The sequence below is a fragment of the Rathayibacter sp. AY1B7 genome (genome assembly GCF_002932735.1).
Classification (GTDB): domain Bacteria; phylum Actinomycetota; class Actinomycetes; order Actinomycetales; family Microbacteriaceae; genus Rathayibacter.
In genome coordinates this window covers 1-97,623 of the sequence record NZ_PSWK01000011.1, presented here as the reverse complement: position 1 = coordinate 97,623, position 97,623 = coordinate 1, and the positions used below count along the sequence as shown (strand labels likewise).

Here is a 97,623-nt window from a genome sequence, read left to right as displayed (position 1 = left end):
GCCAGATCAAGGTGGGCAAGGTGCTCGTGGGCGGTGACGCGCAGGTCAGCGTCCAGTCGATGTGCACCACACCGACGACGAACATCAACGCGACCCTCCAGCAGATCGCCGAGCTCACCGCGTCCGGCTGCGACATCGTCCGCGTCGCGGTGCCGAGCCGCGACGACGCGGAGGCGCTGCCGATCATCGCCAAGAAGAGCCAGATCCCGGTCATCGCCGACATCCACTTCCAGCCGAACTACGTCTACGCCGCGATCGACGCCGGCTGCGCCGCGGTCCGCGTGAACCCCGGCAACATCCGCAAGTTCGACGACCAGGTCGGCAAGATCGCCGCCGCCGCGAAGGCCGCCGGCGTCTCGATCCGCATCGGCGTCAACGCCGGCTCGCTCGAGCCGAGCATCCTGCAGAAGTACGGCAAGCCCACCCCCGAGGCCCTCGTCGAGAGCGCCGTCTGGGAGGCCAGCCTCTTCGAGGAGCACGACTTCCACGACTTCAAGATCTCGGTCAAGCACAACGACCCCGTCGTCATGGTGAAGGCCTACCGCCAGCTCGCCGAGCGCGGCGACTGGCCCCTCCACCTCGGCGTCACCGAGGCCGGCCCCGAGTTCCAGGGGACGATCAAGTCCGCCACCGCCTTCGGCATCCTCCTCGGCGAGGGCATCGGCGACACCATCCGCGTGTCCCTCTCGGCCCCGCCCGCGCAGGAGGTCAAGGTCGGCCTGCAGATCCTCCAGTCGCTGAACCTCCGCGAGCGCAAGCTCGAGATCGTCTCCTGCCCCAGCTGCGGCCGCGCGCAGGTCGACGTCTACACGCTCGCCAACGACGTCACGGCCGGCCTCGAGGGCATGAGCGTCCCGCTGCGCGTCGCCGTCATGGGCTGCGTCGTCAACGGACCCGGCGAGGCCCGCGAGGCCGACCTGGGCGTCGCCTCCGGCAACGGCAAGGGCCAGATCTTCGTCAAGGGCGAGGTCATCAAGACCGTCCCCGAGGCCGAGATCGTCCAGACCCTCATCGAGGAGGCCAACCGCCTGGCCGCCGAGATGCCGGCCGACGACACCTCGACCGGAGCCCCGGTCGTCACCGTCGGCGCGAACTGACGGCGCGGGGCGGATCGACGTGGTCCGCCCCGCACTGCGCCTCGCGCTCGTGGTCGTCGCCGCCGCGCTCCTCGCCTCCGGTGTCGCCGCGCTCTGCAGCGGCCCGTCCTCCGAGGCCGGCGAGTGCATCGACAGCCGCACCCCGCAGGACCCCTTCGGCTGCGACCGCTGGGTGCTGACCGCGGCCGAGGGGGAGACCCCGTACACGGCCTGGGTCGAGGACGCCCGCGTCCGCCTCCGCTCCGAGAGCGTTGGGGGTGCGCCGACCCTGGTCGTCGGCACCGGCTGCCTCGTGGTCAGCGCCGCCTACCGGATCGACGACGGCGTGCTGATCCCCGGCGACGAGGTGACCGGCTCCGACACCTGCTCCGACACGCCGAGCCCCGAGGCCATCCGGCTCCGGGCGCTCCTCTCCGGCCCGATGACGATCGGCGGCACCCCCGACGACGTGCTGCTGGACGGCACGGGCGGAGCGGTCGTCTTCTCGCGGATCCCCGACTGAGGCTCCCGGCGCCCTCGCGAGCCGGGGGAGCGCAGCGGATAGGATCGTCCCTCGTGGTCACCCGTCTCTCGCATCTGTTCGTCCGCACGCTCCGGGAGGATCCCGCCGACGCCGAGGTCGCGGGCCACCGCCTCCTCGTCCGCGCGGGCTACATCCGCCGTCAGGCGCCCGGCGTCTTCGCCTGGCTGCCGCTGGGACTGCGCGTCAAGCGCCGCATCGAGCGGATCATCCACGAGGAGATGGAGGCCGCCGGCGCCCAGGAGGTGCACTTCCCCGCGCTCCTGCCCCGCGAGCCCTACGAGCTCTCGGGCCGCTGGACCGAGTACGGCGACGGCGTGTTCCGCCTGAAGGACCGCAAGGACGCCGACTACATGCTGGCTCCCACGCACGAGGAGTTCTTCACGCTGCTCGTGAAGGACCTCTACTCCTCCTACAAGGACCTGCCCCTGTCGATCTACCAGATCCAGGACAAGTACCGGGACGAGGCGCGGCCCCGCGCGGGCCTCCTGCGCGGCCGCGAGTTCACGATGAAGGACGCGTACTCCTTCGACTACACCGACGCCGGCCTCGACGCGAGCTACCAGCGCCAGCGCGACGCCTACGAGCGGATCTTCGCCCGTCTGGGCCTGGAGTACGTGATCGTGCAGGCCGACGCCGGAGCGATGGGCGGCTCCCGGAGCGAGGAGTTCCTGCACCCCACCCCCGTCGGCGAGGACACCTTCGTCCGGTCGGCGGGAGGGTACGCGGCGAACGTCGAGGCGTACCGCACGCCCGTCCCCGCGGCGCTGCCCGTCGAGGGCCTGCCCGAGGCGCGCGTCTTCGACTCGCCCGACACCCCGACCATCCAGACCCTGGTCGACCTGGCGAACGCGACGCAGCCCCGCCCCGACGGCCGCGCCTGGACCGCCGCCGACACCCTGAAGAACGTCGTCCTCGCGCTCACCGCGCTCGACGGCACCCGCGAGCTCGTGATCGTCGGCCTGCCCGGCGACCGCGACGTCGACCTCAAGCGCGCCGAAGTGGCGTTCGCCCCGGCCGAGGTCGAGGCCGCCACGGCGGAGGACTTCGCGAAGCACCCCGGACTGGTCAAGGGCTACATCGGACCCTGGTCGGCCGAGGGAGCCGTCCTGGGCGAGGAGTCGGCGACCGGCGTCCGCTACCTGCTCGACCCGCGCGTGGTCGACGGCACCGCCTGGATCACCGGGGCCAACGTCTCCGGGCAGCACGTCCTCGACCTGGTCGCCGGCCGCGACTTCCACGGCGACGCCACCGTCGAGGTCGCGGACGTCCGCACCGGCGACGAGGCGCCCGACGGCTCGGGCCCGATCGAGACCGCCCGCGGCATGGAGATCGGCCACGTCTTCCAGCTCGGCCGCAAGTACGCCGACGTCCTCGGGCTGAAGGTGCTCGACGAGAACGGGAAGCTGGTCACCGTCACGATGGGCTCCTACGGCATCGGCGTGACCCGCATCCTCGCCATCATCGCCGAGGCCACCCACGACGACCGCGGACTGCTGTGGCCCGCGAACGTCGCGCCGTTCGACGTGCACGTCATCGCGACCGGCAAGGACGCGGCGGCTCTCGAGCTCGCCGAGTCGGTCGGCGCCTCCCTCGAGGCCGCCGGCCGCGACGTGCTGATCGACGACCGCCCGAAGGTCTCGCCCGGCGTCAAGTTCGGCGACGCCGAGCTGATCGGGGTGCCCGTGATCGTCATCGCGGGGCGAGGAGCGGCAGACGGGATCGTCGAGCTGTGGGACCGCCGGTCCGGCGAGCGCGAGCAGCTCCCGGTCGCCGAGGCGCTCGCCCGGCTGGGCGCCTAGACCCGACACGCCGAGGGCCCCGCCACCGCTTCCCGCGGCAGGCGGGGCCCTCCGTTCCTCGGCAGGAACTGCGGGTGGAACCCCGGGCCGCGTCGGGTACCCTTGAGGGCTGATCCGGGTGAGAGCCCGGCAGGCGAACGAGCGCGGTCACCACCGCGGCATCCAAGTGAATAGAGAGAAAGGCCCGCCCGTGGACATCGACCTGAGCGTTCTGCGACTCATGGAGCGCGAGCGCGAGATCCCCTTCGAGGAACTCGTGCAGATCATCGAGCAGGCGATCCTGACCGCCTACCTCAAGCACATCGGCCAGGCCGACGACGCCGACAAGGCCACCGCCGTCGACGCGCGCGTGCACCTCGACCGCAAGACCGGTCACGTCTCGGTCTTCGTGCCCGAGCTCGACGAGGAGGGCGCCGTCGTGGGCGAGGCCGAGGACTCCCCGCGCGACTTCGGCCGCATCGCCGCCTTCGCCGCGAAGCAGGTCATCAACCAGCGCCTGCGCGACATCGCCGACGAGCACGTGCTCGGCGAGTTCAAGGGCCGCGAGGGCGACATCGTCGCCGGCGTCATCCAGCAGGGCCCCAATCCGCGGATGATCCACGTCGACCTCGGCTCCATCGAGGCGATCCTCTCGCCCGAAGAGCAGGTGCCCGGCGAGGACTACAGCCACGGACGCCGCATCCGCGTCTACGTCACGAGCGTCGGCCGCGGACCCAAGGGCCCGTCGGTCCAGGTGTCCCGCACCCACCCGTCGCTGGTGCGCAAGCTGTTCGCCCTCGAGGTCCCCGAGATCGCGTCCGGCGTGGTGGAGATCGTCTCCCTCGCCCGCGAGGCCGGCCACCGCACCAAGATCGCGGTGCGCGCGACCGAGCCCGGCGTGAACGCCAAGGGCGCCTGCATCGGCGAGCTCGGCCAGCGCGTGCGCGCGGTGACCGCCGAGCTCAACAACGAGAAGATCGACATCGTCGACTACTCCTCCGACCTGCCGACCTTCGTCGCCAGCGCGCTCTCGCCCGCCAAGGTGACCAGCGCGTTCGTGATCGACCAGAGCCTCAAGGCCGTCCGGGCGCTCGTCCCCGACTACCAGCTCTCGCTCGCCATCGGCAAGGAGGGCCAGAACGCCCGCCTCGCCGCCAAGCTGACCGGCGCGAAGATCGACATCCAGCCCGATTCGGTGATGGACGGGGAGTGATCCCCGAGCATCGGCCGTGCAGGGGAGCGGTCCCGGAGGGGAGGGAGTAGAGTGGAAGCCGTCAGAACGTGCGTCGGCTGCCGTCTGCGCGCCCCCCGGGCCTCTCTTCTGAGGCTGGTCCTCCACTCGAACGTCCTCGCGGTAGACCCGCGTGCCGTCCGTCCTGGTCGGGGAGCGTGGCTCCACGACACAGCCGACTGCTACGAGCTCGCGGTCAAGCGCCGCGCGTTCGGAAGAGCGTTCCGGACACGCGAGAGCGTGGACGCGAGCGAGCTGGAGCAGTACATCGCACGATCCGACCGGCTCGGCCCCTCGACCGGAGGGGCCGGAGCAGCGCACGATCACACCATAGAGAACAGGCAGAACGGCCCGTGAACTGATCATGAGCGAAGACTGATGAGCGGCTCGAAATGAGACCCGTCCGTTCGTGACGCCTGCCCCCGTCTTGGGTGCAGGCCCAAGACAGGAGAGAAGTGGCAAAACCACGCGTACACGAGATCGCATCCGAACTGGGTGTCGATAGCAAGGTCGCACTTGCGAAGTTGAAGGAGCTCGGCGAGTTCGTTAAGGGCCCGTCCTCGAGCATCGAACCCCCGGTGGCGCGCAAGCTCCGCCAGGCCCTCCAGGGCCAGGGCGGTTCCTCCGCGGGAGCGTCGGCGACCCCGGCCGCCCCCGCCGCCGGCGCCCGTCCCGGGGCCCCGCGCCCCTCCGGCGCCCGTCCGTCCGCGCCCACGCCCGGCCCGGCCAAGCCGCCCGCTCCGGCGCCCGCACCGCCGATGTCTGTCGCCGAGCGCCAGGCCCAGGCTCAGGCAGCCCAGGAGGCCGCGGCCGCTCAGCGCGCCCAGGCAGCGAAGGACGCGCCCGCCGAGGCCGCCGCTCCGGCTCCGACCGAGGCCCCCGCGGCTCCGGCCGCCGCCGAGAAGCCGGCGTCCGGCGCGACCCCCGGCGGACCCAAGCCCGTGACCCCGCGTCCGGCTCCCGCCGCGAACACCCCGCGCCCCGGCGGCGCCTCGGGCGGCTCCAACCGCCCCGGCGGCACCCCGCGCCCGGGCAACAACCCGTTCGCCAGCAACCAGGGCATGGGACAGCGTCCCGCCGCCCCGCGCCCCGGCAACAACCCCTTCGCCAGCTCGCAGGGCATGGGATCGCGTCCGACCCCGGGCAACATCCCCCGCCCGGCTGCTCCGCGCCCCGGCGCGCCCCGACCCGGCGGACCCGGCATGGGCCAGCGCCCCGCCGGCTTCGGCCAGCGTCCCGGCGGACCCGGCGGCGGAGCAGGACGTCCCGGCGGTGCCGGTCGTCCGGCCGGCGGCGGCTTCCAGCGCCCCGGCGGCGCTCCCGGTGCCGGTGGCGGCTTCGCCCCGCGTCCCGGTGGCGGCGGCGGTCGCGGTCGCGGCCCCGGCGGTGGAACCGCAGGAGCCTTCGGTCGCGGCGGCGGCAAGAGCAAGGCCCGGAAGTCCAAGCGCACGAAGCGTCAGGAGTTCGAGCTCAGGGAGGCCCCGTCGCTCGGCGGCGTCAGCGTCCCCCGCGGCGACGGCAGGACGGTCATCCGTCTGCGCCGCGGCGCGTCGATCTCGGACTTCGCCGACAAGATCGAGGCCATGACCGGCGTGCCGGTGCCCCCCGGCAACCTGGTCACCGTCCTCTTCGCCCTCGGCGAGATGGCGACGGCGACCGAGTCGCTCGACGAGGCCACCTTCGAGGTGCTCGGCTCCGAGCTCGGCTTCAAGATCCAGGTCGTCTCGCCCGAGGACGAGGACAAGGAGCTCCTCGAGGGCTTCGGTCTCGACCTCGAGCAGGAGCTCGACGACGAGACGGACGAGGACCTCGAGATCCGTCCGCCGGTCGTCACCGTCATGGGTCACGTCGACCACGGAAAGACGCGCCTGCTCGACGCGATCCGCAACGCCAACGTCGTCGCCGGCGAGGCGGGCGGCATCACGCAGCACATCGGTGCGTACCAGGTCGTCGCGGAGCACGAGGGCATCGAGCGCCCGATCACCTTCATCGACACCCCGGGTCACGAGGCGTTCACCGCCATGCGAGCCCGCGGTGCCCAGGTCACGGACATCGCGATCCTCGTGGTCGCGGCGGACGACGGCATCATGCCGCAGACCATCGAGGCGCTGAACCACGCCCAGGCGGCCAACGTGCCGATCGTGGTCGCGGTGAACAAGGTGGACAAGCCCGACGCCAACCCGGCCAAGGTGCGCCAGCAGCTCACCGAGTTCGGGCTCGTCGCCGAGGAGTACGGCGGAGACGTCATGTTCGTCGACGTGTCGGCTCGCGCGGGTACCGGCATCCAGGACCTCCTGGACGCCGTGCTGCTCACCGCGGACGCCGGTCTCGACCTGCGCGCCAACCCCAACAAGGAGGCGCGCGGAGTCGCGATCGAGGCGAAGCTCGACAAGGGACGCGGTGCGGTCGCGACCGTGCTCATCCAGTCGGGAACGCTGCGCGTCGGAGACGCGATCGTCGCCGGAACGGCCTACGGCCGCGTCCGTGCGATGGCGGACGAGAACGGCAACGCCGTCCTCGAAGCCGTGCCGTCGCGTCCGGTGCAGGTGCAGGGACTCTCGTCCGTGCCCCGCGCCGGCGACACCTTCCTCGTCACCGAGGAGGACCGCACGGCCCGTCAGATCGCCGAGAAGCGCGAAGCCGCTCAGCGCAACGCCCTGCTGGCCAAGGCCCGCAAGCGCATCTCGCTCGAGGACTTCACCCGTGCTCTCGAGGAGGGCAAGGTCGAGTCGCTCAACCTCATCATCAAGGGCGACGTGTCCGGTGCCGTCGAGGCGCTGGAGGAGTCGCTCGTCAAGATCGAGGTCGACGACTCGGTACAGCTGCGCATCATCCACCGCGGTGTCGGTGCGATCACGGAGTCGGACGTCAACCTCGCGACGATCGACAACGCGATCATCGTGGGCTTCAACGTCCGCCCCGACCCGAAGGCCCGCGAGCGCGCTGCTCGAGAAGGAGTGGACATCCGCTTCTACTCGGTCATCTACAACGCGATCGAAGAGGTCGAGAACTCGCTCACGGGCATGCTCAAGCCCGAGTTCGAGGAGGTCCAGTCCGGTGTCGCCGAGATCCGCGAGGTGTTCCGCTCCTCCAAGTTCGGCAACATCGCGGGTGTCATCGTCCGCTCCGGCACGATCACCCGCAACTCGAAGGCGCGCGTCATCCGTGACGGCGTCGTGGTCGGGGACAACCTGGCCATCGAGTCGCTGCGTCGCTTCAAAGACGACGTCACGGAGGTCCGTACGGACTACGAGGCCGGTATCGGTCTCGGAAAGTACAACGACATCCAGATCGGCGACGAGATCGAGACGATCGAGATGAAGGAGAAGCCGCGAGGCTGATCCGCTCCACTGGAAGGCCCGGGTCCGCCCGGGCCTTCCGGCGTCTCACGGCGCTGTTCGTGCGGGATCGGGAGGGGACTCTCGTCCTCTCGCGCCCTGCGGGAGGAATCGGGGGCCGCCCGTGTCCCGGAGGTGCGCACCCTCCAGTGGGCGCTTCCGCACCCCCGGGTGCGGGAGACCGACCCCGATCAGGCGCTCCTGTCTCGGTGGGTGCGCCCGCTGAACGAGCAGCTCGCGAGCAGCGTGCCTGCGGGCGACGTCCGGCTCCCGATCCAGCACCTGAGCCTTCCCACCCCGGTCCCCGAGGATCCGGGGGGCGGACCCGCACTCCCTCCGATCGCGGGCACGGGTGGGGTGCCTCCTCGCGGCTCCTGGCCGGGCCTGGCGGGCGGGCCGCAGGCCCGCGGGAGGGAGCCGCGAGGAGGCACCCCACCCGCGCCGTCGCAGACGCGCGGTCGAGGGGCATCACGCCCCAGAAGCAAGGCCCCCTCGGACGCGACCGGTCGTCCGGGCGGAGAGTGGTTGAATGGCGAGCTGAACGGTTCGCCGAGAGAGATGTGAGGACCAGCCATGGCAGATCCGGCCCGGGCGAGGAAGCTCGCCGAACGTATCCAGGTGATCGTCGCGAAGCGGCTCGAGCGCGGTCTCCGCGACCCGCGCCTCGGCTTCGTCACCATCACCGATGTCCAGGTGACCGGCGACCTGCAGCACGCCTCGGTGTTCTACACGGTCTACGGCACCGATGAGGAGCGCGCCGATTCGGCCGCGGCCCTCAAGGCCGCCACCGGCATGCTCCGCACCGAGGTGGGCAGGAACATCACGTCCCGGCTCACGCCGTCGCTCGAGTTCATCCTCGACGCGGTGCCCGAGAACGCGAAGCACATCGAGGATCTGCTCGCCGCCGCGCGCAGCCAGGACTCGCAGGTGCAGTCGCTCGCCGCTCAGGCGGACTACGCCGGCGACGCCGACCCCTATGTGAAGCCCCGCGAGGACGACGAGGACTAGGCGCCGAGCCCGAACACCGCGGAGCCCGTGGCGACGTCGACCGATTCTAGGACGACGACGACACGGGCTCCCGGCGTGAGCGGGGCCGGGAGGTCGACGGTGATCTCCGGGTCGAGCAGCTGGACCGAGGAGCGGGTGCGCGCCGAGGAGACGACGATCCCGTGGAAGGAGGCTCCTTCGCGGCCGCGGAGGACGGCGGCCTCGACGATCGCGGTCGCCGCACGGGAGGCGGCTCCGGCCCGGCGGTCGCTCGCGGCGAGGAGCGGCGGGAGCAGGGGCAGCGCCTCGCGCAGCTGCGACGGGATCGTTCCGCCCCGGGACACCGCGAGGCAGACGGCGAGGCCGAACCGATCGACCAGGCGCCGCAGCGGCGCGGTGACGTGCGCGTACGGCGCGGCGAGGGCCGCCTGCGCGGGATGCTCCGGCGGGGCGCCGTCGAAGGCGGTGTAGCCGGCGCCGCGGAACAGGCTCGCCGCGGCGTACATGATGGCGAGCTGGGCGGGGTCGTCGGTGTCGAGGCGGCGCAGGTAGGCGCCGTAGGCCTCCTCCTCGGGCCACGGGACGCCGAGCGCCGCGGCTCGGGAGCGGAAGGCCGCGACGGTGGCGGGGTCGGCCTCGGGCATGGTCCGGAGGATGCCCACCCCCGCGTCGAGCATCATCGTCGCCGCCGCCATGCCGGTCAGCAGCGAGACCTGGGCGTTCCAGCCCTCGACGGCCAGGGGAGCGCGGCGCTCGACCCGGTAGCCGCCGTCGGCGGCGACGATCTCCTCCTCGGGCAGCGTCAGGCTCGCTCCTCCGCGCTCGGCCTCCCGCGCCAGGCGCTCGCGTCCGAACCAGGGGAGGAGGGCGAGGGAGGGGTGCGGATCGCCCGCGTCGACGCTGCGCTGCACGCCCTCGTAGTCGAGCCGGGCCACGCTGCGCACGAGCGCCCGCTCGAGGTGCACCGAGCGCGGCTCCGCCCGCTCGTCGAGGGTCAGCGTCCAGACCAGCGCTCGGCGCGTCTCGTCCGGCAGGAGCGACGCGGTCCCCTCGGAGAGGACCGCGGGGTGCAGCGGGACGCGGCCGTCCGGGAGGTAGTAGGTCTGGCCGCGGCGGCGCGTCTCGGCGTCGAGCGCTCCGCCGGTGCGGACGACCGCGGGCACGTCCGCGATGGCGTAGCGGAGGACGACGCCCTCCGACGTGCGCTCCAGGTGGAGGGCCTGGTCCAGGTCGAGCGAGCCGGGCGGGTCGATCGTCACGAAGGGGAGGTCCGTCCGGTCGACGCGGTCCTCGTCGTCCGCTCCGGCGTCCGCGTGCTCGGCCTCGGCCAGCGCGGCCGGCGGGAACGGGCCGGGCAGGTCGTTCTCGACGCGGACCGCGGCGAGGGCGCGCTGGACGTCCTGGGCGAGGTCGACGTCGAGGGCGCGCTCGACGGCGGCGTCGGGGCGGGGGAGGCGGAGGCGGCGACCGGTCACGGCGCCGACCCTACCCGCCTCCTCCGACGCGGACGGCGGTCGACGGGCCCTCAGGAGCCGGGGAGGAGGTAGCCGTCCTCCGGGCCGCCCGTCGCCAGACCGTCGGCGAGGAGCCCGGCCAGGGCGCGACCGCGCTGGTCGGCGTCCGGCCAGAGAGACTCCACCTCGGCCGCGGTGACCGGGCCGTGCGCGGCGCGCAGCTCGGCGAGGATGAGGCCGCGGACCTGGCGGTCCGAGCCCTCGAACCGCTTCTGCTTCGCCTTCACGGGCCCGGTGTGCTCGGGGTACCCCTCCGCCCGCCAGCGGCAGAGGTCGCGGATCGGGCACTCGTCGCAGCGCGGAGCGCGGGCGGTGCAGACGACCGCCCCCAGCTCCATCGCGCCCGCGTTGAAGGCCGCCGCCTCGGAGAGCGACTCGGGCAGCAGCGCCGACATCGCGGCGAGGTCGGCCCTCGCGCGGGGCGGACCGGGCTCCGCCGCTCCGTCGACCGCGCGCGCGAGGACCCGGCGGACGTTGGTGTCGACCACGGGGTGCCGCCTCCCGTAGGCGAACACGGCGATGGCGCGGGCGGTGTAGTCGCCGATGCCGGGCAGCGCGAGGAGGGTCTCGACGTCGTCGGGGACCACGTCGCCGTGCTCCTCGGCGATCGCCACGGCGCAGGCGTGCAGGCGCAGGGCCCGCCGCGGGTAGCCCAGGGACTGCCAGGCGCGCACCGCCTCGCCGGGCGGGACGGCGGCGAGCGCGGAGGGTGTCGGCCAGCGCTCCAGCCACTCCGCCAGACGCGGGACGACGCGGACCACCGGGGTCTGCTGCAGCATGAACTCGCTGACGAGCGTGCCCCAGGCGGGGAACCCCTCTCGGCGCCACGGCAGGTCGCGGGCGCTCGCGCGGAACCAGGCGGTGATCGCGTCGGCGAGAGGGTCGGATGGCATCAGCCCACACTAGGCGGCGGCGCGTATCGTGGGCGGATGACCAGGTGGGCTCCGCAGAAGGCCGATGTGCTCGACGCTCTCGCGGCGGAGGTGCTGCACAACTACGGGCGCGGACGGGTCAAGGTCGGGATCGACGGCGACGACCCCGCGGTGAGCGCGGCGTTCGCGCTCGACCTCGCGGAGGCGCTCCGCCGGGCCGGCAAGGACGCGATCGTCGCGCACCTCACCGACTTCCGACGTCCCCGCGCCGATCGGGACGACCCCGCCGTGCCCGAGGAGCAGCGCTCCTACGCGGCCGGGTACGACTACGAGCTCCTGCGCCGCGTGCTGCTCGATCCGTTCACCCTCGGCGGCAGCACCGGGTTCGTGCTCGCGGGCTTCGACGCGGTGCGCGACGAGGCGCGGCAGGCGCGCTGGCGGACCGCCGGCCGCGACGCGGTGCTGCTCGTCGACGGCGAGTTCGCCCTCCGGCCGGAGCTGCGCGGCGCGTGGAGCACCAGCATCCGCCTCGACACGCAGGAGCCGCCGGTGGACGCAGCGTACCGCGCCACGACGGATCCGCGCCGGCTGGCGGGGATCCTCGTCGACATCCGCGATCCGGAGCAGCCCCGGCGCCTCTTCGCCGACTCCTGCTGAGCCTCGGGACGGAGGCCGCCGCCGCGGGCGGCGTCGGTCCGACAGGGCCGCGGGCTCAGACCAGGGCGGCGCGGCGCACGACCTCAGCCGGCGGCACGAAGGCGCCCGCCCGCTCGACCTCGTGCACCAGGTCGACCAGCAGCTGGTTGACCGGTGCCTCGCGCCCGCCGCGGTGAGCGGTGCGGACCACGGCCCCGGCCAGGTGGTCGATCTCGCTCGGCACTCCGCGGCGGACGCTCTGCAGCGTCGACCCGGGGTTCGGCACCTCGCCCATCCTCGCGGCCATCCGGCGGGGGAGCAGCTCGACCAGGGGCAGGGGAGCGGCGGCCAGGGCGCGGACGGACGCGTTCGAGAGTCCCTGCAGCGAGCCGAAGCGGACGCCCGACGCGAGGCCCGTCCGGGCGGCCTCGCGCATCGACCGGGCGAGGACGCGCCGCAGCCCCGGATCGACGATCGTCTCCTGGACCGAGAGCCCGGTGATCGCGGGCAGGGCGTTGACCTCGTTGATCAGCAGCTTCGTCCACTGCGCTCCGGTGAAGTCGTCGGTGACGGCGGTGGGGACCGCCTCGCCGAGCACGGCGGCGGCCCGTCGCACGTCGTCGTCGGCCGGGCGGCCGGGGACGCCGAGCGTGGTCGTGGCAGGAGCCGTGACGGTGACGCGGCCGGGTTCGAGGTGGCTCGCGGCGAAGAGGGCGAGAGCACCCACGAGCCGGGCGTCGCGCACCTGCCGGGCCGCCGCGGTGAGCCCGTCCAGTCCGTTCTGGACGACGACGACGAGGGTGCCGTCGACCGTGCGGCGGTTGGTGCGCAGCGCGTCCTCGGCGTCCTGCGCTTTCGTGCAGACGAAGGCGAGATCGGGCACCAGGTCGAGGGACTCGCCGCAGCGGACCCAGGCGGTGTGCTCGCCCCACGCCCCGTCGAGCCGGATCCCCGACCGGCGGATCGCGGTGAGGTGGTCGCCTCGGGCGGTGACCTCGACGTCGTGCCCGGCGCGGTCGAGAAGGGCGGCGATGGTGCCGCCGACGGCGCCTGCTCCGAGTACTGCGATCCTCATCCGGACAGCCTAGGACGGGCGGGCGAGGGCTCCGGCTCCACCCCGGGGGTACTCCCGATCCGTCCGTGTATCCTCGCACCCGTGCTCGAGACCCCCGCCCCGGCTCCGAACGGGATCCTCCTGCTGGACAAGCCCGGCGGCATCACCAGCCACGACCTCGTCTCGCGGACCCGCCGCCGCGCGGGGACCCGCAAGGTCGGCCACGCGGGGACGCTCGATCCGATGGCGACCGGGCTGATGATCCTCGGTCTCGGCCCCTCGACGCGCCTGCTCACCTACCTCGTCGGCCTCGACAAGCAGTACGAGGCGACGATCCGGCTGGGCTCCTCCACCACCACCGACGACCAGGAGGGCGAGGTGCTCGCCTCGGCGGAGCCCGCCCTCGTCGCGGCCCTCGCCCCGGAGTCGGTGTCCGACGCGATCGCGGCCCTCACCGGAGCGATCGAGCAGGTCCCGAGCACGGTCAGCGCGATCAAGGTGGACGGCCGCCGCGCCTACGCCCGCGCCCGCGACGGCGAGGAGGTCGTGCTCGCCTCCCGCCCCGTGACCGTCTCGGAGTTCGCCGTCCTGGCGAGCCGCCCGGTCGAGGGGTTCCTCGACCTGGACGTGCGCGTCACCTGCTCCTCCGGCACCTACATCCGCGCGCTCGCCCGCGACCTGGGCGCGTCCCTCGGAGTCGGCGGCCACCTGACCGCGCTGCGGCGCACCGCGGTCGGCCCCTTCTCCGTGGCCCAGGCCGGCGAGATCGACGAGCTCGACGTCCCCGCCGCGCTCCTGCCGCCGACGCTCGTGGCGGGCGAGCTGTTCCCCCTGCTGCGCCTCGACGCCCAGGAGGCGGGCGATCTCGCGAACGGCAAGCGCATCCCGGCCCCGGAGGCGGTGGCGGGCGCGAAGGGCCTCCTCGCCGCGGTCGGCCCGGGGGAGCGGCTGATCGGCCTCGCCGAGCGGCGCGGCACCCAGCTCAAGAGCGTCGTCAACTTCCCGACCGAGGACCTGCGGACGGCCGCCTCGTGATCGAGTGGTTCACGATCCTCCAGGTGGGGATCGCCGTCGCGGCCGGCCTGCTCTGCCTCGTGCTCGGGCTGCTCGCCCGCCGTCCCTCGGACGTCTCGGTCGGCGCGACGGCGATCGTCGAGCTGCTGCTGATCGTCCAGCTGGCGGTCGCGATCGTGTCGCCGCTGGTCGGCAACCGCCCGTCGGGGAGCCTGCCGGAGTACTACATCTACCTGATCTCGGCGCTGCTCCTGCCGCTCGCTGCCGGGTTCTGGGCGCTCATCGAGCGGAGCCGCTGGAGCACCGTGATCCTGGGCGTCGCCTGCCTCTCGATCGCGGTCATGGTCTACCGGATGCACCAGATCTGGTTCTTCCAGAGCGCCTGATCGGGCCCGCCACCGGGCCCGGCCCGGCGAGCGCCTAGCATGGACGTGCGATGTCGAAACCAGCCAGCGATGCGTCCGGACGGGCCGCTCACGACCCCTCAGTCCCCTCAGCCCCCGGGAGCGGAGAGCCGACCCGTTCCGCCCGCTCGCGCGGGATCGGCAGCCTCCTGGTCGTGGTCTACGGGATCCTCGCGCTCGCCGCGACGGGGCGCTCCGTCTTCCAGATCATCGACCGGTTCGACGAGGCGCCGCTGGCGTTCTCGCTCTCGGCGCTCTCGGCCGTCGTGTACATCGTCGCGACGGTCGCCCTGATCGTCCCGGGCCGCGCCTGGCAGCGGGTCGCGTGGGTGACGATCACCTTCGAGCTGGTGGGCGTGCTCGTGGTCGGCGCGCTCAGCCTCCTCGCTCCGCAGCTCCTCGGGCTCGCGAGCGCCGACCCGTTCGGGCGCCAGTCGACGGTGTGGGCGGCCTTCGGCGCCGGCTACCTGCTCATCCCGCTCGTCCTGCCCGTGCTCGGTCTCTGGTGGCTCCGCGTGCAGGGGCGGCGCACGGCCCGGGCGGCCGCCTGATGCGCGTCGAGACCCGCCCCGGCGACCTGGCCGGGATCGGACCCTCCGCCGTCACGATCGGCAAGTTCGACGGCGTCCACTCCGGGCATCGGGCCGTCATCGGCCGGCTGCACGAGCGGGCCCGCGAGCAGGGGCTCGCCGCCGTCGTCGTCACCTTCGACCGCAATCCGCTCAGCGTGATCGCGCCGGAGAAGTGCCCGCCCGTCCTGGTCGGCAACGAGCAGAAGCTCGAGCTCCTCGCCGGGACCGGCGTGGACGCGACGCTGCTGCTCACCTTCGACGAGGCGTTCCGGGCGCTCTCGCCCGAGCAGTTCGTCGAGCAGGTGCTGGTGGAGGCGCTCGAGGCCCGCGTGGTCCTCGTCGGCTCCGACTTCCGCTTCGGCGCCCGGGGAGCGGGCGACGTCGACCTGCTGCGCGTGCTCGGCGGGCAGCACGGATTCGAGGTGGAGCTGATCGACGACGTGCGGCCCGAGGACGGGCGCCGCGTCTCCTCCACCTGGATCCGCGAGCTGCTGGCCGAGGGCGACGTGGAGCACGCGACGCGCCTGCTCGGGCACGAGCCCGTCGTCCGCGGCGTGGTCGTGCACGGAGCGAAGCGCGGCCGCGAGCTGGGCTTCCCGACCGCGAACCTCTCGCCGCAGTCGCAGGGCCTGATCCCGGCCGACGGCGTCTACGCGGGCCGGCTCACCACCGACGGCGTCACGCATCCCGCCGCGATCTCGGTCGGCAGCAACCCCACCTTCGTCGGGGTGCCGCCCAAGCAGGTCGAGGCGTACGTGCTCGATCAGACGCTCGACACCCTCGACCTCTACGACCGCGTGGTCGACGTGGCGTTCGTCGGCCGGATCCGCGGCCAGGTCGCCTACGAGGGCGTCGAGCCCCTCATCCGCCAGATGAACCACGACGTGGTGCAGGTCCGCGAGGTCCTCGGCATCGACTGAGCGGGATGCCGGCCGCCGCCTAGCAGGGGCCGCGGGCCCGCACCAGCGGGAGAGGTCCCGGGGCCATCGGCGTACCGTGGCCGCATGAGCGAAACCCCCTCCGACTCGGCGCGCCCCCTCGCGCTCGTCACCGGCGCGACCGGCTACATCGGCGGCCGGCTGACGCCGCGCCTCCTCGAGGCGGGCTTCCGGGTGCGCGTCCTGGTGCGCGACCCGCGCAAGCTGGTCGACGTGCCGTGGGCGGAGGAGGTCGAGGTCGCCCAGGGCGATCTCGGCGATCCGGAGTCGCTGGAGGCCGCGGTCGAGGGCGTCGACGTCCTCTACTACCTCGTCCACTCGATGGGCTCGGGCAACGACCACGCCCACTTCGAGGAGGTCGAGAGCCGCGCCGCGCAGAACATCGCCACGGCCGCGAGGTCGGCCGGCGTCGGCCGCATCGTCTACCTCGGCGGCCTGCACCCCGAGGGCCAGGAGCTCTCGAAGCACCTCCGCTCGCGCGCTGAGGTGGGCCGGATCCTGATGGAGTCGGGAGTGCCGACGATCGCCCTGCAGGCGGGCGTGATCATCGGCTCCGGGTCGACCTCGTTCGAGATGGTGCGCCACCTCACCGACGTGCTGCCGTACATGCCCGCGCCGCAGTGGGTGCGCAACTTCATCCAGCCGATCGCCGTGCGCGACGTGCTGCACTACCTGATCGGCTCCGCGTCGCTCGAGGACGCCACGCTCAACCGCACCTTCGACATCGGCGGGCCCGACGTGCTCCGCTACGGCCAGATGATGAACGGCTACGCGGTCGAGGCCGGGCTCCCGCAGCGGCCGATCGCGTCCCTGCCGGTGTTCACCCCGTGGCTGGCCTCGCAGTGGGTCAACCTGGTCACGCCGATCCCGCGCTCGCTCGCGGTGCCCATCATCGCCTCGCTGCAGTACGACTGCGTCGTGCACGAGCAGGACATCCGCGCGCTCATCCCCGACCCCGAGGGCGGGCTGACCTCCTACCGCCGCGCCGTCCGGCTCGCGCTGGGAAAGATGCAGGCGGGCGAGATCGAGACGAGCTGGCAGAACGCGGAGGTCGTCGGCGCTCCCAGCGATCCGCTGCCGAGCGACCCGGAGTGGGCCGGCCACACGGTCTACGTGGACCTCAAGGAGCGCCGCACCCAGGCCGACCCGGCCAAGCTCTGGCGCGTCATCGAGGGCATCGGCGGCACCAACGGCTGGTACTCCTTCCCGCTCGCATGGGTGATCCGCGGCTGGATGGACCGCCTCGTCGGGGGAGTGGGCCTGCAGCGCGGGCGCCGCGACTCCGCGCGCCTGCACGCCGGCGACGCCCTCGACTTCTGGCGCGTCGAGGAGATCGAGCGGCCGAAGCTCCTGCGCCTGCGCGCCGAGATGAAGGTGCCCGGCGGGGCCTGGCTCGAGATGCGCGCCGAGCCCTCCGGAGACGGCGGCTCGGTCTACACGCAGCGCGCGGTCTTCTTCCCGCAGGGCCTCGCGGGCAGGCTCTACTGGTTCGCGATCCTGCCCTTCCACGGCATCATCTTCAACGGCATGGCCAACCGCATCACGGCCACCGCGGCCGACCTGCCGGACTCCGGCGACGAGCGCTCCCCTGGCGGGCGCCGGGTGCAGCGGTGACAATGGAGGGGTCCGGCGGCGGCGAGGCCGCCCGGGACGCCGACGAGAGGAGCACGATGAGCGAACGGTCGAGTACGGACGCGGGGCGCGGACTCCAGCTGGGGAAGGTCCTCTTCATCGGGGACAGCATCATCCAGGCGGGAGCCTGGGGCGAGTGGCTGACGGAGTCGACGGTCGTCGACGAGGGAGTCGGAGGGGCCACCACGGCGGACGTCGTCGCGCGGCTCGCCGAGCTGGTCGCGCAGGAGCCGGACACGGTGGTGCTGCTGATCGGCACTAACGATCTCGCCTGGCACCGCACGACGGAGCACGTCGTGCGCAACATCGAGACGATCGTCGCGACGTTCCGGCGCGATCTTCCGGACGTGCGCATCCTGGTGACCTCGGTCCTGCCGCGCGGACACGAGTTCGCACCGCAGATCCGCGAGATCAACCGCCACCTGTGGCAGTTCGCGCCCACGGCGCACGCGGGCTACCTCGACCTGTGGCCGGTGCTCGCGGGGGAGGACGGCGGACTGCTCGAGCAGTACTCGCCGGACGGCCTGCACCTCAACGAGGACGGCTACCGCGCGTGGCGCGAGGCACTGGGCCCGGCGCTCGAGGCGGTCGTGCGGATGCCTCCGCGGACCCGCCCGATCACGCTGCCCTACGACGAGTTCGCGCGGCCGAAGACGGCCTAGCGCAGCACCGTGGAGGGGGAGTCGACCGCAGGGTCGGCTCCCCTTCCGTCATTCCGCGGCCAGGGCGGCCTCGAAGGCCGCGAGGGCGTCCGCGGAGAAGAGGACGAACCGGACCTCGTCGAGTGCGCCGTCCGCGGTCGCCTCGCGGACCGTCTCCACCGCGATGCGCGCCGCGTCGTCCATCGGCCAGCCGTAGACGCCCGCCGAGACGGCCGGGAAGGCGAGCGTCCGCGCACCGAGACCGACGGCGGTGCGCACCGACTCGCGGTAGGCCGAGGCGAGGACGGCGCTGCGGTCCTCCCACCGCGAGTGGACGGGACCGACGGTGTGCACGACCCAGCGGGCAGGGAGGCGGCCGGCGGTCGTGGCGACCGCGGAGCCGGCGGGCAGACCGTCCGGCAGCTCGGTCCCGCGGAGCCGGCGGCACTCGGCGAGGATCTCCGGTCCGCCCGCGCGGTGGATCGCGCCGTCGACGCCGCCGCCGCCGAGGAGCGACGAGTTCGCCGCGTTCACGATCGCGTCGACGTGCTCGCGGGTGAGGTCGCCGCGCACGGCTCTCAGGGTGGTCACGACTCCTCCTCCAGGCTTCGTCCGAGGGCAGCGATCGCCGCAGGTCCCACGCGGCAGCAGCCGCCGATCAGATCCGCTCCCGCCGCGCGCCAGGAGGCGACCAGCGCGGGGTCGAAGGCCGCGTCGCCTGCCCAGCGACGCTCGACGGCGTCCCACTCCTCGCCGCTGTTCGGGTACACGACGACCAGCTTGCCGGTGACGGAGCGGGCGATGCGGACCGCCTCGGCGACGTCGCCGGGCGGGCAGCAGTTCACTCCCACGCCGAGCACCTCCTCGGAGGCGGCGGCGACGGCGAGCGCCTCGGCCAGGGGCTCGCCGGCCGCGGTGCGGCCCGAACGGCCGCTCACGCAGATCCAGGCGGGGACCGAGGAGCCCGCGAGGGCCTCCACGACGGCGCGCACCTCCCGCACCGACGGGATGGTCTCGACGGCGAGCAGGTCGGGCCCGGCCGCGGCCAGGGTCTCCAGTCGCGGGCGGTGCCAGGCGGCGAGCTCGCCGACGGTGAGGCCGTCGTCGCCGCGGTACTCGGAGCCGTCGCCGAGGCTAGCGCCGTAAGGGCCGACGGCGGCGGCGACCCAGCCGCTCTGCGCGCGCCGGGCCAGGTCGACGCTCTCCCGGAGGGCGCGCTCGGCGAGGCCCGGGGCCAGGCCCGCGGCCGCGAATCCGCTCGCGGACACCTGGTAGCTCGCGGTCACCGCGACCCGGGCGCCCGCCTCGGCGAAGGCGCGGTGCGCGTCGACGACCCGGCCGGGCTCCTCCAGCAGGACCCGGGCGCTCCAGAGCGAGGAGTCCACCGCGACGCCCTGCGCCTCCAGCTCCGTGCCCAGGCCCCCGTCGAGCAGCAGCGGGCGCACCCGCGCCGCGGCGACGAGGCCGGCGGTCACGAGCGGTTGTTGGAGAGCTCGAAGATCTTCACGAGCTCGGCGATGGCCGCCTCGCGGGCGTCTCCGCCCTCCTCGAACATCGCGGTGATGTGCGTGCGGAGGTGGTTCTCGACGATGAGCTTGTTGAGCGAGCCGAGCGACTTCTGGATCGCGAGGGACTGCGTGACGATGTCGACGCAGTAGTCCTCGTTCTCGATCATCCGCTCGAGGCCGCGCATCTGGCCGCCCAGGATCCGGGCGCGGTGCAGCGAGCGCTTCTTGAGGTCCTCGATCACTCCTCCAGCCTACGCGCCGCAGGCGGTACCCGGGCGGGGTATGCGCGCCTACGATCGAGGGGTGAGCACCCGCAAGCCGTCCCGCGCGACCGCCGCCCGCTACCCCTCGCGCGACCGCGCCCGCATGGCGCTCGCGCCCGGGATCCTCGGCGCGATCGTGCTGCTGGCCGGGCTCGCCCTCGTCGGCTCCGACGCCTACGACTTCATCCGCTACCCGGTCGCGATCCTCGCGGCGGTCATCGGCTGGTTCGCGATCCAGGCGCGCGCACTCCTCTGGCTGATCGGGCTCGTCCCGGTGCTCGTGCTGTGGAACCCGGTGCTGCCGTTCGCCTTCCCGGACGCGATCTGGTCCTCGCTGAGCCTCGCCGCGGTCGGCGTCTTCGTGGCGGCGGGCCTCGTCATCCGCGTCCCGACTCCGGAATGACGACGAGCGCGACCGTCCGCGCGGCGGAGCGCCGACCGGACCGCCCCGAGGAGTAGACTGGCGGCGCACCCGCACGCCGGGGATGCTGCGACCGGGTCCCAGACCCGTTGCTCGGAGCTCCCGACGGCCACCGGATGCACCGACGCCCGACGCCTCCCCGGAGGCGATCCGGCGGATGCACGGCGACGGCAGCGCGCGGGAACCCCTCCTCCGCCCCCCGTCACACATCGAGGAGGAGCATGGCTCGCAGCGGCCAGCGTCAGTCCGGTCAGACGCGACGAGCGTCGAACGCCGCCGGGAGCCGACCCCGATCGCGCTCGCGCGGCGTGGACAACGCGGGGATCATCCCGATCCTCGCCCGCCGCGTCCGCGAGGTGGAGGCGAAGGCCCAGACCGGCAAGGTCGGACCGACCAACCGGACGAAGTTCCTGGTGATCGCCCTCCTGATGCGCGAGGAGCGCAAGCGGGTCAAGGTCGATCCCTCGCTCAGCGACGCGCAGCGCGCCGAGGAGATGAAGCGCCTCGACGGCATCGCCACGATCCTGGCCAAGACGGCCGCCCGCGACACCAGCCTGATCGCGCTGCTCGAATCGGAGGCCGGCGTCACGGCGGCCGCGCAGAAGCTCCGCCGCGACTGGCTGCTCGAGGCGGGCGCGGAGCTCAGCCCCGACGAGCTGCTCATCGTGACCGAGCCGGAGCCCAAGCCCGAGGTGCCGGTCAACCAGGTCGTGCCGCAGTCGGTGCGCGCCCGGCAGCTGGCGAACCCCTTCCTCCCGCCGGACTTCTCGATCGCCGAGGCCTCCGCTCCGGCGCCGCGTCGCAGGCTCGACGACTGGGAGCTGCTCGGGCCGCTCTTCAAGGCGTTCGAGTACGGAGCGGGCGGACGGGCCGCGAGCATGGAGCTCCCGGAGCCGCCGAAGCTCGACCGGGTCTCGCCGCGCGGCCGCGAGCTGATGCCGCACCAGGCGCGCTTCATCGAGAGCGCCCGCGAGGGGCACCGCAGCTTCCTGCTCGCCGACGAGCCGGGTCTGGGCAAGACCGCGCAGAGCCTCCTCGCCGCCTCGGTGGTCGGGGCGTACCCGCTGCTCGCGGTGGTGCCGAACGTGGTCAAGATGAACTGGGCGCGCGAGGTGGAGCACTGGACGCCGCAGCGGCGCGCCACGGTGATCCACGGAGACGGCGGCACGCTCGACGCGTTCGCCGACGTTGTCATCGTCAACTACGACATCCTCGACCGGCACATCGGCTGGCTCGGGAGCCTGGGCTTCCGCGGCATGGTCGTCGACGAGGCGCACTTCATCAAGAACCTCCGCTCGCAGCGCTCGCAGAGCGTGCTCGCGCTGGCGTCGAGGATCCGCGAGACCACTCCGGGGCACGATCCGCTGATGATCGCGCTGACCGGCACCCCGCTGATCAACGACGTCGACGACTTCCGCGCCATCTGGCGCTTCCTCGGCTGGATCGACGAGACCAAGCCGGGACCGGAGCTGATGGGCCGCCTCGAGGAGACGGGCCTCACCCCCGCCGACACGGGCTTCTACCCGGAGGCGCGCGAGGCCGTGATCGACCTCGGCATCGTCCGGCGCAAGAAGATCGACGTCGCCGCCGACCTGCCGTCGAAGCGGATCGTCGATCTGCCCGTCGAGCTGGACGACGACCTCGGCCGCTCCATCCAGAAGGCCGAGCGCGAGCTCGGCGCCCGCATGCTGCAGCGCTTCAGGGCGGTCACCTCCTCGATCACGCACGAGCTCGACGACGACGAGCGCGAGCGGTTCATCCGCATCGTGGCGCAGAGCGAGCTCGAGGAGTCGAAGTCGGCCAAGACCGGCGAGAACGTCTTCACCATGGTGCGCCGGATCGGCCAGGCCAAGGCGGCGCTGGCCGCCGACTACGCCTCGCAGCTGGCCCGCTCGGTGGGCAAGGTCGTCTTCTTCGCGAAGCACATCGACGTGATGGACCAGGCGGAGGACACGTTCGAGAAGCGCGAGCTCACGTCCGTCTCGATTCGGGGAGACCAGACCGCGGCGTTCCGCCAGACGCAGATCGACGCCTTCAACGAGGACCCCGACGTCTCGGTCGCCGTCTGCTCGCTCACCGCGGCGGGAGTCGGCGTGAACCTGCAGGCGTCGTCCAACGTGGTGCTCGCCGAGCTGTCGTGGACGTCGGCCGAGCAGACGCAGGCGATCGACCGCGTGCACCGCATCGGCCAGGAGGAGCCGGTGACGGCGTGGCGGATCATCGCGGCGCACACGATCGACGCGAAGATCGCCGAGCTCATCGACGCCAAGGCCGGTCTCGCCGCCCGCGCGCTCGACGGCGCGGACGCCGAGACGGCCTCGGCCGACACGGTGCAGCTGGACGCCCTCATGCACGTCCTGCGCGAGGCGATCGGCTGAGCGCACCCGACCGGGCCGGCTGAGAGCTCAGCCGGTCCGGGCGAGCGGTGCGGCGAAGAAGTCCTTCTCGAACGAACTCGACCGCAGGAACGCGTCCCTCATCGCGGCGCGCTGCCTCGGTGAGGCGTCGCGGGCGGCCTGCTCCGTGAACTCGATCGCCCGCTCGGTGGCCGTCGCGAAGACCGGGTCGCCGTACGTGAGCAGCCAGTCCGCGTAGGGGTGCTCGGGGTGCCCGGAGGCGGCGAGGCGCGACCCGACGTCGGCGTAGAGCCAGAAGCAGGGGAGCAGGGCGGCGACGATCTCGCCGTAGCCGCCCCGCGCGGCGACCGCGAGCAGGTGGTCGGTGTAGCCGCGGGTCACGGGCGCGGGAGCCGCGTCCCTGGTCCCGAGCCGGTCGCGGTGCAGCTGCGCCTCCGCTGCGAGGGCGGACGCCGAGCCCTCGGCCCAGAAGACCTGCTCGGCGGTGGTCGGCGCGCGCTGCGCCGCCACGGCCAGGACGCGGGCGTACTCGGTGAGGTAGAGAGCGTCCTGCTCGAGGTACCACTCGAAGTCCTCCCGCCCGAGGGAGCCGTCGCCGAGGGCCCGCACGAACGGGAGCGCGTCGATCTCGTCGCGGAGGGTCCGCGTCCGCTCCCAGACGTCCGCGCAGAACGCCGGAGGACGTTGCCGGTGGAAGTGGTCGATCGGGCCGTTGCCGGAGCCGACCTCGAGAGCGTCGGCGGCGCGCAGGGCGCCGGTCAGCCACTCCTTGGCCTCCGTCAGCGCCTCGACCAGGGCGTCGGAGGAGGCGTCGCGCCCGGCCAGGAGCGTCGCCATCGCGGACGAGAGCGAGCACCCGGTGCCGTGCGTGTTCGAGGTGGCGACGCGCTCGCCGGGGACCTCGCGCACGAGGCCGTCGGGGGTGACGATCGCGTCCGGGGTGGCGGGGCCGTCGAGGTGGCCGCCCTTCACCAGCACGGCGGCCTCGAGGGCGCGGGCGAGTGCCGCTCCCTGCGCGAGCGCGGCCGGCCAGTCGGAGGCGGTCGGCTCTCCGGCCAGCACGCCCAGCTCGGGGAGGTTCGGCGTCACCAGGTCGGCGCGGCGGAGCAGGTCGCGCACGGCGTCCTCCGCCTCGGGAGCGAGCAGCCGGTGACCGCTGGTCGCGACCATCACCGGATCCACGACCACGACGGGCGGGCGGACCTCGTCGAGCCACTCGGCGACGACTCCGGCGTACTCGGCCGTGGCGAGCATCCCGATCTTCACCGCGTCGATCGTGACGTCGTCGCTCACCGCGTCGAGCTGCTCGCGGAGGAACGCGGCGGGTGGCAGGTGCACGGAGCGGACACCGTGCGTGTTCTGCGCGACGAGCGCGGTGACGACCGCCATGCCGTAGCCGCCGAGCGCGCCGATCGACTTGAGGTCGGCCTGGACGCCTGCACCGCCGGTCGGATCGGTGCCGGCGATGCTGAGGACACGGGGGACGCGGGCGCCGGCGGTCACCGGTCCCACTCCGCTCGGATCAGGCGGGCGGCCGCCGCGGGGTCGGCGGCCGTGCAGAGCGCCGACACGACCGCGAGGCCGGCCGCACCGGCGAGGCGGAGTGGCCCCGCGTCCGCGGCTCCGACTCCGCCGATGGCGACGCAGGGCAGCGCCGTGGCCGCGGCGAGGGCGGCGAACCCGTCGACACCGAGGGGAGCGGGGTGGTCGGGCTTGGTCGCGGTGGGCCGGATGACGCCGACGCCGAGGTAGTCGACCGTCCCCGCGGGCAGGGCGCGGACGGCGGCGAGGTGCTCGGGGGTGTTCGCGGTGAGCCCGATCACCGCGTCGGGTCCGAGCAGCGAGCGGGCGGCGGTGACGGGGAGGTCGGACTGCCCGAGGTGGACGCCGTGGACGCGGGCGCCCGCGAGGCGGGCGGCGAGGGCGACGTCGACGCGGTCGTCGACCAGCAGGGTCGTGCGCTCGTCGAGGACGGCGGCGACGGCCCGGGTCAGGGCGACGAGCTCGGCGGCGGGGGCGTCGTGATCGCGGATCTGCACGGTCGTGACTCCGCCCCGGACGGCGGCGGCGACCACCGCGGGCACGCCGCGCGGGCCGCACTGGGCGGTGTCCGTGACGAGGTAGAGCGAGAGGTCGAGGCTCATGCGATCCGCGCCCCGGCCTCGGCGTCGGCCGGCTGGAGGGCAGCGAGGGCGTCGAGGAGGCCGACGGCGAAGGACCCGGGACCGCTGCTCGCGGCGGCGGCCCGCTCGGCGGCGAGGCCCCAGACCGCGGAGGCGCTGACGGCCGCGTCGAGCGGGCGGGCGCCCGCGCCGAGGAACGCCGCCATCACGGCGCCGAGCGCGCAGCCGCCGCCGGTCACGCGGGTCAGCAGCGGGTGGCCCCCCGTGACCCGGACGATCCGCTCGCCGTCGGTGACGAGGTCGACCGCTCCCGAGACGGCGACCACGCCGCCGGTGCGGCGGGCGAGGACGCGGGCGGAGTCGAGCGCCTGCTCGGCGGTGTCGACGGCGTCCACGCCGCGGCCGCCCGCACCGGCTCCCGCGAGGGCGAGGATCTCGGAGGCGTTGCCGCGGATGATCGCGGGCCGCGCCTCGAGCAGCTCCACCGCCAGAGCGGTGCGGACGGGCAGCGGGCCCACGGCGACCGGATCGAGCACCCACGGGGTACCGGCGCGTCCGGCCGCGGCGACCGCCTCGCGAGCACCCTCGCGCTGCTCCGCTCCGGGCGTGCCGAGGTTGACGAGCACGGCCGAGGCGAGGCCCGCGAAGACGCCCGCCTCGCCGGGCAGGTCGCACATCGCCGGGCTGGCGCCGAGGGCCAGGAGGCTGTTGGCGGTGAAGCCGGTGACGACCGCGTTCGTGATGCACTGCACCAGGGGCCCGGCGGCGCGGAGCTCGGCGAGATCGCGACCCACGGACGCCGGGTCGGGCGCCGTGTCGGCGGGGAGGGTCGGGTGGACAGGCGTGCGAATGCTCATTCGCGACATCCCTTCGCTAGTACGAACTAGATCAGGTTCAACGGGTCTTCTCTCAGCCCTGGCGGGCACCCCGTGTCACTGCGCACGACCCTAGCAGCGGGCGCGGGCGCGCTCGCTGCTGCAGTGCGAGAGGAGCCAGCGGGACGTCGTCGCCCCTTCGCCCGTGAGCGGCCGCTCAGCCGGTGAGGATCGTCGAGTCGCCGCGCGGCCCCACCGCGACGCGGAGGCCGATCGGAAGCCGCTCGCGCATCGCGTCGACATGGCTGATCAGGCCGATCGTCCGACCGCCCGACCGCAGCTCGTCGAGCGTGCTGAGCGCCGTCTCGAGCGTCTCGGCATCGAGCGAGCCGAAGCCCTCGTCGATGAACATGGTCTCGAGCGAGATGCCGCCGGACTGCGCCGTCACCACGTCGGCGAGGCCGAGGGCGAGGGCGAGCGAGGCGAGGAACGTCTCGCCGCCGGAGAGCGAGGCGGGCTGCCGGCGGACGCCGGTGAAGGCGTCGAGCACGTCGATCCCGAGGCCGGAGGCGGCGCCGCGGTAGGCGAGCGAGTCGTCGTGGGCGAGCGCGTAGCGGCCGCTGGTCATCGCGTCGAGGCGGAGGTTCGCCGCGGTCACGATCTCCTCCAGACGTCCGGCGAGGGCGAAGGCCTCGAGGTCCATCCGGCGCGTGTTCTGCCCCCGGCCGGAGACGGTCTCGGCCAGCGCGCGCAGCTCCTCGTGGCGGCGGAGGCGCTCACCCAGCACCGCGAGGCGGCCCGCGGCCGTCGCGGCGAGCTCGGCCAGGCGCTCCGAGCGGTGCTCGAGCACGGAGAGGCCGGCTCGCGCCTCGTCGCGACGGGCGGAGGCCTCGCGCGAGCGCCCCTCGGCGTCGGCGAGGTCGACGGCCGTGCCCGGCAGTCCGCGGAGCTCCGGGTCGGCGAGCACCGCCTCCGTCGCGCTCCGCCGTCGCTCGTGCTCGGCGACGACGGCCTCGGCCCGCGCCCGGTCCCCGCTGGCCAGCGCGGCCGACTCGGCCTCCTCGGCGGTCGTGAAGCCGCGCTCGGCGAGGACCTCGGCGAGCTCCTCCCGGGCGGCGGCGGCGGCCTCGGACCGCGAGACGGCCGCCTCCTCGGCCTCGACCAGGGCGACGGCACGACGGCGCTGGGCGTTCAGCTGCTCGACGCGCGAGGGGACGCTCGTCGCGCCGTCGCGGAAGGCCTCGACGCGCTCCCGCAGCAGCCGCAGCGCTTCAGCGGCGAGGGCGGACTCGTCGGCGCGGGCGCGGTGCTCCTTGCGAGCGGCGTCCCGCCCGGTCGTGAGAGCGTCGATCCGGGTGCGCAGCCGGATGCGCTCGCGCCGCAGCTCCTCCATGCGGGCGGCGGCGCGGCGCGCCGAGGCGAGCCGCTCCTCGTGCGCCGGGCGGAGCGACTCCGGATCCGCGTCCTCGCCCACGCGCTCCTCGAGCGCCGCGAGAGCCCGAGCCGCGGCTCCCTCGCGCTCGCGGGCGCCGTCGAGGGCGGCGGCGGCGCGCTCCACCGCGACGCGGGCCCGGTCGAGGTCGTCGGTGCCGACCGTCGTCGGGCCGTCGTGCTCGGCCGGGCGGGGGTGCTCGCACGAGCCGCAGACGGGGCAGGGCTCGCCCGGCTCCAGCCGCTCGGCGAGCTCCCCGGCGAACCCGGCGAACCGGCGCGCGATCAGGGCGGCCTGCTCCGCGGCGCGCTCGCCGTGGACGCGCGCCGCGTCGGCGTAGGCCGTGCGGAGCCGCTGCAGGCCCGCCGCAGTGAGATCGCGCTCGAGGGCCGCGGCGATCCTCCGCTCGAGCGCGGCGAGCTCGTCGACGCGCGCGGGGACGGCGGCGGCCTCCCCGGCCAGGGACTCCTCCTCGCCGGCGAGCGCGTCGACGCGAGCGGGCAGCTCGCGCAGCTCCGCCTCGATCCCGGCGAGCGCGGTCGCCGCCGCCTGCTCGGCGCGCGCGGACCGCTCGGCGACGCGCTCCGCGTCGGGGAGCCGGCGCTCCTCGGCCAGCGCCTCGGTGAGGGCGCCGAGGACAGCGGCGAGCCGTTCGGCCGTCTCGGCGGCCGGGCCCCCGGACGCGTCCCCGTAGGCGTCGGCCGCGAGGTCGCGCTGCTGCCGGGCGGCCCGCTCCTTCTCGGCGGCTGCCCGGGCGGAGCGGAGCAGCGGCAGCACGCCGTCGGCCCGGTGCGCGCGCTCGATTGCGGCCCGCTGCTGCTCGACGTGCGCCTCGGCGACCACGAGCTCCTCCGCCTCGATGAGGGCGCGCCGGCGCCGCTCCTGGCCCCGGGCGGTGCGCCGGGCCTCGTCGAGAGCGGCGCCCGCGGCCTCGTGCGCCGCGTCGGCCGCGGCGGAGCCGGCCCGGGCCGCCTCGAGCGGAGCGGCGAGCCGCGCCGGCAGCCCGGCGAACCAGGCGGCGTCCGGCAGAGGCGGCTCGGCTCCGTCATCGAGGAGCCGGACGGCCTCGTCCGCGAGCGCCGTCACGGCCGCGCGCTCCTCCTCGAGCCCGACGGCGCTCGCGTCGCGCTGCTCGAGCAGGCGGCGGCGGAGCAGATCGAAGCGCTCGGTCGCGAAGAGCGTGCGCAGGAGCCGCTGCCGGTCGTCGTTCTTCGCGAGCAGGAACTCGTGGAAGCGGTTCTGCGCCAGCAGGATCACCTGGAGGAACTGGTCCTTCGTCAGGCCGACGATCCGGCCGATGTCGGCGCCCACCTCCTTCGCGCTCGACGAGAGCCCGACCCAGGTGCCGTCGACCTGCTCCAGCAGCTCGACCTTCGCCGGCTGGGTCGTGGTGCCGGTGCCGCGCCGTTTCGGCCGCTCGTACTCGGGCGAGCGCCGGACGCGGTAGACGCGCCCCGCCGCCTCGAAGTCGAGCTCGGCGAAGGTCTCGTCCTCGGGGCCGCTGTGGTCGCTCCGGAGGCGCGAGGCGGTGCCGTCGAAGCGGGGGACCGAGCCGTAGAGCGCGAACGCGATCGCGTCGAGGATCGTCGACTTGCCCGCTCCGGTGCGCCCGGCGATGAGGTACACGCCCACGTCCTCGAGCCGGTCGAAGTCGACGCACTGCTCGGCGCGGAACGGTCCGAGCCCGGCGAAGGCGAGTCGGCGGATCCTCACCGCAGAGCCTCGGCCTCGACGGCCGCGAGCGCGTCGAGGGTGAGGGCGCGCTCGGTCTCCGTGGCGCCGTGACCGCCGCGGACGTGGGCGAGGAAGTCGTCGACGACCTCCACGTCGCTCCGCCCGCGGATCCGCTCGGCGTACGCGCGCGGCTCGGCCGCGGCGTGCGGGGGCCGGTGCTCGAGCGTGGCGCAGCCGGGGAAGCGCGACTGCAGGCGCGCCATCGCGTCGAGCGGGCGCACGGGATCGGTGAGCACCGCCGAGACCCAGTCGCCCTCCACCTCGGCCAGGGAGGGATCGCGCAGCAGCTGCTGGAGCTCGCCCTCGATCACGCTGAGCCTCCTCGGTACGGGGAGCGGCGACCACTCGACGCCCTCGAGCCCCTCGGGCCCGATCGTCACCAGCCAGGCGCCGCGCGGCTTCGACGCCTCGCCGAACGAGTAGTGCAGCGGCGCTCCGGAGTAGCGCACGCCCGGCAGCAGTTCGGCGCGTCCGTGGATGTGCCCGAGCGCCGCGTAGTCGGCCGCGGCGAAGTGCTCGACCGAGACGTAGTCGAGCCCGCCCGCCGTGATGTCGCGCTCGAGGACCGCGGCCGGGGCTCCGACCGCGAAGCAGTGCGCGAGCACGACCCAGGGACGGCCCGCCGCCTCGGCGGCGGCGCGCACCCGCGCCATCGCGAAGGCGAGCACGTCCTCGTGGCGGCGCAGCTGCTCCTCCGGGTGCCGGTGGCGGTAGAGGGCGGGCTCGAGGAAGGGGATGCCGTGGACGCCGACCTCGAGGCCGGACGCGTCGCGCAGCAGGACCGGCTCGGCGTACGCCTCGGGGTCGGTGAGGACGTGGACGCCCGCTCCGCGCAGGAGCCCGGCCTGGAAGCCGAGCCGGGCGGGGGAGTCGTGGTTGCCGCTGGTGAGGACGACCTCGGCGCCGGCCGCGCGGATCGCCTCGAGCGTGCGGGTGAGGAGGGTGTAGTGCTCTGCGGCGGGCACGGCGGAGTCGAAGACGTCGCCGGCGATCAGCACCGCGTCCACGCGCTCGGCCCGCACCGTCTCGACCAGGGCCTCGAGCACGGTCGCGAGCGCCGCCGTCGTGGAGTGACCGTGGAAGGTGCGGCCGATGTGCCAGTCCGAGGTGTGCAGCAGCTTCACGGTCGTCCTTCCTCTGCGTCGTCCGGGGGAGTGCCTCCAGGCTAGTGAGGCCCTCCGACACCGGCGGCGCAGCGGACACCTCCCGTTCACCGGGAGGTGCACAATAGGGCGTCGGTCGAGCAGAGGAGATGGTCGTGAAGCTGCCCCGCGTCCCCGCGACGATCCTGGGTCTGGGCTCGCGCACCCGCGCCGCCGCCGAGGACACCGCTCCCATCCAGCGTCTGCGCCCGGACGACGAGCCGGCCCGCACCAGCACGGTCGACAACGCGATCTACCAGGACGGCCGCCGGGTCGTCTCACCCGGCAGCATCCCGGAGGCGCTCGCCGCCCTGCAGAAGCTGCCCGACGCGATGGCGTGGATCGGGCTGTACCGGCCGAACGCGGCCGAGCTCGCCGCGCTCGAGGACGAGTTCTCGATGCACCCGCTCGCCCTCGAGGACGCGATCAGCGCGCACCAGAGGCCCAAGCTCGAGCGGTACGGCAGCGACATGTTCGTGGTGCTGCGCGCCGCCAGCTACTCCGACCAGCGCGAGGAGGTCGACTTCGGCGAGCTCCACCTGTTCGTGGGGTCGAACTTCGTCGTCACGGTCCGCCACTCCGAGAAGCCCGACCTCTCGCTGGTGCGGCGGCGGATGGAGGCCGATCCGGAGCTGCTGCGCGTCGGCCCGGTCGCCGTGCTGTACGCGATCCTCGACGCCGTCGTGGACCAGTACTCGCCCGTCGTCGCCGGTCTCGAGAACGACATCGACGAGATCGAGGCGCAGGTCTTCGAGGGCGACCCGGCGGTGTCCCGCCGCATCTACGAGCTCAGCCAGGAGGTGCTGGACTTCCAGCGCGCGGTCGCTCCGCTGACCGGCATGCTCGGGCGGCTCGTCACCGACTTCGAGGTGTTCCAGTCCGATGTGGAGCTGCGCCGCTACATCCGCGACGTCGCCGACCACGTCGCGCTCGTCACCGAGCGGGTCGACGGTTTCCGCACCACGCTGCGGGAGATCCTGGCGGTGAACGCGACCCTCGTCGCCCAGCGCCAGAACGAGGACATGAAGAAGCTCGCGGAGGTGGGCAACCAGCAGAACGACGAGGTCAAGCGGATCTCCGCGTGGGCGGCCATCTTCTTCGCGCCGACCATGATCTCGAGCATCTACGGCATGAACTTCGACGTGATGCCCGAGCTGCACGTGGCGTGGGGGTACCCGGCGGCGCTCGCGGCGATGCTCGCCTCGAGCGTGGTGCTGCACCGGCTCTTCAAGCGGTGGGGCTGGCTCTGAGCCCGCGTCCCGCGACGTGTCAACACCGTGACGGTCCCGAAGGCTCCGCGTAGCGTCGGTCGCGGGCCGTCCGGCCCCTGAGCGGAGGGACTCCCGATGACTCCGGAGGACACGACCACGACGGCCCCGCGGCCCCGCTCCCTCTGGCGGGCGAGCGCGGCTCCGATCCCCTCCGACGAGTTCGTCCCGGGCGCGCACTACGACGACGTCGTGGTCGGCGCCGGGCTCACCGGGCTGGTCACCGCGCTCCTCCTGCAGCGGACCGGCCGGCGCGTGCTGGTGCTGGAGGCGCGGGAGGTCGGCGCGGTCACGACCGGGAACACGACGGCGAAGCTCAGCCTCCTACAGGGAGCGCACCTCTCCCGGATCGCGGAGCGCAACATCCCCGCGGTGACCGAGGCCTACGTCGCGGCGAACCTCGCGGGCTTCCGCTGGCTGCTCGACTACTGCGAGGGCGCGGGCGTGCCGGTGCAGAGGCGCACCGCCTACAGCTACGCGCAGACGCCCGAGGGCGTGGACGCCGTCCTGAAGGAGCACACGACCGCGCGCCGCTTCGGCCTCGCGACCCGCCTCGTCGGCGAGCTCGACGTGCCGTTCCCCAGCACGGCGGCCGTCGCCCTCGACGACCAGGCCCAGTTCGACCCGATGGACGTCCTCACGGCGCTCGCCGCCGACTTCCGCGCCGCCGGGGGCACCCTGGTGCAGGGCGTCCGGGCCCTCGGGATGCGAGCGACCGCTCCCGTCCGGGTCCGCACCAGCGCGGGCCCGGTGACCGGGGACCGGGCCTACCTGCTCACGGGGGCGCCGATCCTCGACCGCGGCCTGTACTTCGCCAAGATCGCCGCGCTGCGCTCGTACGCGGTCGCGTTCCGCACCGACGCGCCGATCCCCGACGGCATGTACCTCTCGGTCGACGAGCCGACCCGCTCGGTGCGCGACGCCGAGCGCGACGGCGAGCGGCTCCTCCTGATCGGCGGCAACGGCCACCCCGTGGGGCGCAGGCCCGTCACCTCGGAGGCGGTGGACGACCTGGTCGCCTGGACGCGGCGGTCCTTCCCGGGGGCGGAGCCGGTCGCGCAGTGGAGCGCCCAGGACTACGAGCCGTTCCACCGTGTGCCGTTCGTGGGCTGGCTGCCGCGGGGCCGCGGACGGATCTTCCTGGCGACCGGCTACGCCAAGTGGGGGATGACCAACGCGGTGCAGGCCGCGCTGACGCTCGTCGCCGACCTCGAGGGCGGGACGCCGGCCTGGGCGAGGACGCTGCACCGCCGGCCCACGCTGCCGCGGGTGATGGCGGAGGGGCTCGGCGCCGGGCTGGCGGTGGGCGCCTGGTACGCCCGCGGGTGGTCGGCAGCGCTCCGCGCGCCCCGCTCGGCCGGGGTGGTGCCGGCGGAGGGCCAGGGCTCGCTCGCCCGCGACGGCCTGCAGCCCGTCGCGGTCTCCACCGTGGAGGGGCGGCGCTGCGCGGTGTCGGCGGTGTGCCCGCACCTGGGCGGGATCGTCACCTGGAACGACTCGGAGCGCAGCTGGGACTGCCCGCTGCACGGCTCCCGCTTCGCAGCCGACGGGACGGTGCTGGAGGGGCCGGCGGTCGAGCCGCTCGCCCCGCTGGGCTAGGACGGCCGCCGGCTCAGCGGAGCCGACGGCCGAGGCAGGCCCCGCGGAGCAGGCGGCTCAGTCCTCGTCCGCTCCGGGCTCCGCGACCTCGTCGCCGTCCGCGCCCGAGGCGTCGCCGGTCGTGTGCAGATCGGTGTCGCCCGGGATGCTGAAGTCGCTCAGCGGGTCCAGGGGCTTCTTGTCGTCGGTGTCGTCGCTCATGCCTGCCACCCTACGAGCGTCCGGCGAGGCGCTGCACCGCGGCGACCGGGATCGACAGCCACTCCGGCCGGTTGCGCGCCTCGTAGATCGCCTCGTAGACGGCCTTGTCGAGCTCGAACGCGTCGAGCACCGCCCGGTGCGCGGTGACCGCGTCGCCCGCCTGCTCGGCGTAGCCCTCGAGGAACGCGGCACGGCTCGCCGCCGCCCACGCCGCCCTCGAGGCGCCCGGCTCGGCCTGCTCGTGCGCACCCGCCGCGTAGTCGAAGGAGCGCAGCATCCCCGCCACGTCGCGCAGCGCCACGTCGGGAAGACGGCGCTCGTGCATGGGCCGCAGCGGCTCGCCCTCGAAGTCGAGGAGCACCCAGCCGCGATCGGGCACGGACAGGACCTGCCCGAGGTGGTAGTCGCCGTGGATGCGCTGGAGCCTCGGCCACGTAGCGGTCTCGGCGGCGCGGAACACGGCCTCGATCGCCTCCGAGTCCTCGGCGATCACGGGGACCTCGGCCGAGGCGATGCGCAGGCGACGGCGCATGGCCGCGACCATCCGCTCGACGACCTCGGACGTGGTGTCCTCGGTCGGCATGACCTCCGCCAGCGTCGCGTGCACCTCGGCGGTGGCGCGGCCCAGCTCGCGGGCGGGTCCGGTGAAGTCGGAGTCGGCGGCGACCGCCTCGAGGGCGACGCGCCACGCGTCCTGGACCCCGGGGAGGAACTCCTGCGCGAAGGCGAGGTGCCCGAAGGCGCGGCCCGTCTCCTCGCCCTCGTCGTCCCACTCGCCGGTCACGTTGCCGATCACGGGCGGGACGAGGGCGCTCCCGGCGGCGTTGAGCGCCGACTGCACCGTCACGTCCGGGTTGTCGCCGTGGTGGAGGGCGCGGAAGACCTTGACGATCACCGGGGTCGCGTCGGATCCGTCGTCGGCGGTGGTGCGGACGATCACCGAGGTGTTCGACTGCTCGCCGCTGAGCACCTTCGAGGACGCGAACGCCCCGATCGCGGCACCCGGTTGCCGGTGGCCCTCGGCGCGGGCGCCGCCCTGGGCGCCGTCCTCGTCGGAGCGGCCACCGTCGGCGATCATCCCGAGCAGGGCGCGGGCGAACACCGGGTCGCGCGGAGCGTCGTACACGAAGTGCGCGTCGTCGGAGTAGACGAGGGCGTCCTCGAGCCCCGGCACCGGAGCCGCGTGGACGGTCACCGGCACCTGGTACAGCACCGGGCTCGTGCCTGCCCGGTCGATGAAGAGGTGGTCCACCACCTCCGCCTCGCCGGGGTGCAGCGACCAGGCGCCGCGGACCTCCAGCTCGGGGCGCCGCCCCTTGCTCGCGTACCACCTCTGGTCCGCCACCCATGCGGCGATGCGGTCGATCGACAGGCCTGCGCTCATGCTCTTCCCTCCGTCGGCACCCCGAACCCTACTGGCCGCGGACGACGGGCGGAGGGGCTTGCGGCGGGGCGCTCAGGCCAGCTCGAGCACGTCCAGCGTCCAGGCGTACTCGAACGCGATCTCGCGCCAGCGCTCGTAGCGTCCGCTCACTCCGCCGTGTCCCGCTGTCATCTCGGTGCGCAGCAGCGCGGGAGCGCCGACCTCGCGGAGCCGGGCCACCCACTTCGCCGGCTCCACGTACAGCACCCGGGTGTCGTTGAGGCTCGTCGTCGCGAGGATCCGGGGGTACTGCACGTCCTCGCGGACGTTCTCGTAGGGCGAGTACGACTTCATGTAGGCGTAGACCTCGGCGTCGTGCAGCGGGTCGCCCCACTCGTCCCACTCGATCACCGTGAGCGGGAGCGACGGGTCGAGGATCGAGGTGAGCGCGTCGACGAACGGGACCTGCGCGAGGACGCCGGCGAACGCCTCCGGGGCGAGGTTCGCGACCGCGCCCATCAGCAGGCCGCCGGCCGACCCTCCCTGCGCGACCAGGCGGTCCGGAGTGGTGAAGCCCGCGTCGACCAGGTGCCGCGCCGCGGAGACGAAGTCGGTGAAGGTCGTCCGCTTCGCCAGCGTCTTCCCGTTCTCGTACCAGGAGCGGCCCATCTCCCCGCCGCCGCGGACGTGCGCGACGGCGAAGACGACGCCGCGGTCGAGCAGCGAGAGGCGCGCGATCGAGAAGCCCGGGTCGATGCTCGCCTCGTACGAGCCGTAGCCGTAGAGGAGGAGCGGCGCGGGGGCCGAGTCCGGATCGGCGGCGTCGCGGCGCCAGACGAGCGAGAGCGGCACCCGCGTGCCGTCCTCCGCCACGGCCCACTCCCTCCTCTGCACGTACAGCGCGGGGTCGTAGTCGCCGAGCACCGGCTGCTGCTTGAGCACCGTGCGCTCGCCCGTCGCGACGTCGAGCGCGAGCACGGTCGAGGGGGTGACGAACGAGGTGTAGGCGAGGCGGAGGGAGGGCTGCTCCCACTCCGGGTTCCCCGCCAGGCCCGCGTCGTAGAGCGGCTCGTCGAAGACGATCTCCTCGAGCCGCGCTCCGGCGCCGTCCTCGCGGAGCAGCCCGAGCCGGGTGGCTCCGTCGGCGCGGTACGAGACGACGACGTGCCCGGCGAAGGCGTCGACGCCCTCGATCCGGCGACCCTCGCGGTGCGGCACCACCACGCGGCGCTCGCGGGCCCGGGCGTCGGCGTCGAGCGACAGGTCGGCCGGCTCCTCGACGATCTCGAAGTCGAGGGCGCCGTCGTTGTGCACGATCAGCAGGCGGTCGCGCCCGTCGATGACGGCGTGCTCGACCTCGTACTCCACGCCCTCGCGGCGCGGCCACACCGAGCGGAAGGAGCCGGTCGGGTCGGACGCGTCCAGCAGCAGGCACTCGCTCGTGATCTTGCTCCCGATCTCGATGACGAGGAAGCGGCGGCTGCGGGTGAGGCCCACGCCGGTCCAGTAGCGCTCGTCGGGCTCGGCGAAGACGACCTCGTCCGGGGTCCCGGCGCCGACCTCGTGCCGCCAGATCGTGTCGGGGCGCCAGGACTCGTCGACGGTCGGGTAGAAGACGAAGCGCGCGTCCGCGCCGAAGGTCGCTCCGCCGCCGGTCCCCTCGATGACGTCCGGCAGGTCCTCGCCGGTCTCGAGGTCGCGGATGCGGAGGGTGTAGCGCTCGTCGCCCTCGACGTCGGTGCCGAAGAGCAGCCGTCGGCCGTCCGCCGAGACGTCGAAGCTGCCGAGCGAGAAGAAGTCGTGCCCCTCCGCCTCCGCGTTGCCGTCCAGGACGACCTGCTCGCCCTCGAGCGGACCGCCCTCGGCGATCGACGGCGGCGTCCAGTCGTCCGGCCCGCTGATCGGCGCTCGGCAGTGCACGGCGTACTGGCGGCCCTCGTAGGAGCGCGAGAAGTACCACCAGGAGCCCTCCCGGACGGGGACCGAGAGATCGGTCTCCTTCGTCCGCGAGCGGATCTCCTCGAACAGGCGCTCGCGCAGCGGAGCGAGAGGAGCCAGCACCGCCTCGGTGTACGCGTTCTCGGCCTCGAGGTGCGCGATCACCTCGGGGCTCTCCTTCTCGCGCAGCCACTCGTAGTGGTCGACCACCACGTCGCCGTGGTGGCGGCGCTCGAGGGGGACGCGGCGGGCGACGGGCGGAACGGGCGCGGTCATCGCTCCAGCCTAGGGCGAGGGCGCCCCTGGCCGCCCGGGGTGCCGCAGCGGCGCCGGGCGTGATCACAATGGAGCATGGCCAGCGGTGCGGAGAACGAGTCGGCGACGTCCCGGGCGGGCGGTGCGCGGAGAGTGCAGACCGAGGTCGAGCGCAAGTACGACGTCGACGCGGGCACCCGGCTGCCCGACCTGACCGGCACCGGGAGCGTCGCGAGCGTCCGCACCGAGGAGCCGGTGACCCTCCGCGCCGAGTACTTCGACACCGCCGAGCGCGCTCTGTCCCGGGCGCGGATCACGCTGCGCCGCCGCGAGGGCGGATCCGACCAGGGCTGGCACGTCAAGCTGCCCGGCTCCTCCGGCCGCACCGAGATCCACGCGGAGCTCACGGCCTCGCGCACGGTCCCGTCCGCCGTCCGCGAGCCGGTGCTCGGGCAGGTGGGGCGCGCGCCGCTCGAGCCGCTGGCGCTGCTCGAGACGGTCCGCTCGATCACCCGCGCCCTCGACTCCCACGGGCGGGAGCTCGCCGAGATCGCCGACGACCTGGTGACCGCGCGCGACCAGCGCACCGGCCGCGAGCGGCGCTGGAGGGAGTGGGAGGTCGAGCTCGTCGACGTCCCGGGCGACGAGGGCGAGCGGGTCCTCGACGCGATCGAGCAGCGCCTCCTCGCCGCGGGCGCCCGCCCGGCCGCCAGCGCCTCCAAGCTCGCCCGGGCCACCGGCGGCCCGATCGAGGAGACGGTCCCGGATCCGCGGAACGGCGGGGAGGCGGCGCTCGCCGCGGTCCGCTCGCTCCTGCGCGAGCTGCGCGCCGTCGACCCGCGGGTGCGCCTCGAGGCCGACGACGCCCTGCACCGGATGCGCGTGCTCGCGCGCCGGCTCCGGTCCGTCCTCGCCGCCTCCCGCTCCGTGCTCGACCGTGCGGCGACCGACCCCGTGCGGGACGAGCTGCGCTGGCTGGGAGGGGTCCTCGGCGCGGCCCGCGACCAGGAGGTGCTCGCCGAGCGGTTCCGCACCTCCCTGGCGGCCGTCGAGGGCGCCCCGAGCACCCCCACCGCCCTGCTGGAGGAGATCGAGCACCGGCACGCCTCGGCGCTGCGCCGCGTCGACCGCACTCTGCGCGGCGGCCGCTACCTCGCGCTCCTCGCCTCGCTCGACGCCCTGCTCGCGGATCCGCCCCGCACCGCGCGGGCCGGCTCGAGCGCGACGGCGCTGGTGCGCCGCTCCGTCGCGAAGGACCTCGCGCGCATCTCCGCGGCGGGGTCCGCGGCGGCCGGCGGCTCGCTCGAGGCTCGTCACGACCTGCGGAAGGCGGCGAAGCGGCTCCGCTACACCGTGGAGGCGTGGCGGGCGGTCGTCCCCGAGGCCGTCGGCGCCCGGCGCCGCTCGCTCGCCGAGGCGGGAGAGGACCTCGCCGACGCCCTGGGGGAGGAGCGCGACGCGCTCGCCGCCCGTGCGCTGATCCTGGAGGAGGCCGATCGCAGCGGGGAGGGAGCCTTCGCGCTGGGGGTCGTCGCCGCCGAGGAGCGGCACCGCGCCAGACGGGCCGCGAAAGCCGCGGAGAAGGCGGGGGACCGTCTCGAGTCGCTCTCGCGCTGACCGCGCGGCCCCGCGGTCGCTGTCAAGCCGACGGCCCGGTCACACGGACGAAATCCACGGCGGATAATGTGAATCATGCCTTCCGTCCGTGCTCTTCCGTCACCGCTCCTGCGCCCGCGCCACTTCGACCGCGACGACGTCGTGGTCCATGCCGGCCTGTTCTCGCTGGTGAACTCGAGTACGACGCCCCGCGCGGCCTGGACCGAGGACCTGATCGCCATCGGCGAGGTCCTCGACGCCGCCGAATTCCCCTACCGCCTCATCCGCGGCACCGACGGCTCGCCCTTCCTCGCGGTGGACCGCGTGCTCGGCGCCGAGCTGGCCACGCTGCTGGCGCGCGCCTTCGCGACCGAGCCCTTCTACGCCAAGACGGTCGACAAGCGGGGCACCCCGCCCCAGCTCCTGGCCGAGGGCGTGCTCGCGCCGTACCCGCGCGCCTCCGTCTTCAAGCTCTTCCGCCCGCGCGTCTCCTCGACGGGATCGCTGCGCTACGGCGCCCGCAGCGGCGTCCGCCTCGAGCTGTGGAAGGTGGGCGAGGAGGAGATCATCACTCCCGCCGAGAACGCGCTCATGCGCAACAGCCTCCCCGTCGCCGAAGCCATCGACGCCCACGTCGAGGCGTACGGCCGCACCTGGCCGACGTTCGAGGGCATGTTCGAGCCGCTCGTCAGCGACATCCGCTTCGAGGTGGACATCGTCTTCTCGTGGGTCGACGGCACCGACCTGGAGTTCCAGCGCGCCCGTGCGGCCCGCATGGCGAGCTACGTGGTGGGCGAGGGCGACGACGCTCCGGCGCGCTTCCGCCAGATCGACGAGCTCAAGTACGCCCTGCGCAGCGTCTACATGTACGCGCCGTGGATCCGGCACATCTACATCGTCACCGACTCCCCGCGCCCGCGCTGGCTGGACGAGCACCCGGACGTCACCCTCGTGCGCAGCGAGGACCACTTCCGCGACCTCTCGGTGCTGCCGACGCACAACTCCCACGCGGTCGAGAGCCAGCTGCACCGCATCCCGGGGCTGGCGGAGCACTTCCTCTACTCCAACGACGACATGTTCTTCGGGCGCCCGGTCGACCCGTCGATCTTCTTCTCGCCCGGAGGCATCACGAAGTTCATCGAGGCGACGACGCGCATCGGCATGGGCGACTCCAACGCCTCCCGCAGCGGCTTCGAGAACGCGGCCCGCGTCAACCGGCGCCTGCTCCGCGAGCGCTTCGGCGCGATGACGACCCGTCACCTCGAGCACGCCGCCACGCCGCTCCGCAAGACCGTGATGGCCGAGCTCGAGGCCGAGTTCGAGCCGGAGTTCACCGCGACCGCCGCGAGCCGCTTCCGCTCCGCGAGCGACGTCTCCGTCACCAACTCGCTCTACCACTACTACGCGCTGATGACCGGGCGCGCGGTCGTGCAGGAGAACGCCTCGGTGAAGTACGTCGACACGACGATGCACCAGGGGCTGAAGGACATGCGCAAGCTCCTCAAGAACCGCGGAGTCGACTTCTTCTGCCTCAACGACGGCAGCTTCCCCGAGATCTCGGCGGAGGCGCGCACCAAGGCCGTCATCGGGTTCCTCGAGGAGTACTACCCGATCCCGGCTCCGTGGGAGCGCGAGGACTGACCGTGGGCTGGGCCGTCGGGGGAGCGGTGGCCGGGCTGCTTCTCGGCCTGGCGAGCTCGCTCGTGTTCCCGGGCATCGGAGTGGGAGCGGGCGTCGGCGTGGGCGTCGCGCTGGCCGCGGCGCTGGCGTTCGCCGGATGGCTGTTCGCGCGGGACCGCGCCGGCGGGCGCTGATACCGCCGGCCGTGTCCGAGGACGCGGTCGACGCGGCGCCCGGACGCGTCGGGGCGACCCCGACGCCCCGTCGCGTCGCTACGCGCTGACGCCCACCCGCTCCACGAGCGGCGGGTAGAGCTCCTCGTCCCGGGCGACGGGGGCCGCCGTCGCCGCGGCGATCTCGACGCCGTGGTCCGCGAGGATCCGCTGCGTCTCGTTCGCCGAGACGTAGGACACCTCGGTCGAGGCGCCGATCGGCACCACCGAGTGCAGCACCGTGCCGTCGTAGACGTGGATCAGGTTGAACGCCTGGGCGCCGTTGCGGGCGCGGGTCGCTCCCACCGGCACGTTGAGGTCCTGGGTGTAGCAGGTGGCCGACGCGACCGAGACCGGGATGCCGGCGAACACCCCCGTCGACGAGTAGTGCAGGTGGCCCGCGATGATGCTGCGGACGTCGGAGCCCTCGAGCACCTCCGCGAGGGCGGGCTGGTCGCGCAGCTCCACGAGGACCGACAGGTCGAGCACGCTCGGCACCGGCGGGTGGTGCAGCGCGAGGATCGTGCCGTGCGGGGCCGGGCTGGAGAGCTCCTCCGCCAGCCAGTCGAGCTGCGCGTCCGAGATCTCCCCGTAGTGGGCGCCGGGCACGGTGGAGTCCAGCGCGATGATCCGGAGCCCGTTGACGTCGTGCACGCGGTCGATCGGCTGCGTGGTCGGGAGCTGGTCGAGCAGCCCCGAGCGGAACGCGCCGCGGTCGTCGTGGTTGCCCATCACCCAGATCACCTCGGCGCCGAGGCGTGCGGCCGCGGGCTCGACGACGGCGCGCAGCTTCGCGTACGCCTCCGGCTCGCCCTTGTCGGCGAGATCACCCGTGATGACGATGGCCTCCGGACGTCCGCCGGACGCCTCCAGCTCGTCGAACAGGAGCCGCAGCTGGGCCTCGCTGTCGACGTCGGAGCCGTACAGGCCGCCGTCTCCGGCGATGAAGTGGGTGTCGCTCAGGTGAAGGATGAAGTGGTTGGGCCGGGGGTACTCGGCCTGGCGGAGGGACATGATCCTCGGGTTCCACGATCGGCGGGAGCCGGATCACGCGACCCGGCGTCGGCACTTGCGCACTGCTCCAGCGGAGGCGACCCCGCTGCGATCAGTCCATCATCGCGGGGTGAACTCCGGGCCAACACCGGTCGGCGCGTCATCGAACGGTTCTCCCAGGTTGCCGGTCGCTGCGCGGTCCTCCCGGACCCCGGAGGACCGCCGCGATCAGAGCCGGGCGAGCAGCCGCGCGTAGAACTCGATGGCGCGCTCGAACTGGTCGGCCTCGACCGACTCGTCGACCCCGTGGATCCCGAGCTGCTGCCGCGGGCTGATCTCGAACGGGATGAAGCGGTAGACGTGGTCGCTGATGGCGTGGAAGTGCCGGGCGTCGCTGCCGCCGGTCTGCACGTAGGGGGCGACGACCGCGTCCGGGAACGACTCCTTGACGACCGCGCGGAGCAGGTCGTACGGCCCGCCGTCGCCGGGCTCGCCCGTGGGGGAGACGGGGGAGGGCTCGTGGGCGACCTTCACCTCGACCTCGACCTCCGGGTCGTCGATGACGGCGCGGATGCGCTCGACCACGCCCGCCACGGTGCCGCCCGGGTTGATCCGCACGTTCGCGGTGGCGCTGGCGCTGGAGGCGAGGACGTTCGCCCCGGTGCTGCCGCGCAGCTCGGTGATCGCGACCGTCGTCCGCAGCATCGCGGCCGAGCGGTTGGAGTGGGCGGCGAGCGCGCCGACGACGGCGTCCGGGTGCTCGTGCGGGCGGGCGTACCAGACGGCGTGGGCCGCGTCCGCGTGGTCGGCCGCCGCGCGCACCAGCTGGGCGATCGGCTCCGGGAGGGTCGAGGGGAACGGGTTCTCGGTCAGGCGGTGGATCGCCCTCGCGAGCCGCTGGGTGGCGAGGAGCCCGGGCGGGGGCGGCGGAGCGGAGGCGTGGCCGCCGACGTCGCGGCAGGTCAGCTCGAGGTTCATGATCCCGCGCTCGGTGACGCCGATCACGGCGATCGGGGTGGTGACGCCGGGCAGGATGCCGCGCCGCACGTTCCCGCCCTCGTCGAGCACGAGGCGCGGGCGGACCCCGCGCGCGCCGAGCAGGGCGACGACCGAGGGGGCGCCGTCGCCCGCCGCCTCCTCGTTGTGCGTGGAGAGGAGGTACACGTCGTGCCGGGGCCGCTCGCCCCGTAGGACGGCCGCCTCGACCGCCTCGAGGAGGGCGACGAGGGAGCCCTTGTCGTCGAGGGCGCCGCGCGCCACGACGGAGGCGCGGCCGTCCGCGGCGACGACCGTCTCGGCCGCGAACGGGTCGTGCGACCACTCCGCCGCCGTCACGCTGACCACGTCGTAGTGGGCCATCAGCACGGCCGGCTCGCCCGGCTCCTCACCGCGCCAGCGCCAGAGGAGGGAGTGGCCGGCGACTGTCTCGAAGTCCAGGGCCGCGTGCAGTGCCGGGTAGAGCTCGGCGACGAGCGTGCGGAACGCCTCGAAGCGGCTCCAATCGGTGGCCGTCTCGTCCGAGTGGGACACCGTCTCGACGCGCAGCAGGGCTTGGAAGCGCTCGAGCGCGGTCGTCGTCACCGGGCTAGCCTACGACGGCGGTGCCGGGCTCCCGGCCCCGGCGAGCGGAGGTGCGCGGTGGGACTGCCCGAGGTGTGCGTCGTCTACGTCCTCCGCGAGGGCCCGCGGGGCGCGGAGGTGCTGCTCGGCCGGAAGCGCCGCGGCCTCGGCGAGGGGCGCGTGGTCGCTCCCGGCGGCAAGCTCGAGCCCGGCGAGTCGCCCGTCGCCGCCGCCGTCCGCGAACTGCAGGAGGAGGCCGGGCTCGTCGCCCGAGCGGCCGATCTGGAGCCGCGCGGCGTGCTCGACTACTCCTTCCCGCACCGGCCGGCCTGGAGCCAGCGCTCGCACGTCTTCCTCTGCCGCCGCGTCACCGGCGAGGTCACCGAGTCGAGCGAGCTCGCCGCCGCCTTCGTCCCGGTCGAGGAGGTGCCGTTCGAGCGGATGTGGGATGACGCCCGCCTCTGGCTGCCGGGCGTGCTGCGCGGGGGCGCGCCCGTGCGCCTCCGGGTCGAGTTCGGCGCCGACCTCGCGAGCGTGGCCTCGTGGGGGCCGGCCGACGCTCAGACGAACGTTCCCGCCACCAGCAGCGCCAGCAGCGAGATCACCGAGGCGATCGAGAGCGTCAGCGAGTAGGCGGTGAACGTGCCCCGCACGGTGAGGCCGAGCACGGACTTGAAGAGCCAGAACGCGTTGGCGTTGACCATCCCGAGGAAGAGCGCGCCGGAGCCGGCGGCCAGGGCGATCAGCGCCGGGTTCACGTCGAGCACGGGGATCAGCGGGGCGACGATGCCGACCGCGGTGATCGCGGCCGTCGAGACCGAGCCGATCGCCGCGTGCAGCACGGCCGCGACGACCCAGGTGAGCAGGATCGGCGAGAGGGCCCGCCCGTCGAAGGCACCGGCGAGCGCGTCGCCGACCCCGGTTCCGCCGACCACGGCGGCGAGGCTGCCGCTGACCCCGGTCAGGACGACGATCGGGCCGCTGCGGGTCAGTGCTCCGCCCAGTGCCGTGGCCACGGCGCCCTTCGGGAGAGTCCGCAGTGCCGTCGCGTAGGCCAGCACCAAGCCGGCCAGCAGCGCGATGTGCGCGTCGCCGAGGAACCGCAGGAGGGGGACGTCGAGCTCGGCCAGCTGGGTGAGCGAGTTCGCGGCGATCAGCACGATGGTGAGGGCGATCGGAGCGACGGCCAGCGCGAGCGGCACCCGCCGCGTCGCGAGCGCCGTGCCTCCCGTGGCCGCGCCCGCCTCGGGCTCGAGAGCGGCCCCCGGGACCGCCCCGCCCTCGAGGTCGCGCTCGTCCCGCCAGCCGCCGCGCTTCACCAGGGCGCTGTACACCAGCACGGTCAGCACGATGGTGACGATGCCCAGCGGGGCGCCGATGGCGACCATCGACGGCAGGGGAGCGCCCGCGATGCCTGCCGTGGCCAGCGCGGCGGCTCCGGGGACGACGAAGACCACGCCCACGATCATCCCGACGATGGAGGAGCCGGCCAGCAGCCCGTAGCCACCGGCACCGAGCCCCCGCGAGGCCAGACGAGTCAGCGGTGCGCTCATCACGACCAGCACGTCGGAGTAGATCGAGGGGAAGGCGACGCCCAGGGTCAGCGCGTAGGCGACCGGGAGCGCGCGCCGACCGAAGCGCTTCACGAGCCAGCGGGCGAGCAGCGGGGCCACGCCCAGCGCCTCCAGGAGCGATCCGAGCAGCAGGCCGAGCGCGATCAGCAGGCCGATGTCGCCGAGGACCGCGCCGAATCCGGACGTCATCGCGGTCACCGTCCCCTCGCCGCCCTGCCCCGAGACGAGGCCGAGCCCGAGGGCCGAGACGAGGAGGGCGATCACCGGCTCGACCTTCAGCACGACGATCAGGACCACGACGGCCACGATCGTGAGCAGGATGAGGAGCACGGGCCAGTAGTCGGTCATGGGCGGTCCTTCTGTCGAGGAGCGGGAGGGCCCGGAGACCGGGTCGCCGCGAGCCGTCCAGCCCCGGCCGTGGTGCGCCGCCAGACGGACGATCGCGCGGATCCGCGGAGCCGGGAGAACGCCGCGGAGATGCGGCGCGTCAGCGGAACGTACCGATCCCCGACCCTGCTCCCCGACGTCGACGACTTCTTTCGTCATGCAGCGTCGCGAACACGGGGCCGGATGCGCACCGTGCTACTTTCACCGGGCAGACGTCCTCGGGGGGAGGACGCAGCCGCATCTCTCCTCCGTGGTCACCCGCATCCGGACGGCCTCCGCCGTCCGACCCGCCAGGCGCCCTCCGTGGGGCGCCGCCGTCAGCGGGCCACACGACAGCGACGCGATCCGGCCCCGCCCGGACGCGCCCGAGCGCAGCAGGAGCACGACCCATGACGGCACAGATCATCGACGCGACCGATCTCGACGAGCTCCGGCGCGTCGGGCAGGAGCTCCGCGAGGGCGCGACCGTCATCGCGCAGACCGACACGAACTACGGCGTGTTCGCCAGCCCCTTCTCGCGCAGCGCCTGCTTCCGCCTCTACGACATGAAGAAGCGGGACGGCGCGAAGCCGCTCACCCTCTTCGTCTCCGCGCCCCGCGACTGGGCGACCTGGGCCTTCGCCCCGGAGACGGCCGACATGGACGCGCTCGTCGCAGCGTTCTGGCCGGGGCCGCTGAACGTCATCCTGCGCCGCAAGCCCGTCGTCCCGGACTGGGTCACCTCGGGCCAGGACACGGTGTCGGTCGTGCACAACCTCAGCGCCCCGATCAACCTGCTCTCGATATTCGCGGGCCTGCCGCTCGCGGCCACCTCCGCCAACATCAGCGGCACGGTGTCGACCGGACTCGTCGACTTCGACCTCGCCGCGGAGCACCTCGGCGGCGACAGCGACTACCTGATCCGCAGCACCACCGCCCCCGACTCCACGATGAGCAGCACGATCGTCTCCCTCGTGGGCGGCGCGTCGATCGTCCGTCAGGGCGACGTGGGCGCCGACGCACTGCGCGTCGTCGTGCCCTCCCTTGTCTGACCTCGGGCGCGGGGACGCCCCGCGCGGCCGCAGCGCCGCCGGGCTGATCACGGTCTACCGGATCGTCTCGCGCGCCTACTTCCACCTGCCCGTGGTCGCGGTGTTCCTGCTGGCGCGGGGCTACCCGATCCTGGCCGTGGCGCTGCTGCTGGCGCTCTACGGAGTGGTGGCGGCGCTCGCCGACGGCCCGCTCTCGCCGCTCACACGCCGCCTGTCCTCGGCGGGCGCGCTCGTCGTCGGCGAGGGCGTGAAGGCACTGGGCCTCGTCGTGATCGTGCTGGACGCGGATCCGGTCGCCGTCGTGATCAGCCAGCTGCTCGCCGGCTGCGGCTTCTCGCTGACGGCCGGGCGGGACGCCGCGCTGGCCTCCTCGCTGCGCGCCGGAGCCGATGCTCGCCGCCAGGAGACGCGGGTGCAGAGCGGAATGTTCCTCGCCTCCTTCGGCGCGGGAGTGCTCGGGGCCGCCTCGCTCGCGCTCTGGGACCGGCTGCCGTTCCTCCTCAGCGCGCTCGTGTCGTGCGCCGCGCTGGCCGTGGTGCTCCTTGCCCGCCTGCCGCTCGGCGCGAGCGCCGCCTCGGGAGTGGCGGCGCGCGCCGTGCGGCCGGCCGTCCTGCCCGCCGCGGTGCGCTTCTGGTCCCTCTACTACTCCGTGAACCGCGCCGTCCTGCTCGCCGCTTACACCTTCGTGATCCCGCTGCTGCTGTTCCAGGAGCTGCGTCTGACGCTGCCCGCGTTCGGCCTGGTGCTCGGCCTCTACACGCTCGCCGGCCTGGCCGCCGCCCGGCTCTCGCCGCTCATCGCCGGCACGCCCCTGGTCTTCCGGCTGACGGCGCTCACCCAGGTGCTGGGCCTCGCCCTGACCACCCTCGGGGTGCTCGGCGCCGCGATCGCCGGCCTGGCCCTGCTCGGGATCGCGGGCGGCTTCGTGCGGCCCGCGACGATGATCGCCCTGGCGCCGGCGATGAACGGGCTCGAGGACGGCGCCCGGGTCGCGGTGATGCGCGGACTGGAGCGCAACCAGGGGATCCTCCAGGCCGTCCTGCTCGTCGGCGCCGGGATACTCGTCCCCCTCACGGGAGGGACCGCGCCGACCCTCATCGTCCTCGTCGTCCTCGCGGTCCTCGCGCAGACGATCGGGGCCGTCTCGATGCGACGACAGGAGAGGAGGGCCGTCACCGCGGAAGCGGAGTGACAGAGGAAGTCCGGGACGAGCCCGCCGGCGGCATCCCTCATCCACGTGCAAGGAGTGAAGCAATGCAGCCCATCTACACGTTCTCCGATTCCGACAGATCGACCCTCCAGCAGTCGCTGCTGGCGGTCGCCATCGACCCCTACAAGGACTACGACCGCTTCCGCGACGCGATCGCCGCGCTGATCGACAGCGGCGACGTCCCGCAGGGCTTCGTCGACGCGCTCGCCCGCATCCGGCGCGAGCGCGACGAGAAGATCACCTACGCGCACCTGATCTCGAACAACCCGGTCGACGACGAGATCCCCTGGCTCGACCAGGACGACGCGCTCGAGGACAAGTACCGCAAGAAGCTGACGTTCGTCGGCGAGGGCCTGCTCGAGCTGCAGTCGCAGTACCTCGGCTCGCCGCTGCTCGCGTACGCCACCCGCAACAACGGCGACTTCTTCCAGGACGTCTACGCCGACAACCGCTTCTCGAACACCCAGACGCAGAAGACCGACGGCGAGCTGTACTGGCACAACGAGCGGACCGCGCACCCGGTGCGCGCCGACTTCATCTCGCTCCTGGGACTGCGCACGCCCGAGACCGACCTCGTCTACACGAAGTACGTCGACGGCCGCGAGATCCTGCGCTTCATCTCACCCGAGAACCAGGCGCTCCTGCGCGAGGCGGTCTACATCACCCCGTTCGACGAGCTCTCGCGCGCCCAGAACAAGAACCAGATCGTGTCGGACCAGCACGCTCTGCTCGAGAACGAGCACAGCTTCCGCTACTACGACACCCGGACGGTGCCGGCCGACCCGGACGACCTGCCGCACCTGTGGGCGCTCTGGCAGTTCCGCGATGCGCTCTCGAAGGTCAGCGAGCAGTACCACCGGATCCGCGACGCGGACCTGCTGATCATCGCGAACCAGGACGGCCTGCACAGCCGTCAGCTCGTCGACGTCCAGGACCGCGACAAGACCCGCTTCCGCTGGCTGCTGAAGACGTACTCGTTCCGCGACGCGGCGACCGCGGACCGCCACTCCGACTACTGGCTCGACGGCGTCCGCGGCCGAGTCACCGACTGAGAGAGAAGGAGAACGACATGACCGATCTGACCAGGAGCACGCCCCCGCACCCGCTCGACTTCCTGCCCGCGACGGCGCCCCTGGAGGTGTCCAGCGACGACGTGACCGACGGCGAGCGGCTCGCCGAGGCCCAGGGGAGCGGCGACACCAGCCCGTCCCTGCGCTGGAGCGCCGGCCCCGAGGGCACGCAGTCGTACGCCGTGACCGTGTTCGACCCCGATGCGCCGACCCTCGGCGGCATCCACCACTGGGTCCTGGTCGACATCCCGAAGGAGGTCACCGAGCTGGCCGCCGGCTCGACGGAAGTGGGGCGCCCGGCGCTCAACGACCTCGGGTCGCTCGCCTACGCCGGTGCGGCCCCGCCGCCCGGTGACCGCCCGCACCGCTACCTCTTCACGGTGCACGCGCTCGGAGTGCCGACGCTGCCGGTCGACGAGTCGACTCCGGCCTCGCTGGTCGGCTTCCATCTGACCGTCAACACGCTCGCGCGAGGCTCGCTCACGGCCCTCGCCTGAGCCGTCCCGTCGGCGCGCGCGGCGCGGACGGGCGCGCACCGGGCACCGGAGTCGATCCGGAGCCCGGTGCGCGTCCGTTCGCGGCATCACCGCCGCGGACGACGGGAGGCGATCCGCTAGGCTTCCGCTCGGCCGGGGCCCCGCCCATGGCGTCTCTGGACACCACGAAAGGGAAAGAATGACCAGCACGACGGTGATCGAATGGCGTGAGCAGGCTCCTGCGGAAGCGGTGGACGCGCTCTACGCCCCCGGTGGACTGGTCGTCTGCGCGACCAAGGTCGGCTACATCCTGATGACGACCGACGGAGCGGGCCTCGAGCGCAAGTTCTCGGCCAAGCAGCGCAACCGCAACAAGCCGGGCGTCGTGCTCTGCTCCAGCATCGAGCAGCTCACCGAGCTCGCCGAGCTCAACGAGGAGGTCCTCGCCTTCTACCAGAAGCACTGGGACCAGGACGTCCTGCTCGGCTGCATCCTCCCGTGGAAGGCCGAGGCCGTCGACCTGATCGACGAGGACGCCCGCGAGCTGGTCCGCGACGGACGGGGCACCAGCTGCTTCGTCATCCGCTTCGGCCGCCCGGCCGAGCAGCTGGTCGCCACCATGTGGGAGCGCGACCGCACCCTCACCTTCGCCAGCTCGGCCAACCCCTCGGGCGTGGGCAACCGCGGCCGCGTCGCGAACATCGGCGAGCGGATCGAGAACGAGGCCGACGTCATCGTCTCGGCCGACTCCTACGTCTCCTCGATCCAGCCGGACAAGGACGAGGACTCCCGCCACGAGCAGGGCGTCATGGTCTCGATGGTGGACGCCTCGGGCGCCCTCATCCCGGTGCAGGGCGGCGAGCGCTCGATCACCCCGGGTCCCGTGCTCATCCGCCGCGGGCTCGACTACGAGCGCATCATGCTGAACCTCGCCGAGCAGTTCAACTCCTGGGACTACCGCCAGGGCGAGTACTACTGATCCGGTGAGGGATCGGATCGACGGCCGGGCCGGGGCGCGCCCCCGGCCCGGCCGTCGTCGTTGCACCGCCAGGACTCCAGCAGGCCGTGAGGGGTCGTCGACCCCTCGCTTCACCGGCGGCCGACGCTCGCCGGCCCCCTCGAGGACCTCGTGATCGACGTCTCCGATGGCGCGGAGCCCCGCGCGCTGCGCGTTCTCGGGTGGGCCGCAGCCGTCTCCCTCCTCCCGGTCGGCGTGACGGCGGCGCTGGCGGGACTCGGAGCGCTCGTGGAACCCGGCTTCGCCTCCCTCCTCCTCTTCCTCGCGGCGGTCGGGCTCCTTCCTGGAGCGCTCGTCTTCGTCCTCCCGTGTGCGGCGCTGGCACTTCGGCGATCGACGTCGACACCGTCGCTCGCTCCGGCCCTCGTCCTGGTTCCAGCGTGGCTGGCAGCCCTAATCGTCGTGTCGCCGTCGATAGCGCTCGTGGTCGGCGTGGCCGACGGGCAGCCGAGCGCGAGCAGTGTCCTGCAGGCGGTCGCTCCGGGCCCGGCGCTCCTCGTCGCCGTCCCGCCGAGCATCCTCGCTCTGGGCCTCTCCCTGCTGCTTCTCGCGCTCGGGCGACGGCGGCTCCGCCGGTCCGGTGAGCCACGGCACGAGGAGCGGGCGCCCGGATGGTACGAGTGATCGCGGGCGAGTCCCGCCGTCAGAGCTCCAGCACGTCGCCCGGCTCGAGGGCGTGGTACTCGCCGCCGCCCTCGCGCACCGCCCAGCCGAGCCGGTCGTGGCCGAGCGAGCGCCCCGCCTCCGAGAGCACCTGCTCGTGGGTCGCGAAGGCGTGCCGCGGGGCGAGCTCGAGCACGTAGTCCATCGCCTCGGCGATCTTCATCCACGGTGCTCCCGAGGGAGCAGCGAGGATCTCGACATCGACGCCCTCCGGCACTGTGAACGAGTCGCCGGCGTAGTAGACCCGGCCGTTCACCAGGACGCCCACGTTGTCGATCACGGGGATGCTGCGGTGGATCACCGCGTGACGGGAGCCGAAGAAGCGCAGCTCGAACGGGCCCACCGTCACGACATCGCCGTCGGCGACCGTCTCGACGTCGAAGCCCTCGGCGGCGGCGGCGACCCCGGCCGGGCCGAGGATCCGCAGCGACGGGGCCGCGTCGCGCAGGCGCTGCAGCTGCTCCGGGGTCCAGTGGTCGGCGTGCTCGTGGGTGAGCACCACGGCGACGGTGTCGGTCGTCCCCTCGACGGGCCGGGTGAAGGACCCCGGATCGATCACCAGCCGGGCGCCGTCCTCCTCGATCAGGACGGCGGCGTGCTCGAGTTTCGTCAGTCTCATGCCCCGAGCCAACCGCCTCGGCGGGCGGCGGGCAAGGCCGGGGCCGAGCGGAGACCGGATGGGCCGGGCGCTCGATTTGCGTCGATGCGGATCCGTGTGCAACACTCTTCGAGTTGCAAAAACGCGGCCCCATCGTTTAGCGGCCTAGGACGTCGCCCTCTCACGGCGGTAACGCGGGTTCAAATCCCGCTGGGGTCACCACGGCAACACGAGAAGAACCCCCGGTCATCCCGGGGGTTCTTCTCGTTTAACGCTCCGGTGTCCACCCCGGTCCGGCTTTCCCGCCCGCGGCGGTGCCCGGCCGGATCGGCGCTAGGATCGCATCCGCGAAGGGGAGTATCCCGACCTTTCCGCTCCCGTCAGTACGCACCGCCCCTGCGCGGCGCCGGGGCGGGACGGGTGACGCGGACCGGCACGGCCGTCCGCTCCCCGGGGAGAGACTTTCGGCCCCTCATCCACTCGGAAGGCCCCCATGCTCGATCTGCCCGTCTGGTTCGTGATCGGCTCGTTCGTCGTCCTGAGCCTGATCCTCGCCGCCGACCTGCTGCTGGTCTACAAGCGCCCGCACGTGCCGAGCCTGAAGGAGTCGGGGCTGTGGGTCGGCTTCTACGTGTCGCTGGCGCTCGTGTTCGCGCTGCTGATGCTGATCCTCGGCGGCGGCGAGCTGGCCGGCCAGTTCGTCGCAGGCTGGCTGACCGAGTACAGCCTCTCGGTCGACAACCTGTTCGTCTTCGTCATCATCATGGGCCGCTTCGCGGTGCCGGCGAAGCTCCAGCAGGAGGTGCTGATGGTGGGCATCATCATCGCGCTGGTCTTCCGCGGCGTCTTCATCCTGCTCGGCGCGCAGCTCATCGAGAGCTTCAGCTGGATCTTCTACCTCTTCGGCGCGTTCCTGGTCTACACGGCCTGGAACCAGGCGTTCGGCGCGGAGGACGAGGACGAGGGCACCGACAACCTGCTCATCCGGCTCCTGCGCCGCCGCGTCAAGATCTCGGACTCGTTCGACGGCTCCAGGATCCGCACCACGATCGACGGCACGCGCCACTTCACGCCGATGCTGATCGTGTTCCTCGCGATCGGCTCGACCGACCTGCTCTTCGCGCTCGACTCGATCCCGGCGATCTTCGGCATCACCGAGAGCCCCTTCATCGTGTTCACCGCGAACGTCTTCGCGCTGATGGGGCTCCGCCAGCTCTACTTCCTGCTCGGCGGGCTGATCGACAAGCTCGAGTACCTCAAGTACGGGATCGCGTTCATCCTCGCCTTCATCGGCGTGAAGCTCGTCCTGCACGCCCTGCACGAGAACGACCTGCCCTTCCTCAACGGGGGCGAGCCGGTGCCGGTGTGGGACATCGACACGATCACCTCGCTCGTGGTCATCGTGCTGAGCATGACCGTGGCGACGCTGGCGAGCCTGGCGAAGATGCGCCGCGAGCACCGCCACATCCAGCTGCACGACGGGCACCCCGAGGTCGTCGCGGACGACGCCCGGTCCTCCGCCGAGGAGAAGTGATCCCGCGATGACGACGACCACGGTCGACCTGCCCCAGGGGGCGCTGCGGCTCGCCGTCAGCAGCAGCACCGACGTCGGCGCCGTCCGCCGCGTCAACGAGGACGCCCTCCTCGCCGACGAGCTGCTCCTGGCAGTCGCGGACGGGATGGGCGGGCACGCACGAGGGGACCTCGCGAGCGCAGCCGCCGTCGAGGCGCTGCGCGAGAACCGGCCGACGAGCCTGGGTCCGGTGGACGCGGTGTTCGACCTGGTGGAGGGCGCCAACACGGCCGTGCGCGCGCTCGACGTGGGCGGTGCGCTCTGCGGCACGACGCTGACCGGGCTGATGCTCGTGCTCCCCGAGCCCGCGGGCCCGGCCCGCTGGGCGCTGTTCAACGTCGGGGACTCCCGCGTCTACCGCTGGGACGGTGCCGAACTCCAGCAGCTGACGGTGGACCACTCCGCCGTGCAGGAGCTCGTCTCGGCCGGCCTGCTCACCCCCGAGTCGGCGGAGTCGCATCCCGACCGCAACATCGTCACCCGCGCCCTCGGCGCCGACGAGGAGGTCGAGACGGACGTCTGGACGCTGCCCGTCGTGCCGCGCGCCAGCTACCTGCTCTGCTCCGACGGGCTGACGAAGGAGCTCTCCGACCAGCGGATCGCCGCCCTGTTCGCCCGCCGCGACTCCGGCGACCCTGCCGACCTCGCTCAGGCGCTCGTGCGTGCGGCGGTCGAGGCCGGCGGACGGGACAACGTCACCGTCGTCGTCGTCGACGCCGTGCTCGACGCCCGCGCCTGAGCCGGGCGACTCCGTGCCGCGCCCGCCCGGGAGGCGGGGGAGCGCGGTGCTATTCTCGGTCCATGCTGAGTGGCCCGCACCTCCTTCCGTGCCGCGACGAGACCTCGAACTGACGGCCTCCCTCGTCGCGGTGCCTCGCCCGGCCGAGCAGCGACTCCAGGAGGAGAAGGAACCGTCATGATCGAGACCACACCCGGCACAGCCGCGCCCGCGTCGAGTGGAGCAGGGACCGGCAGGAGAGCCGAGAAGCCGCGCACCCTCGCCGAGAAGGTCTGGGACGACCACGTCGTCGTCGCGGGCGAGAACGGCGCTCCCGACCTGCTCTACATCGACCTGCACCTGCTGCACGAGGTGACCAGCCCGCAGCCGTTCGACGGCCTGCGTGCCGCGGGGCGCCCGCTGCGCCGGCCGGACCTCACCATCGCCACCGAGGACCACAACACGCCGACCCTCGAGATCGGACGCCCCATCGAGGATCCGATCAGCCGCACCCAGATCGACGCGCTGCGCCGCAACGCCGGCGAGTTCGGCGTCCGCCTGCACTCCCTGGGCGACGTCGAGCAGGGCATCGTGCATGTCGTCGGCCCCCAGTTGGGCCTGACGATGCCCGGCGTCACGGTGGTCTGCGGCGACTCGCACACCTCCACGCACGGCGCGTTCGGCGCGATCGCCTTCGGCATCGGCACGAGCGAGGTCGAGCACGTGATGGCGACGCAGACGCTGCCGCTGCAACCCTTCAAGACGATGGCGATCACGGTCGAGGGCACGCTGAAGGAGGGGGTGACGGCCAAGGACATCATCCTCGCGGTCATCGCGCGCATCGGCACCGGCGGCGGCCAGGGCTACATCCTCGAGTACCGCGGCTCCGCGATCCGCGCGCTCTCGATGGAGGGCCGGATGACGATCTGCAACATGTCGATCGAGGCGGGTGCGCGGGCCGGCATGGTCGCGCCGGACGAGACGACCTTCGCCTACCTGCACGGCCGCCCGCACGCTCCGGCGGGCGAGGACTGGGACGCCGCGGTCGCCTACTGGCGGACGCTGCCGAGCGACGAGGGCGCCGTGTTCGACGCCGAGGTCGTGATCGACGCCGACGCGCTCGAGCCGTTCGTCACCTGGGGCACGAACCCCGGCCAGGGCGTCTCGCTCTCGCAGGCGGTACCGGACCCTGACGTCCTCGACGATCCGAACGAGCGCGCCAGCGCTCTGCGAGCGCTGGAGTACATGGCGCTGGAGCCCGGCACGCCGATGAAGGAGATCCCGGTCGACGTGGTCTTCATGGGCTCCTGCACCAACTCGCGGATCGAGGACCTGCGGGCCTTCGCTGCCGTCGTCGAGGGGCGCACCAAGGCCCCCGGCGTCCGCGTGATGGTCGTCCCCGGCTCCGCCCGGGTGCGGCTCGAGGCCGAGGCCGAGGGGATCGACCGGATCGTCACCGCGTTCGGCGCGGAGTGGCGCTTCGCCGGCTGCTCGATGTGCCTCGGGATGAACACCGACCAGCTCGTCCTGGGGGAGCGCGTGGCCTCCACGTCCAACCGCAACTTCGAGGGTCGTCAGGGCAAGGGGGCGAAGACCCACCTCGTCTCGCCCCTCGTCGCCGCGGCCACGGCCGTGCGCGGCACCCTCTCCAGTCCCTCCGATCTGGAGCCGGTCCGCGAGAGAGCAGGAGTCTGACCGTGCAGAAGTTCGAGACCGTCACGGCCCTCGCCGCGCCACTGAAGCGCGCCAACGTCGACACCGACCAGATCCTCCCCGGCATCTACCTCCGCCGCATCACGAAGACCGGCTTCGAGGACGCGCTCTTCCACGGCTGGCGGCAGGACGCGGACTTCGTCCTCAACCAGGAGCGCTACCGCGGCGCCGGCATCCTCGTCGCCGGCCCCGACTTCGCCATCGGCTCCAGCCGCGAGCACGCCGTCTGGGCGCTGCGCGACTTCGGCTTCCGGGTCGTCATCTCCCCCCGCTTCGGCGACATCTTCCGGGGCAACGCCGGCAAGCAGGGACTGCTCGCGGCCGTCGTCTCGGAGCCCGACGTCGAGCGGCTGTGGGAGATCATCGAGGGCACCCCGGGAATAGAACCGACGGTGGATCTGGTTGCGCGTACGGTCACCGCCGGTGGCGAGACCTTCGACTTCGAGATCGACGACTACACTCGATGGCGCCTGATCGAGGGCCTGGACGACATCGGCCTGACCCTGCGCGACGAAGCGCTCATTTCCGAATTCGAGACCCGCCGCGAGAGCTGGCGGCCCAAGACATTGCCGGTGAAATAGCGTGAACACACTTCTTCAGGACGCCAAGGCCCTGCAGGACGCCAAGGCGTCGGGAGCACGGGTGGGAATGACGACCGAGCGGATCACCATCAACGGCGGGCGACCGCTGGTGGGCCGGATCGAGCTCAAGGGGGCCAAGAACCTGGTCACCAAGGCGATGGTCGCGGCGCTGCTCGGCGAGACCGCCTCCACCCTCCGCGACGTGCCCGACATCAGCGACGTCCGCGTCGTGAAGGGCCTGCTCGAAGTCCACGGCGTCAAGGTGAAGCAGGGCGCCGAGGTGGGCGAGCTGATCCTCGACCCCTCCAACGTCGAGTCCGCGCACTTCGCCGACATCGACGCGCACGCCGGCTCCAGCCGCATCCCGATCCTCTTCTGCGGCCCGCTGCTGCACCGCCTGGGCGAGGCGTTCATCCCCGACCTCGGCGGCTGCCGCATCGGCGACCGCCCGATCGACTACCACCTCGAGGTGCTGCGCAACTTCGGCGCCGTCGTCGAGAAGCTGCCCTCGGGCATCCGGATGTCGGCACCCGAGGGCCTGCACGGCGCCAAGGTGTCGCTGCCCTACCCGAGCGTCGGAGCGACCGAGCAGGTCCTCCTGACCGCGGTGCGCGCCTCCGGCATCACCGAGCTCTCGGGCGCGGCGATCGAGCCCGAGATCATGGACCTGATCAACATCCTGCAGAAGATGGGCGCCATCATCTCGGTCGACACCGACCGCGTGATCCGCATCGAGGGCGTGGACCGGCTCACCGGCTACTCCCACCGCGCGCTCTTCGACCGCAACGAGGCGGCCTCCTGGGCGGCCGCGGCCCTCGCGACCGACGGCGACATCTTCGTCGGCGGCGCCCGCCAGCAGGAGATGACCACCTTCCTCAACGTCTTCCGCAAGGTCGGCGGCGCGTTCGAGATCGCCGAGGACGGCATCCGCTTCTACCACCCGGGCGGCGAGCTCAAGCCGGTCATCATCGAGACCGACGTGCACCCCGGCTTCATGACCGACTGGCAGCAGCCGCTGGTCGTGGCGCTCACGAAGGCCAAGGGCGTCTCGATCGTGCACGAGACCGTCTACGAGCAGCGCTTCGGCTTCGTCGACGCGCTCGTCGAGATGGGCGCGACCATCCAGATCCACCGCGAGTGCCTCGGCGGGCAGGCCTGCCGCTTCGGGCAGCGCAACTTCATGCACTCGGCCGTGATCTCGGGACCCTCGAAGCTGCACGGCGCCGACATCGTCGTGCCGGATCTGCGCGGCGGCTTCTCGCACCTGATCGCGGCGCTCTCGGCCGAGGGCACCTCGACGGTCTCGAACGTCGGCATCATCAGCCGCGGCTACGAGAACTTCCTCACCAAGCTCGAGCTGCTGGGCGCCGACTTCTCGCTCGACGCGTAGCCGCCCACCGGGACCCCGGTGCCGCTGAGGACGACCGTCCTCAGCGGCCCGGGGTCCTGTCGCGCCCGGGCGCGCCCCACGCGGGCAGTTCCGCGTCCTCCTCCAGGCGTCCCCGGATCCGCTTCTCGAGGAGCGCGAGCGTCGTCTCCGGCGCGGGCCGGAGGCTCAGCGGTCCGGGCGACTCGACCAGGACCAGCGTGAGGCGTCCGCGCCGCGTGCCGGCCAGGACGACCTCGAGGGCCTCGCGCGGACGCAGGCCCACCAGCACCCACCGCCGCTCCAGCCGCGCGATCCGCGCCCAGGGCACGACGACGCCCCAGTCGCCGAAGGAGACGGTCAGTCCCCGGCGGCGCGGCACGACCACCGCGTAGGGCCGCAGCGTCGGCAGCGGGAACCGCGGCTCGACACGACGGAGGCCCGCTCCGAGCCGGCCGCGTCCGAGGACCGCGACGCCGCCGGTCGCCTCCGCCTCGACGTGGGCGAGCGGTGCCACCGCCACGCGCCAGAGGGCGTCGACCCCGCCGATCACGAGGGCGACGGCCGCCGAGCCGCCGACGAGGACCGCGAGCGTCAGCAGGAGGCCGTCGCCGAGCGCGGCCGCGTCGCGTCCGGCCTGCGTGGCGAGCAGCACGACTCCCCACACGAGCAGGAGCACCAGGCCGGACTGCGCGATCGGCGAGTCGGCGAGGCGGCCGAGCGCTCGGCCGACGGCGTCCCACGGCGACGGGCGGCGACGCGGACGGGGCGTGCCGGTACCGTACCCGGCGGCCGGGCCGCTCCTCCCACCGCGGGGCCCCGCTGCTCCCGGGCGTGGGGACGCGGCCCCTCCGATGCGGGATGCGAGGATGGGCGGGTGTCTGAGCGAAGCCGTCCGTCCATCTTCTGGTTCCTCGCGGCGGCGGTGATCCCCGTGATGACCGCCTCGGTCGACCTGCGGATCCGGAACGGCGACAAGATCCCGAGCACCGGAGCCTTCGTGTTCGCGCCGAACCACTACAGCGAGATCGACCCGATCATCACGGGCTGGACCCTGTGGCGCGCCGGCCGCGCACCGCGCTTCCTCGCCAAGGCCTCGCTGTTCTCGGTGCCCGTGCTCGGCTCGATCCTGCGCGGCTCCGGGCAGATCCCCGTCGAGCGCTCGGGCTCGGTCCGCGGCAGCGAGCCGCTGAAGACCGCCAAGGCTCTCGTGGACGAGGGCCGCTCGGTCATCATCTACCCCGAGGGCACCCTCACCCGCGACCCCGAGCTCTGGCCGATGCGCGGCAAGACGGGAGCGGTGCGGATGGCGCTGCAGTACGGCCTGCCTGTCGTCCCGGTCGCGCACTGGGGCGCGCAGCAGCTGATGGGCCGCTACTCCAAGCGGATCACCCTCTTCCGCCGCAAGCGCGTCGACGTGATCGTCGGCGACCCCGTCGACCTGTCCGCCTTCCGCGGACGCAGCCTCGACTCCGCCACACTCAACGAGGCCTCCGCGGTCGTGATGGCGGCGATCACCGCCCTGCTCGAGGAGCTGCGCGGCGAGGCGGCGCCCGAGAAGCGCTGGAACCCCTCCGAGCACAACCAGAAGGGCACGGGTCGCTTTGAGTCCGAGCAGTAGGAAGGCGCCCATCCCCGTGCCCCGCCGCGTCGCCGTCCTCGGCGCCGGCAGCTGGGGCACCACGTTCGCGAAGATCCTCGCCGACGGCGGCTCCGACGTCGTGATGTGGGCGCGCCGCGCCGAGCTGGCCCGCGAGATCACCGAGGCCAAGCGCAACAGCGACTACCTCCCCGGCATCAACCTCCCGCGCAACATCCGGGCCACGCCGCGCATCGAGGAGGCGCTGGAGGGCGCGGACCACGTCTACCTCTCCATCCCGTCGCAGTCGCTGCGGAGCAACCTCGAGGCGATCACGCCGTTCCTCACCGAGCGCACGGTGCTGGTGAGCCTGATGAAGGGCGTCGAGAAGGGCACCGGCCAGCGGATGAGCGAGGTGATCGCGCAGATGCTGCCGGTCTCTCTCGACCGGATCGCCGTCGCCTCCGGGCCCAACCTCGCCCTCGAGATCGCCAAGGAGCAGCCGACCGCGGCGGTCATCGCCTCCGAGAGCCTCGTCACCGCGCAGGAGGTGGCTCTCGCGGCGACCAACCGCTACTTCCGCTCCTACGTCAACACCGACGTGATCGGCACCGAGTTCGGCGGCGTGCTGAAGAACCTCATCGCCGTGGCGATCGGCATCGTCGACGGCGTCGGCTACGGCGAGAACACGAAGGCATCGATCATCACGCGCGGTCTCGCCGAGATGACCGACTTCGCGGTCGCGTACGGCGGACGGGCCGAGACGATGGCCGGACTCGCTGGGCTCGGCGACCTCATCGCGACGTCGAGCTCGTCCCTCTCGCGCAACAACACGGCCGGGCGCCTGCTCGGCCAGGGCTACAGCTTCACCGACGTGGTGAAGTCGATGCAGCAGACGGCGGAGGGGCTCGCCTCCGTCGCGCCGGTCCTCGAGCTGGCGCGCGCCAGGGGAGTCGACATGCCCATCGTCGAGCAGGTGTCGCAGGTGCTCGCCGGTACGCTCGATCCGAAGGACATCGCGCCGCACCTGACCACGGATTCGGACGAGCCACAGGGTGAGAGGAACCTCGATGACCAGCAAGCTCCGCGTGGCCGTTCTGTTCGGGGGGCGCTCCAGCGAGCACTCGATCAGCTGCGCAACGGCGGCCGGGGTGCTGCGGGCGATCGACCGTGACCGCTTCGAGGTGATCCCCGTCGGGATCACCTCCGACGGCGCCTTCGTGCTCGAGGAGGACCGTCCTGAGAAGTTCGCTCTCGATGCCGCGTCGCTGCCCCGCGTCGAGGACGACGGCTCCCGTGTGCGCTGGCCGGAGTCGGCCCTCTCGCGTGAGCTCACCGTGACGACCGAGGACGGCGCGACGCGCTCGCTCGGCGAGGTCGACGTGGTGCTGCCGATCCTGCACGGCCCGTGGGGCGAGGACGGCACCGTCCAGGGGATGCTCGAGCTCGTCGGGCTGCCCTACGTCGGCTCGGGCGTGCTCGCGTCGGCGCTCGGCATGGACAAGCACTTCACCAAGACGGTGCTGCGGGCCGCGGGCCTCGCGGTGGCGCCCTGGTACCTCGTGACCGAGGCGGAGTGGCGCGCCGACCCGGGCGACGCCTCCTCGGCCCTCGACGAGCTGGGCCTGCCCGCGTTCGTGAAGCCGGCGCGGGCCGGCTCGAGCGTGGGCGTCAGCCGGATCGACGAGCGCGAGCAGCTCGAGGCCGCGCTGGAGGAGGCGTTCGCGCACGACTCGCGGGTGCTGATCGAGTCGGGCATCGTCGGCCGCGAGGTAGAGATCGGCGTGCTCGGCGGCCGCCGCGGTGCTCCGGCCCGCGCCTCCGTCGCCGGCGAGGTGGTCGTCACCGGCCGCGGCTTCTACGACTTCGAGGCGAAGTACCTCGGGGCGTCCGGCATCGAGCTGGTCTGCCCGGCCGATCTCACCGACGGCGAGCTCTCCGAGATGCGGTCCCTCGCGATCCGCGCCTTCGACGCGATCGGAGCCGAGGGCCTCGCCCGGGTCGACTTCTTCCTCACCGCCGACGGCTTCGTCGTCAACGAGATCAACACCATGCCCGGCTTCACGCCGGTCTCGATGTTCCCGCGCATGTGGGGCGCGAGCGGCGTGGACTACCCGGACCTGATCAGCGAGCTGCTCGACTCGGCGCTCGACCGCGTCCCGGTCGCCGCCCGATGACGTCGGCGCTCGCGCTCCGCGTCGAGGCGGGCGCGGCCGCGGCGCCCTTCGAGCAGATCCGTGAGCAGATCACCGCTCTGATCGCCGCGGGCGAGCTGCCGGTCGGCACGCGGCTGCCGCCGGTGCGCGCGCTGGCCGAGACGCTGGGCGTCGCCGCGGGGACGGTCGCCCGCTCCTACCGGGAGCTGGAGTCGGCGGGCCTGGTCGAGACGCGCGGCCGGGCGGGCACGGTCGTCGCGGGAGGTGTGGACGCGCTGGAGCGCGAGCTGCAGGCCGCGGCCGCCGTGTTCGCGTCCCGCGCGCGCGAGCTGGGGGCGACCTCCGATGGTGCGCTCACCGCAGCGAGTCGAGCCCTCGGCGTCTGACGCTGAAGCTCAGCCGGTGGGCGTGTCCGTCGGATCGAGGGTGTCGGCGTCCGAGACGTCGGTGCACTCGCGCGTCTGCGGGACGTAGGAGACGGCGTTCGCCAGGTCGAGCGCGGCGGAGGATCCGGACGCGCGGCTCTGGTCGACGGTGATCTCCACCGCGGGATCGCGACCGTAGGTGGTCAGCGTGTAGATGTCCTCGTCCTTCTGCGTCTCGTCGATGATCCAGTCGACTCCGCTGACGTTCACGCAGAGGTCCGTCGTCGGGCCGGGCACCTCGACTCCGCAGTGGAGGATGACGGCGGCCGGGGTGCCCCAGGCGGCGGTGCCCTGAGCGTTCGTCTCGCGCTCGGGCTGCTCCGCGACCACGTCGGGCAGGCGCACCGAGACCTCCGCGCAGCCGGTGCTCGTCGCATCGGCGGCGGGCTCGAGGGCGACGCTGGCCGAGCAGCCCGAGAGCAGCAGGACGGCGGCGGCGGCGAGAAGGGGGGAGCGGAGTCGGCGGGGGGACATCGCCGTCAACGCTAGCGTGTGAACCATGGCAGAGGATCGGAGTCCCACCCTGGCCGAGCTCAGCGAGGGCGAGGTGCTCGCGAGGGTGCTGGCCCGGCTCGGCGGCCCGGGCGCGGAGACCCTGGTCGGGCCCGGCGACGACTGCGCGGTGCTGCGCGCTCCCGACGGCCGCTTCGTGGTGACCACGGACATGATGGTGCACGGCCCCGACTTCCGGCTGGCCTGGTCGCGCCCGGCGGACCTGGGCTGGAAGGCGGCGGCCTCGAACCTCGCCGACGTCGCGGCGATGGGGGCCCGTCCCACCGGGCTCGTCGTCGCGCTCGCGGCACCCCAGTCGCTGGGCGTCGACGTGCTGGAGGGGATCGCGGGCGGCCTCGCCGCCGGCTGCGCCGCGATGGCGCCGGGATGCGGAGTCGTCGGGGGAGACCTGTCCGCCTCCGCGACGCTGACGCTCTCGATCACGGCGTTCGGCTCGCTCGACGGACGACCGCCGGTGCTCCGCAGCGGTGCGAGGCCGGGGGACGTGCTCGCCGTGGCCGGTCCGCTGGGACGAGCGGGGCTCGGGCTGCGCCTGCTGTTCGAGCAGGCGCGGCGGGACGGGGAGCCGTCGGCCGACCTCGCCGCCCGGCTCCGCGAGCGGCATCCGTCCCTCCTCGAGGCGCAGCTGCGCCCGACCGCGCCGATCTCCGCGGGCGAGGCCGCGGGCGGGACCGCCACCGCGATGATGGACGTCTCGGACGGCGTGGTGCTCGACGCCCGTCGGATGGCGCGTGCGAGCGGAGTGGTGATCGACCTCGATGCCGCGGCGGTCGATGAGCACGCGCGCGGGCTCACGGGCGTGGAGGGCGTGGACCTCGACCTGTCGAGGGCGTTGGTGCTGGGAGGCGGCGAGGACCACGCGATGCTCGCGTGCTTCCCGCCCGCCGCGGCGCTGCCGGAGGGCTTCGTCCCGCTCGGGGTCGTCCGCGAGGGGGACCCGGAGGTGCGCCTGGGCGGGGTCGCGCTCGAGGGGCGCGGGGGCTGGGACCCGTACCTCGGCTGGGACGGCGCGGCGGGCTGAGGCCGGTCAGCCGGCCGCGGAGGAAGCGGGCGAGACGGGCGACGCCGGTGAAGCCCACCAGATCGTGGTCTCGCCGTAGTCCTTCCTCCGCTCCCGCTCCAGACCCGCGGGCCAGCGCGGCTCCGGGCTGCGGGAGCTCCGCTCCACGACGACCACCGCGTCCTCGCGCAGCAGCGGCAGCACGCCGGCGAGATCGGCGGCGAGGTCGTCCTCGCCGAGGTCGTAGGGCGGGTCGAGGAACACCGTGTCCGTGTTGAGGGCCGGGGACCCGTCGAGGAAGGAGCGGACCGAGCCGGTCACCACCTCGATCCGCGGGGCGGGCCGCTTGTTCTTGGCAGCCGCGGTCACGATCACCCGTGCGTTCTCGCCCGCGGTCCGGGCGGCCTTCGGGTCGCGCTCGACCAGGACGACCGCGCTCGCTCCGCGGCTGGCCGACTCGAGCCCGAGGGCGCCGGAGCCCGCGTAGAGGTCGACCACCGTCGCGCCGTCGAGGGCGTCCCGGGCCTCGAGGGCCGAGAAGACGGCCTCGCGCACGCGGTCGCTGGTGGGGCGGGTGCCCGCGCGCGGGACCCGGAGGGTGAGCGAGCCGGCGAATCCGGCGATGATCCTGGTCACCGGATCGAGCATAGGGCGGCACCCCTGCCCACGGCGTCCGGCGGCCGCCGCGCGCTCCCGCCTGGCGGCACACTGCGAACTCTCGGAACCTGGACCCTTTTCCCGTCAGGACTGCGAGAATCCCTAGCTATGACGTCGCTCGAAGACACCCGCTCCGCCGTCGGCCGCCGAGCGGCTCCCGAGACGCCCCTGACCCGCGAGGAGTTCACGGCGCACTGCGGCGCCGTCCTCGGGAACCTCACCCGCGTGATCGACGGCAAGTCGGCCGAGGTCTCGATGGCGCTGACGGTGTTCCTCGCCGGTGGGCACCTCCTGATGGAGGACGTCCCCGGCACCGGCAAGACGGTCCTGGCGAAGTCGCTGGCGGCCTCGGTCGGCGGCAGCGTCGCGCGCATCCAGTTCACGCCCGACCTGCTCCCCTCCGACGTCACGGGGGTCTCGGTCTACAACCAGGCGACCCGCGACTTCGAGTTCAAGCCGGGCCCGGTCTTCGCGAACATCCTGATCGGCGACGAGATCAACCGGGCCTCGCCCAAGACGCAGTCGGCGCTGCTGGAGTGCATGGAGGAGCGCCAGGTCTCGGTCGACGGCACCACCCACCTCCTCCCGCGCCCCTTCGCCGTGATCGCGACGCAGAACCCGGTCGAGATGGAGGGCACCTACTCGCTGCCCGAGGCCCAGCGCGACCGCTTCATGGCCCGCCTCTCGCTCGGCTACCCCGATGAGCGCGCCGAGCTCGAGATGATCCGCACCCGCGACTCGGCCAGCCCGCTCGAGGAGCTGCGGCCCGTCGTGGGCCTCGCCGAGCTCGAGCGGATGATGGCCTACGTGCGCTCCGTGTACGTCGCACCACCCGTGCAGGAGTACGTGGTGGCGATCATGCAGGCCACGCGGGTCGACCCCGAGCTGCGGCTCGGGGGGAGCCCGCGCGCCACGCTCCAGCTGATCGCCGCCGCGAAGGCTCTCGCCGCCCTCAGCGACCGCGACTTCGTGGTGCCGGACGACGTCGACGCGCTCGCCGTCCCCGTGCTCGGCCACCGCCTCCTGCCCGCCACGCGCCTCCCCGGCCGCTCCGGCGCCGGATCCTCGCACTCGGTCACCGAGATCGTGCAGCGCATCGTCGCGGCCACCCCCGTCCCCTTCGGCAACCGTGGCGACTGAGGCCCGCGCCGCCGAGACGCCGTCGTCCCGTCTCGGCGGTCTGCCCGCGCTCCGCGGGGTCGCGCTGACGCTGCGCGGCTGGGCGCTCGTTCTGCTGGGCGTCGCGGGAGTGGTGATCGCGCCGCTGACAGAGTTCCGCGAGCTGCTGTTCGTCGGCCTGGTGCTGCTGGGCCTGCCCCTGGGCGCGCTCGTCTCCCTGCTCCTGGCGCCGGCGTCGTTCCGAGTGCAGCGCCGCTTCGCTCCCCAGACCGTCGCGGCCGGCGACGTGGTGGAGGTCGACGTGCTGCTCGAGAACCGCGGCCGCGCCGTCCGCAGCGGGGCGCGCGCCCACGACCGGCTCGAGCGCGTGGAGCGCGGGGTCGTCGTCGGCCGGCCGGTCGCCGAGGGCGTCTTCGGGCTGCCGGGCGTCCCGTCGGGCGGCCGCGTGCGCGCCCGCTACCGTCTGCCCGCCGAGCGGCGCGGGATCCACCGCATCGGCCCGCTGCGCCTGGTGCGCGGCGACGGCCTCGGGCTCGCGCTCCGCGAGAGCGTCGTGGGGGCTGCGCAGCCGTTCGTCGTGACTCCGCGGGTCGTGCCGCTCCAGAGCGACGTCCTGGACGCGCACGGAGCAGGCGGATCGAGCCCGGTCGCGCACGCGACGGCCGGCGCCGGCACGGACGACGTGATCCCGCGCGACTACCGCCCGGGGGACGCCATGCGCCGGGTGCACTGGCGGGCGAGCGCCCGCTCCGGTGAGCTCATGGTCCGCCAGGACGAGCAGAACACCGATCCACACGCGTGGATCCTCCTCGAGACCCGGGCCGAGCGCGTGCTCGAGCGGCGCGGCGACGACCGGCTCGAGTGGGCGGTGTCGATGACGGCCTCCCTCGCCGTGCACCTGCTCGACCGCGGCTTCGAGACCCACCTCGTCGAGACGGGTGCGGACGGCGAGCCGGAGCACTCGGAGGACGAGCGCGAGGTGGCGCACGACGTGCTGCTGCGCCTGGCCGAGCTGGCGCCCTCGCGCGAGTCGGTCGACGCGGTGACCCGGATCTCGGCCGACATGCGCGACACCGGGGGAGTGCGACCGGTCTTCGCCGTCCTCACCCGACTCCTCGAGTCGGACCTCGACGCCCTCGGCTCCCTGGCCGCGCAGTCGCGCCCCGCGATCGCCTTCGTCGTCGCCGGCACCGCTGAGGAGGAGGCGGCTCTCGCCTCGCTCGGCTGGTACGCGGTGTCCGTCGACCCGAGTGCCTCCGTCGAGGAGGCGTGGGCGCAGGCTCTCGCTCTGCGGGTGGTGGCGTGAGCCGCCGCGTCGAGAGCGATCCGCGCGCCGGGTCGGCTCCTCTGAGCGGTCTGCTCTTCCTCGCGATCACGGCCGCCGCCGCCGGGATCGGGCGGCTCCTCGTCGGCGTCGACTGGCTGGTGCTCCTCGCGAGCGCGGTCGCCGTGGTGCTCGGCGTCCCGGCCGCCGCCCGGGCTCTGCGCGTGCACCCCGTCGTCCCGCCGATCCTCGGCACGCTGACGATGGTCGGCGTGCTGACCGCGATGTTCGTGCCCGGTCGGGCCCTGCTGTTCGTGATCCCCACGCCCGGCGCCGTCGCGCAGGCGGAGGCGCTCGCGCAGGGCGGCTTCCAGTCCATCGCCCAGCAGGGGCTCCCGGCCATCGCCGACGACGGCATCTCGTTCCTCCTGATCGGCGGGGTGGTCGTGCTCGCTTGGGTGGCCGACCTGTTCGCCTTCTCCGTCCGCCTCCCCGCCCTGGCCGGTCTGTTCCCTGCGGCGCTGCTCGCGGTGCCGGCGATCGTGGACCCCTCCGAGGTGTCCTGGGCGAGCCTCGTCGTCGCTGCGCTCGCCTACGCGGGCGTGCTCGCCGCCACGGCCGCCCCTCGCCGCCCGAGCGGCCCGAGCGCGGCCGCGGCCGTGCTGCCCGCCTTCGCGGCCGTGACCGTCGTCGTCCTGGGCGCGGGAGTCGTCGCCGGGTCGGCGGCAGGCTACGCGCGCACCACCGCCCCCTCGGGCGTCTCCGGCAGCCTCTTCAACGGCGCGATCGACCCGGTGGTCGCTCTCGGCGCGGACCTGCGCCGCCCGAACCCCGTGACCGTGCTGCGCTACGCCACCGACTCCGACCTGCCCGTCTACCTCCGCGTGCTGACCGTCTCGGACTTCGACGGTGACGACTGGGCGCCGAGCGAGACGGAGCAGACCGCTCCGATCGAGGCGCCGATCGCGCCCGAGGGGCTCTCCGAGAGCGTGCCGCGCGAGGCGGAGGAGGTCGACGTCTCGGTGGAGACGCTGCGGAGCCAGTGGCTCCCCGTGCCGTATCCGGTCTCGTCGCTGACGGGCGTCGGCGACGGCTGGCTCCAGGACGTGCAGGACGGCTCGATCCGCGGCGACGCGACGACCCGCTCCGGAGACGACTACCAGGTGCAGGCGCTGCGGCTCGAGCCCGACCCGCAGCAGCTGCTCGCCGCGCCCGCGCCGTCCGGCGTCGACCGGTACCTCTCGCTCCCCGACGACGTGCCCGAGATCGTCCGCACCACCGCCGAGGAGGTCACGGCGGAGGCTCCGACCGCCTACGACCGGGCGCGCGCGCTGCAGACGTACTTCCGCTCGTCCGAGTTCCGCTACTCCGAGGACACCCCCGCGGAGGAGGGCTACGACGGCGACGGAGTCGGCGTGCTCTCGGCGTTCCTGACGACGAAGGAGGGCTACTGCGTCCACTTCGCCTCGGCGATGGCGGTGATGGCGCGCGAGCTCGGGATCCCGTCGCGGCTCGCCATCGGCTACCAGCCCGGCTCCGTCGTGCCCTCCGGCGGCAGCGACCTGACCACCTACCGCGTCCTCTCCTCCGACCTGCACGCCTGGCCCGAGCTGTACTTCGAGGGAGTCGGCTGGCTGCCCTTCGAGCCGACGCCCAGCCGCGGCGCTCCGGCCTCCTACACCCTGCCGAGCGCGACGGCGTCCTCGGGCCCCACCGCCCCGGGCTCGACCGCGACCACCGCGCCCGGTGCGACCAGCGCTCCCGCCGCGACACCCACTCCGACGGCCGCGTCGGCGACGCCGACCCCCGGTGCCGTCGGCGCCTCGAGCACCACGGCGGCTCCCGCGGCCACGCTCTGGGTGCTGCTCCTGCTGCTCGTGCTCGTCCCCTGGCTGATGCGCGCCGTCCAGCGCGCGCTGCGGCGCCGGTCCGCGCGCTCCGGCTCCGTCGAGGCCGCGTGGGCCGAGCTGCTGGCGACCGCCCGCGACCTGGGCGTCCCCGTGGAGGACACGGAGTCTCCGCGCGCGCAGGAGGCCCGCATGGCTCCCGCCCTCGACCCCGGAGCGGCGGCACGTCTGCAGGGGCTTCGGGAGCGCGTCGAGCGCCGGCGCTACTCGCCGTCCGCGAGCGAGTCGGAGGCGTGGGACGACGCGACCGCCGTGGCCGCCGCGCTCCGCGGCTCCGCGGGTGCCGGTCGTCGGGTGCTCGCGTCGGTCGTGCCCCGCTCGGCGCTGGACCCGGTCGCCCGGCTCGCGCGTCCGAGGTCCGACCTATGATCGCTAGGTGATCCCGGACCCCCTCGACGCCTCGCTCGCGCCGCTGATCGGGCCGCGCACGGCGAGTGCGGTCGAGAAGGCCTTCGGGTACCGCACGGTCGGCGAGCTCCTGGGCCACTACCCGCGCCGCTACGCGAAGCGGGGCGAGCTGACGGCGCTCTCGCGTCTCCCCGTGGGAGAGAGCGTGACGATCGTGGCGGAGGTCCGCGAGGTGCGCGAGCGGCCGATGCGCAACCGGCGCGGCACCCTGCTCGAGGTCGTCATCTCGGACGGCTCGGGCACGCTCTCGCTGACGTTCTTCGGACAGCCCTGGCGCGCGGCGAAGCTCCACCGCGGCGTGCGCGGGATCTTCGCGGGCACGGTCTCGATGTTCCGCGACACCCCGCAGCTCACGCATCCCGACTACCGTCTGTTCGACGACGAGGAGGCCGCCGCGACGGAGACGGGAGGCGGTGAGCTCGCGAAGGACTGGGCCGAGCGGCCGATCCCGATCTACCCGGCGACCAGCGCGCTCTCGAGCTGGCAGCTCCAGGCCGCGATCGGCGTGCTGCTGGACGGCTTGCGCGACGTGCCCGACCCGATGCCCGAGCAGGTGCGCGCCGGCCGCTCGCTGCTGGGCCTCGGCGAGGCGCTGGAGCTGATCCACCGCCCGCAGCGGGAGGGCGAGGAGGCGCAGGCGCGCGAGACGCTCCGCTTCCACGAGGCGTTCCTCCTGCAGCTCGCCCTGCTCGAGCGCCGGGCCTCGGCGCGCAGCAGCCCCGCGACCGCCCGCGTGCCCGGCCCCGGCGGGCTGCTCGAGCGCTTCGACGCCGCACTGCCCTTCGCCCTCACCGGCGACCAGACCGCGGTGGGGCACGAGATCGCCGCCGATCTGGCTGCCGAGAGCCCGATGACCCGGCTGGTGCAGGGCGAGGTCGGCTCCGGCAAGACCCTCGTCGCGCTCCGGGCGATGCTCGCCACGGCCGAGAGCGGCGGGCAGGCGGCGCTGCTCGCTCCCACCGAGGTGCTCGCGGGGCAGCACCTCCGCTCGATCGCGAGGACCCTCGGCCCGGAGCTCGCGGCCGAGCTGGTGCCGACCCTCCTCACCGGCGGGCTGGGGGCGGCGCAGCGCCGCGCGGCCCTCCTCCGGATCGTCTCGGGCACGGCGAAGATCGTCGTCGGCACGCACGCCCTCCTCGGCGACGCGGTCTCCTTCTACGACCTGGGCCTCGTCGTGATCGACGAGCAGCACCGCTTCGGCGTGGACCAGCGGGACGCCCTGCGCCGGAAGGGCGCCACCCCGCCGCACGTGCTGGTGCTGACGGCCACGCCCATCCCGCGGACCGTCGCCATGACGGTCTTCGGCGATCTCGACACCTCGACCATCCGCGAGCTGCCCGCCGGGCGCCCCGGCATCACGAGCCACGTGGTCCCGCTCGCCGACCATCCCGCGTGGATCGCGCGGGCGTGGGAGCGCGCCGAGGAGGAGATCCGCTCGGGCCACCAGGTCTACCTCGTCTGCCCGGCGATCGAGCCGGGGGAGCCCGCCGAGGGCGCGCAGCCGCCCGAGGAGGACGCCGCCGCGCCGCTCACGACCGTCGCGGCCACGCTGGAGGGCGTGCGCGCGCATCCGCTGCTCGGGAAGCGGCGGTCGGCCGCGCTGCACGGGCGGATGACGACGGAGGAGAAGGACGCCGTGATGCGCTCCTTCGCCGCGGGGGAGATCGACGTCCTGGTGTCGACGACGGTCATCGAGGTCGGCGTGGACGTGCCGAACGCCTCGATGATGGTCGTGCTCGACGCGGAGCGGTTCGGGGTCTCGCAGCTGCACCAGCTCCGCGGACGCATCGGGCGCGGCGGCGTCGCGGGGGTGTGCCTGTTCGTGACGGCGGCGGAGGCGGGGACGGTCGCGCGCGAGCGGGTGGAGGCGGTCGCCGCGACGCTCGACGGCTTCGCGCTCGCCGAGGTCGACCTCGAGCTGCGCCGCGAGGGCGACGTGCTGGGCGACTCGCAGTCCGGCGGGCGCTCGTCGCTTCGCCTGCTGCGGGTGGTGCAGGACGCCGACGTGATCGTGGAGGCGCGGGCGCTTGCCGAGCGGCTCCTCGCGGAGGACCCGTCGCTCGCCGCGCACGACCGGCTCCGTGCCGCGCTCGAGCGCCGCGTGCAGGACCGCGACCGGGAGTTCCTCGCCAAGAGCTAGGCGGTGCCCGCCCGCTACTCTGTCGGCATGGCCCGCATCGCCGTCGTCCCCGGCTCCTTCGACCCCGTGACCCTCGGTCATCTCGACGTGATCGAGCGGGCCGCGCGCCTGGTCGACGAGCTGCACGTCGTGGTGGTGCACAACCCCGCCAAGACCGCGCTGCTGCCGATCGCCCAGCGCGTCTCGCTCATCGAGCAGTCGATCGCGGAGGCGGGCGTCGAGGGACGGATCGTCGTCGCCTCGTGGAGCATGGGCCTGCTCGTCGACTACTGCACCGACGTCGGCGCGAGCATCCTGGTGAAGGGCATCCGCTCGCAGGTCGACGTGGCGTACGAGACCCCCATGGCGATCGTGAACCGCAACCTCGCGCACGTCGAGACGGTGTTCCTCCTGCCCGATCCCGCGCACGCCCATGTGTCGAGCTCGCTGGTGCGGCAGGTCTCCTCCCTCGGCGGCGACGTCGCCCCCTACGTGCCGCCCGCGGTCGCCGCGTACCTCGCCGCCGGCTGAGGCGCCGCCGATCGTCCACCCGGGCGATCCCGGGCCGTGGACCCGGGCGCCCGCGGCAGCCGGGAGAATGGACCGGTGAGCGAGACGCGCGTGCAGGCCTGGGCCCTCGACGGCATCCCGGAGGTGACTCCCGGTGACGACCTGCTCGAGCTGATCCTCGCGGCCGTCGCCGCCGCCGCCGAGGAGGACCGGCCCGCGGACGGCGACATCCTCGTCGTCACGAGCAAGATCGTCTCGAAGGCGGAGGGGCGCGTCGTCGCCGCGGCCGACCGCGAGGACGCGATCACGGCCGAGACCGTCCGCGTCGTCGCCACCCGGGCGCACGGCTCCGGCGTCACCCGCATCGTGGAGAACCGCCTCGGGATCGTGCAGGCGGCGGCCGGAGTCGATGCCAGCAACGTCGCGGAGGGGACGGTCCTCCTCCTCCCCGCCGACCCGGACGCCTCGGCGCGGGCCCTCTGCGCGGGCCTCCGGGAGCGGCTCGGCGTGGAGGTGGGCGTGCTCGTCAGCGACACCCTGGGCCGCGCGTGGCGGGTCGGGCAGACCGACGCGGCCATCGGGGCCTCCGGCGTCCTCGTGATCGACGACCTCCGCGGCGGAGTCGACGCCCTGGGGCGCACGCTGGGAGTGACCATGCCGGCCGTCGCGGACGAGATCGCCGCGCTCGGCGACCTGGTGAAGGGCAAGGCGAGCGGACGCCCCGTCGCCGTCGTCCGCGGGCTCGCCCGCCTGGTGACGGGAGTCGAGAGCCCGGGTGCCCGCACGCTGACCCGCACGGGCCCCGACGACATGTTCCGCCTCGGCGCCGACGAGGCCTTCGCCGAGGGCTTCGCGGCCGGAGCAGCCTCGCGCGAGGAGCGCGCGTGACCGGCTGGAGCGCGGTCGTCGTGTTCAAGGGCCGCGGCGGCTCGAAGACGCGCCTCGACGTGCCGGGCCGCGCGGCGCTGGCCGAGGCGTTCCTCCTGGACACGCTCGCCGCCGTGGCCGCCGCGGAGCCGGTGGCGAGCCTTCTCCTGGTCACCTCCGACGCCGGTGCGGCCGACCGCGCACGGGCGGAGCACCCGCAGCTGGTGGTGGTGCCCGACCCGGGGACCCTCGACGCCGCCGTGTCCGGGGGGGCCGAGGCCGCCCTCCACCGCCGGCCGGGCGCCCCGGTGATCGTGCTGACCGGGGACCTGCCCGCCCTGCTGCCGTCGGACCTCTCCGAGGCGCTCGCGACGCGGTCGCTCCCGGCCGTCGTCCCGGACCGCGAGGGGAGCGGCACCACGGCGCTCCTGCTGGCGGCCGGAGCCCTCGTCGCTCCGGCGTTCGGCTCGGGCTCGCTGGCCCGGCACCGCGACGCGGGCTGCGCGGTCGTCGTGCTGCCCGGCTCGTCGACGCTGAGGCTGGACGTCGACACGCTCGCCGATCTCGAAGACGCGGAGGAGGCCGGCGTCGGCCCGCACACCTCCCGCGCGCTGGCCGCAGCGGCCTGACGCGCAGGGAGTCCGAGCCGCGGACGCGGTCAGCCGGCGAGCAGCCCCGCCTCGAACGCCGCCGTCAGGCCGGCGTCGATCGCGAGCGGTGCGCCGTCGACCGAGCGGACGGGGATCGCCCGCCGGGTGCTCGACACCAGCCACGCCGCATCGGCACCGGTGAGCGCCGAGACCGGCAGCTCGCGGCGCGACGACGCGAGCCCGCGGCGCTCGCCCAGCGCGAGGACCCGCTCGACCGTCGTGCCGGCGAGCACGCTGCCCGAGAGCGGCGTCGCGAGCACCCCGTCGCCGAGGAGCACCAGGCTCGACGTCGCTCCCTCGAGGAGCAGCCCGTCGCTCGTGCGCCAGACCACGTCGTCCGCGCCCCGGGACGCCGCCTCGCGCAGCGCCGCCCGGGTGACGGCGCCCGAGGTGGTCTTGACGCCCGGGAGCAGCCACGGCGCGAGCGGACCGCTCGCGTACCCGCGGTCCAGCACGACGACGGCCGCGCCCTTCTCCCGGAGCGCGCTCGAGTCGGGAGTCGGAGCCGCGCGCACGGTGCACCGGGCGGAGTCGCTCGAGCCGTGGGCGGCGATGAAGCGGACCGTCAGGTCGTCGACCCGGTCGTGCTCCGCCACGGCGAGGTCGACCGCTCGGGACCAGAGGGGCGCCTCCGGGATCGTCAGCCCGACGGCCCGGGCCGATCCGGCCAGCCGCGCGAGGTGCTCGCCGAGCGCGCGGGGACGTCCGTCGAGGACCGCGACGGTCTCGAAGACCCCGTCGCCGCGGAGGTAGCCCGCCTCGTCGACGCGGACGAGCGGACCCTCCGGGTCGCGGAGGACGACGGCGCCGGAGGTGATCTCGACCAGGACGGGGGTGCTCATCCGCCCATCCTGCCCCCGGCGGAGCCTCAGCGGGGGAGGAGGCCGCTCGCCACGTCGGACGGCTCGACGATCTCGCGCCACGGCTCCGGCCGGAGTCCTGCCGAGCCGAGCACGTCGGCCCCGGCGAGGAGATCCACGTCGAGACCGGTCAGCTCGCCGATCGCGGCGACCGGCAGCTGGAACGTCCTGAAGCCGCCGAGCGGCACCAGGCCCTCGCGCACGCGCTCCACGAGCTCGCTCTGGTCGAGCAGGTACGCGCTCGTCGCGAGCGTCGATCCGTCCGGGCTCCACGCCGCGATCTTCCAGAAGCGGCGGGGGATGCCCGTACCGCGGTAGACCGGGTCGTCGTCCGCGAGCACGGGCCCGGTGAAGACGCTCAGGCGCGTGCGCCAGGTCTGCGCGTACTCGAGCACCAGCGTCTCGAGCCCGAGCCACAGCTCCTGCGACTGGTTGAAGCCGCTCGCCTGGGGCGCGGCGTTCGTGTAGCAGAAGCTGTCGCGGTTGGCCGCGGCGGCCTCGTCCCGGTCGCCCCAGACGGGGTCGCGGCGGCGGACGAGGTGGCCCCGGTCGAGGTCGTTGCGGGCGTACACCTCCGGCCCGGTCTGCTCGGAGGCGGGGATGCGGTCGTCGAGGTGCCAGTCGTCGCCGCGGCCGAGCTCGACCAGGCGCGCGCCGTCGATGTTCACGGCCGTCGAGACGGCCAGGCGCCGCTCCGGATCCAGCAGCACCTCGAAGTGCGTGTACGGCAGGAGCCGCACCGGGCGCTCGACCCTCAGGCGCGGCGCACCCGCGGGGACGCCGAGGAAGTCCGCGTCGAAGCTCACTCCTCGACCTCCGCCGTCGGAGTCGCCGTGGCTGTCGCTGTCGGGGTCGCCGTGGGAGTCGCAGGGGGAGCCTCGGTCGCGGGGACTCCCGTGCCGGTCGGAGCCGGAGCCGGTGCCTGGGTGGCGGGAGCCGGGACCTGCGAGCCGTTGCTGATCAGCAGGGCGATGTCGGAGTAGCGCGCGACGGTCGTGCCCGCGGCCGGGTCGGTGCCCGCCACCAGGCCGGCCGGGAGCGACGAGTCGATGGTCGCCCCCTCCTCGACGTCGAAGCCGAGGTCCTCCAGCGCCTCCGTGGCGTCGTCGACCGAGCGGCCGGAGACGGTCGGCACGGCGATCTGGCGGCCGTTCAGCAGGGCGCTGCTGGGCTCCTCGAAGTCGTCTCCGCCGTACTTCTGGTCGGCGCGGGTCATCACCGAGTTCCAGATGTAGTGGCGGATGTTGGAGGCGTACGGGCGGCTCTCGAGCTCCGAGTTCGGGAAGCGGACCTCGCGCATCGAGGTGTGGCCGTCGATGTTGCCCACCCAGACCACGGTCGCGACGCGCGAGCTCGCGCCGTCCATCCAGGTCGACTCCGCGTTGTCGGTGGTGCCCGTCTTGCCGATGTGCTCGATGCCGTCGTCCGGGTCGGACTGGGCGGCCGTGCCGCCGGTGACGACGCGCTGCAGGGCGTAGTTCGCGACCGCCGTCAGCTCGGGGCTGAGGGCCTGGTTGCAGGTGGAGGTCGGCGGCTGGACGGCGGCGCCGGTCGCGTCGGTGATCGCGTCGATGGCGATCGCGGAGCAGGCGGTGCCGTTGTTGGCGAAGCCGGCGAAGGCGGTGACCATCGAGAGGGGGGAGATGAGCGTGTCCGAGCCGAGGACGGCGGACGGCTTGTAGTCGACCTCGCCGCCGTCGGCCGCCTTCACGCCGAAGCCGACCGCGCGGTCGCGGATCGCGCAGAGGTCGAGCTGCTGCGCCATCGAGACGTAGACGGTGTTGATCGACTGCATCGTGCCGGTCAGCACGCTGTAGCTGCCGTTCTCGCTGTCGTCGTTGTTGACCTCGTAGGAGGTGTCGAGCTCGCCGCCCGGCGCGCAGCTGGCGGGGAAGCCCGAGAAGGTGCGCTCGCGGCCGTTGATCGTCTCGTTCAGGGTGCGTCCGCTCGCGAGCCACTGCGCGAGCGTGAACACCTTGTAGGTCGATCCGACCTGGAACCCGGCGGAGCCGCCGTAGGCCGTGTCGGTGTTGAAGTTGACGGCGGAGAAGTTCGCGCCGTTCACGGCGCCGGCCGCGTCGTAGTCCTTGTTCTGCACCATCGCCAGGATCCGGCCGGTGCCGACCTCCATCGAGACGGTCGCGCTGCCGATGTTGGTGTCGAGGGTGGGGACCTTGGGGACGGCGTTGTTCGTCGCGTTGGCCGCGGTGTCCTGCAGGTCGCGGTCGAGCGTCGTGTAGATCTTGTAGCCGCCGCGCTGGAAGTTCGCGAGGCGGGTGTCCGCGTCGTCGCCGAACGCCGGGTCGTTCTGGACGACGCGGGTGATGTAGTCGCAGAAGAAGGCCGCGTTGCCGGCGGTCTGGCAGCCGGTGGGCGTCTGCGTGATCGCGGGGACGACCTCCTCGGCGACGGCGGCGTCGTGGTCGGCCTGCGAGATCTTCCCCTCCTGCAGCATCTGGTCGAGGACGTAGTCGCGGCGGATCTTGTTGTCCGGGATGTTCTCGGGCTGGTCGATCCTGAGGCCGTTGGGGTTGTTGACCGTGGCGATCAGGCTCGCGGCCTGCGCCAGGCTCAGGTCGGCCGCGGTGGTCGAGAAGTAGTACTCGGCCGCCGCCTGGATGCCGTAGACCTGCCCGCCGAAGCCCGCGATGTTGAGGTAGCCGAGGAGGATGTCGTCCTTGCTGTACTTCTTCTCGAGGTCGACGGCGAGCTTCATCTCCTTGAGCTTGCGGCTCGGAGTGGTCGCGGTCGCCTCCTCGTAGGCGGCCTCGGAGGCCGCCTCGTCGGTCGCGCTCAGCGACTCCGCCTTCTGCACGAGGACGTTCTTGACGTACTGCTGAGTGATGGAGGATCCGCCCTGGAGGTCCCCGCCGACGATGTTGCTGAGCACCGCGCGGATCGTGCCCTGCAGGTCGACGCCGCCGTGGTCGTAGAAGCGCGGGTCCTCGGTCGAGACCGCCGCGTCCTTCACGGACTGGCTGACCTGGTCGAAGGCCACCTCCTCGCGGTTCTGCGCGTAGAAGGAGGCGAGCAGCTCGTCCGAGCCGTCGGTGCGCTTGGCGTAGATCTCGGTCTTCTGGGCCAGCTGGCCGAGCTCGAGGTACTCCGGCACCGTCTCGAACAGCCCGATCGGGTTGTTCTCGGCGAGACCGGTGACGGCGAGGGCGGGAGTGACCCCGACCGTGATCAGCAGGCCCCCGGCGAGGCTGGCTCCGACGATCCCGAGGACCCGGGCGAGCACGCCGCCGCGGGCGGTTCCTTGCGCAGACATGGCTACGAGAGTAGGCGACGAGTCTGGATCCGTCGTGCGGCCGCGCTCGGGGGCCCGGATGCCCGCCCTCCCGGCCCCGGGAGCGGCGGCCGCCGGTACGGTGAGCGGGTGACCAGAGCCCGAGCATGACCGCCTCCGCCGACCCCGCCGAGACGCGCCGCCGCGCGGTGCTCGTGGTGGCCGTCCTCGCCTCCTTCGTCGCCTTCCTCGACGGCACCGTCGTCAACGTCGCCCTGCCCGCCATCACCCGCGAGCTCGGCGGCGGGCTCGCGGTGCAGCAGTGGGTGGTCGACGGGTACCTGATCACGCTCGGCGCGCTGATCCTCGTGGCCGGCTCGCTCGCCGACCGCATCGGCCGGGCCCGCAGCATGACCATCGGCCTGATCGGCTTCGGTGTCACCTCGCTGCTGTGCGCGCTGGCCCCCACCGCCGAGGTCCTCATCGTGGCGCGGATGCTCCAGGGCGCCGCCGGCGCGATCCTCGTGCCCAGCTCGCTCGCCCTCATCATCGCGACCGTCCACGGCGCCGCGCAGGCCCGGACCATCGGCGCGTGGACGGCCTGGACCGGCACGGCGACGATCGCCGGCCCCGTGCTCGGCGGCCTGCTGGTGGACGCGGGCTCGTGGCGGTACGTCTTCGCGCTCAACCTGCTGCCGATCGCGGTGACGCTGGTCCTGCTGCGCAGGCTCGGCGCGGTCGACTCGGGGACCCGGGTGCCGATCGACGGCGTCGGCGCGGTGCTCGGGGTCATCGGCCTGGGAGGGCCGGTGTTCGCGCTGATCGAGCAGGAGCGGCTCGGGATCCAGCATCCGCTCGTGCTGACCGCCCTGATCGGGGGAGTCGCCGCCCTCGTCGCGTTCGTCGTGTGGGAGCGGCGCGCGGCGCATCCGATGCTGCCGCTGTCGCTCTTCGCGTCGCGGAACTTCACCGTCGGCAACGTCTCGACGGCGTTCGTCTACGGCGCGCTCTCCTTCGGCTTCTTCGCGCTGGGCCTGTTCCTCCAGCAGACCCTGGGCTTCTCGGCGACCCTGGCCGGGCTCGCGACGCTCCCGCCGACGATCCTGCTGCTCCTGCTCTCGCAGGTCTCCGGGTCGCTGTCGGCGCGGTTCGGCCCGCGGCTCTTCATGGGCGTCGGACCGCTGATCGCCGCGGCCGGGTTCCTCCTGCTCTCCTTCGTCGACGAGGGCGCCGACTACGCCACGCAGCTGCTGCCGGGGATCCTCCTCTTCGGCTTCGGCCTCGCGGTGACGGTCGCTCCGCTGACCTCGACGATCCTCGGCGCGGTGGAGGACGGGCACAGCGGAGTCGGCTCCGCCGTGAACAACGCCGTCTCGCGCATCGCTGGGCTGGTCGCCATCGCCGCGACCTCGCTCGTGGTCGGCGACTCGCTCGACGTCGAGGGCTTCTCCCGTGCCGCCGTCGCGACCTCCGCCCTCCTGGTCGCCGGGGGCGTCGTCTCCCTCCTCGGCATCCGCAACCCGGCTCCCGCCGACCGCTGACGACTGCTCGGGGAGCGTCTCCGACCCCCGTCCGGGGTGCGGCGCTCCGTGTTCACGCGGTGTCCGCCGATCCTTCGACGGAACGTGGATGAAATAGTTGTCGCTACATGGAATACTGATCGACGTCGATGCGCTTGCATACATTGGACGGGGACGCTCTCCCCGCGACGACCGTCACACTCGAGGAGAAACCATGACCGACACCGTCACCATCCCCGGCTACAAGGCCGGCACCTGGGTCATCGACCCCACCCACAGCGAGGTCGCGTTCAGCGTCCGCCACCTGATGATCAGCAAGGTCAAGGGCAAGTTCGAGCGCTTCACCGCCACGTTCACCACCGGCGAGAACCCGCTCGACTCCAAGGTCGAGGCCACCGCCGAGGTCGCCTCCGTCAACACCAACGAGCCCAACCGCGACGGCCACCTCCGCACCGGCGACTTCTTCGAGGCCGAGAAGTACCCGGAGATCCACTTCGTCTCGACCGCCGTCCGCCCGAACGGCGACGACTTCCTCGTCGACGGCGAGCTCACCATCAAGGGCACCACCAAGCCCGTCACCTTCGAGGTGGAGTTCGGCGGCTTCGGCACCGACCCCTACGGCAACTACAAGGCCGGCCTCACCGCCAAGGCGACCATCGACCGCACCGACTTCGGTCTGACCTACAACGCGGCCCTCGAGACCGGTGGCGTGCTCATCGGCGAGAAGGTCACCATCACCCTCGACCTGCAGGCCGCCCACCAGGCGTAGTCCGAGCCGATCGACCGGAGCCGTCCCTCCCCCCGGGGAGCGGACGGCTCCGTCGTTCCCGGAGCCGGTGCGGGATCAGAGGATGCCGAGGTCCGTCAGCTGCTCGGAGATGCCGGCGCCGTCGGGCGCGAAGACCCAGGTCGTGCCGCTGGTCAGGGAGCGGTCCTCGGCCTTCGAGCGGCCTCCCGCGAGCACCGCCTCGCCGGTGGAGAGCTGGCGGATCGCGATGGCCGCGACCTTGTCGGGGTGCTCGTCCGCGAAGTCGGAGTAGATCTCCTCGTCGTGCTGCCCGTCGTCGCCGACCAGCAGCCAGCGCACGTCCGGGAACTCGGCCGCGAGTCGGCGGAGGTTCATCTCCTTGTGCTGCTTGCCGCTGCGGAACCAGCGGTCGTGCGTCGGGCCCCAGTCGGTCAGGAGGAGCGCTCCGGCCGGGTACAGGTGCCGCGACAGGAAGCGGGTGAGCGCCGGGGCGACGTTCCACGCGCCGGTGGAGAGGTAGATGACCGGGGAGCCCTCGTACTGCCGGGCGAAGCGGTCGAGGAAGACCGCCATGCCGGGCGTGGGCATCCGGGCGTGCTCGTCGAGCACGAAGGTGTTCCAGGCGGCGACGAAGGGGCGGGGGAGCGCGGTGACCATCACCGTGTCGTCCACGTCCGACACGACGCCGAGCCGCGACTCCGGACGCACGATGAACACGGGCGCCTCGACGGGCTTCGAGCCCGCGGTCGAGAAGGTGATGGTGTGCCAGCCGGGCTCGAGCGTGATCGGGAGGTCCGCGTCGACGACTCCGCCGCGGTCGGCCGTCACCCGGTGGGTCTGCCCGTCGGCCTCGACGGTCACGACGGCCCCGCTCACGAAGACGCTGGTGAAGCTCCGCCAGCCGCGCACGCCCTCGACGGGGCGGACCTCCTCGACCCCGGGAGCGGTCGGCCGCGTGTAGAGGACGCGGGCCAGGACGCGCAGCTGCGTCGTCGAGCCGTAGCCGGTGTAGGGGATGACCCTCGGGACGTAGCCCTTGCGCTTCACGCGCCTCATCCGGAAGGAGTGGAGTCGGTCCTCGAGGCGGGCGGCGCGGTGCATGACCTCCGCCTTGCCTGCGCTCAGGGGCTTGCTCTCGGGCGTCAGCGGCATCCGCCCAGTCTGTCAGACCGGATGCCGGACCGCGGATCGCGCTCTCACGCGATCGTCAGGCTCCGGTGGGCTCGATCAGCTCGGGGCCGTTCGCCGAGACGGAGCCCACGGCCGCGCCGACGCCGTGCACCTCGAGCTCCTCGGCCAGCTCGGCCGCGCCCTCGGCGGCCGCGCGCAGCAGCTCGCCGTCCCCGGGGGACGCCGGGTCCAGCCAGTCCTCGATCAGCTCCGGCTGCAGCAGCACGGGCATCCGCTCGTGCACCTCGGCGAGCGGCCCGGCGGAGGGGCGGGTGAGGACCGTCGCCGAGAGCAGCCACGGAGAGCCCGGCTGGGCCGAGCGCCACCACTCGTAGAGACCGGCGAACAGGAGGAGCGAGCCCTCGCCCGGCGAGACGTAGACGGGTGCCTTCGCCCCGTCCGCGCCGACCCGCCACTCGTACCAGCCCGAGGCGGGCACGATCGCGCGCCGGGAGGCGTAGGACTCGCGGAACGACGGCTTCTCGGCGACGGACTCGATCCGCGCGTTGAACAGCGGCGGCCCCGCGGACGGGTCGGCGGCGGAGCGGGGCACCAGGCCCCAGCGGGCTCCGGCGAGCCGACGCCGCGGCGGGCTGCCCTCCTCGACCCCCTTCATCGACTCCGCGACGACGGCGATCCGCTGGGTCGGCGCGATGTTCCAGGACGGCTCCGGAAGGTCGGCGCCCGGCTCGTCGATGTCGAAGAGCGCCACCAGGTCGGCGGTGGTCTGCGAGAGGACGAAGCGTCCGCACATGGTTTCTCCCGGGTGGATCGGACCCGCGGAGCCGTCGCCCTTCCGGGGGCGCGAAACACGAGGGACTTTCGATGAGACGACCCCGACCGGCGGTCGCCGTGCGTACGATTGTAGGAACCACGACCGAAGGAGCCCGCCGTGCCTCTTGGAAACCTCGTCGATCGACCGTTCGGTGAATCGTCCCAGGTCCGCAACGAGCCGGTGCAGGTGCGCAGCGCCGCCCGTCTCGCCTCGCTGCTCGACGCGGCGGCCGCCGTCGTCGACGAGGTCGGCTTCGACCGTCTGACCACGGCGATGGTCGCCGAGCGCGCGGGAGCCGCGATCGGCACGGTCTACCGCTACTTCCCGGACCGCATCGCCGTCCTCCAGGCGCTGCGCGAGCGGGCCCTCGAGCGCTTCCGCCGCCGCGTCATCACCGAGATCCGCGACACCCACCCGGGCAACTGGTGGGGCGCGGTCGACTGCGCGATCGACGCCTTCTGCGAGATGCACCGCAACGAGCCGGGCTTCCGCTCCATCCGCTTCGTGGACACGATCCACGCCCCCGAGGTCGCGGGCGAGGCGTTCGAGGCCGGCTTCTTCGCCCGCCGCTTCGCCGAGATCCTCGCGTCCGAGTACGGCCTCCCGGGCGGCGCGCAGCTGTCCTTCCGCCTCGAGGTGACCATCGAGGTCGCGGACGCGCTGCTCACAAGGGCGTTCCTCATCGACCCCAACGGCGACCAGCGCTTCATCGACGAGAGCCGCTCACTGCTGCGCCACTACATGACCTCGCACTACGGAGCCGTCGAGGAGTCCTGACCCGCCCGGGCTGTCAAGGCCCTAGTCGCTCTCGGAACATCCCGCAACACTTCGCGGTCCGGGTTGGCAGGCGGCTGCTATTGGTGTTTTCCTTGCCGCCTGGCCCCGTTCGGGGCCGCGGGCCGTGCAACGGCCGGACGCGCGGAGCGAGAGCGGGCACAGTCGTGGACCAGGGACAGATCGGCGCGCACACCGCCGGACGGCGGGCGGCCTCGTGATCGAGTTCCGCAACGTCAGCAAGCAGTACCCGGACGGCACGCGGGCGGTCGACGACTTCTCGCTCGTGCTGCCCTCCCGGCAGACGACCGTCTTCGTCGGCTCCTCGGGCTGCGGGAAGACCACGATCCTCCGCATGATCAACCGGATGATCGAGCCGACCTCCGGCACCATCGAGATCGACGGCGAGGACATCTCGTCCCTGCCCGCCGTCGCGCTCCGCCGCCGCATCGGCTACGTGATGCAGAACTCCGGCCTCCTGCCGCACCGCAAGGTCATCGACAACATCGCGACCGTGCCGAGGCTGAACGGGGTCGCCAAGAAGCAGGCGCACGCCCGCGCGCTCGAGCTGATGGACACGGTCGGACTGGACCGTGCGCTCGCCGCCCGGTACCCCAGCCAGCTCTCCGGCGGCCAGCAGCAGCGCGTCGGGGTGGCGCGTGGCCTCGCGGTCGACCCGAACATCCTGCTGATGGACGAGCCGTTCGGCGCGGTCGACCCTCTCGTGCGCGCCGACCTGCAGCGCGAGACCCTGCGACTCCAGGACGAGCTCGACAAGACCGTGGTCTTCGTCACCCACGACATCGACGAGGCGTTCCTGCTCGGCGACCAGGTCGTCATCCTCGAGAAGGGCGGCCGGATCGCGCAGAAGGGCTCGCCCGCCGAGATCCTGGCGAACCCCGCGAGCGAGTTCGTCGCCGGCTTCGTCGGTGCGGACCGCGGCAAGCGCTCGCTCCGGATCGAGGAGCGCGACGGCGCCCGCATCGTGGTCGACGGCGACGGGCGTCCGACCGGAGTGCTGCGCGCGCAGGACGGCCCCGCCGCGTGAACTGGGTCGTCAACAACACGGACGCGATCGTCGCGAACCTGCTGGCGCACCTGGCCCTGTCGGTCCCGCCGATCCTGCTCAGCTTCCTCGTCTCGCTGCCGTTCGGCTGGTTCGCGAACCGCTACCGCTGGAGCCGCGGCACCCTGCTGACAGGGCTCGGCGTGCTCTACGCCATCCCCTCGCTGGCCATGTTCATCCTGCTGCCGGTCCTGCTGGGCATCCCGCTCCGCTCGACCGCCAACGTGATCACGGGCCTCACCCTCTACGGCGTCGCGCTGATGGTCCGCACCACCTCGGACGCACTGGGCGCGGTGTCGGACGACGTCCGCCAGTCGGCGACCGCGATGGGCTACTCCGGCTGGGCGCGCTTCTGGCGGGTCGAGTTCCCGCTGGCCGGCCCGGTCCTGCTCTCGGGCCTGCGCGTGGTCACGGTCAGCACGGTCAGCCTGGTGACGGTCGGCGCGGTCCTCGGGATCCAGAGCCTCGGCCTGCTCTTCACCGACGGCTTCCAGCGCGGCATCACCGGTGAGATCGTCACGGGCATCGTCCTCACGATCGTCCTCGCGCTGGTGCTCGACGGACTGCTGGTGCTGATCGGCCGTCTCCTCATGCCCTGGACGGCTCTGGACCGCACGCGCCGCTCGCGCAGACCGGTCGCGGTCGAGAGGGCGGTGACGTCGTGAACCTCATCGCCGAGGCCTTCGCCTGGATCGCCGACCCCGCGCATTGGACCGGGGTCTACGCGATCCCGACCCGTGTCGCCCAGCACGTCGGCATCAGCCTGCTGGTGCTCGTGATCGCGGCCGCGATCGCGATCCCGATCGGCTACCTGATCGGGCACACCGGGCGCGGCAAGGGCATAGCCGTGCCGGTCGCAGGCGGCCTGCGCGCCCTGCCGACGCTGGGCGTGCTCGTCCTCGCGGCGATGAGCCTGGGGCTCGGCCTCGGCGCTCCGGTGATCGCCCTCGTCGTACTCGCGATCCCGTCGGTGCTCGCCGGCGCGTACTCCGGGCTCGAGGCGGTCGACCGCCGCACGGTCGACGCGGCGCGCTCGATGGGCATGACCGAGTGGCAGATCCTGACGAAGGTCGAGATCCCGCTGGGGCTGCCGCTGCTGATCGGCGGGCTCCGCTCGGCGGCGCTGCAGATCATCGCGACCGCCACGCTCGCGGACTACATCGGCGCCGGCGGCCTCGGGCAGTACATCTTCCGCGGAGTGAAGTCGGGGGACTACCCGCAGATGCTCGCCGGCTCGATCCTGGTGATCGTGCTGACGCTCCTCAGCGAGATCCTCTTCGCCCTCCTCCAGCGGCTCGCCGTGCCGCGCGGAGTCGTGCTCGGCCTGGCCGGCACCGCCGGCCGCACAGGTTCCCGCGCCTCGTCGCCCCGACGACGCGCGGTGATGGGAATCCCCATCGAAGAAGGGAAATAGCAATGTTCACAGCACATTTCACGAAGGGCCGTGTCGCGCTCAGCGCACTCGCGGTCGGTGCCGTCGTGGCACTGGCAGGGTGTTCCTCGAGCGATCCGCTCGATGAGGGATCGGGTGCGACTGCGGGCAGCGAGACCATCGTGGTCGGCTCGCAGGACTACTACTCGAACGAGATCCTCGCCGAGATCTACGCGCAGGCGCTGGAGAACGACGGCTTCACCGTCGACCGCCAGCTGCGCATCGGCCAGCGCGAGATCTACCTGCCCGAGATCGAGAGCGGATCCATCGACGTCTTCCCGGAGTACGACGGCAGCCTCCTGCAGGCGCTCGAGCCCGACGCGACGGCCACCACCGCCGACGACGTGTACTCCGGGCTCGGCGACGCGCTGCCCGACGGCCTCCGCGCCCTCGACGCCGCCGAGGCCAGCGACCAGAACTCGTACACCGTCACCCAGGCCTTCGCCGACAAGTGGGACCTGACCGACATCGCGTCGCTCAAGAACGTCACCGACCCGATCGTGGTCGGCGGCAACTCCGAGCTGCAGACGCGCCCCTACGGGCCCGACACCCTGCAGTCGAAGTACGGCATCACGACCACCTTCCAGGCGATCGAGGACAGCGGCGGATCGACCACCGTCGACGCGCTCACCAGCGACCAGATCCAGCTGGCGAACGTCTACACGGCCGACCCGAACATCCAGAAGAACGACCTCGTCGCTCTCGAGGACCCGGACGGACTGTTCGTGGCCGACAACGTCGTGCCGATCGTCTCGAGCAAGATCACGGACGACGCGGCCGAGGTGCTGAACGCGGTCAGCGCGAAGCTCACGGCGGACGACCTCGTCGCCCTCAACTCCGAGAGCGTCAACGAGCAGAAGTCCGCGTCCGCGATCGCGGGCGAGTGGCTGAAGTCGGCGGGTCTCGTCGACTGATCCTCCCCGGATCCACGCCCGGAGGCGCGTCACTCGTCGAGGTGACGCGCCTCCGCTCTGTTCAGGAGCTTCTTCCCGAGGAGCACGAGCAGGGCGAAGACGACGATGACGCCCACGAAGACGTAGCCGGCGCCGTGCAGGCTCTCCGAGAGTTCCCGGTAGCTGCCCGCCGCGGCCGCGCCGACGCCGACGTAGGCGGACGACCAGAGCACGCACGCCGGGATCGTCCAGGCCATGAAGGTCCGATAGCGCATCCCGCTCATCCCCACCGTCAGCGGGATCAGCGAGTGCAGCACCGGCAGGAAGCGCGAGAGGAACACGGCGAACCCGCCGCGCCGCGCGAGGTAGCGCTCGGCCTTCAGCCAGTTCTTCTCGCCGAGCCGGCGTCCCAGGCGCGACGCGCGGATCCGCGGCCCGAACCAGCGGCCGAGGTAGAAGCCGACGGACTCGCCGCAGAGGGCGCCGATGACGACCGTGACGGCCAGCGCCGCGAACTGCAGCGGGCTGGTCACGCCGGTCGCGCTGACGATCACGATCGTGTCGCCGGGGACGACGAGGCCCGCCAGGATCGTGGTCTCGAAGAAGATCGCGAGTCCGGCGAGGAGCGTCCGCCAGACCGGGGGGACGCTGACGACGAAGTCCAGGATCCCGGTGAGGGTGTCGTTCACCGGGCGCCCCCGCCCGCCGGGGACTCGATCGGGGGCTGGGGCCGACGGCGGCTCCGGATGCTCGGCATGGCTCGATCGTAGGGGCGCACGGCTGGGCGGCGGCAGGGCTGCGCCCGGGAGGCCGGTGGACGCCGGGCGGTCAGGGGACGGCGACGAGCGCGGAGGCCGCCGGGCCGGTGCCGTTCGCCGTGACCGCCTGCACCGAGAGGGTGTAGCTGCGGCCCGGGACCAGCTTCGTGAAGGTCTGCGAGCGCTTGGTCGCGGCGACCACGGCGCTCCAGGCTCCGGCTCCGCTCGTGTCGGAACCGTCGCGTGACACCCGGTAGCCGGTGACCGCCGAGCCGCCGGTCCCCGCGGGGGGCGACCACGCGAGCGTCGCCGTGCCGTCCGAGCCCGCCGTGGCGGTGACGGCGGTCGGAGCGCCGGGGAGCCCGGCGGAGACGAGGGTCGCGGTCAGCGTGGTGCTGATCCCGGGAGTGACGACGCTGTGCGAGGCGGCGCCGCCGTCCGACCAGGACGAGAACCGGTAGGCCGTGCCCGACGCGTCGGTCTGGTCCGGGACCTCCAGCTGAAGGGCCGAGCCCGCCCACGAGACGACGGTCGTGCCTCCGGCGACCTCGGTGCCGTTGACGACGACCGTCCGGCCGGCGGGAGCGGTGGCCAGGGTGACGGACACCTTCTGCGGGGAGAACGTCCGAGTCGCCGTCGTCGACACTCCGCTCGAGTCCGTCGCGGTGACGCTGATCAGGAGGTCGCTGTCCGCGGCGGCGGCGAGGTCCTCCGGGCCGGGGGCGACGAAGGAGAGGTCGTTCCCCGTCAGCGGCCCGAGGAAGGGATGCGTGTGCTGAGCGTGGCGGCGCTGGACGGTCCAGGTGAGCGCCGAGGCGGGCAGGACGCCGTCCTCGGCGTCGGTCGCCGTGGCGCGGAGGCCGTAGCTCCGGCCCGTGACGAACATCCCTCCGTCGGCGGGTGCGGTGATGCTCACCGTCGGGGCACTGTCGCCCGAGGTGATCCTCGTCGTCGCGGGGGCGGAGACGGCTCCCTTCGGATCGCGGACGCGGAGGGACGCGGTCCAGCTGCCGGCGGCGTAGCTGTGGGTGAAGGTCGGGCCGGTCGTGATGCGGTCGGGGGTGCCGTCGCCGAACGACCACAGGTAGGTCAGGGCACCGCCCTCCGGGTCGCTGCTGCCCGAGCCGTTCAGCCGCGCGGCGAGAGGAGCCGCGCCGGAGGAGGGGGCGGCGGTGAGGGCCGCGGTCGGAGCGCGGTTCGCCGCGGCGGTGTAGGCGAGGCGCCGGACCTCGCCGCCGTTCGCGTAGCTGGTGTAGAAGAGGTCCTGGGTCCCGCGCGAGGGACCGAAGGCCATGGCGACGGCGCTGCTGCCGCCGAGGCCGGTCACGAGGTCGCCGGCCGCGCCGGTGCGCCCGAGGGTCCGGATCTTCCCGCACACGTAGTCGCCGAAGAGGTACGCGCCGTCGTAGGCGGCCGGCCAGACGCCGCGGGGGACGTAGGCGCCGCCCGTGATCGAGGCGCAGCCGCTGCTGTGCGCGTAGTCGTGGACCGGGTCGGTGAGCCCGGCGGGCGCCGCGGCTCCGCAGTTCGAGGCCGAGCCGGTCTTCGCGCAGTGGCCCTCACGGGTGTTCCAGCCGTAGTCGGCGCCGGCGACGCCCTGGTCGATCTCCTCCCAGGCGTCCTGGCCCACGTCGTTGATGCGGAAGACGGTGCCGGTCGCGTTCGGGTCGAAGGCCATCCGGAACGGATTGCGCAGGCCGCTCGCGAAGGTCTCGCGGCAGCGCAGGCCCTCGGCGGCCGGGGCGAGCCGGCAGGAGGCGGTCCCGGTGCCCAGGTAGGGGTTGCCGGCCGGGACGCCGCCGGTGAGGGTGATCCGGAGGATCTTGCCGTTCAGGATGTTCGGGTCGCGGGCGGCGTCGTTCCGGCCGCCGCAGCCGCTGCCGCCCGGCGAGCCGACTCCGCCGCGGTAGTCGCAGCCGCCGTCGCCGACGCTGACGTAGAGCAGGCCGTCCTTGCCGATGGCGAGGTCGCCGCCGTTGTGGTTGCTCGCGGGGGAGTAGATGCCGTCGAGGAGGACGCGCTCGGAGGCCGGGTCGATGCGGTCGTCGGTGCCGAGCTGGAACGAGGAGACGCGGTTGCGCGGGGCTCCCGCGGGGTTCACCGTGCCGCCGGCGTTGGTCGGGCAGGAGGAGTCGGAGCCCTTCGCGGTGTAGTAGACGACGACTGTGCGCGAGCCCGGTGCCGGGTCGACCGCGAGGCCGAGCACGCCGCGCTCGCCGTTGGCGCAGACCTTCGAGCGCAGGTCGAGGGCCGGGGTGGCGATAAGGCTGCCTCCGCGGATCACCCGGATCGCTCCGGTCTGCGAGGAGACGAGGGTGCGCCCGTCGGTCGTGAAGGCGAGGGCGGTCGGCGCGGGGACGGCCGCCACCCGGGAGTCGGTGAAGCCGGCGGGCACGACGGGAGCGGCGGACGCCGGACCCGCGGGCCCGGCGACGAGCGCGGCGGCCGTGATCGCCAGGACGGTGAGCAGGGCGAGACCGCGGGGGCGGATCCTCGAGCGGGGCATCGGTGACTCCGAGACGGTCGGCGCTGCTGAGCGAGCGGCGGTCTGCGGCGGTGCAGAGGGCGCTGTCGGCGATGACGCGGGGCCAGGATAGGCGCGCGCGGCGGAGGGGCCGTGTCCCCCTTCAGGGTCAACACTGGGGGCTCCGGGCGCGGTGTCCCCGGGCCGCTCACGTCGAGCGGGGCTGCAGTGCGTCGGCCCGCCGGTTCACTCCAGAGCGGGCAGGACCACCGCGCGGACCGCCTCCGAGAACCGGGCGTAGCCGGCCTCGTCGAAGTGCAGGCCGTCGTCGACGAAGAGGGAGGGGTCGACAGAGCCGTCGGAGGTGACGAGCGCGTCGGCGGTGGGGACGAAGGTGACGCGGTCGTCCGTCTCGGCGTAGGCGCTGACCGCGGTGTTGGCGGCGCGGACCTCGGCGCCGACGGAGGCGCGGGCGGGCGTCTCCGCGATCTCGACGTAGAACAGCTCGGCGTCGGGGGCGACCTCCTCCACGCGCTGGAGGTACTCGACGACGGCGCCGGCGGTCTGGGCGCCGGTGCGCGAGCCCTCCTCGCCGCTGATGTCGTTCGCTCCCACGTACACGATCACGGCGCGGGGATCGAAGGGGACGACCATGCGGTCCAGCCACGCGAGGTGATCGGCGACGGTCGTGCCGCCGATCCCGATGTTGTAGGTCTCGAGCGGACGCAGGTCCTCCTTGGAGGTCGTCCAGCGGCCGATCGTGGAGCTGCCCGTGAGGACGATGCTGTGCTGCGGGAACCCGGCGGCGAAGCGCTTCTCGAGACCGGCGACGCGCTCGGCCATGTCGACGGAGGAGGTCGGGCCGGGGTCGGGGGAGCTCGCGGCCGGAGCGCCCGCGCCTCCGCTCCGCGAGGCGAGCGAGAGGGCGATGCCCGCGCCGGCGAGGACCAGCGCGAGCACCAGCAGCGCGACCAGGAGGCGGAGGCGGATGCGGCGGGGGCCGGGGGCGGAGCCGGAGGGCGTCGCTCGAGTCATGGCTCGATCCTCGGGCATCGGCGGGGGCGCGTCGTCCACGAGGAGGCCGTCCGAGGACCCGCGCACCCGGTGGCCGTCTCTCCGTCACCGGATCGCCGTGATCGAATACGCGCAGAACATCACAGAGGATGCACAGCCGTGCGACACTTGCACATCGCCATCGCCATCGTCGCCGCCGGCCGACTTCCGATGGACGATCACGACGAGGACTCATGGCACGCGCACGCATCACCTGGGTGGACACGGCGAAGGGCATCGCGATCATCCTGGTCGCCCTGGCCCACTCCGTGCAGTGGACCACGACGGCCGGGATCGCCCCCGACTCGTGGAACGAGATCAACCTCCTCCTCATCACCTTCCGGATGCCGCTGTTCTTCCTCGCCTCGGGGCTGTTCGCCGGCTCCGTGCTCACCCGGTCGTGGCCGGAGCTCTGGCGTTCGCGGCTGAGCCTGCTGGTCTGGGCCTTCCTGCTCTGGTCCGTGGTGCGGTTCCTCTTCTTCCTGGTGGTGCCCAACCCGGGCGGCACCGACGAGTCCGACCCGCTCGCGCTGCTCCTCCAGCCGGTGATGCCGCACAACGGGCTCTGGTTCCTCTACGCGCTCACGATCTTCTTCGTGGCCGCCAAGCTCGCGCAGGGCCGGATCGACTGGCGGGTGCAGATCGGCATCGCGACCGCGATCGCCGTGGTCTGGTACGCCGTCCGCTCCAGCACCTCCGAGGGCACCGGGAACATCGCCTGGGACGGCATGGCCCGCTACCTGATGTTCTTCCTGCTCGGCCTCTACCTGCGGAACGCGGTGATCGCGTTCGTGGAGCGCCGCGGGATCCTCAGCGGAGTCGGCTTCGGCGTGCTGTTCCTCGTGCTCGCCGGCGTGATCCTCGCCGTCCGCGCCCGCTTCCCGCTGCTGACGATCGGGCTGGTCCTGGTGAGCGTGCTGGCGGTCCTCGCCGGGCTCGTGGTCGCCCGCTTCCTCTCGAACCGGCGCGGCGCGGGCTGGATCACCTTCATCGGCCGCAACACGCTCCCGGTGTACGTGGTGCACGTCCTCTTCGTCTCGCTCGCCACGAGCGCCCTGCTGCTCTTCGACGGAGAGCGCTGGCTCGACGTCATCGGACCGGTCGTGCCGCTCCTGGTCTGCGGGATCGGCGTCGCGGCAGCACTGGGCTACTGGCGCCTCACCCGCGACCTGCCCGTGCTGAAGTACGGCTTCCAGGCGCCCGCCTGGTTCTCCGGCTCCCGCTCGCGCGTCGACGCCGGCTGACCGCGGGGCGCCCGCCGACGGCGCCTCGGCATCGGCCCCGGGAGTCTCTTGAACGGTTTCCCAAAGCCGATCTCGCGGATGTGCGCCTGGGAATCCGCTGAAGGCCCGTGAGAGGAAGTCTCAGCGCTCCGTCGCCCGCCTGATCGCTCGGCGTCGAGAGGCCGGCGGCGGCTGGTCCGACGGAGGCGAGCCCCGCTCGGCAGTCGCCGCGCGGGGGACTCCCTCGACGTCGAGAGGGACTGTCTCGACGTCGAGCGACCGGTCGGCGGGAGCGCTCGGAGGGGCGTCCGGGGCCACCCCGGAAAGGGTGCCGCCAGGAGCTCGCGGAAGGCCGCACATCCGCCCCAGTACTGGGATCGAAGGCCGTCGGACCCCTTCCGCCGACCTACTCTCGGAGCTGTGAACGAACTCCTGGACCCGCTCCTGCTGTCGAGATGGCAGTTCGGTCTGACGACGATCTACCACTTCCTGTTCGTGCCGCTCACGATCGGCATGGCGCTCACCGTCGCGATCTTCCAGACCTGCTGGGTGCGCACCGGGAAGGTGCACTACCTGCAGCTGACGAAGTTCTTCGGGAAGCTCTTCCTGATCAACTTCGCGATGGGCGTCGTGACCGGGATCGTCCAGGAGTTCCAGTTCGGGATGAACTGGAGCGACTACTCCCGCTTCGTCGGCGACGTCTTCGGGGCGCCGCTGGCGTTCGAGGGCCTGCTCGCCTTCTTCCTCGAGGCGACCTTCATCGGCCTCTGGATCTTCGGCTGGGACAAGCTGCCCGAGAAGCTGCACCTGGCCACCATCTGGCTGACCACGCTGGGCACCACGCTCTCGGCCTACTTCATCATCGCCGCGAACGCGTTCATGCAGAACCCGGTCGGCTTCCGCATCAACGAGACCAAGGGCCGCGCGGAGCTCACCGACATCTGGGCGCTCCTCACCAACAAGGTCGCTCTCGCCGCGTTCCCGCACACGATCTTCGCCTGCTTCATGGTCTCGGCCGCCGTCATCATCAGCGTCGCGGCCTACCACCTCTCGCGGAACCAGCACCTCGAGACCATGCGCCCGGCGCTGAAGTTCGGCGCCTGGATGATGCTCGTCAGCGGCGGCCTGACCCTGTTCACCGGCGACTCGCTCGGCCTCGCGATGGTCGACACGCAGCCGATGAAGATGGCGGCCGCGGAGGCGCTCTACAGGACCTCCACGGGCGTCGACGCCTCCTTCTCCGTCTTCACCTGGGGCACGCCGGACGGCTCGAGCGAGCTGTTCTCGATTCGCATCCCCTACCTGCTTTCCTTCCTCTCGACGCACACCTTCACCGGCACGGTCGAGGGCATCAACGACCTCCAGGCGCAGTACACCCAGGTCTACGGACCCGGCGACTACACGCCGATCATCTGGGTCACCTACTGGTCGTTCCGCTGGATGATGGCGCTCGGCGTCCTGGCCATCGGCGTGGCCGCGGCCGGCCTCTGGTTCACCCGGAAGGGCCGCGAGCCGAAGCAGTGGATGTGGAAGGTCGCGATCTGGGCCGCCCCGCTGCCGCTGATGGCGATGATCGTGGGCTGGGTCTTCACCGAGATGGGCCGCCAGCCGTGGCTCGTTTTCGGGCTGCTGAAGACCGCCGACGGAGTCTCGCCCGGAGTGAGCGGCCTCGAGGTCCTGATCTCGCTGCTCGCCTTCACCGCGATCTACGGCACGCTCGCCGTGGTCGAGTTCCGCCTGATCAAGCGGGCCGCGCAGGCCGGCCCCGACGACGCTCCCGAGGTCGACGAGGAGAGCGGTCGCCCGCAGCTCGTCGGCACCGTCTACTAGGAGGCACCCCTCATGGATCTCGCCGTTCTCTGGTTCTGGATCGTCGCGTTCTTCTTCATCGGCTACTTCGTCCTCGACGGGTTCGACTTCGGCGTCGGCATGTCGCTCCCGTTCCTCGGGCGCGACGACACCGACCGCCGCGTGCTGATCAACACGATCGGCCCGGTGTGGGACCTGAACGAGACGTGGGTGATCGTCGCCGGCGCCGCCCTGTTCGCCGCGTTCCCGGAGTGGTACGCCACGCTCTTCAGCGGGTTCTACCTGCCGCTTCTGCTCATCCTGCTCGCGCTGATCGCCCGCGGCGTCTCGTTCGAGTACCGGCACCAGCGTCCGGAGGCGCAGTGGAAGCGGCGCTTCGACACGATGATCGTCGTCGGCTCCGCGGTGCCCGCCTTCCTCTGGGGCGTGGCCTTCGCGAACATCGTGCAGGGCGTCCCGATGGACGCCGACCACAACTTCACCGGCACCGTCCTGGACCTGCTGAACCCCTACGCGCTCCTGGGCGGAGCGACGACCCTCCTGCTCTTCTTCACGCACGGAGTCGTCTTCGTCGCCCTGAAGACGGAGGGGGAGATCCGCGAGCGTGCGCGCCGCCTGGCGACCCGCGCGGGGCTGCTCACCGTGGTCGTCGCCGCGGTCTTCCTGGCCTGGACCAACCTCGGCCAGGGGAGCACCGCCTCCTGGGCGCTCTCGGCGGGCGCGGCCGCGACCCTCGTCGGCGGCTGGCTCGCGATCACGCGAGGCCGGGAGGGACGCGCCTTCGCGCTGCTGGCCGGCACCATCGCGCTCGCCGTGCTCGCCCTCTTCGCGACGCTGTTCCCCGCGGTGATGCCGGCCTCGAACGTCCCCGCCTACGGGCTGACGATCGAGAACGCCTCCAGCACGCCCTATACGCTGGCGGTCATGAGTTGGACCGCCCTGGTGTTCGTGCCGCTCATCGTCGGCTACCAGGCCTGGACCTACTGGATCTTCCGCAAGCGCATCAGCCGCGCGCACATCCCGGTCGACGCCCACTGACGTGAAGCCCCTCGATCCGCGCCTGCTCCGCTACGCCCGGGCGGCCCGCGTGTTCCTCCTGCTCGGCGGGGTGCTCGCGCTGGCGAGGACCCTGGCGATCGTCGCCTTCGCGTGGCTCGTGGCGCAGCTGGTGGCCGGTGCGGTCGACGGGAGGAGCGCCGACGATCTCGCGCCGCTGCTGGCCGCCCTGCTCGCGGTCGTCGCGGCGCGGGCGGCTCTCGCCTGGGCGACCGAGGTGAACGCGGTGCGCGGAGGAGCAGGAGCGAAGGCGCAGCTGCGGCAGGCGGTCCTCGCCGCACTGGTCGAGCTCGGCCCGGCGGGCCGCTCCGAAGGGGGCTCGGGCGGGGTCGTCGCGCTGCTGGGCGGCGGACTGGACTCCCTCGACGGCTACTTCGCCCGCTACCTCCCGCAGCTGATCGCCACCGCGGTGGCGACGCCGCTCCTGACGCTCGTGGTCTTCCTCGCCGATCCGCTCAGCGCGGTGTTCCTGGTGGTGACCCTGCCGCTCATCCCGGTGTTCATGGTGCTGATCGGCTGGGCGACCCAGGCCGTGCAGGCGCGGCAGTGGGAGCGGCTGCAGGCGCTCGCGTCCGGCTTCGTCGACACCGTCGGCGGCCTCGCAACACTCAAGATCTTCGGGCGGGCCGAGCGGCAGGCGACGCGGATCCGCGCGCTGACCGAGGACTACCGCGTGCACACGATGAAGGTGCTGCGGGTGACCTTCGTCAGCGGCTTCGTGCTGGAGCTCGCCGGCTCGCTCTCGGTCGCGCTGGTCGCCGTCTCGATCGGGCTGCGGCTCGTCGACGGCTCGCTCGGGCTGGCCGTCGGGCTGTTCGTCCTGGTGCTGGCGCCGGACGTGTTCCTGCCGGTGCGCCAGGTCGGTGCCGAGTTCCATGCGGCGGCGGACGGGGTGCAGGCGGCGGACCGCGCCTTCGCCGTCCTCGAGCGCGCGGCGGCCCTGCCCGCTCGCGGGAAGGCCCCGGCGGCGACGGGGGCGCTCGAGCTGCGGGGTCTCGCGGTCGACGACGGACGCGGGCGGACGCTCGCTCCTGTCGACGCGGTGCTCCCCGTCGGGTCGATCACCGTGGTGACCGGGCCCAGCGGGTCCGGGAAGTCGACGCTGATCGCCGCGCTCGCGGGCTTCGTGCCCTTCTCGGGCACGCTGCTGCTCGGCGGGTCGCCGGTCGCGGATCTGCGTTCGACGCTCGCCTGGGCGGGCCAGCGGCCCGACCTTCTCCCGGGGAGCGTCGCCTCCGCCGTCGGGCTCGGAGCACTCTCGCCGGACCCCGAGCGCGTGCGGCGGGCCCTGGCGATCGCCGCCGTCGACGTGGACCCCGAGCGCCGGCTCGACGCCGAGGGGACGGGCCTCTCGGGCGGGCAGAGCGCCCGTGTCGCCGTCGCCCGCGCTGTGCACCGCCTGCTCGAGCGCGGGTGCGCGGTGCTGGCCCTGGACGAGCCGACCGCCGCCCTCGACGACGAGTCCGAGCGGGCGCTGCTCGCCGGACTCAGGTCGCTGGCGGAGAGCGGGACGATCGTCGTCGTCGCCAGCCACCGGCCCGCGACCGTCGCGGCGGCCGACGCCGTGATCGCCCTGGCGCCGGCGGAGGCGGTCGCGAGGTGAACCGCTCCGACGTCCTCCGCGCCGCGATGCCCGGGCCGCGCCGCTTCCTGCCGGGTCTGTCCTTCGGGCTGCTCTCCTCCTCCGCCGTCGTGGCGCTGCTGGCCTGCTCCGCCTGGCTGATCGTCCGCGCGGCCGAGCAGCCGCCGATCCTGTTCCTCTCCATGGCCGTCGTGGGCGTGCGGGCCTTCGCGCTGGCGAGGGCCTTCTTCCGCTACCTCGAGCGGCTGACCGGCCACGACGCCGCCTTCCGCGCGCTCGCGGAGCTCCGGGCGGGCGTCTACGAGCGCCTGGTGCCGGTCGCGCCGGACGGGCTGGGCCGCGTGCGCCGCGGCGACCTGGTCTCCCGGGTGGTGGCGGACGTCGACGCCCAGCAGGACGTGCCGCTGCGCGTCGTGCAGCCGTTGGTCGTCGCGGCGCTGGTCGCTGCGGTCTCGGTGGTCGGCGTCTGGCTGCTGCTGCCGGCGATGGGCGCCGTGCTGCTGGCGCTGCTGGTCCTCGCCTTCGCCGGTGGGGCCCTGGGCGCCGGCCGGCTCTCCGCGCAGGCGGATCGCGAGCTGGCGCCGCTGCGCGGGGAGCTCGCCGAGCGCCTCAACCTGCTGGTCACCCGCCTCGACGTGCTCATCGCCTTCGATGCGGCGGGTGACGCTCTGGCGGACGTGGCACGCGCGGAGGAGTCGCTCGCCCGGGCGGCGCGTCGGCGGGCGGCCTCCGCCGGACTGGCCGCGGCCGTCCTCGCCCTCTGCTCGGGCGGTGCGGTCTGGGCGGGCCTCGCGCTCGGGATCCCGGCGATCGGCGACCTCGGCGGTCCGGCGCTGGGAGTCGTCGCGCTCGTGCCGCTCGCGGTCTTCGAGGTCGCCGCCGCCGCGCCGCTCGCCGTGCAGGCGGCGCGCACCGCGCTCTCGAGCGCTCAGCGCCTGGCCGATCTGGACGCCGAGGCGGCGTCGCCGGCGCTCGCGACCGACGCGGACGTGGACCCGGATGCCCCGGCTCCCCGGGGCGCCGGCATCGTCCTGCGCGACCTGTCGGTGAGCTGGCCCGGCGCGCACACGCCCGCGCTGCGGGGCGTCTCGCTCGACCTGCCGGAGGGTGCGCGCGTCCTCGTCACCGGCGGCAGCGGCTCCGGGAAGACGACGCTCGCGCACGCTCTGGTGCGCTTCCTCGACCACTCCGGCAGCTACCTCCTGGGCGGGGTCGAGGCGCGGACGCTGCCGCAGGCGGAGGTGCGGAAGCGGGTCGGACTCGTGGAGCAGCAGCCGTACCTCTTCGACGACACGATCCGGCAGAACCTCCTCTTCGCGCGGCCCGAGGCCGATGGCGCCGTGCTCGAGGCGGTGCTCGAGCGGGTCGGGCTCGGGCCCTGGGTCGCTGCACGCGGCGGGCTCGACGCGCGGGTGGGGGAGCGGGGCTCGCTCGTCTCGGGCGGCCAGGCTCAGCGGATCGCCCTCGCACGCGCACTCCTGGCCGATTTCCGCGTCCTGGTGCTGGACGAGCCGACGGCGTCGGTGGACGCTCCCGTGGCCGACGCCCTGCTCGGGGATCTGCTCCGCGCCGCCGAGGGGCGGACGGTGGTCCTGATCGCGCACCGGGTCGATCCGGGCCTGGAGTTCGACACGCGGATCCGGGTGGCGGACGGCACGGCGGCTCAGGAGTACCGGGCCGCCTGAGCAGGCGTCCGGCTCCGCGGGGCGGTCGGTCCGAGCGGCCGTTCAGCCGTGCTCCGTCCGGACCGAGGCCCGCGCCAGGGCGGCCGCGCGCGCCAGGCGCCCGCCCTCCGCCTCCCAGCGGTCGAGGACCGCGTCCGCCCGGGTCCGCGCCGCACCAAGCAGCCCTGCCAGGAGCGGAGCGACGACGTCGCGGGCCAGCGGGTCGCTCAGCTCGTCCACGCGGGAGTCGCGGACGAAGCCCTCGAGCCGGGTGAGGTCGGAGCCGCGCAGCCACTCGGCTCGGGACTGCAGCAGCACGACGGCCGCCAGCCGCGGCTCGAACACCGCCGGCTCCCACAGCTCGGAGGAGAGGGCGGTCACGTCGTCGTGCTCGAGCGAGCGGAACTTCCTCAGCGCGTCGCGGACGGTGCCGCGGACCGCCCCGACCGAGGCGCCCGTCGAGTCGAGCCCTGCTCCCAGGCGCTCGCGCACGTCCTGCGCGCGCCAGACGTCGCCCTCGTACTCCAGGGCCGAGCGGATGAAGTCGCCGGGGTCGCTCACCCCTCCATCATGCGTCGCGCGTCAGCCCCGGCTGGCCCAGACGGCCCGTCCGATGCCGTCGTACTCGACGAGGCGGCCGTCGTCCTGCAGCACGAGGCGGTAGGGCGCGACGACGCCGCTCTGGCCGATGCCGAAGGAGATCCTCGGGAACCGCAGCCAGAGGATCCGGGAGTCGGCCACGTCGAGCCGGCCCTCGGAGCTCATCGAGAAGGCGGCACCGGAGGCGGAGGAGGTGTTCGTCGCCCAGTCCGCGCCGTTCGGCCCGTAGACGACGAAGTTGCCGTCGCGCTGCATCTCAGCCCGCCACTGCCCGCTCGCCGAGGTCAGCCGCGTGCCCGCGACGACGAGGCCGCTCGGGGAGAGCGAGTCGCGCACGACGAGCGCGGCACTGCTCCAGAGGACGCCGGAGTCGTCCGCGATCCGGAGATCGCCCTCGCGGAGGACCATCGTGGCGCCCGGCTCGCCGGACGTGTCCGAGGCCCACACGGGCGCGCCGTCCGCGGTGTAGACCACGGCGTTCCCGTCGTCCTGCATCCGGAGTACGTTGCCCCGGCCGCGGGTGCCGCTCGCCCAGAGAGCCCCGCCCTGTCCGTAGACGACGAGGTTGCCGTCCGCCTGCATCACCGCCGTGGTGCCTCCCGGGGTGGCGAGCCGGTTCCCCGCGTAGAGAGTGCTGCCGCGGCGCAGGGTGTCGGTGCGCGGCTCGTCGATCCGGCCGCCGATGCTGCTGGCCCAGGCGGCCGAGCCGCTGCGGCGGTAGATCACGAGATTGCCGTCGTCCTGCATCCGCAGCTCGCCGCCCGGGTCGGCCACCGTGCCGCTCGCCCAGACCGGGCGCCCGTCCGCGGCGTACACGACGAGGTTGCCATCGTCCTGCATCCGCAGGCTGTCGCCGCGCCCCTGCGTGCCCGAGGCCCAGGTGGGACGGCCGCCGGCGGCGTAGACCACGGCGTTGCCGTCGGTCTGCATCACGAGGGAGGAGGCGCCGTCGGGGGACACCAGCCGCTCGCCGCGCGCGAGCTGCTCGCCGGCGCGGAGGACCGCGGCGGAGGCGACGGCGGAGGACGCCGAGGGCGGGGCCTCGATCGCGGAGGCGGGCAGCGAGCCCAGCAGGAGCGCGCCCGTGGCGGCGAGCGCCGCGAGGGAGGCGGTCAGGGAGCGGCCGGAGGGGAGGTGCGTCATCGCAGGGGTCCTGTCGGGGAG

General features: G+C 73.3%; 88 protein-coding genes, 1 tRNA gene and 1 riboswitch. Of the genes, 58 read left to right on the top strand and 31 right to left on the bottom strand.

Going from position 1 to position 97,623, the window contains the following annotated elements; genetic code table 11:
- The 7 genes from ispG to rbfA form a co-directional block, all read left to right on the top strand.
- Window positions 1-1,097: flavodoxin-dependent (E)-4-hydroxy-3-methylbut-2-enyl-diphosphate synthase (gene ispG, locus C5C95_RS08250; RefSeq protein ID WP_258072640.1), on the top strand; the 1,097-nt coding region annotated here is incomplete at its 5' end.
- Between the two features lie 19 nt (window positions 1,098-1,116).
- Window positions 1,117-1,599, top strand: coding sequence for a hypothetical protein (locus C5C95_RS08245; protein WP_104324196.1), 483 nt, complete (start codon window positions 1,117-1,119; stop codon window positions 1,597-1,599).
- A 53-nt stretch (window positions 1,600-1,652) separates the two neighbouring features.
- Window positions 1,653-3,419, top strand: a complete 1,767-nt coding sequence (locus C5C95_RS08240) for a proline--tRNA ligase (protein WP_104225179.1) — start codon at window positions 1,653-1,655, stop codon at window positions 3,417-3,419.
- A 190-nt stretch (window positions 3,420-3,609) separates the two neighbouring features.
- Window positions 3,610-4,611, top strand: a complete 1,002-nt coding sequence (gene nusA / locus C5C95_RS08235; RefSeq protein ID WP_104225180.1) for a transcription termination factor NusA — start codon at window positions 3,610-3,612, stop codon at window positions 4,609-4,611.
- A 51-nt stretch (window positions 4,612-4,662) separates the two neighbouring features.
- Window positions 4,663-4,986, top strand: a complete 324-nt coding sequence (locus C5C95_RS08230) for a YlxR family protein (RefSeq protein WP_104225593.1) — start codon at window positions 4,663-4,665, stop codon at window positions 4,984-4,986.
- A gap of 98 nt (window positions 4,987-5,084) precedes the next feature.
- Window positions 5,085-7,970, top strand: a complete 2,886-nt coding sequence (gene infB, locus C5C95_RS08225) for a translation initiation factor IF-2 (RefSeq protein ID WP_104246572.1) — start codon at window positions 5,085-5,087, stop codon at window positions 7,968-7,970.
- 570 nt (window positions 7,971-8,540) lie between these two features.
- Window positions 8,541-8,975 (top strand): 30S ribosome-binding factor RbfA, encoded by a 435-nt coding sequence (rbfA, locus tag C5C95_RS08220; RefSeq protein WP_104246571.1) that lies wholly within the window; start codon window positions 8,541-8,543, stop codon window positions 8,973-8,975.
- On the opposite strand, the gene C5C95_RS08215 is transcribed toward rbfA, so the two are convergent.
- On the bottom strand, window positions 8,972-10,429 hold the full coding sequence (locus C5C95_RS08215) for a ribonuclease catalytic domain-containing protein (protein ID WP_104324195.1): 1,458 nt from the start codon (window positions 10,427-10,429) through the stop codon (window positions 8,972-8,974). The genes rbfA and C5C95_RS08215 overlap by 4 nt on opposite strands.
- 50 nt (window positions 10,430-10,479) lie before the next feature.
- Window positions 10,480-11,361, bottom strand: coding sequence for an A/G-specific adenine glycosylase (locus C5C95_RS08210; protein WP_104268492.1), 882 nt, complete (start codon window positions 11,359-11,361; stop codon window positions 10,480-10,482).
- 36 nt (window positions 11,362-11,397) lie between these two features.
- Between C5C95_RS08210 and C5C95_RS17810 the strand changes: the two genes are divergently transcribed.
- Window positions 11,398-11,997: a hypothetical protein gene (locus C5C95_RS17810; RefSeq protein WP_258065749.1), complete on the top strand. Its 600-nt coding sequence runs from the start codon at window positions 11,398-11,400 to the stop codon at window positions 11,995-11,997.
- Between the two features lie 55 nt (window positions 11,998-12,052).
- Here C5C95_RS17810 and C5C95_RS08200 read toward each other — a convergent pair whose 3' ends face one another.
- Window positions 12,053-13,051 (bottom strand): ketopantoate reductase family protein, encoded by a 999-nt coding sequence (locus C5C95_RS08200; RefSeq protein WP_104268493.1) that lies wholly within the window; start codon window positions 13,049-13,051, stop codon window positions 12,053-12,055.
- A gap of 81 nt (window positions 13,052-13,132) precedes the next feature.
- On the opposite strand from C5C95_RS08200, the gene truB reads away from it, so the two are divergent.
- The 6 genes from truB (at window position 13,133) to C5C95_RS08170 (ending at window position 18,252) form a co-directional block, all read left to right on the top strand.
- On the top strand, window positions 13,133-14,065 hold the full coding sequence (gene truB / locus C5C95_RS08195) for a tRNA pseudouridine(55) synthase TruB (RefSeq protein WP_104223057.1): 933 nt from the start codon (window positions 13,133-13,135) through the stop codon (window positions 14,063-14,065).
- Entirely contained in the window at window positions 14,062-14,430 is a 369-nt protein-coding gene (locus C5C95_RS08190) for a hypothetical protein (protein WP_104223058.1), read from the top strand. The genes truB and C5C95_RS08190 overlap by 4 nt, the downstream gene beginning before the upstream one ends.
- Before the next feature lie 50 nt (window positions 14,431-14,480).
- Window positions 14,481-14,999 carry a hypothetical protein gene (locus C5C95_RS08185; protein ID WP_244229447.1) on the top strand — a complete coding sequence of 173 codons (519 nt, stop codon included), beginning with the start codon at window positions 14,481-14,483 and terminating at the stop codon, window positions 14,997-14,999.
- Window positions 14,999-15,940: a bifunctional riboflavin kinase/FAD synthetase gene (locus C5C95_RS08180; RefSeq protein WP_104225670.1), complete on the top strand. Its 942-nt coding sequence runs from the start codon at window positions 14,999-15,001 to the stop codon at window positions 15,938-15,940. The genes C5C95_RS08185 and C5C95_RS08180 overlap by 1 nt, the downstream gene beginning before the upstream one ends.
- 84 nt (window positions 15,941-16,024) lie before the next feature.
- Window positions 16,025-17,572 (top strand): SDR family oxidoreductase, encoded by a 1,548-nt coding sequence (locus C5C95_RS08175; RefSeq protein WP_104324194.1) that lies wholly within the window; start codon window positions 16,025-16,027, stop codon window positions 17,570-17,572.
- A 56-nt stretch (window positions 17,573-17,628) separates the two neighbouring features.
- Window positions 17,629-18,252, top strand: a complete 624-nt coding sequence (locus tag C5C95_RS08170; protein ID WP_104225671.1) for a GDSL-type esterase/lipase family protein — start codon at window positions 17,629-17,631, stop codon at window positions 18,250-18,252.
- Window positions 18,253-18,300: 48 nt separating this feature from the next.
- Here the strand turns inward: C5C95_RS08170 and C5C95_RS08165 are convergent, their stop codons facing one another.
- The 3 genes from C5C95_RS08165 to C5C95_RS08155 are packed head-to-tail and all read right to left on the bottom strand — an operon-like array spanning window position 18,301 to window position 19,981.
- Entirely contained in the window at window positions 18,301-18,822 is a 522-nt protein-coding gene (locus tag C5C95_RS08165; RefSeq protein WP_104246566.1) for an O-acetyl-ADP-ribose deacetylase, read from the bottom strand.
- Window positions 18,819-19,706 (bottom strand): homocysteine S-methyltransferase, encoded by an 888-nt coding sequence (mmuM, locus tag C5C95_RS08160; RefSeq protein ID WP_104324193.1) that lies wholly within the window; start codon window positions 19,704-19,706, stop codon window positions 18,819-18,821. The genes C5C95_RS08165 and mmuM overlap by 4 nt, the downstream gene beginning before the upstream one ends.
- Window positions 19,703-19,981 carry a metal-sensitive transcriptional regulator gene (locus C5C95_RS08155; RefSeq protein WP_104223062.1) on the bottom strand — a complete coding sequence of 93 codons (279 nt, stop codon included), beginning with the start codon at window positions 19,979-19,981 and terminating at the stop codon, window positions 19,703-19,705. Before C5C95_RS08155 ends, mmuM begins: the two co-directional genes overlap by 4 nt.
- Before the next feature lie 61 nt (window positions 19,982-20,042).
- Between C5C95_RS08155 and C5C95_RS08150 the strand changes: the two genes are divergently transcribed.
- Complete coding sequence (locus C5C95_RS08150) at window positions 20,043-20,405, top strand: DUF6804 family protein (protein WP_244229446.1); 363 nt, start codon at window positions 20,043-20,045, stop codon at window positions 20,403-20,405.
- Between the two features lie 239 nt (window positions 20,406-20,644).
- On the top strand, window positions 20,645-22,801 hold the full coding sequence (locus C5C95_RS08145; RefSeq protein ID WP_104225603.1) for a DEAD/DEAH box helicase: 2,157 nt from the start codon (window positions 20,645-20,647) through the stop codon (window positions 22,799-22,801).
- 27 nt (window positions 22,802-22,828) lie between these two features.
- Here C5C95_RS08145 and thiD read toward each other — a convergent pair whose 3' ends face one another.
- The 5 genes from thiD to C5C95_RS08120 all read right to left on the bottom strand — a co-directional run bounded on the left by thiD (window position 22,829) and on the right by C5C95_RS08120 (window position 30,008).
- Complete coding sequence (gene thiD / locus C5C95_RS08140) at window positions 22,829-24,283, bottom strand: bifunctional hydroxymethylpyrimidine kinase/phosphomethylpyrimidine kinase (protein ID WP_104324192.1); 1,455 nt, start codon at window positions 24,281-24,283, stop codon at window positions 22,829-22,831.
- Window positions 24,280-24,924, bottom strand: coding sequence for a thiamine phosphate synthase (thiE, locus tag C5C95_RS08135; RefSeq protein ID WP_104255108.1), 645 nt, complete (start codon window positions 24,922-24,924; stop codon window positions 24,280-24,282). The genes thiD and thiE overlap by 4 nt, the downstream gene beginning before the upstream one ends.
- Complete coding sequence (gene thiM / locus C5C95_RS08130; protein WP_104246561.1) at window positions 24,921-25,760, bottom strand: hydroxyethylthiazole kinase; 840 nt, start codon at window positions 25,758-25,760, stop codon at window positions 24,921-24,923. The genes thiE and thiM overlap by 4 nt, the downstream gene beginning before the upstream one ends.
- A riboswitch (TPP riboswitch) is annotated at window positions 25,752-25,843 on the bottom strand. (Overlaps the previous gene by 9 nt.)
- Before the next feature lie 92 nt (window positions 25,844-25,935).
- On the bottom strand, window positions 25,936-28,863 hold the full coding sequence (locus tag C5C95_RS08125) for an AAA family ATPase (protein WP_104324191.1): 2,928 nt from the start codon (window positions 28,861-28,863) through the stop codon (window positions 25,936-25,938).
- On the bottom strand, window positions 28,860-30,008 hold the full coding sequence (locus C5C95_RS08120; protein WP_104260936.1) for an exonuclease SbcCD subunit D: 1,149 nt from the start codon (window positions 30,006-30,008) through the stop codon (window positions 28,860-28,862). The genes C5C95_RS08125 and C5C95_RS08120 overlap by 4 nt, the downstream gene beginning before the upstream one ends.
- Window positions 30,009-30,136: 128 nt before the next feature.
- On the opposite strand from C5C95_RS08120, the gene C5C95_RS08115 reads away from it, so the two are divergent.
- Window positions 30,137-31,276 (top strand): magnesium and cobalt transport protein CorA, encoded by a 1,140-nt coding sequence (locus C5C95_RS08115; RefSeq protein ID WP_104223070.1) that lies wholly within the window; start codon window positions 30,137-30,139, stop codon window positions 31,274-31,276.
- A gap of 96 nt (window positions 31,277-31,372) precedes the next feature.
- Window positions 31,373-32,893 (top strand): FAD-dependent oxidoreductase, encoded by a 1,521-nt coding sequence (locus C5C95_RS08110; RefSeq protein WP_104324190.1) that lies wholly within the window; start codon window positions 31,373-31,375, stop codon window positions 32,891-32,893.
- 57 nt (window positions 32,894-32,950) lie between these two features.
- Here the strand turns inward: C5C95_RS08110 and C5C95_RS17420 are convergent, their stop codons facing one another.
- From C5C95_RS17420 to C5C95_RS08100, 3 genes are all read right to left on the bottom strand, one after another.
- Window positions 32,951-33,094 carry a hypothetical protein gene (locus tag C5C95_RS17420; RefSeq protein WP_159914626.1) on the bottom strand — a complete coding sequence of 48 codons (144 nt, stop codon included), beginning with the start codon at window positions 33,092-33,094 and terminating at the stop codon, window positions 32,951-32,953.
- A 10-nt stretch (window positions 33,095-33,104) separates the two neighbouring features.
- A complete protein-coding gene (locus C5C95_RS08105) occupies window positions 33,105-34,478 on the bottom strand; it encodes a phosphotransferase (protein ID WP_104324189.1) in 1,374 nt (457 codons plus the stop codon).
- Between the two features lie 72 nt (window positions 34,479-34,550).
- Window positions 34,551-36,671: a S9 family peptidase gene (locus C5C95_RS08100; RefSeq protein ID WP_104324188.1), complete on the bottom strand. Its 2,121-nt coding sequence runs from the start codon at window positions 36,669-36,671 to the stop codon at window positions 34,551-34,553.
- A gap of 75 nt (window positions 36,672-36,746) precedes the next feature.
- Here C5C95_RS08100 and C5C95_RS08095 point away from each other — a divergent pair, with 75 nt between their 5' ends.
- The 3 genes from C5C95_RS08095 to C5C95_RS17415 all read left to right on the top strand — a co-directional run bounded on the left by C5C95_RS08095 (window position 36,747) and on the right by C5C95_RS17415 (window position 40,060).
- Window positions 36,747-38,267, top strand: coding sequence for a CYTH and CHAD domain-containing protein (locus C5C95_RS08095; protein WP_104324187.1), 1,521 nt, complete (start codon window positions 36,747-36,749; stop codon window positions 38,265-38,267).
- Window positions 38,268-38,342: 75 nt separating this feature from the next.
- The gene (locus tag C5C95_RS08090) at window positions 38,343-39,887 is read left to right on the top strand and encodes a stealth family protein (protein WP_104233778.1); all 1,545 of its coding nucleotides are present in this window, start codon (window positions 38,343-38,345) and stop codon (window positions 39,885-39,887) included.
- Between the two features lie 2 nt (window positions 39,888-39,889).
- The gene (locus C5C95_RS17415) at window positions 39,890-40,060 is read left to right on the top strand and encodes a hypothetical protein (RefSeq protein WP_159939285.1); all 171 of its coding nucleotides are present in this window, start codon (window positions 39,890-39,892) and stop codon (window positions 40,058-40,060) included.
- 78 nt (window positions 40,061-40,138) lie between these two features.
- Here C5C95_RS17415 and C5C95_RS08085 read toward each other — a convergent pair whose 3' ends face one another.
- Window positions 40,139-41,092, bottom strand: coding sequence for a phosphodiesterase (locus C5C95_RS08085; RefSeq protein WP_104324186.1), 954 nt, complete (start codon window positions 41,090-41,092; stop codon window positions 40,139-40,141).
- Window positions 41,093-41,299: 207 nt separating this feature from the next.
- Entirely contained in the window at window positions 41,300-42,652 is a 1,353-nt protein-coding gene (locus tag C5C95_RS08080) for a M20/M25/M40 family metallo-hydrolase (protein ID WP_104324185.1), read from the bottom strand.
- A gap of 57 nt (window positions 42,653-42,709) precedes the next feature.
- Between C5C95_RS08080 and C5C95_RS08075 the strand changes: the two genes are divergently transcribed.
- On the top strand, window positions 42,710-43,264 hold the full coding sequence (locus C5C95_RS08075; protein WP_181065444.1) for an 8-oxo-dGTP diphosphatase: 555 nt from the start codon (window positions 42,710-42,712) through the stop codon (window positions 43,262-43,264).
- Here C5C95_RS08075 and C5C95_RS08070 read toward each other — a convergent pair.
- Complete coding sequence (locus tag C5C95_RS08070) at window positions 43,192-44,553, bottom strand: GntP family permease (protein ID WP_181125609.1); 1,362 nt, start codon at window positions 44,551-44,553, stop codon at window positions 43,192-43,194. The two genes, C5C95_RS08075 and C5C95_RS08070, sit on opposite strands and share 73 nt — an antisense overlap.
- 428 nt (window positions 44,554-44,981) lie before the next feature.
- Between C5C95_RS08070 and C5C95_RS08065 the strand changes: the two genes are divergently transcribed.
- From C5C95_RS08065 to C5C95_RS08040, 6 genes are all read left to right on the top strand, one after another.
- On the top strand, window positions 44,982-45,623 hold the full coding sequence (locus C5C95_RS08065) for an L-threonylcarbamoyladenylate synthase (RefSeq protein WP_104225616.1): 642 nt from the start codon (window positions 44,982-44,984) through the stop codon (window positions 45,621-45,623).
- A complete protein-coding gene (locus C5C95_RS08060; RefSeq protein WP_104225617.1) occupies window positions 45,616-46,815 on the top strand; it encodes a hypothetical protein in 1,200 nt (399 codons plus the stop codon). Before C5C95_RS08065 ends, C5C95_RS08060 begins: the two co-directional genes overlap by 8 nt.
- Before the next feature lie 62 nt (window positions 46,816-46,877).
- A complete protein-coding gene (locus C5C95_RS08055) occupies window positions 46,878-47,885 on the top strand; it encodes a TauD/TfdA family dioxygenase (RefSeq protein WP_104223082.1) in 1,008 nt (335 codons plus the stop codon).
- Window positions 47,886-47,902: 17 nt separating this feature from the next.
- A complete protein-coding gene (locus C5C95_RS08050; protein ID WP_104223083.1) occupies window positions 47,903-48,400 on the top strand; it encodes a YbhB/YbcL family Raf kinase inhibitor-like protein in 498 nt (165 codons plus the stop codon).
- Between the two features lie 178 nt (window positions 48,401-48,578).
- Window positions 48,579-49,358, top strand: a complete 780-nt coding sequence (locus tag C5C95_RS08045) for an L-threonylcarbamoyladenylate synthase (protein ID WP_104223084.1) — start codon at window positions 48,579-48,581, stop codon at window positions 49,356-49,358.
- A 150-nt stretch (window positions 49,359-49,508) separates the two neighbouring features.
- Complete coding sequence (locus C5C95_RS08040; protein WP_104233773.1) at window positions 49,509-50,021, top strand: hypothetical protein; 513 nt, start codon at window positions 49,509-49,511, stop codon at window positions 50,019-50,021.
- A 19-nt stretch (window positions 50,022-50,040) separates the two neighbouring features.
- Here the strand turns inward: C5C95_RS08040 and C5C95_RS08035 are convergent, their stop codons facing one another.
- Window positions 50,041-50,679 carry an MBL fold metallo-hydrolase gene (locus C5C95_RS08035; RefSeq protein ID WP_104225619.1) on the bottom strand — a complete coding sequence of 213 codons (639 nt, stop codon included), beginning with the start codon at window positions 50,677-50,679 and terminating at the stop codon, window positions 50,041-50,043.
- 125 nt (window positions 50,680-50,804) lie between these two features.
- Between C5C95_RS08035 and C5C95_RS08030 the strand changes: the two genes are divergently transcribed.
- The 6 genes from C5C95_RS08030 to murA all read left to right on the top strand — a co-directional run bounded on the left by C5C95_RS08030 (window position 50,805) and on the right by murA (window position 56,633).
- A tRNA-Glu gene (locus tag C5C95_RS08030) sits at window positions 50,805-50,880 on the top strand.
- A 271-nt stretch (window positions 50,881-51,151) separates the two neighbouring features.
- Window positions 51,152-52,192 carry a TerC family protein gene (locus C5C95_RS08025; protein WP_104223086.1) on the top strand — a complete coding sequence of 347 codons (1,041 nt, stop codon included), beginning with the start codon at window positions 51,152-51,154 and terminating at the stop codon, window positions 52,190-52,192.
- 7 nt (window positions 52,193-52,199) lie between these two features.
- Complete coding sequence (locus C5C95_RS08020) at window positions 52,200-52,970, top strand: PP2C family serine/threonine-protein phosphatase (protein ID WP_104223087.1); 771 nt, start codon at window positions 52,200-52,202, stop codon at window positions 52,968-52,970.
- 177 nt (window positions 52,971-53,147) lie between these two features.
- The gene (gene leuC, locus C5C95_RS08015; protein ID WP_104223088.1) at window positions 53,148-54,644 is read left to right on the top strand and encodes a 3-isopropylmalate dehydratase large subunit; all 1,497 of its coding nucleotides are present in this window, start codon (window positions 53,148-53,150) and stop codon (window positions 54,642-54,644) included.
- A gap of 2 nt (window positions 54,645-54,646) precedes the next feature.
- The gene (gene leuD / locus C5C95_RS08010) at window positions 54,647-55,243 is read left to right on the top strand and encodes a 3-isopropylmalate dehydratase small subunit (RefSeq protein WP_104324183.1); all 597 of its coding nucleotides are present in this window, start codon (window positions 54,647-54,649) and stop codon (window positions 55,241-55,243) included.
- A gap of 67 nt (window positions 55,244-55,310) precedes the next feature.
- Window positions 55,311-56,633, top strand: a complete 1,323-nt coding sequence (gene murA, locus C5C95_RS08005) for a UDP-N-acetylglucosamine 1-carboxyvinyltransferase (protein WP_181067970.1) — start codon at window positions 55,311-55,313, stop codon at window positions 56,631-56,633.
- 40 nt (window positions 56,634-56,673) lie between these two features.
- Here the strand turns inward: murA and C5C95_RS08000 are convergent, their stop codons facing one another.
- On the bottom strand, window positions 56,674-57,288 hold the full coding sequence (locus C5C95_RS08000) for a hypothetical protein (protein ID WP_104324182.1): 615 nt from the start codon (window positions 57,286-57,288) through the stop codon (window positions 56,674-56,676).
- Between the two features lie 198 nt (window positions 57,289-57,486).
- Between C5C95_RS08000 and C5C95_RS07995 the strand changes: the two genes are divergently transcribed.
- Genes C5C95_RS07995 through C5C95_RS07980 form a run of 4 tightly spaced genes read left to right on the top strand, consistent with a single transcriptional unit; the run spans window position 57,487 to window position 60,730 of the window.
- The gene (locus C5C95_RS07995; protein WP_244229445.1) at window positions 57,487-58,230 is read left to right on the top strand and encodes a 1-acyl-sn-glycerol-3-phosphate acyltransferase; all 744 of its coding nucleotides are present in this window, start codon (window positions 57,487-57,489) and stop codon (window positions 58,228-58,230) included.
- A gap of 16 nt (window positions 58,231-58,246) precedes the next feature.
- The gene (locus C5C95_RS07990; protein WP_181027083.1) at window positions 58,247-59,362 is read left to right on the top strand and encodes an NAD(P)H-dependent glycerol-3-phosphate dehydrogenase; all 1,116 of its coding nucleotides are present in this window, start codon (window positions 58,247-58,249) and stop codon (window positions 59,360-59,362) included.
- The gene (locus C5C95_RS07985; RefSeq protein ID WP_104223094.1) at window positions 59,259-60,365 is read left to right on the top strand and encodes a D-alanine--D-alanine ligase family protein; all 1,107 of its coding nucleotides are present in this window, start codon (window positions 59,259-59,261) and stop codon (window positions 60,363-60,365) included. The genes C5C95_RS07990 and C5C95_RS07985 overlap by 104 nt, the downstream gene beginning before the upstream one ends.
- Window positions 60,362-60,730 (top strand): GntR family transcriptional regulator, encoded by a 369-nt coding sequence (locus C5C95_RS07980; RefSeq protein WP_104223095.1) that lies wholly within the window; start codon window positions 60,362-60,364, stop codon window positions 60,728-60,730. The genes C5C95_RS07985 and C5C95_RS07980 overlap by 4 nt, the downstream gene beginning before the upstream one ends.
- A gap of 9 nt (window positions 60,731-60,739) precedes the next feature.
- Here the strand turns inward: C5C95_RS07980 and C5C95_RS07975 are convergent, their stop codons facing one another.
- A complete protein-coding gene (locus tag C5C95_RS07975; protein ID WP_104223096.1) occupies window positions 60,740-61,243 on the bottom strand; it encodes a DUF3515 family protein in 504 nt (167 codons plus the stop codon).
- A gap of 25 nt (window positions 61,244-61,268) precedes the next feature.
- Between C5C95_RS07975 and thiL the strand changes: the two genes are divergently transcribed.
- Complete coding sequence (gene thiL, locus C5C95_RS07970) at window positions 61,269-62,303, top strand: thiamine-phosphate kinase (protein ID WP_104324181.1); 1,035 nt, start codon at window positions 61,269-61,271, stop codon at window positions 62,301-62,303.
- Between the two features lie 6 nt (window positions 62,304-62,309).
- Here thiL and C5C95_RS07965 read toward each other — a convergent pair whose 3' ends face one another.
- A complete protein-coding gene (locus C5C95_RS07965; protein WP_104324201.1) occupies window positions 62,310-62,918 on the bottom strand; it encodes an RsmD family RNA methyltransferase in 609 nt (202 codons plus the stop codon).
- Between the two features lie 129 nt (window positions 62,919-63,047).
- Between C5C95_RS07965 and C5C95_RS07960 the strand changes: the two genes are divergently transcribed.
- From C5C95_RS07960 to cofC, 7 genes are all read left to right on the top strand, one after another.
- Window positions 63,048-64,079, top strand: a complete 1,032-nt coding sequence (locus C5C95_RS07960) for a MoxR family ATPase (protein ID WP_104225624.1) — start codon at window positions 63,048-63,050, stop codon at window positions 64,077-64,079.
- On the top strand, window positions 64,069-65,364 hold the full coding sequence (locus C5C95_RS07955) for a DUF58 domain-containing protein (RefSeq protein ID WP_104223099.1): 1,296 nt from the start codon (window positions 64,069-64,071) through the stop codon (window positions 65,362-65,364). Before C5C95_RS07960 ends, C5C95_RS07955 begins: the two co-directional genes overlap by 11 nt.
- Window positions 65,361-67,598: a DUF3488 and transglutaminase-like domain-containing protein gene (locus C5C95_RS07950; protein WP_104324180.1), complete on the top strand. Its 2,238-nt coding sequence runs from the start codon at window positions 65,361-65,363 to the stop codon at window positions 67,596-67,598. The genes C5C95_RS07955 and C5C95_RS07950 overlap by 4 nt, the downstream gene beginning before the upstream one ends.
- 7 nt (window positions 67,599-67,605) lie before the next feature.
- Entirely contained in the window at window positions 67,606-69,777 is a 2,172-nt protein-coding gene (locus C5C95_RS07945) for an ATP-dependent DNA helicase RecG (RefSeq protein ID WP_374953730.1), read from the top strand.
- A 27-nt stretch (window positions 69,778-69,804) separates the two neighbouring features.
- Window positions 69,805-70,287: a pantetheine-phosphate adenylyltransferase gene (gene coaD, locus C5C95_RS07940; RefSeq protein ID WP_104223138.1), complete on the top strand. Its 483-nt coding sequence runs from the start codon at window positions 69,805-69,807 to the stop codon at window positions 70,285-70,287.
- 75 nt (window positions 70,288-70,362) lie between these two features.
- A complete protein-coding gene (cofE, locus tag C5C95_RS07935) occupies window positions 70,363-71,154 on the top strand; it encodes a coenzyme F420-0:L-glutamate ligase (protein WP_258072639.1) in 792 nt (263 codons plus the stop codon).
- Window positions 71,151-71,762, top strand: a complete 612-nt coding sequence (cofC, locus tag C5C95_RS07930; protein WP_104223101.1) for a 2-phospho-L-lactate guanylyltransferase — start codon at window positions 71,151-71,153, stop codon at window positions 71,760-71,762. Before cofE ends, cofC begins: the two co-directional genes overlap by 4 nt.
- 29 nt (window positions 71,763-71,791) lie before the next feature.
- On the opposite strand, the gene C5C95_RS07925 is transcribed toward cofC, so the two are convergent.
- The 3 genes from C5C95_RS07925 to C5C95_RS07915 are packed head-to-tail and all read right to left on the bottom strand — an operon-like array spanning window position 71,792 to window position 75,914.
- Window positions 71,792-72,625: an aminotransferase class IV gene (locus tag C5C95_RS07925; protein ID WP_104223102.1), complete on the bottom strand. Its 834-nt coding sequence runs from the start codon at window positions 72,623-72,625 to the stop codon at window positions 71,792-71,794.
- A 26-nt stretch (window positions 72,626-72,651) separates the two neighbouring features.
- Window positions 72,652-73,449: a DNA/RNA non-specific endonuclease gene (locus C5C95_RS07920; protein WP_244230625.1), complete on the bottom strand. Its 798-nt coding sequence runs from the start codon at window positions 73,447-73,449 to the stop codon at window positions 72,652-72,654.
- On the bottom strand, window positions 73,446-75,914 hold the full coding sequence (locus C5C95_RS07915) for a transglycosylase domain-containing protein (RefSeq protein ID WP_104324179.1): 2,469 nt from the start codon (window positions 75,912-75,914) through the stop codon (window positions 73,446-73,448). The genes C5C95_RS07920 and C5C95_RS07915 overlap by 4 nt, the downstream gene beginning before the upstream one ends.
- Window positions 75,915-76,039: 125 nt before the next feature.
- Between C5C95_RS07915 and C5C95_RS07910 the strand changes: the two genes are divergently transcribed.
- Window positions 76,040-77,413, top strand: coding sequence for a DHA2 family efflux MFS transporter permease subunit (locus C5C95_RS07910; protein ID WP_104225629.1), 1,374 nt, complete (start codon window positions 76,040-76,042; stop codon window positions 77,411-77,413).
- Between the two features lie 193 nt (window positions 77,414-77,606).
- Window positions 77,607-78,161: a YceI family protein gene (locus C5C95_RS07905; RefSeq protein ID WP_104223105.1), complete on the top strand. Its 555-nt coding sequence runs from the start codon at window positions 77,607-77,609 to the stop codon at window positions 78,159-78,161.
- A gap of 75 nt (window positions 78,162-78,236) precedes the next feature.
- On the opposite strand, the gene C5C95_RS07900 is transcribed toward C5C95_RS07905, so the two are convergent.
- Both C5C95_RS07900 and C5C95_RS07895 read right to left on the bottom strand, forming a co-directional pair.
- Complete coding sequence (locus C5C95_RS07900; RefSeq protein WP_258072638.1) at window positions 78,237-79,292, bottom strand: App1 family protein; 1,056 nt, start codon at window positions 79,290-79,292, stop codon at window positions 78,237-78,239.
- Window positions 79,293-79,347: 55 nt separating this feature from the next.
- Window positions 79,348-80,064, bottom strand: a complete 717-nt coding sequence (locus C5C95_RS07895) for an SOS response-associated peptidase (protein ID WP_104246545.1) — start codon at window positions 80,062-80,064, stop codon at window positions 79,348-79,350.
- Window positions 80,065-80,202: 138 nt separating this feature from the next.
- On the opposite strand from C5C95_RS07895, the gene C5C95_RS07890 reads away from it, so the two are divergent.
- From C5C95_RS07890 to C5C95_RS07870, 5 genes are all read left to right on the top strand, one after another.
- Window positions 80,203-80,862 (top strand): TetR/AcrR family transcriptional regulator, encoded by a 660-nt coding sequence (locus C5C95_RS07890; protein WP_104223107.1) that lies wholly within the window; start codon window positions 80,203-80,205, stop codon window positions 80,860-80,862.
- 214 nt (window positions 80,863-81,076) lie between these two features.
- Window positions 81,077-81,907: an ABC transporter ATP-binding protein gene (locus C5C95_RS07885; RefSeq protein ID WP_104225631.1), complete on the top strand. Its 831-nt coding sequence runs from the start codon at window positions 81,077-81,079 to the stop codon at window positions 81,905-81,907.
- Window positions 81,904-82,590, top strand: a complete 687-nt coding sequence (locus C5C95_RS07880) for an ABC transporter permease (protein WP_104223109.1) — start codon at window positions 81,904-81,906, stop codon at window positions 82,588-82,590. Before C5C95_RS07885 ends, C5C95_RS07880 begins: the two co-directional genes overlap by 4 nt.
- Window positions 82,587-83,339, top strand: coding sequence for an ABC transporter permease (locus tag C5C95_RS07875; RefSeq protein ID WP_104223110.1), 753 nt, complete (start codon window positions 82,587-82,589; stop codon window positions 83,337-83,339). Before C5C95_RS07880 ends, C5C95_RS07875 begins: the two co-directional genes overlap by 4 nt.
- A 2-nt stretch (window positions 83,340-83,341) precedes the next feature.
- Window positions 83,342-84,271: an ABC transporter substrate-binding protein gene (locus C5C95_RS07870; RefSeq protein ID WP_104324178.1), complete on the top strand. Its 930-nt coding sequence runs from the start codon at window positions 83,342-83,344 to the stop codon at window positions 84,269-84,271.
- Between the two features lie 29 nt (window positions 84,272-84,300).
- Here C5C95_RS07870 and C5C95_RS07865 read toward each other — a convergent pair whose 3' ends face one another.
- From C5C95_RS07865 to C5C95_RS07855, 3 genes are all read right to left on the bottom strand, one after another.
- A complete protein-coding gene (locus tag C5C95_RS07865) occupies window positions 84,301-84,939 on the bottom strand; it encodes a DedA family protein (RefSeq protein ID WP_104223112.1) in 639 nt (212 codons plus the stop codon).
- A 139-nt stretch (window positions 84,940-85,078) separates the two neighbouring features.
- Window positions 85,079-87,514: a PQQ-dependent sugar dehydrogenase gene (locus C5C95_RS07860; protein WP_181125607.1), complete on the bottom strand. Its 2,436-nt coding sequence runs from the start codon at window positions 87,512-87,514 to the stop codon at window positions 85,079-85,081.
- A gap of 204 nt (window positions 87,515-87,718) precedes the next feature.
- The gene (locus C5C95_RS07855; RefSeq protein ID WP_181065445.1) at window positions 87,719-88,507 is read right to left on the bottom strand and encodes a GDSL-type esterase/lipase family protein; all 789 of its coding nucleotides are present in this window, start codon (window positions 88,505-88,507) and stop codon (window positions 87,719-87,721) included.
- Between the two features lie 212 nt (window positions 88,508-88,719).
- Here C5C95_RS07855 and C5C95_RS07850 point away from each other — a divergent pair, with 212 nt between their 5' ends.
- From C5C95_RS07850 to cydC, 5 genes are all read left to right on the top strand, one after another.
- Window positions 88,720-89,769 carry an acyltransferase family protein gene (locus C5C95_RS07850; protein WP_104348320.1) on the top strand — a complete coding sequence of 350 codons (1,050 nt, stop codon included), beginning with the start codon at window positions 88,720-88,722 and terminating at the stop codon, window positions 89,767-89,769.
- Between the two features lie 399 nt (window positions 89,770-90,168).
- Window positions 90,169-91,578, top strand: a complete 1,410-nt coding sequence (locus C5C95_RS07845; RefSeq protein ID WP_104237916.1) for a cytochrome ubiquinol oxidase subunit I — start codon at window positions 90,169-90,171, stop codon at window positions 91,576-91,578.
- Between the two features lie 12 nt (window positions 91,579-91,590).
- Complete coding sequence (gene cydB, locus C5C95_RS07840) at window positions 91,591-92,595, top strand: cytochrome d ubiquinol oxidase subunit II (protein WP_104246540.1); 1,005 nt, start codon at window positions 91,591-91,593, stop codon at window positions 92,593-92,595.
- Window position 92,596: 1 nt separating this feature from the next.
- On the top strand, window positions 92,597-94,216 hold the full coding sequence (gene cydD, locus C5C95_RS07835; RefSeq protein ID WP_104263597.1) for a thiol reductant ABC exporter subunit CydD: 1,620 nt from the start codon (window positions 92,597-92,599) through the stop codon (window positions 94,214-94,216).
- Window positions 94,213-95,880, top strand: a complete 1,668-nt coding sequence (gene cydC / locus C5C95_RS07830; protein WP_104261742.1) for a thiol reductant ABC exporter subunit CydC — start codon at window positions 94,213-94,215, stop codon at window positions 95,878-95,880. The genes cydD and cydC overlap by 4 nt, the downstream gene beginning before the upstream one ends.
- Window positions 95,881-95,922: 42 nt before the next feature.
- Here cydC and C5C95_RS07825 read toward each other — a convergent pair whose 3' ends face one another.
- Window positions 95,923-96,420 (bottom strand): DNA alkylation repair protein, encoded by a 498-nt coding sequence (locus C5C95_RS07825; RefSeq protein WP_104324177.1) that lies wholly within the window; start codon window positions 96,418-96,420, stop codon window positions 95,923-95,925.
- 21 nt (window positions 96,421-96,441) lie between these two features.
- Window positions 96,442-97,623 (bottom strand): hypothetical protein (locus tag C5C95_RS07820; protein WP_219814748.1); only part of this gene is annotated, 1,182 nt, incomplete at its 5' end.

Excerpts from the sequence above, each read along its gene's own strand:
- rbfA (WP_104246571.1), top strand. The coding sequence starts at position 8,541 with ATGGCAGATCCGGCCCGGGCGAGGAAGCTCGCCGAACGTATCCAGGTG.
- C5C95_RS08210 (WP_104268492.1), bottom strand. The coding sequence starts at position 11,361 with ATGCCATCCGACCCTCTCGCCGACGCGATCACCGCCTGGTTCCGCGCG.
- C5C95_RS17810 (WP_258065749.1), top strand. The coding sequence starts at position 11,398 with ATGACCAGGTGGGCTCCGCAGAAGGCCGATGTGCTCGACGCTCTCGCG.
- C5C95_RS08200 (WP_104268493.1), bottom strand. The coding sequence starts at position 13,051 with ATGAGGATCGCAGTACTCGGAGCAGGCGCCGTCGGCGGCACCATCGCC.
- C5C95_RS08185 (WP_244229447.1), top strand. The coding sequence starts at position 14,481 with ATGTCGAAACCAGCCAGCGATGCGTCCGGACGGGCCGCTCACGACCCC.
- C5C95_RS08180 (WP_104225670.1), top strand. The coding sequence starts at position 14,999 with ATGCGCGTCGAGACCCGCCCCGGCGACCTGGCCGGGATCGGACCCTCC.
- C5C95_RS08175 (WP_104324194.1), top strand. The coding sequence starts at position 16,025 with ATGAGCGAAACCCCCTCCGACTCGGCGCGCCCCCTCGCGCTCGTCACC.
- C5C95_RS08170 (WP_104225671.1), top strand. The coding sequence starts at position 17,629 with ATGAGCGAACGGTCGAGTACGGACGCGGGGCGCGGACTCCAGCTGGGG.
- C5C95_RS08145 (WP_104225603.1), top strand. The coding sequence starts at position 20,645 with ATGGCTCGCAGCGGCCAGCGTCAGTCCGGTCAGACGCGACGAGCGTCG.
- thiE (WP_104255108.1), bottom strand. The coding sequence starts at position 24,924 with ATGAGCCTCGACCTCTCGCTCTACCTCGTCACGGACACCGCCCAGTGC.
- thiM (WP_104246561.1), bottom strand. The coding sequence starts at position 25,760 with ATGAGCATTCGCACGCCTGTCCACCCGACCCTCCCCGCCGACACGGCG.
- C5C95_RS08115 (WP_104223070.1), top strand. The coding sequence starts at position 30,137 with ATGGTCGTGAAGCTGCCCCGCGTCCCCGCGACGATCCTGGGTCTGGGC.
- C5C95_RS08110 (WP_104324190.1), top strand. The coding sequence starts at position 31,373 with ATGACTCCGGAGGACACGACCACGACGGCCCCGCGGCCCCGCTCCCTC.
- C5C95_RS17420 (WP_159914626.1), bottom strand. The coding sequence starts at position 33,094 with ATGAGCGACGACACCGACGACAAGAAGCCCCTGGACCCGCTGAGCGAC.
- C5C95_RS08105 (WP_104324189.1), bottom strand. The coding sequence starts at position 34,478 with ATGAGCGCAGGCCTGTCGATCGACCGCATCGCCGCATGGGTGGCGGAC.
- C5C95_RS08100 (WP_104324188.1), bottom strand. The coding sequence starts at position 36,671 with ATGACCGCGCCCGTTCCGCCCGTCGCCCGCCGCGTCCCCCTCGAGCGC.
- C5C95_RS08095 (WP_104324187.1), top strand. The coding sequence starts at position 36,747 with ATGGCCAGCGGTGCGGAGAACGAGTCGGCGACGTCCCGGGCGGGCGGT.
- C5C95_RS08090 (WP_104233778.1), top strand. The coding sequence starts at position 38,343 with ATGCCTTCCGTCCGTGCTCTTCCGTCACCGCTCCTGCGCCCGCGCCAC.
- C5C95_RS08085 (WP_104324186.1), bottom strand. The coding sequence starts at position 41,092 with ATGTCCCTCCGCCAGGCCGAGTACCCCCGGCCCAACCACTTCATCCTT.
- C5C95_RS08070 (WP_181125609.1), bottom strand. The coding sequence starts at position 44,553 with ATGACCGACTACTGGCCCGTGCTCCTCATCCTGCTCACGATCGTGGCC.
- C5C95_RS08065 (WP_104225616.1), top strand. The coding sequence starts at position 44,982 with ATGACGGCACAGATCATCGACGCGACCGATCTCGACGAGCTCCGGCGC.
- C5C95_RS08055 (WP_104223082.1), top strand. The coding sequence starts at position 46,878 with ATGCAGCCCATCTACACGTTCTCCGATTCCGACAGATCGACCCTCCAG.
- C5C95_RS08050 (WP_104223083.1), top strand. The coding sequence starts at position 47,903 with ATGACCGATCTGACCAGGAGCACGCCCCCGCACCCGCTCGACTTCCTG.
- C5C95_RS08045 (WP_104223084.1), top strand. The coding sequence starts at position 48,579 with ATGACCAGCACGACGGTGATCGAATGGCGTGAGCAGGCTCCTGCGGAA.
- C5C95_RS08035 (WP_104225619.1), bottom strand. The coding sequence starts at position 50,679 with ATGAGACTGACGAAACTCGAGCACGCCGCCGTCCTGATCGAGGAGGAC.
- C5C95_RS08025 (WP_104223086.1), top strand. The coding sequence starts at position 51,152 with ATGCTCGATCTGCCCGTCTGGTTCGTGATCGGCTCGTTCGTCGTCCTG.
- C5C95_RS08020 (WP_104223087.1), top strand. The coding sequence starts at position 52,200 with ATGACGACGACCACGGTCGACCTGCCCCAGGGGGCGCTGCGGCTCGCC.
- leuC (WP_104223088.1), top strand. The coding sequence starts at position 53,148 with ATGATCGAGACCACACCCGGCACAGCCGCGCCCGCGTCGAGTGGAGCA.
- murA (WP_181067970.1), top strand. The coding sequence starts at position 55,311 with ATGACGACCGAGCGGATCACCATCAACGGCGGGCGACCGCTGGTGGGC.
- C5C95_RS07985 (WP_104223094.1), top strand. The coding sequence starts at position 59,259 with ATGACCAGCAAGCTCCGCGTGGCCGTTCTGTTCGGGGGGCGCTCCAGC.
- C5C95_RS07980 (WP_104223095.1), top strand. The coding sequence starts at position 60,362 with ATGACGTCGGCGCTCGCGCTCCGCGTCGAGGCGGGCGCGGCCGCGGCG.
- C5C95_RS07975 (WP_104223096.1), bottom strand. The coding sequence starts at position 61,243 with ATGTCCCCCCGCCGACTCCGCTCCCCCCTTCTCGCCGCCGCCGCCGTC.
- thiL (WP_104324181.1), top strand. The coding sequence starts at position 61,269 with ATGGCAGAGGATCGGAGTCCCACCCTGGCCGAGCTCAGCGAGGGCGAG.
- C5C95_RS07960 (WP_104225624.1), top strand. The coding sequence starts at position 63,048 with ATGACGTCGCTCGAAGACACCCGCTCCGCCGTCGGCCGCCGAGCGGCT.
- coaD (WP_104223138.1), top strand. The coding sequence starts at position 69,805 with ATGGCCCGCATCGCCGTCGTCCCCGGCTCCTTCGACCCCGTGACCCTC.
- C5C95_RS07925 (WP_104223102.1), bottom strand. The coding sequence starts at position 72,625 with ATGAGCACCCCCGTCCTGGTCGAGATCACCTCCGGCGCCGTCGTCCTC.
- C5C95_RS07915 (WP_104324179.1), bottom strand. The coding sequence starts at position 75,914 with ATGTCTGCGCAAGGAACCGCCCGCGGCGGCGTGCTCGCCCGGGTCCTC.
- C5C95_RS07910 (WP_104225629.1), top strand. The coding sequence starts at position 76,040 with ATGACCGCCTCCGCCGACCCCGCCGAGACGCGCCGCCGCGCGGTGCTC.
- C5C95_RS07905 (WP_104223105.1), top strand. The coding sequence starts at position 77,607 with ATGACCGACACCGTCACCATCCCCGGCTACAAGGCCGGCACCTGGGTC.
- C5C95_RS07900 (WP_258072638.1), bottom strand. The coding sequence starts at position 79,292 with ATGCCGCTGACGCCCGAGAGCAAGCCCCTGAGCGCAGGCAAGGCGGAG.
- C5C95_RS07895 (WP_104246545.1), bottom strand. The coding sequence starts at position 80,064 with ATGTGCGGACGCTTCGTCCTCTCGCAGACCACCGCCGACCTGGTGGCG.
- C5C95_RS07870 (WP_104324178.1), top strand. The coding sequence starts at position 83,342 with ATGTTCACAGCACATTTCACGAAGGGCCGTGTCGCGCTCAGCGCACTC.
- C5C95_RS07860 (WP_181125607.1), bottom strand. The coding sequence starts at position 87,514 with ATGCCCCGCTCGAGGATCCGCCCCCGCGGTCTCGCCCTGCTCACCGTC.
- C5C95_RS07855 (WP_181065445.1), bottom strand. The coding sequence starts at position 88,507 with ATGACTCGAGCGACGCCCTCCGGCTCCGCCCCCGGCCCCCGCCGCATC.
- C5C95_RS07850 (WP_104348320.1), top strand. The coding sequence starts at position 88,720 with ATGGCACGCGCACGCATCACCTGGGTGGACACGGCGAAGGGCATCGCG.
- cydB (WP_104246540.1), top strand. The coding sequence starts at position 91,591 with ATGGATCTCGCCGTTCTCTGGTTCTGGATCGTCGCGTTCTTCTTCATC.